Source organism: Leptotrichia hongkongensis (assembly GCF_041538065.1).
Classification (GTDB): Bacteria; Fusobacteriota; Fusobacteriia; order Fusobacteriales; family Leptotrichiaceae; genus Leptotrichia; species Leptotrichia hongkongensis.
Genome location: NZ_JBGORW010000007.1, coordinates 57,672 through 159,797, shown reverse-complemented (window position 1 = coordinate 159,797; position 102,126 = coordinate 57,672). Strand labels below are relative to the sequence as shown.

85 protein-coding genes and 2 tRNA genes (1 of these 87 cut by a window edge) are annotated in these 102,126 nt (G+C 29.7%); 23 read left to right on the top strand and 64 right to left on the bottom strand.

The window, feature by feature from the left end; all coding sequences use genetic code 11:
- From ACEG17_RS06950 to ACEG17_RS06860, 19 genes are all read right to left on the bottom strand, one after another.
- Positions 1-6,456, bottom strand: a 6,456-nt coding sequence (locus tag ACEG17_RS06950; protein ID WP_372583115.1) for an autotransporter-associated N-terminal domain-containing protein, incomplete at its 3' end; no start/stop codon positions are given.
- Between the two features lie 792 nt (positions 6,457-7,248).
- Positions 7,249-8,157 carry a DUF1385 domain-containing protein gene (locus ACEG17_RS06945; protein ID WP_147005802.1) on the bottom strand — a complete coding sequence of 303 codons (909 nt, stop codon included), beginning with the start codon at positions 8,155-8,157 and terminating at the stop codon, positions 7,249-7,251.
- Between the two features lie 59 nt (positions 8,158-8,216).
- On the bottom strand, positions 8,217-9,290 hold the full coding sequence (gene disA, locus ACEG17_RS06940; RefSeq protein ID WP_372583114.1) for a DNA integrity scanning diadenylate cyclase DisA: 1,074 nt from the start codon (positions 9,288-9,290) through the stop codon (positions 8,217-8,219).
- A gap of 35 nt (positions 9,291-9,325) precedes the next feature.
- A complete protein-coding gene (gene radA, locus ACEG17_RS06935) occupies positions 9,326-10,684 on the bottom strand; it encodes a DNA repair protein RadA (protein WP_372583113.1) in 1,359 nt (452 codons plus the stop codon).
- Between the two features lie 96 nt (positions 10,685-10,780).
- Positions 10,781-11,284 carry a pantetheine-phosphate adenylyltransferase gene (gene coaD / locus ACEG17_RS06930; RefSeq protein WP_372583112.1) on the bottom strand — a complete coding sequence of 168 codons (504 nt, stop codon included), beginning with the start codon at positions 11,282-11,284 and terminating at the stop codon, positions 10,781-10,783.
- A gap of 30 nt (positions 11,285-11,314) precedes the next feature.
- The gene (gene rnc / locus ACEG17_RS06925; RefSeq protein ID WP_372583111.1) at positions 11,315-12,028 is read right to left on the bottom strand and encodes a ribonuclease III; all 714 of its coding nucleotides are present in this window, start codon (positions 12,026-12,028) and stop codon (positions 11,315-11,317) included.
- Between the two features lie 99 nt (positions 12,029-12,127).
- Entirely contained in the window at positions 12,128-13,360 is a 1,233-nt protein-coding gene (gene fabF / locus ACEG17_RS06920; RefSeq protein ID WP_372583110.1) for a beta-ketoacyl-ACP synthase II, read from the bottom strand.
- 738 nt (positions 13,361-14,098) lie between these two features.
- Positions 14,099-14,323: an acyl carrier protein gene (locus tag ACEG17_RS06915; protein WP_026746598.1), complete on the bottom strand. Its 225-nt coding sequence runs from the start codon at positions 14,321-14,323 to the stop codon at positions 14,099-14,101.
- A gap of 99 nt (positions 14,324-14,422) precedes the next feature.
- A complete protein-coding gene (locus ACEG17_RS06910; RefSeq protein WP_372583109.1) occupies positions 14,423-17,935 on the bottom strand; it encodes an SNF2-related protein in 3,513 nt (1,170 codons plus the stop codon).
- Between the two features lie 136 nt (positions 17,936-18,071).
- Complete coding sequence (locus tag ACEG17_RS06905; protein WP_372583108.1) at positions 18,072-18,626, bottom strand: GNAT family N-acetyltransferase; 555 nt, start codon at positions 18,624-18,626, stop codon at positions 18,072-18,074.
- An 84-nt stretch (positions 18,627-18,710) separates the two neighbouring features.
- On the bottom strand, positions 18,711-20,381 hold the full coding sequence (gene lepB / locus ACEG17_RS06900) for a signal peptidase I (protein ID WP_372583107.1): 1,671 nt from the start codon (positions 20,379-20,381) through the stop codon (positions 18,711-18,713).
- A gap of 90 nt (positions 20,382-20,471) precedes the next feature.
- Entirely contained in the window at positions 20,472-20,822 is a 351-nt protein-coding gene (rplS, locus tag ACEG17_RS06895; protein ID WP_021768283.1) for a 50S ribosomal protein L19, read from the bottom strand.
- Positions 20,823-21,149: 327 nt separating this feature from the next.
- On the bottom strand, positions 21,150-21,503 hold the full coding sequence (locus ACEG17_RS06890) for an arsenate reductase family protein (RefSeq protein WP_372583106.1): 354 nt from the start codon (positions 21,501-21,503) through the stop codon (positions 21,150-21,152).
- Between the two features lie 111 nt (positions 21,504-21,614).
- Positions 21,615-23,261: a signal peptide peptidase SppA gene (sppA, locus tag ACEG17_RS06885; protein ID WP_372583105.1), complete on the bottom strand. Its 1,647-nt coding sequence runs from the start codon at positions 23,259-23,261 to the stop codon at positions 21,615-21,617.
- A 941-nt stretch (positions 23,262-24,202) separates the two neighbouring features.
- Positions 24,203-26,176: an excinuclease ABC subunit UvrB gene (gene uvrB, locus ACEG17_RS06880; protein WP_372583104.1), complete on the bottom strand. Its 1,974-nt coding sequence runs from the start codon at positions 26,174-26,176 to the stop codon at positions 24,203-24,205.
- A 160-nt stretch (positions 26,177-26,336) separates the two neighbouring features.
- Complete coding sequence (gene era, locus ACEG17_RS06875) at positions 26,337-27,221, bottom strand: GTPase Era (protein WP_372583103.1); 885 nt, start codon at positions 27,219-27,221, stop codon at positions 26,337-26,339.
- Between the two features lie 408 nt (positions 27,222-27,629).
- Positions 27,630-27,965 carry a zinc ribbon domain-containing protein YjdM gene (locus ACEG17_RS06870; RefSeq protein ID WP_372583102.1) on the bottom strand — a complete coding sequence of 112 codons (336 nt, stop codon included), beginning with the start codon at positions 27,963-27,965 and terminating at the stop codon, positions 27,630-27,632.
- A gap of 138 nt (positions 27,966-28,103) precedes the next feature.
- Entirely contained in the window at positions 28,104-29,711 is a 1,608-nt protein-coding gene (locus tag ACEG17_RS06865; RefSeq protein WP_372583101.1) for a ComEC/Rec2 family competence protein, read from the bottom strand.
- A 1-nt stretch (position 29,712) separates the two neighbouring features.
- Positions 29,713-30,258 carry a type II secretion system protein gene (locus ACEG17_RS06860; protein WP_372583100.1) on the bottom strand — a complete coding sequence of 182 codons (546 nt, stop codon included), beginning with the start codon at positions 30,256-30,258 and terminating at the stop codon, positions 29,713-29,715.
- Between the two features lie 415 nt (positions 30,259-30,673).
- On the opposite strand from ACEG17_RS06860, the gene ACEG17_RS06855 reads away from it, so the two are divergent.
- The 6 genes from ACEG17_RS06855 (at position 30,674) to ACEG17_RS06830 (ending at position 41,454) form a co-directional block, all read left to right on the top strand.
- On the top strand, positions 30,674-31,342 hold the full coding sequence (locus tag ACEG17_RS06855; RefSeq protein WP_372583099.1) for a sakacin A production response regulator: 669 nt from the start codon (positions 30,674-30,676) through the stop codon (positions 31,340-31,342).
- Positions 31,343-31,354: 12 nt separating this feature from the next.
- A complete protein-coding gene (locus ACEG17_RS06850) occupies positions 31,355-33,049 on the top strand; it encodes a DnaJ domain-containing protein (RefSeq protein WP_372583098.1) in 1,695 nt (564 codons plus the stop codon).
- Positions 33,050-33,184: 135 nt separating this feature from the next.
- On the top strand, positions 33,185-34,999 hold the full coding sequence (locus ACEG17_RS06845; protein ID WP_372583097.1) for an Hsp70 family protein: 1,815 nt from the start codon (positions 33,185-33,187) through the stop codon (positions 34,997-34,999).
- Between the two features lie 87 nt (positions 35,000-35,086).
- The gene (locus ACEG17_RS06840; protein ID WP_372583096.1) at positions 35,087-36,160 is read left to right on the top strand and encodes a DKNYY domain-containing protein; all 1,074 of its coding nucleotides are present in this window, start codon (positions 35,087-35,089) and stop codon (positions 36,158-36,160) included.
- 67 nt (positions 36,161-36,227) lie between these two features.
- Positions 36,228-39,500, top strand: a complete 3,273-nt coding sequence (locus ACEG17_RS06835) for a DKNYY domain-containing protein (protein WP_372583095.1) — start codon at positions 36,228-36,230, stop codon at positions 39,498-39,500.
- A 64-nt stretch (positions 39,501-39,564) separates the two neighbouring features.
- Complete coding sequence (locus ACEG17_RS06830) at positions 39,565-41,454, top strand: DKNYY domain-containing protein (protein ID WP_372583094.1); 1,890 nt, start codon at positions 39,565-39,567, stop codon at positions 41,452-41,454.
- Between the two features lie 322 nt (positions 41,455-41,776).
- Here ACEG17_RS06830 and ACEG17_RS06825 read toward each other — a convergent pair whose 3' ends face one another.
- Positions 41,777-42,472 (bottom strand): alpha/beta hydrolase-fold protein, encoded by a 696-nt coding sequence (locus ACEG17_RS06825; RefSeq protein WP_372583093.1) that lies wholly within the window; start codon positions 42,470-42,472, stop codon positions 41,777-41,779.
- A 274-nt stretch (positions 42,473-42,746) separates the two neighbouring features.
- Between ACEG17_RS06825 and ACEG17_RS06820 the strand changes: the two genes are divergently transcribed.
- The 6 genes from ACEG17_RS06820 (at position 42,747) to proC (ending at position 49,057) form a co-directional block, all read left to right on the top strand.
- The gene (locus ACEG17_RS06820; protein WP_372583092.1) at positions 42,747-43,502 is read left to right on the top strand and encodes an RNA polymerase subunit sigma; all 756 of its coding nucleotides are present in this window, start codon (positions 42,747-42,749) and stop codon (positions 43,500-43,502) included.
- A 174-nt stretch (positions 43,503-43,676) separates the two neighbouring features.
- On the top strand, positions 43,677-44,891 hold the full coding sequence (locus ACEG17_RS06815; protein ID WP_372583091.1) for a M20 metallopeptidase family protein: 1,215 nt from the start codon (positions 43,677-43,679) through the stop codon (positions 44,889-44,891).
- 588 nt (positions 44,892-45,479) lie between these two features.
- Positions 45,480-46,889 carry a 23S rRNA (uracil(1939)-C(5))-methyltransferase RlmD gene (gene rlmD, locus ACEG17_RS06810; RefSeq protein ID WP_372583090.1) on the top strand — a complete coding sequence of 470 codons (1,410 nt, stop codon included), beginning with the start codon at positions 45,480-45,482 and terminating at the stop codon, positions 46,887-46,889.
- A 99-nt stretch (positions 46,890-46,988) separates the two neighbouring features.
- Entirely contained in the window at positions 46,989-47,540 is a 552-nt protein-coding gene (locus ACEG17_RS06805) for a CDP-glycerol--glycerophosphate glycerophosphotransferase (protein WP_372583089.1), read from the top strand.
- Positions 47,541-47,595: 55 nt separating this feature from the next.
- Positions 47,596-48,183: a cob(I)yrinic acid a,c-diamide adenosyltransferase gene (locus ACEG17_RS06800; protein ID WP_372583088.1), complete on the top strand. Its 588-nt coding sequence runs from the start codon at positions 47,596-47,598 to the stop codon at positions 48,181-48,183.
- Between the two features lie 70 nt (positions 48,184-48,253).
- Positions 48,254-49,057 carry a pyrroline-5-carboxylate reductase gene (proC, locus tag ACEG17_RS06795; protein ID WP_372583087.1) on the top strand — a complete coding sequence of 268 codons (804 nt, stop codon included), beginning with the start codon at positions 48,254-48,256 and terminating at the stop codon, positions 49,055-49,057.
- A gap of 349 nt (positions 49,058-49,406) precedes the next feature.
- Here proC and ACEG17_RS06790 read toward each other — a convergent pair whose 3' ends face one another.
- The 3 genes from ACEG17_RS06790 to ACEG17_RS06780 form a co-directional block, all read right to left on the bottom strand.
- Positions 49,407-50,225 carry an oligoendopeptidase gene (locus ACEG17_RS06790; RefSeq protein WP_372583086.1) on the bottom strand — a complete coding sequence of 273 codons (819 nt, stop codon included), beginning with the start codon at positions 50,223-50,225 and terminating at the stop codon, positions 49,407-49,409.
- A gap of 188 nt (positions 50,226-50,413) precedes the next feature.
- On the bottom strand, positions 50,414-51,061 hold the full coding sequence (locus ACEG17_RS06785) for a YiaD family glycine zipper/OmpA-like lipoprotein (protein ID WP_372583085.1): 648 nt from the start codon (positions 51,059-51,061) through the stop codon (positions 50,414-50,416).
- A 193-nt stretch (positions 51,062-51,254) separates the two neighbouring features.
- Positions 51,255-51,557, bottom strand: coding sequence for a hypothetical protein (locus ACEG17_RS06780; protein WP_372583084.1), 303 nt, complete (start codon positions 51,555-51,557; stop codon positions 51,255-51,257).
- Positions 51,558-51,745: 188 nt separating this feature from the next.
- Between ACEG17_RS06780 and ACEG17_RS06775 the strand changes: the two genes are divergently transcribed.
- From ACEG17_RS06775 to ACEG17_RS06755, 5 genes are all read left to right on the top strand, one after another.
- Positions 51,746-52,723, top strand: a complete 978-nt coding sequence (locus ACEG17_RS06775) for a tRNA dihydrouridine synthase (RefSeq protein WP_372583083.1) — start codon at positions 51,746-51,748, stop codon at positions 52,721-52,723.
- Between the two features lie 88 nt (positions 52,724-52,811).
- Positions 52,812-53,303, top strand: a complete 492-nt coding sequence (locus tag ACEG17_RS06770) for a NanQ anomerase/TabA/YiaL family protein (protein WP_372583082.1) — start codon at positions 52,812-52,814, stop codon at positions 53,301-53,303.
- 46 nt (positions 53,304-53,349) lie between these two features.
- On the top strand, positions 53,350-54,312 hold the full coding sequence (locus ACEG17_RS06765) for a S66 peptidase family protein (RefSeq protein ID WP_372583081.1): 963 nt from the start codon (positions 53,350-53,352) through the stop codon (positions 54,310-54,312).
- A 50-nt stretch (positions 54,313-54,362) separates the two neighbouring features.
- Positions 54,363-55,346, top strand: a complete 984-nt coding sequence (locus ACEG17_RS06760; protein WP_372583080.1) for a dipeptidase — start codon at positions 54,363-54,365, stop codon at positions 55,344-55,346.
- A 40-nt stretch (positions 55,347-55,386) separates the two neighbouring features.
- Positions 55,387-56,115 carry a gamma-glutamyl-gamma-aminobutyrate hydrolase family protein gene (locus tag ACEG17_RS06755; RefSeq protein ID WP_372583079.1) on the top strand — a complete coding sequence of 243 codons (729 nt, stop codon included), beginning with the start codon at positions 55,387-55,389 and terminating at the stop codon, positions 56,113-56,115.
- A gap of 80 nt (positions 56,116-56,195) precedes the next feature.
- On the opposite strand, the gene ACEG17_RS06750 is transcribed toward ACEG17_RS06755, so the two are convergent.
- Positions 56,196-57,116, bottom strand: coding sequence for a cation diffusion facilitator family transporter (locus ACEG17_RS06750; protein WP_372583078.1), 921 nt, complete (start codon positions 57,114-57,116; stop codon positions 56,196-56,198).
- A 252-nt stretch (positions 57,117-57,368) separates the two neighbouring features.
- Here ACEG17_RS06750 and ACEG17_RS06745 point away from each other — a divergent pair, with 252 nt between their 5' ends.
- From ACEG17_RS06745 to ACEG17_RS06730, 4 genes are all read left to right on the top strand, one after another.
- The gene (locus ACEG17_RS06745) at positions 57,369-58,199 is read left to right on the top strand and encodes a tetratricopeptide repeat protein (RefSeq protein ID WP_372583077.1); all 831 of its coding nucleotides are present in this window, start codon (positions 57,369-57,371) and stop codon (positions 58,197-58,199) included.
- 22 nt (positions 58,200-58,221) lie between these two features.
- A complete protein-coding gene (locus tag ACEG17_RS06740) occupies positions 58,222-59,175 on the top strand; it encodes a DUF4037 domain-containing protein (RefSeq protein ID WP_372583076.1) in 954 nt (317 codons plus the stop codon).
- A gap of 66 nt (positions 59,176-59,241) precedes the next feature.
- Positions 59,242-59,865 carry a DUF4125 family protein gene (locus ACEG17_RS06735; protein WP_372583075.1) on the top strand — a complete coding sequence of 208 codons (624 nt, stop codon included), beginning with the start codon at positions 59,242-59,244 and terminating at the stop codon, positions 59,863-59,865.
- Positions 59,866-59,889: 24 nt separating this feature from the next.
- Positions 59,890-60,261, top strand: a complete 372-nt coding sequence (locus ACEG17_RS06730; protein WP_372583074.1) for a hypothetical protein — start codon at positions 59,890-59,892, stop codon at positions 60,259-60,261.
- A 311-nt stretch (positions 60,262-60,572) separates the two neighbouring features.
- Here the strand turns inward: ACEG17_RS06730 and ACEG17_RS06725 are convergent, their stop codons facing one another.
- The 23 genes from ACEG17_RS06725 to ACEG17_RS06615 all read right to left on the bottom strand — a co-directional run bounded on the left by ACEG17_RS06725 (position 60,573) and on the right by ACEG17_RS06615 (position 84,957).
- The gene (locus ACEG17_RS06725; RefSeq protein ID WP_372583073.1) at positions 60,573-61,379 is read right to left on the bottom strand and encodes a tetratricopeptide repeat protein; all 807 of its coding nucleotides are present in this window, start codon (positions 61,377-61,379) and stop codon (positions 60,573-60,575) included.
- A 12-nt stretch (positions 61,380-61,391) separates the two neighbouring features.
- The gene (locus ACEG17_RS06720) at positions 61,392-61,892 is read right to left on the bottom strand and encodes a very short patch repair endonuclease (RefSeq protein WP_372583072.1); all 501 of its coding nucleotides are present in this window, start codon (positions 61,890-61,892) and stop codon (positions 61,392-61,394) included.
- A 6-nt stretch (positions 61,893-61,898) separates the two neighbouring features.
- Positions 61,899-63,341, bottom strand: coding sequence for an adenylosuccinate lyase (purB, locus tag ACEG17_RS06715; protein WP_372583071.1), 1,443 nt, complete (start codon positions 63,339-63,341; stop codon positions 61,899-61,901).
- A gap of 266 nt (positions 63,342-63,607) precedes the next feature.
- Positions 63,608-64,084 carry a hypothetical protein gene (locus tag ACEG17_RS06710; protein ID WP_372583070.1) on the bottom strand — a complete coding sequence of 159 codons (477 nt, stop codon included), beginning with the start codon at positions 64,082-64,084 and terminating at the stop codon, positions 63,608-63,610.
- 64 nt (positions 64,085-64,148) lie between these two features.
- A complete protein-coding gene (locus tag ACEG17_RS06705; protein WP_299571633.1) occupies positions 64,149-64,586 on the bottom strand; it encodes a rhodanese-like domain-containing protein in 438 nt (145 codons plus the stop codon).
- 174 nt (positions 64,587-64,760) lie between these two features.
- Positions 64,761-66,059, bottom strand: a complete 1,299-nt coding sequence (locus tag ACEG17_RS06700) for an adenylosuccinate synthase (protein WP_372583069.1) — start codon at positions 66,057-66,059, stop codon at positions 64,761-64,763.
- A gap of 235 nt (positions 66,060-66,294) precedes the next feature.
- The gene (locus ACEG17_RS06695; RefSeq protein ID WP_372583068.1) at positions 66,295-66,966 is read right to left on the bottom strand and encodes an HAD family hydrolase; all 672 of its coding nucleotides are present in this window, start codon (positions 66,964-66,966) and stop codon (positions 66,295-66,297) included.
- A 19-nt stretch (positions 66,967-66,985) separates the two neighbouring features.
- Positions 66,986-67,420: a HutP family protein gene (locus ACEG17_RS06690; protein ID WP_372583067.1), complete on the bottom strand. Its 435-nt coding sequence runs from the start codon at positions 67,418-67,420 to the stop codon at positions 66,986-66,988.
- Between the two features lie 20 nt (positions 67,421-67,440).
- Positions 67,441-67,872: a type II 3-dehydroquinate dehydratase gene (aroQ, locus tag ACEG17_RS06685; protein ID WP_299571646.1), complete on the bottom strand. Its 432-nt coding sequence runs from the start codon at positions 67,870-67,872 to the stop codon at positions 67,441-67,443.
- Between the two features lie 22 nt (positions 67,873-67,894).
- Positions 67,895-68,392, bottom strand: a complete 498-nt coding sequence (locus ACEG17_RS06680) for a shikimate kinase (protein WP_372583066.1) — start codon at positions 68,390-68,392, stop codon at positions 67,895-67,897.
- A 48-nt stretch (positions 68,393-68,440) separates the two neighbouring features.
- The gene (locus tag ACEG17_RS06675; RefSeq protein ID WP_299571651.1) at positions 68,441-68,629 is read right to left on the bottom strand and encodes a DUF4250 domain-containing protein; all 189 of its coding nucleotides are present in this window, start codon (positions 68,627-68,629) and stop codon (positions 68,441-68,443) included.
- A 15-nt stretch (positions 68,630-68,644) separates the two neighbouring features.
- The gene (locus tag ACEG17_RS06670) at positions 68,645-69,511 is read right to left on the bottom strand and encodes a hypothetical protein (protein WP_372583065.1); all 867 of its coding nucleotides are present in this window, start codon (positions 69,509-69,511) and stop codon (positions 68,645-68,647) included.
- Positions 69,512-69,551: 40 nt separating this feature from the next.
- Positions 69,552-70,367 carry a hypothetical protein gene (locus ACEG17_RS06665; RefSeq protein ID WP_372583064.1) on the bottom strand — a complete coding sequence of 272 codons (816 nt, stop codon included), beginning with the start codon at positions 70,365-70,367 and terminating at the stop codon, positions 69,552-69,554.
- Positions 70,368-70,396: 29 nt separating this feature from the next.
- Complete coding sequence (locus tag ACEG17_RS06660; RefSeq protein WP_372583063.1) at positions 70,397-71,212, bottom strand: shikimate dehydrogenase family protein; 816 nt, start codon at positions 71,210-71,212, stop codon at positions 70,397-70,399.
- Positions 71,213-71,237: 25 nt separating this feature from the next.
- A complete protein-coding gene (locus ACEG17_RS06655; protein ID WP_372583062.1) occupies positions 71,238-71,954 on the bottom strand; it encodes a pseudouridine synthase in 717 nt (238 codons plus the stop codon).
- A 58-nt stretch (positions 71,955-72,012) separates the two neighbouring features.
- On the bottom strand, positions 72,013-73,188 hold the full coding sequence (locus ACEG17_RS06650; RefSeq protein WP_372583061.1) for a chorismate mutase: 1,176 nt from the start codon (positions 73,186-73,188) through the stop codon (positions 72,013-72,015).
- Positions 73,189-73,739: 551 nt separating this feature from the next.
- Positions 73,740-76,205, bottom strand: coding sequence for a glycogen/starch/alpha-glucan phosphorylase (locus ACEG17_RS06645; RefSeq protein WP_372583060.1), 2,466 nt, complete (start codon positions 76,203-76,205; stop codon positions 73,740-73,742).
- Positions 76,206-76,512: 307 nt separating this feature from the next.
- The gene (locus ACEG17_RS06640) at positions 76,513-78,672 is read right to left on the bottom strand and encodes an AAA family ATPase (RefSeq protein WP_372583059.1); all 2,160 of its coding nucleotides are present in this window, start codon (positions 78,670-78,672) and stop codon (positions 76,513-76,515) included.
- A 140-nt stretch (positions 78,673-78,812) separates the two neighbouring features.
- The gene (locus ACEG17_RS06635; protein WP_372583058.1) at positions 78,813-80,594 is read right to left on the bottom strand and encodes an oligopeptide ABC transporter substrate-binding protein; all 1,782 of its coding nucleotides are present in this window, start codon (positions 80,592-80,594) and stop codon (positions 78,813-78,815) included.
- A gap of 19 nt (positions 80,595-80,613) precedes the next feature.
- Positions 80,614-81,546, bottom strand: a complete 933-nt coding sequence (locus tag ACEG17_RS06630; protein WP_372583057.1) for an ABC transporter permease — start codon at positions 81,544-81,546, stop codon at positions 80,614-80,616.
- A gap of 11 nt (positions 81,547-81,557) precedes the next feature.
- Positions 81,558-82,520, bottom strand: a complete 963-nt coding sequence (gene opp4B, locus ACEG17_RS06625) for an oligopeptide ABC transporter permease (protein ID WP_372583056.1) — start codon at positions 82,518-82,520, stop codon at positions 81,558-81,560.
- A gap of 3 nt (positions 82,521-82,523) precedes the next feature.
- Positions 82,524-83,486 carry an ATP-binding cassette domain-containing protein gene (locus ACEG17_RS06620; protein WP_372583055.1) on the bottom strand — a complete coding sequence of 321 codons (963 nt, stop codon included), beginning with the start codon at positions 83,484-83,486 and terminating at the stop codon, positions 82,524-82,526.
- A gap of 478 nt (positions 83,487-83,964) precedes the next feature.
- Positions 83,965-84,957 (bottom strand): ABC transporter ATP-binding protein, encoded by a 993-nt coding sequence (locus ACEG17_RS06615; protein ID WP_372583054.1) that lies wholly within the window; start codon positions 84,955-84,957, stop codon positions 83,965-83,967.
- Between the two features lie 152 nt (positions 84,958-85,109).
- Here ACEG17_RS06615 and ACEG17_RS06610 point away from each other — a divergent pair.
- Positions 85,110-85,195, top strand: a tRNA-Leu gene (locus ACEG17_RS06610).
- 30 nt (positions 85,196-85,225) lie between these two features.
- Positions 85,226-85,310: transfer RNA gene (locus tag ACEG17_RS06605), tRNA-Leu, on the top strand.
- A 169-nt stretch (positions 85,311-85,479) separates the two neighbouring features.
- Here ACEG17_RS06605 and ACEG17_RS06600 read toward each other — a convergent pair.
- The 17 genes from ACEG17_RS06600 to ACEG17_RS06520 all read right to left on the bottom strand — a co-directional run.
- Positions 85,480-87,084 carry a PAS domain-containing protein gene (locus tag ACEG17_RS06600; protein WP_372583053.1) on the bottom strand — a complete coding sequence of 535 codons (1,605 nt, stop codon included), beginning with the start codon at positions 87,082-87,084 and terminating at the stop codon, positions 85,480-85,482.
- A 396-nt stretch (positions 87,085-87,480) separates the two neighbouring features.
- Positions 87,481-88,626, bottom strand: coding sequence for a 5-methyltetrahydropteroyltriglutamate--homocysteine S-methyltransferase (locus ACEG17_RS06595; protein WP_372583052.1), 1,146 nt, complete (start codon positions 88,624-88,626; stop codon positions 87,481-87,483).
- A 122-nt stretch (positions 88,627-88,748) separates the two neighbouring features.
- Entirely contained in the window at positions 88,749-89,663 is a 915-nt protein-coding gene (locus tag ACEG17_RS06590; protein WP_021770181.1) for a LysR family transcriptional regulator, read from the bottom strand.
- A gap of 236 nt (positions 89,664-89,899) precedes the next feature.
- Positions 89,900-90,736: an SDR family oxidoreductase gene (locus tag ACEG17_RS06585; protein WP_372583051.1), complete on the bottom strand. Its 837-nt coding sequence runs from the start codon at positions 90,734-90,736 to the stop codon at positions 89,900-89,902.
- A gap of 26 nt (positions 90,737-90,762) precedes the next feature.
- Positions 90,763-91,134, bottom strand: a complete 372-nt coding sequence (locus tag ACEG17_RS06580) for a type II toxin-antitoxin system death-on-curing family toxin (RefSeq protein ID WP_372583050.1) — start codon at positions 91,132-91,134, stop codon at positions 90,763-90,765.
- Positions 91,134-91,343 (bottom strand): hypothetical protein, encoded by a 210-nt coding sequence (locus tag ACEG17_RS06575; protein WP_006805829.1) that lies wholly within the window; start codon positions 91,341-91,343, stop codon positions 91,134-91,136. The genes ACEG17_RS06580 and ACEG17_RS06575 overlap by 1 nt, the downstream gene beginning before the upstream one ends.
- Positions 91,344-91,400: 57 nt before the next feature.
- Positions 91,401-94,079 (bottom strand): leucine--tRNA ligase, encoded by a 2,679-nt coding sequence (gene leuS, locus ACEG17_RS06570; RefSeq protein WP_372583049.1) that lies wholly within the window; start codon positions 94,077-94,079, stop codon positions 91,401-91,403.
- Between the two features lie 365 nt (positions 94,080-94,444).
- A complete protein-coding gene (locus ACEG17_RS06565) occupies positions 94,445-95,083 on the bottom strand; it encodes a dihydroxyacetone kinase subunit L (RefSeq protein ID WP_372583048.1) in 639 nt (212 codons plus the stop codon).
- Between the two features lie 21 nt (positions 95,084-95,104).
- Positions 95,105-96,112, bottom strand: coding sequence for a dihydroxyacetone kinase subunit DhaK (locus ACEG17_RS06560; RefSeq protein WP_372583047.1), 1,008 nt, complete (start codon positions 96,110-96,112; stop codon positions 95,105-95,107).
- Positions 96,113-96,127: 15 nt separating this feature from the next.
- Positions 96,128-96,787: a class II aldolase/adducin family protein gene (locus ACEG17_RS06555; RefSeq protein ID WP_372583046.1), complete on the bottom strand. Its 660-nt coding sequence runs from the start codon at positions 96,785-96,787 to the stop codon at positions 96,128-96,130.
- Between the two features lie 85 nt (positions 96,788-96,872).
- A complete protein-coding gene (locus tag ACEG17_RS06550; protein ID WP_372583045.1) occupies positions 96,873-97,541 on the bottom strand; it encodes a PTS transporter subunit IIC in 669 nt (222 codons plus the stop codon).
- Positions 97,542-97,572: 31 nt separating this feature from the next.
- Positions 97,573-97,848 carry a PTS sugar transporter subunit IIB gene (locus tag ACEG17_RS06545; RefSeq protein ID WP_372583044.1) on the bottom strand — a complete coding sequence of 92 codons (276 nt, stop codon included), beginning with the start codon at positions 97,846-97,848 and terminating at the stop codon, positions 97,573-97,575.
- A gap of 28 nt (positions 97,849-97,876) precedes the next feature.
- The gene (locus ACEG17_RS06540) at positions 97,877-98,140 is read right to left on the bottom strand and encodes an HPr family phosphocarrier protein (RefSeq protein WP_372583043.1); all 264 of its coding nucleotides are present in this window, start codon (positions 98,138-98,140) and stop codon (positions 97,877-97,879) included.
- Between the two features lie 15 nt (positions 98,141-98,155).
- Positions 98,156-98,611 (bottom strand): PTS sugar transporter subunit IIA, encoded by a 456-nt coding sequence (locus tag ACEG17_RS06535; RefSeq protein WP_372583042.1) that lies wholly within the window; start codon positions 98,609-98,611, stop codon positions 98,156-98,158.
- Positions 98,612-98,624: 13 nt separating this feature from the next.
- Positions 98,625-100,685, bottom strand: coding sequence for a BglG family transcription antiterminator (locus ACEG17_RS06530; protein ID WP_372583041.1), 2,061 nt, complete (start codon positions 100,683-100,685; stop codon positions 98,625-98,627).
- A gap of 427 nt (positions 100,686-101,112) precedes the next feature.
- Positions 101,113-101,754, bottom strand: coding sequence for a precorrin-6y C5,15-methyltransferase (decarboxylating) subunit CbiE (cbiE, locus tag ACEG17_RS06525; protein ID WP_372583040.1), 642 nt, complete (start codon positions 101,752-101,754; stop codon positions 101,113-101,115).
- Between the two features lie 120 nt (positions 101,755-101,874).
- Positions 101,875-102,126, bottom strand: partial view of a SemiSWEET family transporter gene (locus ACEG17_RS06520; RefSeq protein WP_372583039.1) — the 3' portion only. It continues 12 nt past the right edge of the window; only the last 252 of its 264 coding nucleotides appear in the window; the start codon falls outside the window, past its right edge; the stop codon is at positions 101,875-101,877.

Below are 102,126 nucleotides of genomic sequence, written 5' to 3'. Positions count from 1 at the left end.
GATGCTGTTAAATCTTCCGTATTCCATCTTCAATGCTCCATAAGGACGGAAATGTGTTCTTTCACTTAATCTTATATCGTATCCTAAATCTGTTTTTAAAGCTGCTCCATAAGAATGATAGTCAGACTTCGCCTCAAATATGTCATCCACTACAAGATATCTACGTTTCATATCGTTAATACCTGCAAATACATCTCCTCCAATTGTCCACTGCAGTGCTCCGTTGTAATCTTTCTTAGGTGACATTGTCTTGAATATTCCGGCCTTAAATAATGTCTGATTTTCTTTTGATCTACCGATGTCCTTGAACTTGAATCTGTTAGTTACAACTCCTGCATACCATCCATCAGAATTACCCATCTTAACTTTCTCATCTTCATGAACATAAGCCACTCCATAGCCATTACTTGTATAGTCTATGATTCCAGCAGTGTCAGTGTTGTACTCATCTCTTGCACCAAACACTTTAATCTTGTTGTTCTGTTTAGACGGGTTTCTCCAGTCGTGTTTTAGGTATCTGAATTCCTTATCCAATATGTTTCCAGTTGCATTGATTCTTTGTTGAAGATTTCCATACTGGTGTCCCATCATTTCGTCAGTTGCCTGATAGAATAATATTTCTTCATTTTTTCCTATACTGTTTAATTTATCAAATAATGCTTTTTCTCTTGTTCCTAATCCTTCAACTCCATATCTTTGTTCCAATCCGTCTAGGAAATTGTATGTATCTGTTACTTCTACAGGTGTTGCTTCTTTTCCTGCCCATTGTGTATATGGAACTTTTGCCAAATATGCATTCTCTATTACTCCTGTTGTCTGATTCTGTGCTATACTTGCCATCCATGTCAACGATCCTGCATATACATTCCATTTCTCTATTTGAGGATTATTTAATATCATTTGATTATACGGTGCCAATATCTTATCATTTATTTGAATATATTTGCTTGTTGTATTTTCTGCTGCTTCTGTTCCTACTATTAAGTCTGCTTGCGTTAATCCTGATAAATGATTTAATCCTGTTACCGGGTTTGTAAATCTTTTATTTGAAGTATCTATATACATTCCTATTGTTGATACTTCCATCGGTTTATACTCTGTTCCACTTGTAGTAGCTAATTCCGGAACTACCGGTTTTCCGTTTACTGTTATCGTTGCTGTCGATGACCCTGCAGGTGCATTTATAGATACTCCTCCCATTGATTTACCTATATCTTGTCCACCTGTTGCTTCCTGTACATCTTGAGAACCATTTCCAGTTATATTTAATGTTCCGTAGTTTTTAATTACCCCTGGATTTGCTCCTGCCGGATTTCCTTTTGTTATTATTCCTCTTGCATTTGTTGCATCTATATTTATTGTACCGTTATTAGATAATTCAGAACCGTTTCTTACAACTATTCCCGTTACATTCTTCAATCCGCTTCCGTTTGATTGAATTGTTCCATTATTTATTCCTTTTGCTCCGTTATCCAAGTACATTCCTGTTGTGTTACTTGCATTAAGATTTATAGTTCCGTTATTTGTTACTGTTGTTCCCGCATGTGAACCGTACATTCCTATACTGTACTCACCATTTACATTGATTACTCCACCGGATAAATTCTCTATATTTCCTGTATATCCTGAAGGTGCTTCTCCGTATCCTGCTGCCATACCTATTGCATATTTATGATTAGATACATTAGGATCACTTGTATCAGATCCACCTACTGTTATATTTGCATGGTTTCTTGCTGTTCCTCCATCTATACTGTATATTCCTACGTTACCCAATCCTGTTCCGAAGTTCATATCAGCATGGTTTTCTATTGTCCCTGCTCCATACAATCCGTAGTTTACATCTCCGTTTGATGTCAACGGTGTATAGTTTTCTATTCTTCCACTTGCATCTTTAGAGTAAATATACACCGAATCATTTCCTAAATTTTGGTTTACATTTCTATATGAATATATTGTATTTCCTGTACCTTCATTTATGAATCCGAATGATGTATCTCCTATTGTTAATGCAGTTCCGTTTCCTGTTCCTGGAGTTCCCAATGTTACTGTCTGTCCGCTTCCGTTTGTATATACTGCTGTAGCCTTTCCAGCACCAACTGTTATTGAGCCTCCTGACAGATTTACATTTCCTCCTCCACTGAAGATTCCTGTTCCTCCATCTCCAACTGTTATTGAACCTCCCAGTTGATCTACTGCATGTCCATATATTCCGACAGATTTTCCTCCTGCAGTTATATTTCCGCTGTTTGTTATTTTGTCAGTTCCTTGAGTAAATATACCTACACTTGATTTTGTCGGATCTATTGGGTTATTTAATGTTATATTTCCTGTATTTTCTATTTCTGTTCCGTTTGTTATAATTCCATAACCTTTATCTCCTGTTATATCTGCAGTATTTGTAAGTTTTCCGCCATTATTAGCATATATTCCCACTAATCCGCCTGTTGTTCCTACAGTATCAACTAATTTTACATTTGTTCCGTTTACTATATTAGAAGCTGCTGCTCCTTCATAGAATAATCCAACTCCTGTTCCTGTATTTGAACCGCTGTATTTTAATTCAAGAGTTTTTCCAGGTGCCAATACATCACTTCCGTTTTTAACAAATATTCCTGTTCCGTTTTCTTTCACTTCTATTCCGTAATCGCTGTTTATAGTTACAGGAGTATTTTCAGCATACACACCTATTCCGTCTTTACCTACTACTATGTCTGAACTTCCAGTTCCTGTAAGAGTTACTTTTGTTCCTTTTGATACTATTCCTACTGCATTATCTCCAGTCATAACTATTTTCCCATTATTAGTTATGCTTCCATTTGCCGCTGTTAATATTGTTCCTGCCGGTGCTCCTGTTGCTTTATTCAATTCACCATATAAACCTACTGAGTTATTTCCGTTTACTGTTACTGTTCCGTTGTTTATTATTTCAAGCGTTTTTGCATTTCCTAATGTTCCGCTGCTTATCAATTTATCAGTACCGTATGTTTGTAAAGCTGTACCTAAGGATGTAAAGGCTGCCATTCCTACACCTTTATTGGATATTGTTATGTTTCCGTCATTTTTCAATGTACTTCCGTTTATTCCGTAGGCTCCTATACCTTCATCTACATTGATATTACTATTGTTGTTTATTTGTCCGTAACTTATATTAAGTCCTATTGTTCCTGCTCCAAGACTTCCACCCGTTATATTTACAGTTCCATTATTTATATATTGTGTTTTGCTATTATCTGCATCTGTATTTGCTTTATCATTTGATGCCATAGCAAGACCTTTTCCTGCTGTCGAACTTATTGTTTTACCTGCATTTATTGTAACTACTTCTCTTGATAATCCTACATTTTTAAATGCATCTGTTGGACTGTCAAGGTCAATATCTGAATCTATAATAAAGTTTCCATTTATATAGTAAATCTTATATGAATGTCCATTATCATTAAAACTTCTTACTTTCATATCTGTTTGTATTACAGATCCTATAGGAGCTCCTGTCCAAGTTGTTGTTATTCCGTCATTTGAACTTAGTATAACATTATCTCCTGTAAGAGCTACATCAACATTACTCATTCCATTATATTTTGCAGTAGTTCCTGCTGCCGCTGCATAGTCTGCTGCTGTTCCTGGCATTAGGATTCCGCTTCCTATATTTAATTGTGTATCTCCTGTAAAGTTGATATGAGAATTTGCATCTGCATTAAATGGTGTTGAAGATGCATGATCACCTACTCCGTTAGCATCTACCTGATTATCTTCATGAGTTATTGTTCCACCTTTATATTCTATATTTCCTCCGTTTAAAGCTGCCAATGCTCCTTCTTTTCCTGTTCTTATTGTACTTCCTGCTTTTGTACTGTCAACAACTACTTTTGCTCCTGCTCCTGCTGCAACAGCTCCTATTCCGTGTATATCATGTTCTTTTATATTAACTGTACTGTTTGCTGAAGCGTAAGCTCCTATATTTGTATATAAGTAAGGTTTTGTTGCTGCATCAGTTGCTGCCCATGAATCTTTTGCAGTTATTTTTCCAGTAACATTTACTTCACCATTATTTTGTGCTAGGGCAACTATTGATCCGTATCCATTTGCAGTTACATCTTTTTTAGCATTAACGATACCTTTGTTATCTCCGATTAATGCAACCGATGGATTCATTTTATTTGTTGCCGTGTCTAATTTAGCTCTTCCTGACATAATTACAGGTTGGAACAAGTTAATTTCACTACCTTTTCCATTAAGAGTTGCAGCTCCTCCCGGCATATTCTGGTTAGACCATGTTCCTGTTGCATAAGCTATAACTGTTCCTGTTGCAGCTTGGTTTACTGTATCATCATATGAACTTGTTAATTGAGCTGCTGAATCTTTTATTTCAGTTGATGGTGTAACTTCTTTATATGCTTCACGACCTAAATTTTTATCTGCCTTATCTGTGTTAGCTACATCTATTACTGAACCATTATCAGCAGCAAACATAATACTGTTAGTTGCATGTTTACCAAAATAGATTTCTGCTTTTGCAACTTCTAAATTATGTATTTTATCTGTATCATAATCAGGATGTCCATTTGATGTTGAATTTTGATTTGCTCGAACATAAGCCAGTCCTGCTGCTCTATCAGTCGCATCTGGTGCTCCTAAATCTTGACTTGGAACTATTCCTTCTCTTTGACCTGATCTCGAATATACTCCAACATTCCCATTAGATGCAGAATTTTCTCCGACTTTCATTCCAACTTCTATTTCACCTTGATAAATACCTATTACACTTTTTTTCCATTTATCAATAGTAAAATTAGGCTTTGCAGAATCAAATGGTAAATTCCCTCCAGTAGTAAAATTACTATATCTATTTTCAAAGAATAGACCTACATTCTCATTTCCATCAACATTAATTTTACCTGATGTTCCTAATTTTATACTCGGAGTCATAGCTGTATTCGGATCACTTGTTACATCTCCGCTTCCTTTAAGATTTTGCCAGTTCGGTGAATAACCTATTCCAAGATAAACTAAGTTACCGTTTCCTTTTACATCATAATCTCCGCTATTGTCCAATTTAAAGGAACCTTGTACTCCCATAATACTGTAAATATAGTTACTATCAGCGTTATTTATGCTGACTTTTAAATCTCCTGAATACTCTCCTCTTTGATTATATGAATGATAGTCATTATTATTAATTCCCATTGCATAATATGTTGCCGGAAATCCAAAAAACACACTATTGTAACTATTTTCAATATTTACTTTTGAACTATTTATAGTTACCTTACCGTCATGCCATGTCTCTGCTGCGATGAATGTTGAGTAACCATGCAAATTAGCCTCTACATTTGTTATATCTCCATCCCAAACTGCATGTATTGCAGAAGTCCCTTTAGGATTCCAACTAGGATCTCCTATAACATCTACTTTTGCATTTTTTAATGTCCATTTTATACCTGTTGGAGCACTTCTATCCACTGCATTTGCATAAAATACATTTGGTATTCTTCGACTATTATCTATTTCTACTGCTCCTCCTACAATCTTCCAAGCTGATTTTCCAGCTTCAACCGTACCTGTAGCAGGATTCCATCCTGACCAAAAATGTTTATTTTGTCCATCTTGATCTTTAGCAGGATGACTAGGCGTCCATGGATTAGCACCAGTAACAGTATGACCATCAAAATTATATTGAACTGTTGGATTAAGAACTATATTCGGTGTTTTATTAGGTACACTTACAGCCTCAGGAGCTTTTATATCCAATGAAGGCGGTAATAAATTCGGTACATTTAACGCTTGTAATTGTGGTGCATTAACTGATACTGTTGGTGCTGCTACAGGATCTCTTTGTACATTTTTCGGTCTTATTGATGCTTCCACGTTCAATGATACTAAAGGTTCTGATTTAGATCTTGTACTCGCTATACCGTATCCTTGGCTTAATCCTTTTCTTGCATTCGACGATGCTGAATAAGGATTTGTCGATTCAGGTAAATTTTGATAATTAGGACTTAAAGGTGATGTATATCTTTCAAAAGCATTTGTACTTCTCTCAAATATACCTTCATAAGGATATTTTTCCGCTTTGTCTCCTCTTCCTTTGTATGTTCCTCTCCAATCATTGTAAAAATAGTTTATCCCAAACTGCCAAGAACTCCAAGGAGATTTTACAACGTGATCCCCTTGTTCCATTAACTGGATAAGTTCAAGATTTGTATTTTTCAGTAATTTGTTGTTTTCTTTCCGTGTTGCTTTAACTTGCTGATGTATTGTCTTAATTGATGTAGAAATTTCCTGCTTTTGACTTGCAATACTTGTATTTTCCGAAGCCGAGAACAAATTCCTTGTTACAGAAAGAATTCCAGTAACTAAAAATGTTATTAACAGGCCTTCTGTATAATGCACATCTTTACATCTTTTTGCATAGGCTCGCAAATCCTGCTTTATTTTTCTGATGTTATTTGTCATTTTAATACATCTCCTTGTAAGAATTTTTCATGATAATAAAGTTTTAATTCAAAAAATTAAAAAAACTCCTTTTTTATATGATTGATATAAAACAAAAAAATAATATTTCAAATATAGTAAAATTGCATTAAAACTATATATTCAATATTTCGTATAATCTTAAAACAATTTTGAATAAGTGATTTTTAGTGATTTAAAATGTTTTTTTTATTAAAAAATATTATTTGTTTTAATATCCTACATAATTTATATTTTTAAAACTACCTAAACATATTCAAAGTAATTTAATCTTTAAACAAAACAGCTATATTTTTTAATAAAATACTAATTGTTTCTCATAGATTTTTAAAGGCTAGGTAAATTTTAAAAATATAATTTTATAAAATAAGATTTTGGTGAAATCTATTTAAATTTTTTTAGAAGCGAACTGCTAAAAACTAATCAAATCCAGGACTTAACATAGTTTTCGAGTTCAGCTTCAAAGGATTTCACATAACTTTATTATATTACTATTTTACCAAAAAATTTCAAAAAGTCAATTATTTTTTTTTCATTAAATTATTTTTCTGTTTTTTTTGTTTTGTTTGTTTTTTATCAAAAGATTAAAATATAATATAAATATTTCCATAAAAAAGTTGCTTTTCCCATTGTATTACATAATAATTTCCTTATCTTAAATTTTTTTAAAAAATCTCTATTTTTTTCATTTAGATTAATTTTTATTGCAAAAAAAAGACTGGAAAAAACCAGCCTTCTCTATAACTTATAATGGACAATTATTATTCAATTTTTTTATTCAAAAACTTCCGTAGCATTTGTAACTTCATTTCCTAATGCTACATTTAATGCTACAATCGCAACTTCTAATTGACTTTCATCAGGCTCGCTTGTAGTTATTTTTTGTAGCCACATTCCTGGAACAGCTATCATTTTAGCAAAAACATTATCCAAATGATAACTTGTCCAACGCTGTATTTCATAAGAAAGTCCAGCAACAAATGGTACAAATAGAATTCTTGTTACTAATTTATAAAGAAGCATCGTAAAATGTCCAGTTGGAACTTTAAAAAATAAATCAACTGTTGAAAATACTAAAATACTTATAAACATTACAAGTAAAAGAAAGCTTGTACCACATCTTGGGTGAAACCTTGTACATTCTTTTGCATTTTTTGGTGTTAATTCCTTTTCCATTTCGTAATTCATAATACTTTTATGTTCTGCTCCATGATATTCAAAAACTCGCTGTATATCCTTCAAAAATGAAATTCCATAGATATACCCTAAAAAAAGAATTAACTTTATAACAGCCTCAACAATATTTGCCATTAAAACATTATCTTTAAAGAAAAATCCTCCAATAGCAGATGGCAACCACATAAACACTGCAATTCCCATCAAAACTGAGGTCAAAACAGTAAACCCAACTTGTTTATCTGTCAATTTCTCCTCTTCCAGTCCAGCCTGATTTGATGCAAAAATAAGTTCTTTCGTCCCAACTACCATTGCATCATAAAGTGCTATAACTCCCCTAACAAAAGGCACTTTTAACCATTTATTATTTTTCTCAGTAAGTGTTATTTTTTTATAAACAATACTTCCATCCTGCTTACGAACAGCTGTTGCAATTGCTTTAGGTCCTCTCATCATAACCCCTTCCACAACAGCCTGTCCTCCAACAGTTACTCTTTTATCTTTCATTTTTACCTACTTTCTTAATTTTTTTATTTTTATAATTCTTCTTAATTTCAATTAATATTTTATTCCCTGTCAATTACAGTTCGATTTTTTATACGTTTTAGTGATTTATTAATATGTTCAGCCTTATATTTACTAACTCCTTTTATTTTAGCAATATCTGAAGCTGTTGACATTAAGATTGAATGAACGTTTGAAAATTCCTTTACAAGAATTTCTCTATCCTTTTTGCTTATTTTTGTTATATTGCTCAAAAGTCCATAACCACGTGGCTCTATCTTTTCATCAAAATTTATAATATTTGTATCAAATCCAAGTAAACACACGATTTTTTCATCATCCAGCAATTCCTCTTTCGTTAAGGATTTCACTCTTAAACCAATTTTTTCTGCTGTTTCCTCACTTATTTTATAGTCCTTTATAAGAGCATCAAAACTTTCATTTTTATTTAACATTATTTCTTCATACTGAATTTTTATAAGCCGCCCTTCGCTTCCAAGCTCTGCCATGTATTCAATCAATTCTTCCGACATTCTGAAAAGCAGCCCATACATTCTCACACATTCTACAATATCATAAAGTGTTACCATATTGTCAAACTCAAGAATTGACAAGTTCACGTGATTTTTTTCAATCGCAATAGAATATTTTTCAAGAGCCGTTATTGCCTGTGAAGATTTTGTCAGTAAATCTCCAATTTCATTTAGTAAATATCTAAATTTACCATAATACACTGTTATTTTATTTCTTCTCTCAGAAACTGCTACAACTAAATTTCCTTTTTGCTGAGCGATTCTGTGTGCCGCCTGATGTCTTGTTCCACTTTCATCTGTTTCTATGGAATAATTCGGCTGTAATTGGATATTTGCTCCATAAATTGTTTTTATATCTTCTGACAAAATAATTCCACCATCCATTTTGGACAATTCGTAAACTTTTTGTGGCGAATATACAGTGTTTAGCTCAAATCCTCCTCCCATCACATCTTTCAAGTCACTAGGATTTCCCAGTACAATCAGTGCTCCCAACTTTGCTTCCTGAATTTTGTCTATTGCTTCTCTTAAAGCTGTTCCTGGTGCTACCCTATCAAATATATGCTCCAATATTTTCTTCTTATTAACTGCCTTTTTTATCATCTTTATTATCCTTTCGCCTTTTTGCTCCGTTTGGCTTATCTTATCCTCTCAACAAGTTCACTTATGTTACTTATATAATTAAGTTTTATTTTTGTTTTCTCCTTCTCAAAGTCTGCCTGATGACTTTTTGGAAGATACACTCCTGAAAATCCCATCTTTTCTAGTTCATTCACTCTATTTTTGATAAATGAAACTTTTCTTACCTCTCCTCTCAGACCTAATTCACCAATAGCCGCTATTTTCTGGCTTATCGGCACTCCCTTTACTGAGGATAAAAGCGAAAAAACCACTGCTAGATCAGAACTTCTATCATTCAAGTCAATTCCACCTGGAATATTTATATAAATATCTTTTGAATTTACATCTACCTTCAAAGAACGTGACAATACTGCACTCAATATTTCCACACGAGTTTTGTCATATCCTTCTACTGTTCTTCGTGGCATTCCAAAATTCGGAGTTCCTAGCAACGACTGCACTTCAAATAAGAACACACGGCTTCCTTCAAAAATTGGCACAATAATACTTCCAATATTTTTTTCATCTCTATCACTTATAAAAAATTCAGACGGATTTTTTACTTCACTAATTCCATTTTCTTTCATATCAAAAATTGAAATTTCATTTGTGGATCCATAACGATTCTTTATAGAGCGGATAATTCTGTAGTAATTGTTTTCTTCTCCTTCAATTTGCAATACTGCATCTACCATATGTTCCAATAGTTTTGGTCCTGCTAGTTTTCCATCCTTTGTAACATGTCCCACAATATAAAATGCAATTTCGTTTTTTTTAGCAATTTCAATGATTTTTAAAGTTGTTTCACGAATTTGAGTTACACTTCCAGGAATGGAATTAACATTTTCTGAATAAAGTGTCTGAATTGAATCAATTACAACAACTTTTGGCTTATCTTTCAAAATTACACTTTCGATTTTTTCAATATTTGTGTCATTCAAAATATACAAATTTTCACTTTTTACATTGACACGTTCTGCACGCTGTTTTATTTGTCGTGGCGATTCTTCCCCAGAAACATAGAATACATTTCCAATTTTTGCATATTCCTGAGATAATTGAAGCAAAAAAGTTGATTTTCCGATTCCAGGACTTCCCGTAATCAGTACAACTTCTCCCTTTATTAGCCCGCCTCCCAGTACTCTATCAAATTCCTCAAAAGGTGTTACCATCCGAAATTCCTTTTCTATTTCGATTTCTGTTATCTTGCTTATCGAAACTTCCTTTGATTCCACATTCCTAAACGTACTTTTTATATCAATTTCCTCTTCAAACGTTCCCCACGAGTCACAGTTAGGACATTTTCCAAGCCATTTTAGTGAATTATATCCACACTCTGAACATATATATTTTGTTTTCTCCTTTTTTACAGCCATTTTGAGTTCCCCTTTTATTTTTTACATTTCTATCTTATCAAATTTTTTTAACAAAATTATGTTTTTTCTCTTTTTATTAACTGTGAAACAGCAATTTTAATGTTTTTCCAGTTCTTTAACCTTCTTAATCAAACGTTGCTCTACATTCTTTGTCACAAAAAAGCTCAAATTTCCCTTATTTAAAGCTACTTCTTTTACAAGGCTCGAACTTAAATATAAATATTCTCTTGAAGCTGTCAAAAATATCGTTTCAAATTCACTTTTTGAAAGTGTTTTATTTGTCAAAGTAAACTGCAGCTCGTATTCATAGTCTGACAATGCTCGTAATCCTCTTATCAGAATATTTACATTTTCTTTGCACATAAAATCGACTAATAATCCCTTAAAAATTTTTATTTCAGCATTAATATTCTCTTTTTTCAAGATTTCCTGTATCATTTCAACTTTTTCTTCATCAGAAAACCAAGCCTTTGATTTTGTAGAATTTTTAAAAATTCCTATTATTAACTTGTCAAATAAATTTGAAGAACGCTTTATAATATCAATATGCCCCTTCGTTATTGGATCAAAACTTCCTGGATATAACGCTACTTTTCCCATCCTGTTCTCCTATTTTTTGATTGCATTTTTTTACTTTTCTGATTTTTTTAATCTTGCGAGAGCTTCCCTTGCAGCATGTTTTTCTGCCTCTTTTTTACTTTTTCCAGTTCCTATACCATGAATTTTATCATTCCAGCTTACAGACATTTCAAAAACTTTGTCATGGTCTGGTCCACTAGTTTTAATCAAATTATATTCAGGCATTTTTCTGTACTTTCCTTGTACAAATTCCTGCAAAACTGTTTTATAGTCTCCTGTTCCTTCTATTTCTTCAAGTTTGTTTATTTTCCCAAGTAAAAATTTTAATGCAATATTTTTCGCAGTATAATAATCAGAATCCTTAAAAATCGCACCAATCAAAGCTTCAAAAGCATCCCCTAGAATAGATCTTCTGTGTCTTCCGCTAGACATAATTTCACCATTACTCAAGTATAAATACTCTCCTAGCTCAAGCTCACTCGCAATAGTTGAAAATACAGGTTCGCTTATAATCTGACTTTTAAGCTTTGCAAGTTCTCCTTCCGTCTTTTTTTCATAAAGTTCATAAATATACTCTGTTGTTATAAGATTCAAAATCGCATCTCCTAAAAATTCGAGCTTTTCATTATTAAATCTTCTATCCTTCTCGGTTTCATTGGAATACGATCTATGTGTCAACGCTTCTTCCAGATACTCCTTATTTTTAAATTCGTATCCTATTTTTTTCATTAATTCATCAGCGTTTCTATTCCTATTTATTTCCATTCGTCTCACCTCCTTTTATCTTCTATCTTATTTTTTTAGTGTTTAATCAAGGGGAAAATTAATACCTATTCTCCCCTTAATTATTTCAAAATATTTTTATTATTTATATTTTCTAAATGCTAAAACTGCATTGTGTCCACCAAATCCTAGTGAGCTTGACATTCCTACTTCAATATCTCTTTTAACTGGTTTGTTTGGTACATAATCCAAGTCACATAATGGATCTGGATTTTCATAATTTATTGTTGGAGGCATGATTCCTTCTGAAATCGCAAGTGCCAAGAATGCTGCTTCAATTCCACCTGCTCCACCTAATAAATGTCCTGTCGCACCTTTTGTAGAACTCACAGCAAGTTTATATGCATGTTCTCCAAATGCTGTTTTTATTGCTTGTGTTTCATTTTTATCATTTGCAGGTGTTGATGTTCCATGTGCATTAATGTATCCAACTTCCTCTGGTTTAATATTTCCTTGCTCCAAAGCCATTTTAAACGCTCTTGCTGCTCCTTCTCCACCGTCAGATGGTGCTGTCATATGATAAGCATCTCCTGTTTCTCCATATCCAACAACTTCTGCATAAATTTTTGCTCCACGTTTTTTAGCGTGTTCCAATTCTTCCAGCACTAGCACTCCAGCACCTTCCCCAAGTACAAATCCATCTCTATCCGCTGTAAATGGACGTGATGCAGTTTTAGGATCTGGATTAGTTGACAATGCTTTCAAGTTTGCAAATCCTGCTATTCCCGATGGAGTTACAGTTGCTTCTGTTCCTCCTGCTACCATTGCATCAGCTTTTCCTAATAAAATTGCTTGAAAAGCATCTCCAATTGAGTTCGTTCCTGAAGCACAAGCTGTAACAACAGTCTTATTAGGCCCTTTTGCTCCAATATAAATTGAAGTATTTCCAGAAGCCATATTCAAGATTGCTGCTGGAATATAAAATGGTGATACTCTTTTAGGTCCTTTAGTAACAAGCTTTTCCACTTCCTGCTCAATTACATCCAGTCCTCCTATCCCTGAACCAATAATCACTCCAATTCTATCCGCATTTTCTTCTGTAATTTCAAGTTTAGCATCTTCCAATGCTTCTTTAGAAGCCGCAATCGCAAATTGCGAAAATCTAGCTATTTTTTTCAATTCTTTTTTTTCAATATAATTTTCAGGCACAAAGTCTTTCACTTCTGCTGCAATATGCACTGAATGCTCTGAAGTATCAAACTGTGTAATCTTATCAATTCCACATTCTCCAGCCAACAAATTTTTCCAAGCCTTATCTTTCCCGGTTCCCAACGGAGTTACTAATCCTATTCCTGTAATAACTACTCTTCTCATTAATACACCTCTCATCTTTTATTTTTTTATAATTCTAAATACAAATTTTAAATTTTATAAAATAAATTGTTATTAATAAAAGGGTTTTTCTTTTATTTTTGTATATTTTTCTTTTTTTAAACGTAAAGGGGATCAGTCATCATCCCCTTTACAATCCCGACTTGTCTAAGCATTTTTTTGAAATAAAATTGAAACTCGCTTTTAAACAAAAGTTCTTGTTACCTCTTTAAATTAATTGTAATTTAGAAACCTTTAAAAAGCTCAAACAACCAATTTTCTTTCAAAAAAATCACGACGTTTTTAAATTAATTACAATAATTACGATACTGGAAATAATAAGCAAAATTTCGTTAAAGGAAAAATAACTGTTTGAGATTTTGGAGTATATTTTAAATCATAAACATTTATTGGTGTTAAAATAACCTTAATTCAAAATCGAGTTTTATTTTTTCTTTATAAGAAAGTTTTGCGTAAAGCGGGGTTGTAAGGGCATGGCGTCTGATGCCCTTACATAAAAAGAAATTAAAAAATATAAAAGAAAAAACAATTATTAGCCAAAATAATCCATAACACGAAAAAACTTTTTATTAATTATGTTAAAAATAGATTACATTAATTAATTAATTAATTAATTTATTTTATTATTTTAAATAATAACTTTTTTACAATAAGACTATTTTAACATTTTTTCATTTTTTTTTCAATAAAAAAGGGGGGAAAGTCCCCCAAAAGTTTTATCTATTGTTTAGATTCGATGTATTCAATTACATCTTTAACTGTTTTAATTTTTTGTGCATCTTCATCAGGAATTTCAATGTCAAATTCTTCTTCAAAAGCCATGATTAATTCAACTGTATCTAATGAATCTGCTCCTAAATCATCAACAAAAGATGCATCTTCTGTTACTTGATCTTCATCTACTCCTAATTGATCTACTACTATTGATTTAATTTTATCTAGCATTATAATGCCACCTCCATATTAATTTTCTAGAATTATTATACCAAATGAATGTAAAAAATGCAACTAAAATTTATTAATAATAATGTAAATTTTTTTAGTTTAGCTTAATAATTCCATTAATTCCTTATCACTCATTTCAAAAAGGACTTTCTCTCCGTCTTTACTTTCTAGTAAATTCTCGCTTAATTGACGTTTATTTTCCTGAATTTTTATGATTTTTTCCTCAATTGTTCCTTCTGTCACAAGTTTTATAACTTGCACACTTTTTTTCTGTCCAATTCTATATGCTCTGTCACTTGCTTGATTTTCAACAGCAATATTCCACCACGGATCATAATGAATTACAACATCTGCTCCAACAAGATTTAATCCTGTTCCACCTGCTTTTAGCGAAATTAAGACAGCTTGTCTTTCTCCGGCGTTAAATCTGTTACAAATCTCAACTCTTTCCTTAGACTTTACGTTTCCATCAATATAAAAATATTCAATCCCCATACTTACAAGCTCTTTTTCAATTTCCTTCAAAGTTCCTACAAATTGTGAAAAAATCAATAATCTATGCCCATTTTCTGTAATATCTGGAAGTAAATCCCGAAGTACTTCTATCTTTGCTACCTCACCTTTATAGTCTTGCTTGAATAAAGTTGGCGAATTACAGATTTGTCTAAGTTTTGTCAAGATTGCAAGTATTTTCATTCTATTGTTGTCATTTTTGTTGAATTTCTTCATTTCACTCTTGGCCTGCTTAATATAGGACATATATAGCTGCTTTTGCTCCTTACTTAATGTTACAACCATATTTGATTCAATCTTGTCTGGCAATTCAGTCAGCACTTCCTTCTTTGTTCTTCTTAACAAAAATGGAGCTATGATTTCACGTAGATTATTTATTTTAGAAGAATTTGGATTTATAATGGCTTCCTTATAAGTTTTTTTAAATTTTGTCAAATTATCGAGATAACCAGGTATTACAAAATCAAAGATTGACCATAATTCTAAAATATTATTTTCAACTGGTGTTCCTGTCAATGCAAAATTAACTTTGCTATTGATTTTCATAACCGCCTTCTTTATTTGAGATGTCGTTGTCTTTATATTTTGGGCCTCATCTAGCACTACTACGTCAAATTCTCTGTTTTTATATTCCTCTATATCATTTCTCAAAGCCTGATAAGTTGTTATCATAAATCCTTTTGATTTTCTTGAAATAATTTCTTTTCTTTGAACTGCCGTTCCTTCAATTAGAGTTGGACTTATCCCTGTAAACTTGATAATCTCTTCCTTCCAATTGTATAATAATGAACTTGGTACAATAATCAATGCCGAAAAATCTCTATTTTCCTGATAAATCTCATTTAACAGTGAAATTGTCTGTAAAGTCTTACCAAGACCCATATCATCGGCTAAAACTCCACCAAATCCAATATCATACATATTTTTTAACCAGTTAAATCCTAATTTTTGATATGGAAATAATTTTACATTTATATTATGTGGCTCAATTTCCTGCCGATTTTTTATTTTATGGAACAAATCCTTAAATTCATCCATTTTTACAAGTTCTTCCTGAATATTTTTTGAAACTTGAGCAAGCTGCAATGCCTTTATTTTAGAAATTTTATTTTCTCCTACTTTCAGATTAGAAATAGAATCTGTAATTCCAACTAATTCCTCAATACTTTTGTTGGCAATTTTTACAAGCTCTCCACTTGAAAGCGTTATGTATTTTTGTTCATTTTTAATGGCTTCCATCACAATTTCCACATCTTCAGTCTTTATTCCCTCAATATCAAAACTGATATTCAAGAAATTATGCTCCACTTTCTTTATTCCAATATGAACATCTATATTTCTTGCATTTTTTATTTTATTGTCTAAATGAATTTTTACCTTGTTTGAATATTTTTTATCAATATATTCTGAAATTTTCCCTAGACCTTCATAATTTACATTATAAGTACCTTCTGTCAATTCTATATTTGCAACAGAATAACTTTCTACAAGTTTTCTTAGTTCCTTGAATAAATTCATATTTTTTCTTGGAATAAAATATTTTCCATTTTTCTTTATTGCACAAATAGTATTTGACAGATTAACCTTCACTACTTCCTTTTCATCAGTTTCTGAAACAAAAATATCAATATTTCCATCTTCTTCAATATATTCAGCAACATTTACATTCTCATATCTCAAAACTGCTCCCAGCTTCTGATTATCCTCAAACGAAAGCTGATTAAATAAATCTGTATCTAGAGAATCAAATTTCCCAAAAAATCTTTCCTCATTCGCATCCATCTTAAAGACTTTCGCTGTATCATTTGAAAAAGAATAAAATGGGCTATTTTTCGAGATTTTTTCTATATTTCTCATCATAATTCTGCCATTTTCGATTACAAATAAAGGCTCATAACTGCTCATTATCTGTTTTTGCTCCCCTAACAAAATAAGATTTTTTCCTTTTTCCATAGCTACAAGCAGTTTATTTAAAAGCATTTCATATACTTTCAAGCCTTTTTTATCTTTAATTCCGCTGTCTATAACACTTTGAATCTCTTTGCTGTATTCGTAAATTGCATTGATTATTTTTTTATTTGTTTCATTGAAAAAACAGTTCTTAGGGCTGTAAGTAATTTTGGAAGTAACTTCATATTCCCTTTCTTTCACAATAGCCTCAATAAACTTCAAAATATCTTTTACATAATATATTTTCTTAAATCCTGTCTTTATTCGCAAAATATAGTCTGGCACATTATTTTCCTGATTATAGTCATACCCATATTTATAGTCGCTATAACTTCCTTCATCAATTTCTATTTCCAGTTTCATTTCCTGTTTTTCATCAGCTTGAATATTTTCGATTTCTAAATAAAGATTATAGATTTCATTAATTTTTTTAGAAATACTTTCAACATTTTCCAATATTTCCTCATTTATTTTCTTTTTTTGAAAATCTATATTCTCTTTTTCAATTTCATCTTTTACAGCTTTTTCAGTATTTGTTTCAATTGTTTCAAATTTAATTTCCAAATTTTTATTTTTTTTATCAAAATTTGTAAATGCACCATTTTGAATATTTTCCTCTTTTTCAAAAGTTTCAACTGTTTTATCTAATTTTTTTGTATTTTCACTTTTTAGTTTTAATCTCTGTCTTGATTTATTTTTATTATCATTTTCTGAATTTTTCACAGTAGCTTTTTCAGTTCTAATATTTTGGTCTTTTTCCTTAATCTTGGCTATTTTTTTATTATCTTCCTCAAAATCATCTTCAAACATCATTTCAATTTCATCTGTCCCAATAACTTTTGAAATTTTTTCTGAATGATCTGCCATCATCCCCAAAGTTACAACGTGTTTACAACAATTTTTCTTATTATTCTTAAAAAATATGCAATCACAGTTTGCTTCGATAAATTCCCCTTTTTTCTGTTCTACCGTAATTGATGTCTTACAAAGACTGTTTTCCTTGTACTCACCTTCCACCGTTATAAAATTTCCATCAGCGAAAAGTGCAGTTATATTCCCCAAACTCTTATTATAATATTCCTCTCCGATTACGAAAATACTTGGCGTTATCTGTTTTTTTAATTCTAACGAAATACTATTCTCTCTCATATCTCTCCCTGCTTTTATTTTAAAAAAATCTTTTAATTTTCAACTTTCCTCTTTACAATTCCCCCAATAGATTCCGTTATTCTATCAAAAAATTAATGACATAATAAAAAACTATTCAGAATTTTAAAATCTAAATTTAAATAGATTTCATCATTATTATTGCATTTTCATTATTCCCATAATAATTTTTCCTTACATAAATTTCTTCAAATCCAATTTTTTTATAAAGTTTTAGCGCTTTTCCGTTATTTTCGTTAACTTCCAGCAAAAATTTTTCTCCTGAAAAATGTATATTTTTAATTCTTATATTTTCATTATCCTTAATCAAATTTTTCATGCTTTCAATTAACAATTTTTCGCCAAAACCTTGTCCTTGATATTCTTTTTTTATTGCTACCTCAAAAATATCTATGCTCTCTATTGTACCATAAAATGCGACATATCCCAACATATTTTTTTCAAATTTTTCATTTTTACCAAAATCCGTTTTTTCTTTTTGACTTTTTTCAAAAATTTTATTTTTATCTTCTTTTTTTAATTTTTCTATAAAAATATTTTCTCTCACAAAATTAAATAAGCAGTATATCTCATACTGCTCACTTAACATCATTTCAGAAAAATATTTATCTTCAACTTTATTTTTAAAGCTCTCATTATGAATTTTAACCAATTCATCGACAATATTTTCCATTTTATTCTCCATTTTTATTTAACTTTATCAAACTCTTCTTTAATTATTAAAATAAATACACTTATAAATGTAAATGCTCTTAAATTATAATAGCCCAATTCTAGTCAATGGCCACCATCTTACAAGCAATTCACCCTTAATTCTTGGCTCTGCTACAAGCCCAAAGTATCTTGTGTCATGACTATTTGAAGTGTTATCTCCCATAGCCATATAATAATTAGTATCAAGTGTTATAGTTTCTCCATTTAACAACTTCTTAAACAATTCATCATTATACTTAAAGTCCATAATTGGCATAACCATTTCATCTCTACCTTCAACTTTTAAAGTAAACGTATAGTATTTATTAGTTAGCACATTATCAGGGCTAGCTTTATAGATATCATTACTTCCTATTATATCTTTAAAATTCTTATCTGTCTTTATTAAATCTAAAAACTCTTTTCCACTTAATTTTTTGTAACCTTTTCCATCATAGTAGCTTTCCCAGTTTACTTGACCAATTAAAGTATTATCTTTGTCTTCCGTTTTTCTAAATACTTTATCAATTGCAATGACTTTATCTAGTTTTACTTTATCACCTTTTTTAGGAATATAAATTTTATTATTCATAAGAATTCCTTCAGGTAAATATAATTTTTGAGGTGTTACTCTTTTTAAAATTTCTGATTCCTGTCCATTTATTATCATTGCTCCACCAACTTCTTTAACTTGACGTTCCTGTAATTCTTTTTCATATTTTGCTTCTTCAAGTTTGTCGTGTTTTTCATCGCCAGTATATTCAATTTTTGGTTCGCTGTCAAGAATTGCGATTCTAAATTCTGTTATACTCATTTTCCCTTTTGCAATTTGCAAAGTATCTCCCGCTGCTCCAACTATTCTTTTTGTAAACATCAGTTTATTTTCCATCGGCTCTTTAAACGCAATTATATGTCCAACTTTAGGGTGTGAAAAATGATATTTAACCATATTCGTAAAAACCCTATCTTGAATCCTAATTGTAGGTTCCATTGAACCTGTAGGAATTACATAATTTCCTATATAAAACATTTGTATCAGTCCAACTAAAATAATTGCAACTAAAGCATTATCAATTCTTGAAAGTGCTTTCCCAAATGTACTTCTTTTTCTTTCTTCTCTTTTAATTCTCTCTTCTACTGTAATATTTTCCTTTGGAAACATTTTTTTTAAAATTTCTTCTGTGCTTTCATTCTTTACTTTTGCCTCAGTCAATATATTCTCCATTTTTTTATTTCCATACACAGCTTCCTTTAGAATCACTTGTTCATCAATTTTTTCTTTTGGTAAATCTTTAAACAAATAAATAAGAATCAATGAAATTACAACATTTATTCCCAAATAAATATGAAAATTTATATCCATAATATTAAACATTAATCTGCTCAAAAACAACATTACAAGATTAAGTAAAAAAATCCATTCATGTTGTCTTCTTAGAACATAAATTATTAAATTTATAATAAACACTCCAAGAATTCCCCAAACTTTTATAAAAATATCAGAATCTGGCGTTTTATCAACAATCACGAAAAATACTGATGTAATAATTAATGCAACTATTGTTAATATATTCCCTGCAATAAAACTTCTATCGCTTCTCTCAAGTGAAACTTTCTGCAATATTTCATCTTCTTTAGTTCTTATCCAATGTATGACCTGTTTTTCCTTAAAAAAGAAAAATAACAGAAATAACGTTGCAATAAGATAAAATACTCCCCACAATAACATATTCATAATTTTTCCTCTCCTAAATTTGTAATTTTATAATTTTTAAATTTTTTAGTTTTATAAAAATAAAAAGCTAGCATTTTGCTAGCCTTGAAGCTACTTTCTAATTTCTTTAATTCTAGCAGCTTTTCCTGATAAGTTTCTCAAGTAGTATAATTTAGATCTTCTTACTTTACCAATTCTCTTAACTTCGATTTTTTCTACTAATGGAGAATTTAAAGGAATGATTCTTTCTACACCGATTCCTGAAGATACTTTTCTAACTGTGAAGTTTTTAGCAACACTTCCACCAGAAACTCTAATAACTACACCTTCAAAAACCTGTATTCTTTCTTTGTTTCCCTCTTTTACTTTGTAGTGAACTGCAACTGTATCCCCTGCTTTAAATTGAGGTACATCAGCTTTCAAGTAATTTTTTTCTACTAATTCGATTAATTTCTCTTTCAAGAAATTCACTCCCTTCTTTCTAAGACATTCTTTCTATCTATACCAATTTTACTAATTCACAAACTTTTTTTGTTTATAAATTTTATTACAAAACTGGTAGCAACAATAAAAGCGGAATATCCTTTTATTCAATAGCTTATTAAGTTTATCACATTTTCCATTAATTTTCAATACAATTACAAAATTTTTTTCAATTTTTTCAAAATTTTTAAAGTAATATTCTTTTTTTCTAAAATACTTTTTTTAATCTAAATATTTCAAACTCAAAAATTATAATCTTTTTATCAAATATCTATATTAAATTATAAATTTTAAATAATTTCAAGTTTATTTCAACTTTTCAATCCACTCAGCTTCCTTAAATCCAACCAGCACAAAACCCTTCCCTACCAAAAGTGGTCTTTTCAATACCATTCCATTGCTTGCAAGCAGCTCAAACTGCTCATCTTCTGACATCTCTGTCAATTTTTCCTTCAAGTTTAGCTCTTTGTAAACATTCCCGCTTGTATTAAAAAATCTTTTTAACGGCAATCCACTTTCTTTATAATATTTCTTAATATCTTCCTTCGATGGTGTTTCTTCCACAATGTGCTTATATTCGTAATCAATCCCATTTTCCTCCAACCATTTTACGGCCTTTTTACAAGTTGTGCATCTTGGGTAGCAATATACTTTGTTCATTTTTTTACTTCCTTTCTTAATTTATTAAAATTTAAATTAATTAACAGATTAATATTTATTTTTCCAATATTTCTTTTATACTTTTTTTACTTTTTATTAAATTGGAAATTCTCACAATTCAATATCACTCTCATAATACAAAACCTGATTTATATTTCCTTGCAAAAATTCAATCTTTTCCCTAATTTCCTCAGATACAAACGGCATTTTTATATCTGCCAAAGTTTCCTTCAAAGTTTGTGTTAACTCCACTATTTGCACTTTATATTTATCTAACTTCAAATCATTTGCCATTGAGTTTATACAATCTTCCAGAGTTCCAATTTCATCAACTAAATTTATATTTTTGGCTTCGCTTCCAATCCACACTCTTCCTTGTGCAATTTTTTCAAGTTCCTCATCTTTCATTCCTCTGGCTACCATTACATGTTCCTTAAACTCGCTATAAACTTCATTCATATTATGGATTAATTTCTCTTTTGAATCTTCTCCTAGTTTTTCAAACGGATTCAGCATATCAAAGCCAGCACCTTTTCCAAATCCTTCCAAATTAATATCTAACTTTTTCATTGTTCCTGCAACTTCAGGATACATCATAACAACACCGATTGAGCCTGTCAAAGTAAAGTTATTCGCAAATAATTTTTTTCCAGTTGTGGCAATGTAATAACCACCGCTTGCACAAACATCTCCCATTGAAACATATATTGGCACAGTCAAATTTTTTAATTTCTTATATATTTTTTCAGAAACTAAAGCACTTCCACCAGGCGAATTTATTCTTAACACCAACCCTTTCAAATTCTTTATTTCTTTTAATTCTTCTAATTTTTCACATACATTTTCGTAAGTGATATTCTTGTTGGGATTTTTCACATCAATAACACCTTCAAGATTCACTACTGCAATCGTATCTTTTGCTTTTTCCTTTTTTTCTTTCAACATTCCTATGTATTCTTCAATCGAAACGGTATCTTCCTTGTAATTTATCCCAATTTCATCATAATCAGCAACACTGTCAATCAATTTATATTCCAAAGCCTTTTTCGTCCCAGCAAAAATAAGATTTCCACTCAATATCTCATTTTCAATATCAACGCCTCTTTTATTTTTCACTAGTTCCACAAAATCTCCATAAACTTTATCCTTTATATTTTTAATTGATTCCTTTTTCTCTTCTGACATTTGGTTATGGCTATATTTTTCTCCAGCGACCTTGTAATCACCAATATGAAGCACATTCATCCTTATCCCAAATTTTTCCAGAAACGACTTCAAATAAAATTCTTTATGCAAATATCCCCTAAAAATCATAGTTGACTGTCTTGTGTCAAACATAAAAATTTTATCAGCAAGTAAAGCCTCTCTATATCTACTTTCCTCAAAAAGCGTACCTATTGCCACTACTTCCTTATTTTTCCTAATCTTGTCAAAAATTTTAGAAATCTCTTCCAGATGTGAAAGTGTCAAATTTAACTTATCTACATCAATAATCACTTTTTTTATATTCTTATCTTCCGCAAGATTATTTAACCCTTGTAATATTTGATAATATGACAATTTCTCTTTCCCCTTTAACGCTGGCACAGCCACATCTTCCTTCAATTTTTTGACATCAAACACAACAGTTTTTACCTTTTTTAAAGGCAATTTCTTCTTATTTTTTACTCTAAGAATCTTCTTCACAAAAATTAAATTTAAAATCACACACAAAATAAGCATTATTACTATTTCTAACAGAATTTTCAAAATAAACATCACATCAACTCCCTTTTTTATTCTTAAACTATTTCACTAACAATCCCAATCCAAATGCAATACAACATCCTATTAACAATAATAATTCTTTCATATTGAAAATTAATATCAAAAAAATATACATCAATATTAAACTCCCCAAAATATAAAATACATTTTTCATCCTAATTTCAAAATCATACATTACTCCAAGTACAAAAAACACTATTAATGGCAAAATTAAAGTTATTGAAAAAAATATTGGAAATTCAAAAAAACGAAATATAAATATCAATATTGAACTAGTACTATTGGTTTTTATTATCATATTTCTTGTATACAAAGCTATCGGATACAATATTAATTGTGAAATAAAAAACGGAAACAACGACATCCAATCTGGAAATTTTATTTTTTTGTCTTTATTCAATTTATTACTCCTATCAAAAATTTTATTTCATGGCACTATATTCAGATTAATAATTTTTTATTTATACTAATTCTAATTTAAATAATGAATCTAATATAAATTTAAAAAGTTGACGGAGCTTTTATTTGTTCAACTACGACTGTCTGACGACTGAAAGGAGGAGTTTCGTAGTTGGGCGAATAAAAGTCGTAGTCTAGCCATAGGTATTGCGTAGCAATCTTACCACAATTTTAATTATCAGGATAAATCTTTCATGCAAGATAAGGATTTGCGGCAATGAGCAATCCTGCAAAAATAAAGAAAAAACATAATAAAAATTGTTATTAAACAAAATAATCTAATACTAAATCTCATTAGAAAATAAAAGCTATGTCAAGAACAAGAAGTTTTAATTCCTTACTAAAAAGTATGCAATCCAAAATTTGTTAAACATTCGCTATTAAATGGAAAATATATAGTATAATCTCTCTACTTAAAATAATTGGTATAAATAAAACTTAAAATAACTTGTTTGAATATCAAAAATAAAAAATTACAGTTCAATTAATAACTTTTTCAATTCATTCATTTTATCCCTCAGCTTAATAGCTTCTTCAAAATTAAGCTCTTCAGCCAGTTTTTTAATCTGCTTATCAAGTTTCTTGATTTCCTTTTCCACGTCTTTTTCACTCTTATACTGTTTAATTGCTTTGTTTGCTTCATTTTCTTTTTCAATTTCATAGTCTACGATTGACTCTGCGATTTCTCTTACAATTGATTTTGGATTAATATTGTTTTCCAAATTATATTTTTCCTGAACTTCACGCCGTCTGTTCACTTCGTCAATGGCTTCCTGCATAGAGCCTGTTATTCTGTCAGCATATAGGATAACGTGTCCTTCTACGTTTCTTGCTGCACGTCCCATTGTCTGAATTAAAGATCTTCTAGAACGCAAATATCCTTCCTTGTCTGCTTCCAAAATTGCCACTAATGAAACTTCTGGAATATCCAGTCCTTCCCGCAGCAAGTTTATTCCAACTAGAACATCAAATTCACCTTTTCTCAAGCCTCTTATTATCTCTGTTCTTTCTAGCGTGTCAATGTCAGAGTGCATATATTTTACTTTTATTCCATATTCCAAATAATAATCTGTCAGTTCTTCTGCCATTTTTTTTGTCAAGGTTGTAACTAAAATTCGTTCTTTTCTTGCCGTTCTTGTTTTTATTTCATCCATCAAGTCATCAATCTGATTTTTTGTTTCACGAATGTCGATACTTGGCTCTACAATTCCTGTTGGACGTACAAGCTGCTCTACAACTTCACCATTTGAATGTTCCAGCTCGTAATCGCTTGGAGTGGCTGAAATATACACAGCTTGTGGAACTTTTTCAAAAAATTCCTCAAATTTTAATGGACGGTTGTCGTAAGCACTTGGAAGCCTAAATCCATTGTCAATTAAAGCCTTCTTTCTTGCCCTATCTCCCTTATACATTCCATTTATCTGTGGAACTGAAATGTGCGACTCATCCAGAAATACGACTAAATCCTCTGGAAAATAGTCAATCAGCGTATCAGGCGCTTCTCCTTCACCTTTTCCAGTCAAATATCTGGAATAGTTTTCCACACCTTTACAATAACCAATTTCCTCAATCATTTCCAAGTCATATTTTGTCCTTTGCTCAATTCTCTGTGCTTCCAGCAGTTTTCCTTCTTTTTGGAAAAAATGTACTCTTTCTTCCATTTCCTTTTTTATTGCCTCGAACATCACTTTTGTATCTTCATTTGTCAAATAGTGAGTTGCAGGCATTATTGTGATTCTTTTTATATTTCTAATTTTCTGCCCAGTAAGTGTATTAATCTCTGAAATGCTTTCCAAATCATCTCCAAAAAATTCAAAACGGTACCCTGTATCCTGATAAGACGGATGTAAATCAAGAATATCACCTTTCACACGGAATTTTCCACGCTCAAAAGCAATATCATTTCTCTCATATCTAAGTGAAATCAGCCTTTTTATAAGCTCATTTCTCTCAAATCCAGTTTCCACATCAATCGGAATCGATCTCTTTTTATATGCCTCTGGCGACCCCAATCCATAAATTGCCGAAACTGAAGCCACAATAATAACATCTCTTCTGTTCAAAAGTGCCGCTGTTGCTGCATGTCGCAATTTATCAATCTCATCATTAATTGAAGAGTCCTTTTCAATATATGTATCAGTTTGCATAATATATGCTTCAGGCTGGTAATAATCGTAATAAGACACAAAATATTCAACAGCATTTTCAGGAAAAAACTGTTTATATTCATTGTAAAGCTGTGCTGCAAGTGTTTTATTCGGTGCCATTATCAAAGCTGGACGATTTATTTTCTCAATAACATTCGCAACTGTAAATGTCTTTCCCGACCCCGTAACCCCAAGCAAAATCTGATCTGTAATCCCATCTTCCAAGTTTTCCACAATCTTTTTAATAGCCTGAGGCTGATCTCCAGTAGGCTTAAATTTTGAATGTATCTTAAAATCCATCTCTATTTTCCTCTTTCTTTTTTTCAAAATTCTATTTTATTAATTGTTTCCAAAATTTAAACTCATATTTCTACTTTCTCTATAGATATGTATTTTCAAGCAAATTTTTTATAAAAATTAAAAGAAATTATTATTAACCAAATAGAATCTAAAATAACTGTTATTTTATTTTATAACCCATTTCATCAAGAAATTTCTTATTTTTTCTCCATTTTTTCTTAACTTTTACCCACAATTTCAAATTAACCTTCAAATCAATCAGATGTTCAATCTCACGTCTAGCCTCCGTCCCAATTTTCTTAAGCATAGCCCCATCTTTCCCAATAATAATTCCTTTTTGGCTATCTCTTTCGACATAAATATTTATATCATATTTTCTAATTGTAGGCTTTGTTTCCACATTAATAATCTCTACAGCCACACTATGCGGAATTTCATCTTTCGTATGATGTAAAATTTTCTCTCTGACTGTTTCCACAACGATTTTATTTACTGGTAAATCTGTATAATAATCTTCTGGATAAAACCATACATCATTTGACAAATATTTCTCAGCAACTTCAAATATCTTATGGATTCCAATTGCATATTCCGCCGTAAGAGTTATTATTTCATCAAACTCTCCCAATTTTCCACGAATTTCCTTTTTCTTCTCTTCAATTTCCTCATCCGTCATTTTATCAATCTTATTAATAACAAGCACAATCGGTGTCTTCACACTTCGCACATTTTCATTAACAAACATATCCCCAGTTGAAATTTCCTGTGTCCCATCCAGCATAAACATTATCAAATCGACATTTTCAAGTGCTTCTAATGCCACATTAGTCATGTGTTCTCCAAGTAAATGTTTAGGTTTGTGAATCCCTGGCGTATCCACAAATATAAACTGATTTTCTCCAATATTTACAATCCCTTTTATCTGATCCCTAGTCGTCCCAGCCTTATCCGACACAATTGCAACCTTTTCTTTCACGAGCTTATTCATAAGCGTTGATTTTCCAACATTCGGACGCCCAACAATTGTTATAAATCCTGATTTCATTCTTTCTCCAATTCTATTCTTTTAATTTAATTATGATAATAAATTTATTTAACAATTTCAATTCTCAAATATTTAAATTAATCATTTTTCATACTATTTCAACTAATATTTCTTATTAACATAACTATTTATAATTAAACCAAGACGTCTTGATTTTTTGGAAATAAAATCGACTGTTTGAGCGAAGTTTTACGTAGCGAGTTTCGATTTTGTTTTCAAAAAATGCTTAGACAAGCGGGGATTGCAAAGGGGATAGCGATTGTTCCCCTTTGCTCTAAAACAAAGAAAAAACATAAAAGTTATCAAATAAATATTTATTAGCCAAAAAAGTTAAAATTCAAATAAATATTATCTAGTTGAATATTTAAGAAAAAAACTTATAAAGTAAGTTATTAAAAAATCTATTTTTTATATTTTTTTAACAAATTCAGATTTCAGCTTCATCGCACCAAAACCATCTATTTTACAATCAATATTATGAATTCCATCATCAATTAATCTTATATTTTTAACTTTTGTTCCTCTCTTCAAGTCTGATGATGCACCTTTTACTTTCAAATCCTTAATAATTGTAACGCTGTCTCCATCCTGTAAAATATTCCCGTTTGAATCTTTCACAACGTTTTCATCACTGCTTTCTTCCCCATTTTCATCCCATTCATAAAAGCATTCTGGACAAACTAACATATTTCCGTCCTCATAAACATATTCTGATCCACATTTTGGACAATTTGGTAAACTCATATTCTATCTTCCTTTCAAATTTTATTATTTTTTTATCATATCATTATACCACGAAACAGGAACTTATAAAATATGTTTATTATCATAATTTTCATTTATACTGCTAATAACATTCTTAAATCTATTTCTATGATTATTTTATTGCTTAGTATTAAAAGAACTTGAGTACATATCAATTTTTGCAGTAAACAACGGCATTACAAAAAATGTTATAAAAAATAACATTCCATAATATGCAAAAACCGTCCACAACGGTACTTTTCCATTGATACTAATCTGTAAAAGCGGAATTTTGCTTCCAGCGGAAATAAATCCTTCAAAAGCCTTAAAAATAACTTCTGTAATAAAAACTACTATTCCATTAAATAAAGATAATTTAAAAATATTTAGAAGTACAGCCAAAAATAAACATTGTATAACAACAGTTCCAATAGGTATTCCTACAATATTTAATAAAAATGAAAATAATGGCAGTTTTTCAAAATAATATAAAAATAAAGGAATACTTGTAATTTGTATTGTTAAACTTAAAAATATCAAATCTACAGTATTTTTCAATACTTCGTTTTTTATTTTATCCAAAATTTTTTCCTGATAAATTTTCTTAAATTCAGGATTTACAAATATTATTGCCACAACTGCCGCATACGAAAGCTGCATTGAAATATCAAAAAGTGAATATGGATTTAGCACAATTATAACAATAAACGATATTAACAAAGATTTTTTACTGTCTTCCTGCTCAAAAAGAATCCTTGCCAAAATCATCATCGCTCCCATAATATAGGCACGTAAAATTCCTGGAGAAAATCCAATTAATGCACAATAGAAAGTTAGTGCCACAAGTGCCATCAGATACTTAAACCTATACCCTAGCGACAGCCCGTCCAAAATTTTCACAATCCCAATCACAACCAGACTTATATGAGTTCCAGAAATTACAATCAAATGAGCCAGTCCCGTGTATTTAAACTTATTCTTCATATCCTTAGAAACTTCCGCCTTTTCTCCCAGAACCGCAGCACGTGAAAAAGCATACAAATTTTCTTCTGTTATAAATAATTTATCAAAAATCTCCAAAATATATTTACGAACGCCATTTAATCGTGATTCTTTATATCCTAACACTTTCCCTTCAATCTTGATATTGCCATTTTTATTTACAACTTTCTTAATTTTGTACCGCATAAGATAAAATCCATATTCAAACCCCTTCTTATTCTCAATGCTCGCTTGACTTTTCAAATATTTGTTATTAACCTTCAAGACACTTCCACGATTTCCATCAATCTTAACATAAAGTGTCTTTTCTCCAGAAAGTTCTCCCTTAAAAGTAACAAAATTAAGATAAAACACAAACAAAAAAATTCCTGCCAAAATTAAAATTCCAAATTGCCAAGTTCTTTTCACTTCTTCAATTCCTATTTCCATATTAAAAAATTTTACTAAATTTTGTTTCCTGCGTGAAAGTTCAGCTTTTATATACTTTTTTCTAGCTTCTTTCTCTCTCAATTTCTGCATTTCCAAAATATATTTGTCAAATTCCTTATTTTCAAATTTATTTACGTTTTCTTGAGTTTGACTATTGTCATTATTTTTATTCACTTTTATATTTCCAGAATTTTTTATATTTTCATTTTTATTAGATTTTTTCACGATTTTACGAAATCTTATATTCTCAAAATCTATTTTTTTATTTTTTTCCTCAATTATCTCATTATTTTCTAAATTTCCCCCACTTTTCAACTTAAATTTCCTCCTCCCACAAGTTAGCCTTTGAATAGTCATCCGAAAGATTAATTGGCTTTTTAGCCCTGTAAATACTTATAATTGGATATTTTGCGGCATTTATCGTGTTTGTGGAAATCCTGTAATAAATTTTTTCTCCCTTTTTATCCAGCAAATAAACGGAAAATCCTTTTTCAAAATTCCCTTCATTTGTGGTACGTCTTCTAAAATCGGCATTTTTATTAGAATTATTTGTCATATAAGATAAGTTTTGGGAAACCTCCATTTTATCTATAATATCCTTTTTCCCATTTTTTTCATCCAAAAAATAGGCCCTCTTTTCAGATATTTTAAAATCCAGCACATATTCCTTCCTGTTGTGCTGTGAGTACTGCTGAATTTTTCTAATAAACTGGCTAATATTCCTCTTCTGAATTGCGAACTCCTGACTCTGCCTCTGTTTCTGTGAATTCATAGAAACCACCATAAACAAAATCGCCATAATTGAAATGTATAACAAAACCTCAATGAGTGTAAACCCATCGTTATTCCCCTTTATTCTCATTTTTCCACCCCTTATTTTTAATCTTTTTTTAATCAATACTATTATACACTATTTTTTTAAAAAATCAAATTTATAGTAAAACTAGTTTAAAACAGAACTCAAAAATTACGACTATTTTACTTAAATCCTAAATTATATAATTTCTATCAGTTCAATTTTAAATGGGTTCGAGTGTATATTCAAAAAATTTAAAAATTGAAATAATATACAAAAAACATTTGAAAACCTTTAAATTTATTTTATGCAAATATAAGAAAAAATTAAAACCTTTTTAGAAATTTGAGAAAGTATGTTATAATTTTATAGAAAACTCTCTTTAAACTTGAACTTAGTATTTATAATTGTTTCAGAAAAGTTTTCTAAGATTATTTAGTTTTTAAGAAGTTGAAATCAAAAAAATTTAAGGAGAAAAAATATGAATAAAAAATTTAATTACAAGCCATTAATTGAATATACAGATTATGCTGGAAGAAAATATATTAAACCTGAAAAAGCTGGGGATTTAAAGGAAGATATGGCGCTTTTTAGAAAAAATGGACAGGCTGCACGAAAGATTTTTACTGAAATAGCCAAATCTGTAGAGAAAAATGTGGAGGGATTTCATTTGCAGAAAGTTAGCAGCTGGATGAATCAAGGACAGGTTGCAAGACCTTATCTTTGGGTGTTTTTGAAGCAGGATGGAGATACTGAAAATGAATCCGGAATTGCACTTAGAGTCTTTAAAAATGAGAAAACTAAAAAAGTCGGAATTTCGTTGGAAGTAAGTTTTGTTGAACGTAAAATTGGAGAAAATACACTTGAAAGACAAAACAAGGTTTTAGAATTACCTATTAAAAAACCACTTTATTATTTTGTGCAGTTTTCAAAAAGTAAGGAAAACTGTATGCTGGATAGAATTGAAGGAAGTGAAAAAAATAGGGAAAAATTACTTGAAGATATGAAAGAGGGAAATATCAGAAAAGTACTTGTTAAATTTGATGTGGAAGAAATTGAAAAATTTGAAAATTTTGAAGATTTGACAAAGGAATTTTTAAAAGGCTTTAAATTACTGATGCCATTTTATTTGAAAACGAAAGAAATTTAGGGAGTGATAATTTTGAATTTTGCAGAAGCATTTAAAATACTGGAAATAGAGCCGACAAATGATAAGAAGAAAATAAAAGTTGCGTATTCCAAGATGTTGAAAAAATATCATCCTGAAGATTTTCCTGAGATGTTTATGAGAATTAATGAGGCTTATGAAACTGCTTTGGGATATACAGAAAATAATTTTTCTGAAAATTTGTATGAAAATACTCAAAATTTTAGAAAAACAGAAGAAATGAAAGAGAGTGATTTTTCCGATATTTTTGATTCAAAAACATTTGAGAAAAAAGAAGATAAATTTACTGAAAAATCTGAAGAAAGACAGGCAAAGGAAAAGTTTTTTGAAAAAAAAGAGAATAAAAATAAATATGAAAAACTTAATATTTTTGAATACTTAAAAAATTCTATGCGAACAGAAGATAGATTTACAGAAGCGTTTAAAATACTAGAAATGGAACCTACAACTGATAAAGAAAAAATAAAAAAGAAGTATAAAGAGCTATTAAAGAGGTATCATCGCAACAATTCTGAAAATTATGATAAAATATTTAGTAGAATTAACGAAGCTTACGGAATTGCTTTGGGATTTGAGCAATCGAATTTTAATGAATATGAAGGGGATTCTATTGAGGATATATTTGATAATTTTTTTAATTCTGCCAATAATTCAAGCTATAAAAGTTTTTTTGAAAAAACACAAGATTTTTCAAATGTTTTTGATCAAAATGAAATAACAAACAAATCAATATCTGCGTGGCTAGGACGGCTTAAAAATCTTCTTTTATCTGAAAAACGTCCATTAACAGAATATCGAGAAATTTTACGTGATTTTCATTTTAATTTTGATGTTTCGGAAAAAAATCAAATTAGAGAAATTTTACAAAAAAATGGATTGTGTGATTATGCTTGGAGAAATATAACAAGAATTGAAATGGAACTTTTGATTTATAATCTAAATAATTCTAATACGAATGCAGATATTTTAGGGGAAACTTGGGTAGATACTGGTAAAAGTGAAAACATAAGTTTGGATGAAATTGTAAAAAATATTGTAAGTGAAAATTTTTCAGAAAATGAAAAAGGATATGAAAAATTTATTCAAGATTATTTTAATATTAAGATTTTTAGATTATTTGGAAAGAATATTGCGTTATACCCTTACAGAGACATAGAGCAAGTAGGTGCAACTTTTAAATTTATAACTTATAAAATACGAAATGAATATGTTGATGTTAATAAGTATATAGAAATTTTTGATAGAGAACAAAAAAATAAGAAAATCGGAATAAGTTTACGCATAACGTCTTATTTATGGAGTATTTTTGGTGCGATAGTTTTATTTTTATTCTTTTTAAATCCTATTGTTGACTGGTACATAGGGATTTTGGGGACTATTTTTTTCATAATTTTAGACTGGGTTAATATAGCTAAAGAAAAAGAATTTGAGTGGAGTATGCAATATGGGTATTCAAGTTATTTGTCGATTTTAATGAGTATAATGTTTGTTGTAAATCTTATTGTTATTGGTAATGCGGAATATGAATCCTCAATTATACCATTTTTACTATATTCACAGCTGATATTTCAATTTGTAGTTTTAAATATAATCTTATTTGTAAAAATGGTAGTAACTACAAATATAAGATACAAGCGATTAAGAGAATTTTCAAAAAAAGTTTTAGATGTGTTAGTCTTAAAAAAGTAAGGAAGAGGAAGAGAAAGATAAGGCTGTGGAAAATTTTGCGAAAAAGATATTGGATAAGATATACTGACTAAATATTTAACAATTTTAAGTTTTGAGATTTATAAAAAAGAATACTGTTAGAGGAGGAGAATAACAATGGGAAGAATGATTGGAATTGATTTGGGGACAACAAATAGTTTGGCTACGTATATTGATGATAATGGGGAAATACAGTTTGTAAAAAATGAATATGGGAATATTTTGATTCCGTCTGTTGTGGGAATTGATGAAAATGATGGAATAATCGTGGGAGAACTGGCGAAGGAAAGAAGAATGATGAACGCTGGGGAAACCGCAAGTAATTTTAAAAGAAGGATGGGAACGGAAGCAAAAATTAAAGTAAAGAATAAAACTTTTGATGCACAGATGCTTTCTTCGTTTGTACTGAAACATTTAAAGGAAAATGCTGAAAAACAGCTCAATGAAAAGATAGACAGAGCAATAATAAGCGTACCTGCATATTTTAATGATAAACAGAGAAAAGATACCAAAATAGCAGCGGAACTGGCAGGACTTACAGTGGAAAGGCTTATAAATGAGCCAACAGCTGCGGCATTGTCACTTGGAAGCCATATTTTAGATCAGAATTTGAAGTTTATCGTGCTTGATTTGGGTGGAGGGACATTTGATGTTACCTTGCTTGAAACATTTGAGGATATTATGGAAGTAATTTCTATAAGTGGGGATACGATGCTTGGTGGAGAGGATTTTACTACCAAAATATGTGAAATTTTCTTGAAAAATATAGGATTATCAATATCTGACTTGAGCCGTGATGAAAGAACAAAATTGTACACAAAGGCAGACAGGGTAAAAAAACTGATAAGTCTGAAAGATGTGGAAATTGAACTGGAAATTAAAGGAAAAGATTATAAAGCAGAAATTACGCAGGCAGATTTCAGAGCGGCTGTAAAACCATTGCTTGTAAAAATAAAAGTTGCAATTGACAAGGCTTTGCAGGATGGAAATACAGATGCAAGAGAAATTGAGAAAGTTGTGCTAGTCGGCGGGGCTGTAAAATTGGGAATTGTGGAAGAATTTGTGGAAAAGTATTTTAATAAAATGCGTGGAGAAAAAACTTATTTTGACAATACTGATTTTATTGAAGGCAACAAACTTGTGTCAATAGCTCAAAACCCTGATACTGTCGTAGCTTACGGCGTTGGTGTAACTGTGGGAATGAAGGAAAGAAACAAGGCATTTAAGGAAAGAATTTTGACAGATGTGTGTCCATTTACACTCGGAATTGAAGTAATTGGACAGAGATTTGCACCGATTATTCCAAGGAATACAACGGTTCCTACAAGCAAGTCTGAATATTTTTCAACAGTAGAAGACAATCAGACAATAATAAGAATCGCAATTTATCAAGGGGAAAGCTTGAATATAAATGATAATCTATTTTTGGGAGAATTTGAAATAAATGTTCCAAGAAATAATGCAGGAAATGAAAACGTAAATGTAAGATTTACTTACGATATAAATGGAATCTTAGAGGCAGAAGCAACTGCAATGAGTACGGGAGAAAAGAGAAATAAATTAATTATAAACGGAGATTTATCCGAAGAAGAAAAAAACGAAAGAATTAAAACTTTGGAAGAAATAAAAATTCAGTCAGAAAATCAAAACAAAGATAAATTGCTGATTGAAAGGGCAAACCGAATTTATGCAGAAATAGTAAATACAGAAATTAGAAACTACATTTCAGAATATTTGGAAAATTATCAGATGATTGTAAGAACAGGCGATAGAATACGTATTCAAAAAGTAAAAAAAGAATTTTCAGCTTTTCTTGATAAAATAGATCCAGAACTGAACGACTTGAGTGTTGATGATATTTTGAGAGATATTGACGAAAAGGAAGAAGATGAGGCTGTGGAAGCGGAAGATGAACTGGAGTTTTGGAATTAGAAAAATAAATTTTAAAATATTGTGTTTATTGAGATTTGTGGACTTTTATAAATAATTAGCGTAACTTTTTATAAGGAGAAAATAATTATGAAAATAAAAAAATTGTTGAAAATATTTGGGTTGTTAATTTTGGCAGGAAATATTGTAAATGCAGAATATATAAAAAGAAATGGAGAAATTTATTATCGGGAATGGATGGAACAAAAGCCGAAATTATTAAAAAATATAGATAAAAAATCATTTGAAATATTGGAAAATGATTTTGCAAAAGATAAGAATAATATTTATTATCAAGGGGAAAAGATTGAAAAAATAGATTCTAAAAGTGCTAAAATATTTGGAAGCCATTTTGTGAAGGATGAGAAAATTGTTTTTGATGCTTATGAAAAAAAGGAATTGAAAGATGTGGATACAAAGACACTTAAATCAGTTGGAGATTATTATTTTAAAGATAAGAAAAATGCTTATTTTGATATGAAAAAAATTGATGAAAAAGTTGATTTGGAGACGTTTATTTATTTGGAGGATTTTTATGCGAAAGACAAGAATAATCTATATTTTCGTGAGCAAAAAGTGAAAGGTGTAAGTCCAAATAATTTTAAGTTTTTGACTTCGTTAAGCAGTGTTCCTGACAATATTATTAAAAGCGGGAATGATTTTTATCTTGTTTATGAAAATGATTCGAATGAAAAAATATATGCGAAAAAAATGGATTTTCCAATTGACAGGGATACTTTTGAAAGTTTTTCCATGAGAGTTTATAAAGATAAAAACAATTTTTATTATTACGATGAAACTGATGATATAAAAAAGGGAAAAACGCTTATTAAATTTAAAAATGAGGCTGATATAAAAACACTTAAATTTTTGAAGGAAAAAAATGGCGAAAAAAGTAATGAATATATAAAAGATGAAAAGAATGTCTATTATGTGGATGAAGAAAATGCAGAGATAAAAAAGATAGAAAATGCTGATTACAAAACCTTTCAAGTTATTGAATACTTATATGCAAAGGATAAAAACAATGTTTATTATCAAGGGAAAAAGTTAAATAATATTAATCCAAATTACTTTAAAATTGTAGATAATGAGATAAAATATAATAATGAATTTTATAAAATTGATGAAAATATGAATCTTATAAAAATAGAAAGAGAATAAAAAGTTGAAAAGTTAAAAAGGTATTTTATTTCTAAAAATTAAAGATTATAAAAAAAGGAGTAAGTGTATGAAAAGAAAAAATTTATTAAAAATATTAATTTTATTTATCCTAGCAGGAAGCATTGCAAATGCGGAATATTTAAAGGAAAATGGTGAAATTTATTATAAAATGCCATATTATGAGATTAAATCCAAAGTAAAAGATGTAGATATTGAAAGTTTTGAACCTTTAAAGGAAGATAGAGAGCTTATTGGCGATTATTATGCAAAAGATAATAAATATGTTTATTTTTATGGTAAAAAACTTAAAGATGTTTTGCCTGAAGGATTTGAAACAGTAAAAGAAAATTATGTAAAAGATAGTAAAAATGTATATAAAATTGAAGCTGAGATTACAGATAGTATACCAATATCTTCGGATAATAAAATAAATACAAAAAAAATATCTTTAGATGGACTTGATGTTAAAACTTTTAGAGCTTTAGAAAATGGCAAAGATGTTACGAGCATAGATTATTTTGTTGATAAAAATAATATTTACTATGCCTATGAGAATTTGGAAAAAATACAAGGAGCAGATAAAAATTCTTTTGAGGTTTTGGGTAATTATATCGCAAAAGATAAAAATAATGTTTATTACAAAGGAAGAAAAATGGAAAATGTGGATTCTGCGAGTATTAAAACGTTCGGAAATTTTATAGGGAAAGATAAAAATAGAGTTTTTTACATTACAGGAAATGAGGATATTAAAGATGCTGATGCAAAAAGTTTTGAGATAATGGGAGATACTTATTATTTTAGAGATAAAAATAATATTTTTGTTATTAAATACAGTAATGATTTTCCTGATGGACAAGGTTTTATAAAATTACCAAATATTGATAGGAACAGCTTTATTACTTTGAGCGAGGAATTTGGAAAAGATAAAAATGGAATTTATTATATTGGTGAAAAAATAAACGGAATTAATCCGAATAATGTTAGAGTTATTGAAGAAATGGGACAGGATAATTATATTCTTCAAAGCGAAAATAATTACTATTTGACATTTAATAGCAATAGCGATTTGTATGACAGGAAAAACGATAAAATTGAAGCAAAAAAAATAAATAATTTGAACATTGATTTTAGTACATTTAAGTATTTTGGAATTTTGAACTACTATAAAGATAAAAACAGTTTTTATTATCGTTCAGATAATGATTTAAAAAAAATCAAAAGTGAAATTGATGTTAAAAGTGCTGATAAAGTGCTTGAGTTGAATGATTTTGTAAAAGATAAAAATAATCTGTATTATTTTTCTAATGGAAAAATTAATAAAATAAATTTGAATATTGATGTAAATAGTTTAGTATTTTTGGATAATAACAATTCTTCTTATAGTAGTTATATAAAAGACAGAAATAACGTATATTTTGTAGATAATGAAAATGGGAAAGTAAAAATAGTAAAAAATGCTGATAAAAATACATTTCAAATTGTAAACGGAAATTATGGGGTAGATAGGAAAAATGTTTATTATGATGGAGAAAAGCTAGATTCTGTTGGTATTGAAGGGCTTAAAATTTTTGATGATAACTACTTGAAGGATAATAAAAATGTTTATGAGATTTATACGACAGATGATGGAAAAACTAAAATAAGAGCAATAAAAAATTTGAACATTGATGTGGCAAGTTTTGAGGATATTTTTAAAGAAGCATTTTATAAAGATAAAAATTCGGTTTATTATGTCGATATGACTGAAGATAAACAGGAATTAAAAAAACTGGAAGGAGCAGATGCTGATACATTTGAACTGGGAATTTTTTCAAAAGATAAAAATAGCGTATATGTTGACAAACAGAGGTTGGAAGGTGTTAGTCCAAAAGGATTTGAAGTATTGAACAGTGATTTGAATTTTATAAAAGATTATAAGAATGTTTTTTATTTGGATAGAGCAGAGGATGGCATAACTTTCATACCAAGAGTGCAAAATATAGAAGGAGTAGATATTGCAACTTTGGAATTTGCTGGAGGACATTATAGCAAATATTATAAAGACAAAAACAATGTTTATTTTGTGGATAACAGAGATGGTAAAATAAAATTCAAAAAATTATCCTATGTAAATCCGAAAACATTTGAAATGGTGGATGATACTTTTGCGAGAGATGATAAAAACCTTTATATATTTGAATATAAATTAAACGGAATTGATCCAAAGACATTTAAAAAATTAAGTTATGAAATAGTAAAAGATAAAAATGGACTATATTTCTTAGAAGATATTGAAAAAGAAAATGAAAATATAGAAATAAAAGTTCGAAAACTAAATATAAAAGGATTAGATTTAAAAACTTTTGAACATATTGATGGCAACTATTATAAAGATAAAAATTATGTTTATTATGAATCAGATAATAATCTTTATAAAATAGAAAATACTGATTTAAAAACTTTTGAAATTTTAGATTCAAGTTATACTGGTTATGGTAATTTCTCAAAAGATAAAGATTATATTTATCTAAATAATAAGAAATTAGAAGAAATAGATGCAAAAACTTTTGAAAAAATGCGGGCTAATCTTATAAGGGATAAAAATGGTATTTATAAAATTGAAGAAGACGAGGGAAAATACAAATTTAAAATAGTTCCAATCAATATAAAAATTGATTTCAAAAATCTAAAAAACTTAGATTTGGGATATTTTAAAGATAGCAAAAATGTTTATTATTTTGACGTGGATAAATTTGAAAAAATAGAAGGGGCAGAGGCTAGTTCATTTGAAAAAGTAGAATATGCTGGTTTTTACAAAGATAAAAATTATGTCTATTTTAACGGTAAAAAGATAGTTGGAATGGATTTTAAAGATATTGAAAATAGAGATGAGGAATGGTCAATTATAGAACTGGAGGGAACGTGGATAAAATACAAAGATAACGTTTACTATAAAGGAAAAAAATTAAAAGGAATCAGCTCTGATAATTTTAGTTATTTTGATGGCGGATTATGGTATGAAATAATACTATCTGATAAAAATGGTGTTTATAAATTTACTGAAACTGAAGATAACAAAAAAACAATAGAAGTAACTCGATTGGATAGTAAAGGCATTGATTTAGAAACTCTTGAAAGAATTTATTCGCCAATGGACAGTTCCTATTATTTCAAAGATAAGAATGGCGTTTATTTTATGGATGGAAATAAATTTGTAAAAATAAATGGAGCAGATAAAGACAGTTTTAGGGTAACAATGACTGGAAAATACGGAAAAGATAAGAATAACGTTTATTTCGAAGGGAAGAAAATGGAAGGGAAAAATCCAAAGGAATTTGAAGAGGAAATGGAGATTAAATAATAGAAATTATTTTATTTAAATTGTTAATAAATCAAAAACTTGAGAATAAAAAAGGAGAGTCGTTGTGAACATTAAAGGACATTTGTTAAAAATTCTGCTTTTGTTTGTTTTGGTAGGGAGTATTGTGAATGCAGATATTCGTGTGATTCCTATTTATAAAATTAATGGAAATAGTGTGTACTATAGAACAGAAAATGGATTAGAAAAATTGCTGAATGCAGATGCGAAAACATTTGAGATTTTGGGTTATCATATTGCAAAAGATAAAAATTATGTTTATTATTGGGATGAAAAATTAAATAAAATAGATCCAAAAACTTTTGAAGTAGTTGAAGGATATTATATTACAATGTTTAAAGATAAAAATGGAATTTATACTTTTGGAAAAAATTATGATAAATTAAAAATTATAAATTTTAAAGAAAACGAAATTGATATAGATTTTAATGATTTTAAAGTAATTTCACGTGAAGATCCAACTATTTATAAAAATAAAAATGATATTTATTTCCAAAAAGGTGGGAAAATTTTACAAATAAAAAATGTAGATGCAAAAACTTTTGAAAAAATAAATGGACGTAGCTATCTTGATAATAAATATTATCGGGATAAAAACAATGTTTACTATTTTTCTGAAGATAAAATGTTGAAAATGGAAAATGCAGATAGAAACAGTGTTAATGAATTAAGTGAAAATATTTTAAGAGATAAAAATAATGTTTATTTTGAAAATCAACAAATAAAAGGTTTAGACATTAATAGCATTAAAGTTATTTATGAAAATAGAATATCAGAACCTGAAAATTTGATAAAAGATAAAAATGGTATCTATTATATTGATGAGAATAAAAAAACTTTAATAAAATTTAGAAATGATGAGATAGATATAGAAAGTTTTGGAATAGCCAACGAAATGTTGGATGATTATTTCAAGGATAAAAATAATGTTTATTATTTGGAGAATTATAAACTTCATAAGTTAGAGGATTTGGATATTGAGACTTATCAAAATATTTCTATGACAAGATATAAAAAGGATAAAAATAATTTGTACTTTAAATGGAAAAAAGTAAAAAATGTTAATCCCGATGATGTTGAAATAATTGAAAATGACTTCATCAAAATAAAAGATACATTGTACGAAATTTTTAATTTTGAGGAAAAAGAAGTTGAAATAGCACCTTTAACAGTTGATATAAACACTTTTGAACATATTGATAACAGATATTATAAGGACAAAACTAACATTTATTATAATAAAAATGGAAAATTAAAAAAAATAGAAGATGTAAATTTCAAAAGTTTTGCAATACTAGAAGAAAATTCTTATTTTGGAAAAGATAAAAATAATATTTATTATAAAGGCGATATATTAGAAAAAATAGATAGAAATAGTTTTAAAGTATTAAATGAATCTTACGATAATTCTATAATAAAAGATAAAAATGGAATTTACATATTAACTAAAGAGAGTAGCATAAAAACAATTAAAATTAATAAAAATATTAAGAATATTGATTTTAATAGTTTTGAAGAAATTACAAATTATCCTTATGTTTTTAAAGATAAAAATGCTGTTTATACTTTAAATGCAGATGATGATAAAATTGCTACTGTTTTCAATTTTAGAGGAATTGATTATAAAATAAATGAATTAAGTGATGCAAATCCTAAAAAATTTGATATGATGGAACTTAATTATTTTAAAGATGATAAAAATATTTTCTATTTTTCAGATAAAGAAAAAATGATAAAGAAAATTAAAAATGCTGATATTAAAAGTTTTGAAATAATGAATGATGATTATGCAAAAGATAAGAATAATACCTATTACAAAGGTAAAATTTTTAAGGAGGCAAATGTAAAAACACTTGATAAACATTATAATGAAAATGAAAATAATAACGGGTACAAAATAAAGGATAAGAAAAAAGTGTATAAAACAAAAAAATGATATTTATTTTACAATTGACTTTTTTTGAAAATATGATATAATTAAATTGTTAAAAGCCCTAAGGGAAAAACTTTGTATTAAAGTAAAAAAATATTGGCAAATTAAACTGGAGTTTTCCAGTTTTTTTTGTTATAATAATTTTAATGAGTTCCAATAACTCATACTTTAATACAAAGGAGGTTTAGAGCAGTGAATAGCGATGAACTTATTAGACTTCTAGTTATTATGTATATTGTTTACAGATTAACTAGATAGTCGAAAAATCTCGAATTTCACCTCTGCCTCTACCCTTAGGGGATTTAAATAATTTAAGTGAATAAAATTAACAATTTTCTAAAATCCAAACAAATCCTTTTCCAGTTCGTATATCTGAATCATTAAAATGATTTCCCTCATTCCATTCCAAAATACTTTTTTCAATTTCAGAATTTTTCAATATTTCAGAATACTCTCTTATATTGTCACCAATTTTAGCTAATATTTTATGTTTAGAAGTTTCTTCCAGTTTTCCAAGGCTCAGATATACATTATTTGCCTTCAGTTCAGCATTTTTTACAAAATCTATCCAGCCCTCATACCACACAGAAGGAGAAACGCCTGCTACTCCATAAAAAGTATTAGTCTCATAACCACTCCACAGAGAAAATAATCCAGCAAGAGAATATCCGCCTAAAATATATTTCACATTCTTATCTTGAATATCCATAAATTCTGCCAAACTTGAAATCAATTTTTCCTTTATAAACTTCAACGTTTTATCAGCTCCATTTCCAAAGTTTCCTTTTCCACGAAGAAGTGGCATCTCCCACGGAGTTAGTTCGCTGTTCCAGTCATTTATTTTAAATGCAGCAAGACTAAAATTTTTATTTGTATTTTCAGAAATATATTTCACTTCATTATCTAGAACTTTGATATCATTTTCGTCTACAGGCTGTATTAAAATGTAGTCTGGATTTTTATTTTCTTTTATATACAAAATACACTCTTTTTCTTCTATTCTTAAATTTAATTTTTTCATAGCAGCTCCTTTTTAATATTTTTGGAATATTAAATCTATTTCAAATAAATTTTGATTAATATACTTAATTATAGCATATATTTAAGAATTTTTATTCAAATTTCTCTATGATATTACTATAGTTTTTTTCTTTAATTACATATATTTAATTTTTTTTGAAATTGTAGTAAAATAAATTATACAGTAAAAATTTTGTTTATTTTATGACTTTAGATTTGTTGTCCAATAAAAAATAAAATGACAGATAATAAATATTAAAATGGAGGTTAATTTTATGAATGGTGAAATAGCACAAATATGTAATATTGTGCTGGCTACTAAAAGTGCTTTAAAAAAAAGAAGCAGAATTAAATATAAACCTGTATATTATGAAAAAAAATCTACTTTCATATTTTTTAATAATAAAAAATATAAGGCTAAAAATGTTGAAGAATGGTTTGATTATTGTATTGATAGAGGATTACAAAATATTAAGTTCTTAATTCCTTTACCTATAAAAGATAGTGATTCTCTTAATTTTACTAATATAAGTCAAGCTAGTATAGTCTGCTTTTTTGACAATAAATTAGTTACTTATTTTACTCCAAAATGGGAAGATTACAATAATGAATGGTACATTACTTACACAGAACATGAATGGAAACTTCCTCTAAAATCAAAACCTAAATTTTATGATAATACCGAAAATTTTAAAGATGTATTGAATAGAATAGCAATTTTAGCTGATAAAATTGATTTTCAAAATTTTGGAAATATCTTTAGAAAAGCTATTGATATTTTAAATGGAGAAAAGGTTGAAAATATACAAAAAACTTTTTATGGACTATATTTTTCTGAATTACCCAAAATTAACAAATATCTTTTTTATGCCTCAGATATTTCTGATGTTTTTGGCGGAATGGGATCCTGGAATGACAGCCCTCCTTATTATGCATATAAAAAAGGGCTTGAAATTGAATATGATAACCTTTCGAAAGAGCTTTTAACACAAATTAGGCTTGCTCTTTTATATTCTGTAAATGAATGGTAAATCTATAATGAAAATTTACACTATAGATTTAATGTCGTAATTAGTATTGCGATTTATGTAATTACATTACAATTTAAAATATTGTCATTTATTTTTCAAAAATTTACAAAGGCAGTATTTTTTGATATAATAAAATTATAAAAAAACAGAGATTTAGAAAGGGATGAGGGAAAAATGGAATTGCTTAAAATTAACGAGTTTATAAAAGAAAATGTGGATAAAATTTATGATGAAATGGTAAAAGTTAGACGAACTATTCACGAAAATCCTGAACTTGGGGATGAAGAAATTGAAACGAGTAAATTAATAAAGAAATTTTTGACAGAAAATGGGATTGAATTTTTTGAAATTATAAATACTGGAGTTGTTGCAACAATCTACAATGATAAGGAAAATATGGAAAATAAGACAGTTGCGACTCGTGCAGACATTGACGCATTGCCAATTTTTGAAGAAAATGAAGTTGAATACAAGTCAAAAAATATTGGAAAAATGCATGCTTGCGGACATGATGCACATACAACTATTCAGCTTGGAGTAGCAAAGATTTTGGCAGATAACAAGGATAAATGGCATGGAACTGTGAGATTTTTCTTTCAGCCAGCAGAAGAAACAACTGGCGGTGCTGATAGAATGATAAAAAATGGAGCATTAAAATTTGAAAATGATACAAACCGAAAAATAGATGCCTTTTTTGCATTGCACATGGCTCCAGAAATAGAACTTGGAAAAATTGGGATAAAGTATGGAAAGGCACACGCTTCATCAGCAAGAATACATCTTACAATAAATGGTATTTCTGCCCACGCCGCATTGCCCCACAAAGGAGTTGATGCAATCTTAATCGGAGCAAAAGTTATGGAATTCTTGCAGTCAATAGTTAGCAGAAGAATTGATCCAAGAGAAGAATCTGTAATTACAATCGGAGCATTCAATGGAGGCTTTGCTGATAATGTAGTCTGCGATAAAGTAGAAATGAAAGGAACTGCAAGAACAATGTCTGAAGAAACAAGAACATTTATAATCGAAACACTTGAAAAAGACCTGCCTAAATTTGTAGAATCACTAGGCGGAACAGTAAATGTGGATATTAAGCGTGGCTATGCTCCTGTAATTAACAACGAAGAAATGACAAAAAAAGTAGAAAATAATATTGTCGACTTATACGGCGAAAATGCTCTGGAATTAATAAAACAGCCTAGAATGGATGTTGAAGATGTTAGTTATTTCCTAAATGAAATCCCTGGATGTTTTTTTAGACTAGGAACAAGAGTGGAAGAAAAAGGCTTAATTTACGATTTGCACCATCCAAAATTTAATATTGATGAAGAAAGTTTAAAAATCGGAATAGGATTACAATTAAAAAATATTTTAGAATATTTGAAATAAAAGTTTTTTATTAAAGATTTATTGATTAATACTAAACCCTGTTTAAAAATGAGAATAAATCTTTATAATAGAATTGTTCAATAGTTAATTCATAATCATTCAACTTTTTTATTTTTTATATTTGTAGGATTGCTCATTGCCGCAAATCCTACAACCTATGGCTAGTCTACAACATTTTTCTGCACTGACAAAAAACTCGCTATGCTCAAACAGTTTTGCCAGCACAGAAAAATGCTCCGACGAATTAGTTTGTACTAGATTCTGTTTGAAAAGTGAAAATTATGTTTTAATTATTTGAAAATATTTTTTATCCTTTATTAGAAAAATTTGTAATAAATTCGTTATTTAAATGGGGTTTAGTATAAAACTTTATTTTTCCTATTTATATTTTACATTTTTAAATTTTGCTTGATTTTATTTTAATTAAACCAACGGTTGTAATTAAATTAAAAATACTTAAACGAGCCAAGATTGTAAAAAGGATAGAAATTATTTCCCTTTATTCTAAAAAAACAAAAAAATCAGCATAATTTATAATAAAAATTATTAATGATAATACTTAAAGAAAATTAAAAAAAAAGGAATGTGATGAATAAAATAAAAAATAATTATGAAGTTGGGCAAAAACTGGAAATTGAAATAGAAAAAATAGTGTTTGGTGGAGAAGGACTTGGAAGAGTTGATGGGTTTACAGTATTTGTACCGATGAGTGTGCCAGGAGATAAATTGGAAGTGGAAATTATCTCGGTAAAAAAGTCGTATGCAAGAGGACTTATAACTAGGATAATTGAACCATCAAAGGACAGGATTGAGGATTTGTCCAAAATTAGTTTTGAGGATTTTGATGGCTGTGATTTTGGAATGCTTAAATATGAGAAACAGCTTGAGTATAAGGATAAGATGCTTGAGGAAGTGTTGACAAAGATTGCTGAAATTGATTTGAAAAAGGTAAAAATTGGCAAAATTATTGGAAGTGATGAAAAAATTAATTATAGAAATAAGACAGCTGAACCATTTTTCAAAAAGAATGGGATTATTCAGACGGGGTTTTATTCAAGAAAGTCCCACAATGTATTTTCAGCTAAAGAAAGTCTTCTAAAGTCAGAAATTGCCAAAATAATTATTGATAAATTTTTGCAGAAAATAAATAGTTTTTCGGGTACAAAAAAGGAATTTAAAGTTTTTAATGAAGTGAATAATACTGGATTTTTGAAGCAGATAATGGTTAGAAATAATGAAAAAGATGAAGTTATGATAGTTGTTGTCGTAAATAAAAATTCGCAGTATAATCAGCTTTCAAAGTTGCTGGAAGAAATGTATGATGAAAATGACTGCATAAAATCAATCTATATTTCTGTAAAAACTGAACAGAATAACGTAATTTTAGGTAAAAATGTCCATTTATTTGGAAGCCAGTATTTGGAAGAAGAAATGGAAGGATTAAAATTCAAGATTTATCCAAATTCATTTTTCCAAATTAATAAAAAACAGGCACTAAAACTTTATGATGTTGCAATAAACTTTTTGAATGAAGAAAATAAAAATACTAATAAAATCTATGAAAAAACAGTAATTGATGCATTTTCAGGAACTGGAACAATTGCGATGATGCTTTCAAAAAATATAAAGAAGGTTATCGGGATTGAAAGTGTGGAAAGTTCAACACTTGCTGCAAAACTGACTTCTTATGAAAACTCCATTCAAAATGTAGAATTTGTAAATGGAAAAGTTGAAAAAGAACTGCCAAAAATTTTGAAGAGAGAAGATGTCGGAGCAATAGTTTTTGACCCGCCAAGACGAGGAATCGAAGAGTCAGCATTAAAGAGTGTTGTACAGAATAAAATCGAAAAAATTGTCTATATTTCCTGCAATCCTGCCACTTTTGCACGAGATGTGAAGATTTTGACTGAAAATAGGTATGTATTAAAAAAAGTTACTCCTGTGGATATGTTCCCGCAGACTGGGCATATTGAGGTAGTGGGATTATTGGAGAAATAAGGAAAAGTAAATATTGGTCTAATATTTTATAGAAAAAGCGTGGAAATTGTTAGCAAATGAAATAAAAAAAGCAATAATAAATAGGAGGAAATATAAGAAATGATGGAGTATTTTGAACTGGATAAAAGAAAAAATTTTGATGAAAGGAAATATTTATCAACAGAATTACTTGATAAATTAGGGTTAAATAAATATAGAAAATTGATAGAAGAAAATGATGCTATTTATTGTTCTGGAAAATATGGTTATAAATTAAAAAATGAAACTTATGAAAAAATTAAAGAAATTTTATGTGAAATGTATAAAGGTGCTTACGATTTGGAAGATGAAGAAGAAAAAGAAATGTTTAATGAAGAAATAGAAGCCTTTTTTTGCGATAAAAAATTATTAAGTGTATGGCAATTATTCTTTGAAGATAGAGTTTTAGAGGGATGTGTGAAAAATTGGGAACACTCTCCTCATATTGGATTAGATAACGAGGAAACATTAAGAGATGATTTGATTCCGCTTGATTTAATTGAAAATAAAGAAGATAAAATTTTTCTTTTACACAAAGTGAATGGAGGAATTTATTTTTATTACGCATTTACATTTGTTATAAAAATAGCGGATAATTTTGATGAATTTATAGATAATTTATATGAAATTTAAAAAATAAAAAAATTATTGCAAAATAATAAAAATATATTAAAGGAAGTTGATATTTATGAAAATATACACAAAATATGGTGATGAAGGTTTTACAAGACTTTATGGAGGACAAAGAGTCAGCAAGACTCATGTTAGAGTAGAAGCGTATGGAACGATGGATGAAGTTTGTTCATTACTTGGAGTAATTATTGCTGAAATTCGTGAAGATGAAAAACTGAATTATGTACTCGGAAAGATACGTGAAGAATGTGAAAATATACAGCAGCAGCTTTTTGACTGTGGAAGTGACCTTGCCACTCCTGATGGATTACGAGAATATAAGCAAACAATTGATGATGTAAAATGGCTTGAGGAAAGAATGGATGAATATATTCCACAATTGCCTAAATTAGAATGTTTTGTAATCCCTGGAGGAAGTAGAATGTCAAGCATGTTTCATCTTATGCGGACAAGCACTCGTAGCTTGGAACGAAAAATGATTGCTGTAATTGAAGCAAATGAAGGAATAAATAAAGTTGGACTTCAATATATCAATAGACTTTCTGACTATTTCTTTGTAGCAGCATGCCTTACAAATTTAAAATTAGGAAATAACGAAACTATCTATAAAAGAAGTGCAAAAATTTTTAGAAATAGCAAATAGTATGTATTTAAATTAGAATTTTAAAATTTCTAGAATAATTTTTTAATATCAGAATAAGGAGCAAAATTGAATGAAATTAGGAATTATTGGAGCAGGAAATATGGGAAGCTCTATATTGAAAGGCGTTACATCTTCAAACTTTCTTGAAAATAAAAATATAGCTATTTTTGATTTAAACAAGGAAAAAATTGAAGAATTATCAAAAGAGTACGGTGTAAAAAAAGCAGAAAATGAAAACGAACTTGCAAAAGAAAGCGATATTCTCATCCTTTCTGTAAAACCAAATATTATTCCAAAAGTACTGGATAAAATAAAAGATGACTTGTCAGAAAAAACTATTGTTTTATCAATTGCAGCTGGAATTAGCATCAATTTTATTGAAAATATTATTGGAACTGACAAAAAAATTATTAGAACTATGCCAAATACACCTGCTCAAGTGATGGAAGGAATGACGGCAGTTTCTTTTAATCATAACATTCAGGAAAATGAAAAAAGTATGATTTTTAAATTGTTGAATAGTTTTGGAAAAAGTATTGAAATTGAGGAAAAACTTATGCATGTATATACAGGAATTAGTGGCTCTTTACCAGCGTATGTTTACGTATTTATGGAGGCTCTTGCGGATGGCGGGGTATTGGAAGGAATGCCAAGGAACAAGGCTTATGAAATTATTGCCCAAACGGTTTTAGGTTCAGCTAAAATGATGCTTGAAACAAAAAAACATCCAGGAATTTTGAAAGATGAGGTAACTTCTCCAGGAGGAACTACAATTGCCGCCTTGAAAGTACTGGAAGATGGTAAATTTAGAGGAACTGTAATGGAAGCCGTTAAGGCTTGTACGGAAAAGTCTAAAGAAATGGCAGGGGAGTAAAATCCCCTCTTTTGTTATATTTATAAATATTTTAAGACTAACCCCCATTTAAATAATGAATTTATTACAAACTTTTCCAATAAAAGATAAAAACCTAATATTTAAAATAAGTAAAATATAATTTTTTTCTGTTAATAAACCGACAGAGATTCTCAGTATAAACCTTTACTGCAAGATAAGGATTTGCGGCAATGAGCAATCCTGCGAAAATAAAGAAAAAACATAATAAAAATAGTAAAAACTAATATTAAACGGAATAATCCAATACTAAATCGCATTAGAAAATAGTATACAATTCAAAATTTATTAAATATTTTCTATTTAGATGAGAAATAGTAAGAATTTATTTTTACATAATCCGATATTTTTCCACATATTTTAATTTATGATTTATCCAGTATTCTAATTGATTTTCATTCTGATTTACACGAAATTCAAGATTATATTTCGCCATATCTACAAATAAAGAGTTATCCTTTTGATAAATAGTTAAATAATGTTTCCCTTTTTTATCCACAGCCACTACTTTTCCATTCTCAACTGAAAATGTATATTGAATACTGTTATAGTCACGATTTGGACTCCACACCAAATTTTTATCGCCTGTCATTTTTATATAAAATGCTGAATTTGTAGGAATAAATGCCAAGTTTAACCAATTTAGCCCTTTACTGTCAATTCCTCCAGAAATTCCCTTATTTCCATAAGCAGTTATTTTGTATTCTCCTGTTCCTACATTTTTTACTCCTGCAAACACCATTCCTAGTGACTTTAGTTCAGCTTTCTCGAAATCTACATTGTCTTTATAGTTTAGAAAAAAATCATTTGAAGAATATTTTATAATTTTAGATTGATCTGTTATTTTTCCTTTTTTATTTACCTTTATAATTTTAAAATCTTTTTTCAAAGTATCAGATAAAAATTCATAAACATTGACTGCAGCATATCTTGAAGGCATAAAAGCCAAATAGTTTCCCACATTTAACTGAACAGGATATTTATCCCCATTTCCTAATATTATTCTATAGCTTATATAATCAGGATTATTTGACATTCTAAATGAAAATTTTTCAAAATTGTTAAAATTTTCTTTATTTCCAGCATTTAATGTGAAACTTAGTAAAATTCCGATTAACAGCATAAATTTTAATAATATATTTTTTTTCATAAAACCTCCTAAATTTATAGTAATTTTAGTTTAAAATGAGAGTAAAAAGTTAGGCTCATCTATAGTCAAGTTATTTCTTTTTATATATTTTTTCAATCTCAAAAAGACTATCTATCATTTCAAAACTTCGTAAAAAAAGGAGTTAATTCAAAATTTAATTTGAAAAAACCCCTAAAAATTTTTAAAGATTATTGTTGATTTGCGATTATAGCAATTTCTACTCTTCTATTTTGAGCTCTTCCAGTTTCTGTCGAATTACTTGCAATTGGCTGTTTGCTTCCATAACCACGTGAAGTTATTCTTGAGCTTGAAATACCTTGTGACTCAAGGTAAGATTCTACTGAATTTGCACGATTTACAGAAAGCGGATTGTTAATTGTATCATTTCCTGTTGTATCTGTATGTCCTGAAACTACAATTGTTGAATCAGGATAAGTTTTTAATACAGTTGCTACTGAATCCAACGTATTTTTAAATTGTGGCTTAATTACGTAGCTATTTAAATCAAAAGTAATGTTTTCAGGTGCTGTCAATTTGATTTCACCTTCTCCAGTTCTTTTTACATCCACTCCTGTTCCTTTTAATTTATTTCTTAATTCTTTTTCCTGTCTATCAAATATATTTCCAATAGCTGCTCCAACTGCGGCCCCTCCAGCTGTACCAATTAATGTACCTTTTGTATCTTTTCCGATAACTTGTCCAATTACAGCTCCTGCTGCCGCTCCAATTCCTGCTCCAACTCCAGTTTTACTAACTTTTCTAGTTCCATCAGTAGCAGTTGTACAAGAAACTACTGTTAATAATGATAATAGAATAATTGCTAATACTTTTTTCATATTGACTCCTCCTTTAAATTGATCTTTTTTAGTTTTCAATAAAATTATACAATGTCTTTATATTATTTCAATTTATTTTGACTTTGAAATTCTTTTATTTGAATAAGATAGATATTTTTGTAAAAAAATTGATAAATTTTAAAATAAAAAAAATCTACAAAATAAAGTTCAATCAATCTCTATTTAAATAAAACTAATCATAATAGTAGCCATCATCATATTCATCACTATTCTCATCATAATTATCTTCATAATCGCTTTCATAGTCATCATTGTCGTAATAATCTTCATCAGCACCATCATATTCGTTATCGTCTTCATAATAATCATTATAAGAATCACCAATATAATTTTGAGTATAGTCTTCATCTTCAGAATAATTTTGAAAAGAATCTTTTACTCCATTTATAACTTTATCTCTATATTTTGCCCAACCAGCAATTGAGTTTGTTGAAATTACAATTAGTGTTCCTAATATCAAAAAAATTTTTTTCATTTTATGAATTCCTCCATTTTAAAAAAATTATATTTTCCTTTGATATCCATTATACTATAAATTTAAGAAATGTCAATAAATTTAAACTAGTACAATAAAAATTAATTTTCTTTTGGAAAATAATCTTTCTAAATTTGATTTTTTTTCATTTTAAGTATATAATGTAAAATAAAAAAATAGGAGAAAAAATGAAAATATATACTGCCCCAATGGCTGGGACTACTGATTATTCCTTTAGAAAAATACTTCAAAAATTTAAGCCAGATTTTTTGTTTACAGAAATGGTAAATGCTAATTTACTGAATCGTGAGGATGATACTACAATAAATGAACTTTTAAAATGTGATGATAAACAGCGAACTGGAACACAAATTTTTGGCGGAGATAAGGATGAATTGATTGCAGGGATTTTAAAGTTGAAAAATTTGGGATTTAGAAAAATTAATATAAATATGGGGTGCCCACAGCCTAAAATTATAAAAAACGGAGCAGGTTCAGCGCTTCTTGAAAACTATGACTTAGTTGATCAGGTTCTTTTGGAAACACAAAATATTGATGCTGAAATTTCGATAAAAATACGTGTTGGTTATAAAGATTTTGACAATCCTGAAATTTTTTTGAATTTGGCAAATAAGCATAACCTTGATTTTATCTGTGTGCATGGACGAACTCAAAAGCAAATGTATTCTGGAACTGCCAACTGGGAAATTGTTGAAAAACTAAGCAAAATGCCAAGAAATATAAATTTTTTTGGAAATGGTGATTTATTTGAGCCTACCGAGATAAAACGAAAAACATCCTCCTGCAATCTTGACGGTATAATACTTTCACGTGGAATAATAGGTAATCCTTGGTTAATTCAACAAACAAGGGAATTTCTCAATATTGGCAAAATAAACACAATTCAAACTTTTGACGAAACAAAATCGATTGTGTTGGAACACCTGCAAAATATTGCGAAACATAAAGGCGAGATGAAGGCTGTACTTGAAATAAACAAATTTTTACGTCCATATTTTCACAAATTTTGGGATAAAAATTTGGATAGAGATAGTGAATTCGCAGTAATTGAGAACTTTTATGATGAAAATCTGAAAACAGATATTGACAAAATTATTTTGGAAAAAAGAATTTTTGAAAAAATAAAGATGATTAAAATGTTGTAAATAAGTTTTTTTATTGAAATTCTTAATAAAAAAGGGTATAATCACAGTTGAAAGTTAACTGTGATTTTTTTGAAGGAGAGTGCAAGAAATGATTATTACAAATGTGAACAATGAAATTCAAAACAAAAGTTTAGCAAAGGATATTCGATTTTGTATTGAATTTGCCAAAAAAAATGAAAATAAAATTTTATCACTTGTAAATGGAAGTTATGATGTTGGTTATAACAATATCAAAATGAATCTTGGAAAATATTTTACGAAAAGTGAAAATGAGAAATTTTGGGAAAGTCACAAAAAATATTTGGATGTACAGATTATGATTAATGGAACTGAAAAAGTCGCAATTAATGATATTCGAGATATGGAAGTCAAGAGCTTTGATGAAGAGAAGGACCTTACAATTTTAGAAGGTGATAAAGCATTTGATATAGTTATGAAAACTGGAGATGTTCTTGTCTTTTTCCCAAATGATGTTCACAAGCCTGAACTTAATGTTTCTGAAAATGATGATTCTGGGAATATAAGAAAAATCGTTACAAAAGTTGTTTTTAAAATTGAAATCAACAAAATGAATATTTAAAATAAAACTTTATAACTAAAGAAAATAATAAAAAAGGAGTTTAAGGATGTATTTTCCAGAGCCATTGAAACAAGGAGATAAAGTGTTTTTAGTTTGCACTTCTTCGCCTATTTTGGCAGAAGATATTGAAAAATGTAAGGAAACTATGAAAAACTTAGGTTTTGAGCCAGTCTTAGGGGAAAGCCTTTTTGAAAATATTGGAGGATATATGGCGGGAACGCCTGAAATTAGGGTAACAGATTTGCACAGGGCTTTTTCTGATGACGAAATTAAAGGTATTTTTTGTGTGAAGGGCGGATTTAGTGCTTCGCAACTTTTGGATAAGCTGGACTATGAATTGATAAAGAAAAATCCTAAAGTTTTTGTGGGTTATAGCGATGTTACAAATTTGAGCATTGCTTTTAATCAAAAGTGTAATTTGGGAGTTTTTCACGGTCCTATGGTAAAGTCGAATATGTTTAATGATTTTAATAAGTTTACAAAAAAATCTTTTTTTAATGCCTTGGATAAGAAAAAAGATGAAAAATGGTTATTTAGAAATCCAATAGATGAAAAAGCTGGAACAGAAAAAGAAACTTCACTTCTGTATAAGAAAGATTTTGAAAATAAAAAAATAAACGGCGAATTAACTGGCGGAAATCTTTCAATAATTGTTACAACTTTAGGAACAGATTATGAAATTGATACAAAAGGAAAAATATTTTTTATTGAAGAAATAGAAGAAGAAATCAGCAGAATTGACAGAATGATGACACATTTGAAATATGCTGGAAAATTTGAAGATTGTAATGCAGTTTTGTTAGGTAATTTTGCGGGCTGTGAGAATACTTATGGGGAAAATTATGAGTTAATGGACTTTTTAAAAGATTTTTTCAAAAATTATGAAAAGCCTATAATTTATGGACTTGAAAGTGGACATGAAAAGCCTGACTTGGTAACAATACCGATGGGAGCAAAATGTACTTTGAAAATTAATGAAAATATAAATGAAATTTATTTTGAAAAATAGAAGTACAGAAAAAAGTATAAATAAATTTACATAGAAAGAAGGAAAAATCAATGTTTTTTGATATGCATGCAGATGTGTGGACAGATAATTTCTGGGAATATCAGAAGGGAAATAAAGATGTTATCAGAAATAAGTACAAGGAAAAATTCTTAAAAGGAGGGCTTTCTGGAGGAATTTTTGTTATTTATTTGAATGTGAATGAAGTGGAGAATGCTGAAGAATATTTTTTTGCGGATTTACGAGCGATGACTGAAGAATTGTATCACGCAAAAGATTTGATAAAGGTTATAAAAGAGCCATCTGATTTTAAAATTTTTGAAAATTGGGAAAATGTTAAGGAAGAAGAGAAAAAATTTGGAGTTATGCTTGGGATAGAAGGGCTCCCAGGGATTGGAGATAAACTTGATTATATTTATTTATTAAATCAGCTTGGTGTGCGACATATTGGAATGACTTGGAATGAAACAAACGCTTTTGCAACAGGACAGAGCGGAGATAAAAACAGGGGATTGACTTCACTTGGAATTGATGCTGTGAGAATAATTAATGAATTGGGAATCCTGCTTGATGTTTCGCATGCCAACGATAAAACATTCTGGGATATTGCCAAACATTCCAAAAAACCTTTTTTTGCTTCACATTCTAATGCCAGAAGCCTTTGTCCGTCAATGAGAAATTTGACTGATGATCAAATTTTATGTATTGGTGAGCGAGGGGGAATGGTTGGAATGAACAGTTACCATAATTTTGTTAGCCAAAATGAAAATGAGAAAAATCTAGAAATGCTTTTAAATCATTTAGAGTACGTAGCTGAAAAAATTGGACTGGATAAAGTCGGATTTGGACTTGACTTTGCGGAATATTATACTCCAGAAGGAGAAGAGCCTGATGGACTTCTTGGTCTTCACGATGTTACAGAGTTAGGAAATGTGAAAAAAGCCTTGAAAAAAAGAGGATATTCTGAAAATGAGATTGAGATGGTAACTTATAAAAATTTTATTGACTTTTTTGGAAGAGTGAGAAATTTTAAATAAAAAATAATAGTAAAATTGAGAAAAGAAAGGAACTTAATAAATGAACAATAAAAGAAAACCAATTATAGGAATTACTACTTCGCTGGAATTAAACCCGAACAGACTGAATGATCATAAGACAATAGTTTCTGTGGATTACAGTAAAGCTGTTATAAATGCTGGAGGAATACCGTTTATTTTGCCAATAACAGAAAATATGGAAGTTATAAGGGAACAAATTCAGCATTTAGATGGTCTTTTACTTTCTGGGGGAGGGGATCCTAATCCGATTTTATATGGAGAGGACTGTCTGCAGGAAGTTGGAAGCATTACACCAGAGCGAGATAAATTTGAACTTGAAATTTTAGATGAATTTATAAAAACTGGAAAGCCTATTTTGGGGATTTGCCGTGGATTGCAAATTGCAAATATTTATTTTGGCGGAAGTTTGTATCAAGATGTAAAATATACAGGAACAACTATTAATCACATGCAAAAGTGGCTTCCTGACTTGCCTACACACGATATTAATATTGAAAAAGACAATATTTTATTTGAAATTTTTGGTGAAAAAACAAGAATTAATTCTTATCATCATCAAATGATAAAAGATTTGGGAAATAATTTGACTTCTATTGCAAAAGCAAATGATGGTATAATAGAAGCTTTTCAAAATAAAAATCATAAATTCTTTTATGCAGTACAATGGCATCCTGAAATGATGGCAGTTCGTGGAAATGAGAAAATGCAGAAGATTTTTGATAAATTTATTGAAAGTTGCAATGATTAATCTCTATAAAAAAACAAAAGCTGGCTAAATGTCAGCTTTTTCTCTTACAGTTAAATTTCTATCACTTTTAAAAGTATATGTTAAAAATGTGGATTTATTTCAGGATTTTCAATTTGAACTGTCACATGTTCTATTCCGTATTCATTTTTCAAAAGTTCTACCACATCATTTACAATCTCGTAATCATTTACACCATTATACTCATCAAGTAAAATATGAAATGAGATACTTATATTTTCTTCAGAAATATTCCATAAATGGAATTCATGAATATCCTTTATCTTATCAATTGTCAAAATTTTAGCATAAATTTCATCGATATCTAAATCGCTGGGAACAGCTTCCATTAAAATAAAAAATGCTTCTTTTGCAATTTTTAATCCCCCAGTAAAAATAACAACGCTTATAATCACACTTATTATTATGTCAAAAATAACAAGGTTAGTTAATTTTAAAATAATCGCAGCAATTATAACTCCAACCGAATTTAGTGTATCACCTAAAAAATGCCATAATGCACTTTTTACATTAAGATTATTTTCTTTTTTCAAACTTTTCATAAGTACAAACATAAGTATTATATTAACCAAAAGTCCGATTACTGCAATTGTAAACATTGTAAAAAAATCAACATGCTCTGGATTGAAAAGCCGTTTTATAGCCTCAATAACTATTCCAACCGAAATTATCATAAGAGCCAGTCCATTTATGAATGCAGAAATTATCTCAATTCTCAAAAATCCATAAGTAAAATTTTTGTTTGGCTTTTTGGCTGAATAAAATACTGCTATAATGCTGAACAAAAGTGCAATAACATCCGAAAACATATGAAATGAATCTGAAATAAGTGCAAGTGAACCACTAAATATTCCACCAAATAATTCAACTAAAGCAAAAAATAGCGTCAACAAAATTGAAGTTATCAAAGTTTTCTTTGATTGCGCCTGATATTTGTAATGTTTTATATGATGGTACTTAAAATCTATTTTTTCTTTATCCATATTATCTTTCCCTCTTTCCACTAAAAATATTTAATCTATTTTTATTATATAATAGGAGTTTTTTTATTTCAACAACATAATTTTATTTTATAGTAAAACTATTTTGAAATCTTAAAATTATTTTTAATATTGTTGCAGATTGCAATTTTGTATGGTAAACTTTTGTTAGAAATAATAATTAAAATGGATTCAAATCATACTTTTATAACATAAAAATTAAATAATAAAATTAATATAAAGGAGAAATATAAAATGTCAAATATATTTGAAAAAAAAGTTAGAATAAATGAATTGACAAACTTAAGAAAAGAACTTATGCAGCAGGGGAATGTTGTGGAAGAGGTTAAAGTATTAAAGGAATTAGCAGAACTTACAGAAGAGGTTTTTGGTGAGGAAAGTGATGAAAATATTCAAATTTTGAATGAAGTTGGGGGAACTCTTAAATATGTTGGAGAGTTTGACACGGCAAAAGATGCTTTGCTGAAAGCACAAGGCTTTATTGAGAAAAAGTATGGCAAAGACAGTATTCCTTATGCGACTTGCAGCCTGAACCTAGCTGAAGTTTACAGATTTATGAAAAAGTATGATGACATAGAAAATATTTATCTTAATACTATGAAAATTTATGAAAGTAATAATTTGCAGAATGATTATGTTTATGCAAGCGTATGTAATAATTTGGCTTTATTTTATCAGGAGCTTGAAAGATACGAGGAAGCGATTGAGTTGCAGGAAAAAAGTCTGGAAGTATTGGAAAAAGTTGGAGAAAATCCTATTCAGTATGCAATTACGTTAAGTAACCTTGTACAGCCTTACTTGAAAGTAAAAAATAAAGAAAAAGCAGAAGAATATTTGCAAAAATCACTGGAACTAATTGAAAAGGAAGTTGGAAAAACTCATAACTTGTATGCAGCAGTCCTTAACAATATGGCAACTTTTTATTTTGCAGAAAATGAATATGAAAAAGCATTGGAGTTATTTGAGAAAAGTGCTGAAATTTGTGAAAAGACGTTTGGGAAAGAAAGCAATAATTACAAAAATATTTTGGAAAATATTGAAGTTGTAAAGGAAAAAATGATTTAATTTTTTGGAATAAGGAGAAAAAATGGATTCAAATAAAATAAAAGGGCTGGAACTTTCAAAAAGATATTTTGAAGAAGTTTATCTGCCAGTTATAAAAAGTGAATTTCCAGAAGTTTTTGAAAAAATGGCGGCTGGACTTGCGGGGGAAGGTTCAGAATGTTTTGGATTTGATGATGAGATTTCACAAGATCATGATTTTGGACCATCCTGCTGTATTTGGCTAAGTTCAGAAGATTATGAAAAATATGGATTAAATTTGCAAAAAAGGCTTAATGAATTGCCAAAGGAATTTTTGGGATTTAGAGCATTGAATGTGAGCGAATTTGGGGATGGACGGCGTGGTGTTCTTAATATTGAAGACTGGTTTTTCAAGTTTTTGGGAGATGTGAAAGCACCTGAGAACTTATATGATTGGCGGTTAATTCCAGAAGAATTGCTTGCAACAGCGGTTAATGGAGAAATTTTTATGGATAATTCAGGACAATTCACAAAAATTAGAAATGATTTGGAAAAATATTTTCCAGAAGATATACGGCTTAACAAAATTGCGACAAGATGTATGAAAATTGCACAATCTGGGCAGTATAACTATTTACGATGTATGAAAAGAAATGAAATTGTGGCAGCAAGGCTGGCAGAAACTGAATTTATAAATGAGGCAATACATATAATTTTTTTATTAAATAAAAAATATAAACTTTTTTACAAATGGATGCCAAGAGCCTTAAAAAACTTGAAAATCTTGGGAGAAAAAACTTATTTTTTAATTGAAGAACTGGTAAAATTGCCAAATGGTGCAGTTAATCGAAAATTTCAAATTATTGAAGAAATAAGTGCCGATGTAATTTCGGAAATGAAAGATCAAGATATTGTTCCAAGACAATTAATAAGCGATTTTTTACAGGATTATGGGCCTTTTGTACAAAATAAAATTGAAGATGAAAAATTAAGAAACTGGAATCCTGCGATGGATTAAAATAGAAAATTTTTAAAATAATCAACAAAGTTAAAGAATATTGGATTTAAAATAGGAGAATTGAAAATGGAAATAGAAATTAGTAAAAAAGAAAGTTTTATTCGGCAAATTTTAAAAAGGGAATGGGAATTTTTTCAAAATGTGCATCATACGGAAGGAAGAGCTGATTGTCAGGATAATCCACAGGAATTTGAAATTATGAGAAGAAGCCAATGGGAAACATTGCCTGATGAAATTCTGGAAAGTTATTTGGAAGACTTGATTTTGGCAAAACATCGTGGTGAAAACATTGTTCAGGACAAATATGCCAGAATGATGAAATATAGCTCTCCAAAAGAATACGAAATTATTAAGGAATATTTGCCTAAAATTTCACAAGAAAAGGAAGAGTTAGTACAAAAAATAGTAGAAATTTATTTGCATTGGGAAGAAGAAATAATACAAAAATATCCAAAAGTTACTTCAAAAGGGCGTCCTTTATACTCAAAATATGACACACCCAACTATACTTCAATTGAAACTTACTTGAAGGGAGAATTATCATCATATTCAGTAAAAACATTGAAATTATATTATGAGTATATCCAAAGTTGTGTTACAAATAATATAAACTTGGCAGAAAATAATTTGGAAAACATTGTACTGGAAAAGGGTTACAGTTCTATTGAGGAAGCAGAAAAAAGTTTATAAATTTATAAGTTGGAGGGAAGATAAATGGTAAAAGTAAAGGAATTAATAGAACGTGGATTAGAATTATTTTCAAGAAATAGTGTAAGCAGGCTAGAAAAGTTTTTTGAATCAGCAAAACAAGAAAATCTAGACATAAGTTCAATTGATAAAAAATATATGAAATTTAAAAGAACTAAAAAGAAAAAACGATTTACAACAATTTTTAATTATTTTACTTTCGGATTTTCAGCAATAGGAAGAATGGCACATATGGCTTATGATGCTGAAAGAAAGGAAGAATTTAAAAACGACAGAATGAAATTGCAAGAGGAAATAAAGGATGTATTAGCGAATGAAAATATAGATGATAATTCTAGGGAGCTATTACAAATAATGGATTTCTATTTATATGATTAAAACTACGAATCAGGTGTACTGTCAAATCAAGTAAAATAAAAAGTAAAAATTTAATACTGGAAGCAATAAAACAGCTGATAACCAGTATCCCAAAAGGAGTCTTTAAGATTTTCATATCAGACAGAGATAAGTAATTTTTATGCTGGAAAAAAGTAAAGAAGATAAGAATAGACTTCTATTTTGCAGTTCCTTACTATTCATAACAGGCAAGTATATAATGAAAACAGTAACGGTCTTCTGAGAGAGAATTTTACCCAAAGAAGACCGATGTATCAAAAATAAAAACAATTAATATTGCAATTTATGAAATATTATAATCCGTGTTCTTCCATTATCAATATAGTGTTATATTCTGCCTCTGCTTCTCGTGAACCTTTATCCATCGCCATTTTATAATATTTTTTAGCATTTTTATAATCTTTTTCATCTCGATAAATTGCTCCCATATTTATCATTGCATCTATTTTTCCTTTTTGAGCAAGTGGTATTAAATATTTTTTAGCTTGTGTAAATTTCCCTTGAACTTTATATAAAATACCTAAATTATATTTTGGGTCATCATTATTACCTAATTCTATTGCTTTTAAAAAATATTTTTCTGCTTCATCGTATTTTTTTTGATAATAACAAGAAATCCCTAAATTATAAGAAACTTCACTTTCTTGGTATTTTGCTTTTAATAATTTCTTATAAAGTTCATCTGCCTTCTGATAATTTCTTTCTTGTCTATAAATTATAGCCAATTGGAATATTGCATCGTTTTGATTTTTCTCAGCCAATTTCTCTAGATATAATTTTTCTTTAACAAAATCTTTTTGTCTATCGTAAAACATCGCTAGATTATACATTGCATCATCATACCCCATATCAGCAGCCATTTTATAATATTTTTCACCTTCCACTATTTTTCCTTGCTCCATATAAAGATAACCTAAATTATATATCGCATGAATATCTTTTTCCTTAGCCAATTCCAAGTATATTTTTTCCGCTTCTCTATAATTTTTATGATCTAAATATGTTTTTGCCAATTTAAACTTTTCTTTAGAATTTGTATTTGAAAAAATGTTAAAAGATAATATCAAGACTAAAAAAATTAATAATAACTTGCTTTTCACTGCATCATCTCCTTATTTCATATATTTTTTATTTTTCTCTGCAACTTCCATTTGTACTGAAATATCCTCTTCCTCATAATTAAAAACTCTTTCAATCCTATCTCTTAAAATTTTCAGATATTTTTTTCTGTATTCTTCATTTCGTTGCATTTTGTTGACTTCACATTCCCAAATTGTAATAACACTAACATCCATCTCAAAAAGCTTCTCACGAACCTCAATATCCCTCTCTACATTTCTTCTAAACTTCTTTTCCCAATATTCAGCATGCGTCTTAGGAAAAGTTGCAATTTTACAATTTTCGTGTCTATGCCAAAAACATCCATTTACAAATATCGCAGTATTATATTTCAAAATAAAAATATCAGGTGTTCCTGGAAGCTGCGAATAATTAATTCTGTATCTATATCCCATTTTATAAAGCAATTTTCGAATGTAAATTTCAGGTTTCGTGTTTTTAGATTTTATTCTTGCCATGTTCTGGCTTCTTGTGAGAGTTTTTTTCTTTTTCATTTTTTATTAAACTCTCAATTCCTCCCTATCCTCCACAATCTCATCCTTATACTTATCCAAAATCGGATTAATCTCATTCTTCACAAAATCCTCAGTCTGCTGTCCAGCAAATCCAGTATAATTAGCAGAAACCAAGATACCTTCCATATCTTCCGCTTTAAGTCCTAGTCTTCCGTCTTTTATAATTCTGTCAATTAGTCTGTTAGGATTTCCGTTCAATTTAATTTCCTTTGTTTCTTCCATCGAAAGTTCTCTTATGATTTCGTGAACTTCTTGTCTATCCATTCCTTTTTTTACTGATTCCATAATGATGTTTTCAGTTGCCATAAATGGTAATTCCTTTTGAATATTTGCTTCAATCACTTTTGGATAAACAACAACTCCGTCCATAATGTTAAGCCAAATAATCAAAATTGCGTCCACTGCTAAAAATGCTTGTGGAATTGAAAGTCTTTTGCTTGCAGAATCATCCAATGTTCTTTCAAACCATTGTGTTGCAAAAACTAATGCTCCTGTTTGTGAACTTGAAATCACGTATTTGGCAAGTGATGAAATTCTTTCACTTCTCATCGGATTTCTCTTGTAAGCCATCGCACTTGAACCAATTTGATTTTTTTCAAATGGCTCTTCTAATTCCTTCAAATGCTGCAGTAGTCTAAAATCGTTCGTAAATTTATGAGAAGATTGAGCAATATTCGACAATAAATTCAAAATTTGTGCATCTACTTTTCTATCGTAAGTTTGCCCCGAAACACCTTGTTTTTTACCAAATCCAGCTTTCTCAGTAACCAGTTCATCCAACTGTTTTACTTTTTCAAAATCTCCTTCAAACAACTCTTTAAAACTAGCCTGTGTACCAGTAGTCCCTTTAACTCCTCTAAATCTCAAGTTTTCAAGTCTGAATTCCAGCTCTTCAAAATCAAGAAGCAAAGAATGAAGCCACAATGTCGCTCTTTTACCAACCGTTGTAAGCTGTGCCGCCTGAAAATGCGTAAATCCTAGAGTAGGCAAGTCTTTATATTCCAATGCAAAATCTCTCATTTTTTCAATCAAAGTAAGCATTCTTCTTTTAATAACTAAAAGTCCTTCCTTAATTTGAATCAAATCAGTATTATCCCCAACATACGCACTTGTCGCTCCCAAATGAATGATTTTTCTTGCATTTTTCGCCTGTTCTCCATAAGTATGAACGTGAGCCATCACATCGTGTCTCAATTTTTTCTCAAATTCTGCTGCAACTTCAAAATTCACATCATCTTTAAATTTTTTAAGTTCCGCAATCTGCTCATCCGTAATAAAATCAAGTCCAAGTTCCTTCTCAGCCTCCGCCAAATTTATCCACAACTTTCTCCAAGTTCTAAATTTAAACTCAGGTGAAAAAATATGCAACATTTCCTTACTCGAATATCTTTCCGCCAACGGATTTGAATATATACTCATATTTTCCATTTTCCCATTTCCTCCTACTTGCTTTGATTTATTTTTCCTGTAATTTATACTCTGAATCTAAATTCCAGTTAAATCCAGTACCTAATATATCCCAATCATAATTTTTATTTTTTATTTTTGAGTTTTTTCGATAACAATTTTCACAACATGTTATTATTTGAACTTAGGAAGAATATGATAAAATCTTTAAAAATAAAAATAATATAATCTTATTCACAATTCTCCTTTATATACACAAAATCTTAATTTACAAAACTTTCTAGTAACTAATTATCCCAAATATAAATTGCCCCATCCTTAAAGTAAATCTTTTTCACTTCATCTTTATTTACGCTAAAACTAAAATTAAATGGTTTATACTTAATTCCTTCATTATTTTCATAAAACCCTGTTACAACTATTTCTTCATCACTATTAACAAAATTTTCTATCATTGCAGTGGAAATTGTTTTATTTATAATAATTTTTGGATTTTTTCCATTTACTTGAAAGTCTTTTTCTGTATAAACTTTTTTATTATTTCCAGTTGCCTTAAAATTTTCATATTCCAATTCTATTTTATTTTTATCAGTTTTTGAAACTCTAGTTCCAACTAATTTCAATGTAATCGTATTAAAAGATAAATTTTGAGCAGCACTTTCATTCACAGTTTTATCAATTTTAGACTTTTTACCATTTTGTGCTGGAGCTGAAAAGGAAATAATTCCAATCCCTAGCATTAACATTATTAGTATTTTTTTCATTACCTATTCCCTTCTTATTCAAAATACAGTATTTTTTCTTTTACATCTTTAAATACTACATTTTTTATTTCACAACTTCCCCGTTCCAATCTTTTATTCCACCAAAATCAATCACGTTTGTATAACCTTTTTCAATCAATTTTAATGCTGCTTCCCTGCTTCGTCTTCCACTTCTGCAATAAACTAAAATTAAAGCATCTTTATTTTTCAATTTTGCTTCTGCTTCATTTTCAATAGTTTCCAATGGAACAGAAATTGCATTCGGAATATGCCCTTCGTTATATTCTTCCAAAGTTCTAACATCTACAACTATAACTTTTTGAGTTTCCATCATCTTTTTAGCTTCATCTGAAGTTATCTTTTTGTATTCTGCTTTTTTTCCAGCTTTCGCTTCTTTTGACATTGTTAAATTCTTTTTTTCGTTTCCTGTTTTACTACAAGAAAATCCAAACACAGAAAATACTCCAATCATTGTCATCAACATTATTTTTCTTATTTTCATTTTATCTCTCCATTTCATTATTCAAATTTTTTATTTTGTAATTTTTCTCAAATTCAATATCTTGTTTTTCTTTTATAAAATTCTTATTCCTATCCAAAAGTCTTTTTCTAAATTCTAAAATCTTATCTTTTGAATTTACTTTATTTCTTAAATAATTTCCTCCAATTTCAAAAACTACTTCACAAACTCTCCCAAATCATATCTATAAATATTCTGACTTCTTTCAGGCCCTACTGAAATCATCGAGATTTTACATTTCAATTTTTTCTCAATGTATTCAATATATTTTTTACAATTTTCCGGCAAGTCTTCGTAATTCTTTATTTGCGTAATATCTTCTTTCCAGCCATCTAATTCATCGTAAATTATTTTCAAGTCTTTAGATTTTCTCAAGTTTCCAGGATAAGAATGATATACTTTTCCGTCAATTTCATAACCTACTGCCACTTTTATTTTTTCAAATCCTGTCAATACATCCAGTTTTGTCAATACAATGTCTGTCAATCCGTCAATTAACACTGCATATTTACCAATTACCAAGTCAAGCCATCCACATCTTCTTGGACGTCCAGTTGTTGCTCCAAATTCGTGTCCCACTTTTCGTAAAGTTTCTCCATCTTCATTTTCTAACTCTGTTGGAAAAGGCCCTTCTCCCACTCTTGTTGTATACGCCTTCATAACTCCTAGCACTCTTGAAATTTTTGTTGGAGCGACTCCTGTTCCGACTGTTACTCCACCAGATGTTGGCGATGATGAAGTTACGTAAGGGTAAGTTCCGTAGTCAATGTCAAGCATTAACGCTTGAGCCCCTTCAAAAAGCACTACTTTTCCTTCTTCAATCCCTTCATTGATTTCTACAACGGCATCTATTATTCTAAATTTTATTTTTTCAGCAAGTTTCATAAATTTTTCGTAAAGTTCTTCCAAGTCAAAAGTTCCTTTACCGTATCTAGTCAGCATATCGTTTTTTTCATTCACGTTCCAAGTAAGTTTATCCCTAAATCTTTCAGGATCCAGTAAATCACCAATTCTAATTCCATTTCTTGCAATTTTATCAATATAGCAAGGACCTATTCCTCTTTGAGTCGTACCAATTTTATTTTCACCCATAGCTTCTTCCTTAGCCTTGTCAATTTCGATATGGTAAGGCATTATTATGTGCGCTCTTTCATCGATAAATAAATTATCCAGCTTTTTTCCTCTTTTTTCCAGCTCGTCAATTTCCGTCAATAATACTTCAATATCAACAACAACTCCAGCCCCAATTATACATTTTCCAGCCGAGTTAATAATTCCAGACGGCAGCAAATGCAAAATAAACTTCTCATCGTTTACAACAACTGTATGTCCAGCATTGTTACCACCTTGAAATCTAACTACATAATCCGCTTTTGGAGAGAGTACGTCAATAATTTTACCTTTTCCTTCATCTCCCCACTGCGTTCCCACAATTACAAAAGTATTATTTCCCATATTCCATTCCTCCTAAATTTTTAGAATTTTCTTACTTTTTTTGAAACTGAACCATAAAAACTTAAAAATTTAGCTTACTAAAATTTTATCTTTTTACTATTCATTTTACTATATTTACTATTTTTTTTCAATTGATTTAAATCTTTTAATAAAATAATTTTCACAAAAAAATAGGAGTTATCTTATTTGCCACAAATAACTCCTATTAATCAATTTCTATTTTATTTTTAGTAATTTACTTTCCCTCAAAGTAATCAAGCACTTCCATTAAGTTATCAAACTTTTTATAAACCAATTTTTCAATTTCCTCTGTTGGTTTCAACTTATCTGGCACCATAATTGGAAATGTCCCAGCTGCGTGAGCTGCTCTTATTCCATTGAACGAATCTTCAAATACTACCGTTTTTTCAGGAGATGCCCCAGCTTTTTTTGCACTTATTAGAAATACTTCCGGATCAGGTTTCCCGTGAACAACATCTTCTGCTGTCACTAAATGGGAAAAATATTTTTTTATACCTTTTCCTTCTGTTAATGCCTCTGCCAGATGTAAATCCGATGAAGTAGCTAAAATCATCTGTTTATTATTTTTCTTTAAAAATTCAAGCAATTCTAATGCTCCTAATTTTAGTGGAACTTCGCCTTTTAGTCCTTTTTCCAGTATAAAGTTTTTAACTTTTCCCATCATTTCGTCATACGGAAATTCCCCACCCAAGGCTTCCTTAAACAATATTCTTGCTTTATCATTTGTAACGCCCGTTGTTTTTTCCACAATGTCATTTGTTATTGTATATCCCTTTTCTTTAGCAACTTCACGTCCATATTCCACATAAATAGTTTCTGTATCAAACAATAATCCATCCATATCAAACAAAAATAGTTCTATTTCATCAAAAAATTTTTTTCCCATAATAAGCCTTTCCTTAATTTTATTTTTCGTTTTCAAGTATTGAAACTGAACGATGTGCAACAGAAGTTATCACTTCATTAAATTGTAATATTCCAACACTTAAAAATATTGCTACAGCCAGATGTTCCCCTTCTCTTGCCAGCCCAATTTTTCCACCGACACTAAGACCGTTTATAATTGCTTCAATTTGGCTCATTGCTTCCCGCATTGCACCGATTACTGCACCATCGTGAGCATGCACGTCTTGAATTAAATTATTTCTTTTGGCTGCCATTAAGGCGCTTTCTATAAATTTAAAACGTGATTGCGGCATTGCACCACCAACATTTACTGCAGCTGTCTTTATGCCAACTTTTTTGTAATCCTGCATCAATTTTTTTTCTTCATCACGTGAAGAAATTGACATTTTCAATGCTATTCTGCATATTTCAACACTTTTATTACTTTCTTCCATTTTTCTATCCTCTATATTTTTTATCTTTCTAAAAGAAGCTCTACAGCCTCTACATACCCATCCTTACCTTTTCCATAAATCTGTGCAATGCAGGCAGGAGCTGTAACCGAAATTTTTCTAAATTCCTCTCTTTCGTAAATATTGCTCAAATGCACCTCCACAGTCGGAATAGATACAGATTTTATTGCATCAAAAATTGCATAGCTGTAATGAGTATAAGCTCCAGGATTTATTACAATCCCGTCAACTTCATTAAAATATGCTGACTGCAAAAAATCTATAATTTTTCCTTCAGAATTTGACTGCAATATCTCGATTTTTACATCTTCATTTTCAAATTTTTCTTTTATGTATTTACAAATGCTGTTATAATCATCATTTCCATAAATTCCCTTTTCTCTAATTCCTAGAAAATTTAGATTAGGTCCATTTATAATTAATATTTTTTTCATTATTATTTTCCCATCCATCTTTTTATAAAATTTTTCCCTTCAATGAAGTAATTATCCTTTCAACAATTACATCTATACTATCGTCATTTTTTATAATAATATCAGCATATCGTCTATACAGCTTTATTCTTTCATCATACAGTTTCTGAAGATTATCAGGATTTTGTAAAAGAGGTCTGTTTCTATGATTTTCTTTTGAAATGGCATCTATTGTTCTATCAAGAAATACGACAATCCCAGTTTTTTTTAGAATATCAATATTTTCTTTCTTTTTAACAGCTCCACCGCCTGTTGAAATTATAGTTCCTTCTTTTTCTGATAATTCCTTCAAATATTTAGTTTCAAGTTCTCTAAAATGCTCTTCCCCTTCATTTGAAAAAATATCTGAAATAACTCTATTTTCCTTTTCTTCCAAATATTTATCTGCATCTAGAACAGGGAAATTAATTTTTTTTGACAGCCGGTACCCAATTGTACTTTTTCCACAGGCAGGCATTCCAATCAATACTATATTTTTCATATATTATCTACCTTTTTTCATAGAATTTTTAATTTTTACTTTCCAAAATTATATTTTTTTAAATTGATTTTCCCCTTCCACATATTCATATCCAGCATTTGAAAATCTATCTAAAAGTTCTTTTTTATCAACACCGTAATAATTTACAAGATCATCTAAATCTAAAAATTCATCACGCAACTTCATATTTACAAGACTATAAAGCAGCATTGTATCTTTAGTTTCAAAATTTATCATTCTTTGCTCCCTTTTTTACAAAATTATTTTCACTTTCGACTCATCATTTTCATCAATATTTTCAATTATGACATTTTTACTTGCATCAGCAAATAAACTATAGTATTCGTTTCCACGTTTTTCTAGAAAATCTCCAACTCCAACATTTTCAATTCCAAGGTTTCCTACCACTTCATAAATTTCGTTATAGATTGTTTCTAAAAATCCAATATCAAAAATAGTAAATAATTCAGGCTCGTTGTCAATTCTTGAAAACGCCTTTTGCGGAACAATGAAATACAATGTTGATTCATATCCCATATTTATTCCAAAAATAGAGTATCCACGATGTTCAAGCTCATAATTTATAATTGAATATAAAATATCCACAAGTGATTCATCGTATCCAAGTTCTTTAGAACGGATACTTTCCCAATTTACATCAAGACTGTCAGGATCTATACCCTTTTTTTTAAGCAATTCCCTAAATCCGTCAGTGTAGCCTTTTGCCATAAATTCATAAAGATAGCAATCTGAATATCTTATCATATATTCATAGTAAAACTCTGAAAAAGTATTTATTTTGTTTTCATTTTCTTTATTATTCAAAAATTCATCCCCAAAATATTTTTTTATAGCTTCGTTAGAATCAAATAAATATTCTCTTCTTGCATTTACATATTTTAAGAAATTATCACTATCTAATACTTCTGCCGCAAAATCATCAAGTTCGTTATAAATTGTTAAATCGATATAATCAGTTTTATCTTTTAAATTCACATATTTTCTACTTTTTAATGTAGACCTTTCATTTACTTCAAGATTCTCCATTTCGTAAACTTGATTTTTCTCTTCTTTAGCATTTTCTAAATTTTCATTGTTATTTGTATTTTTCTCACTCATTTTGACTCCTTCCGAATTTTTTTACTTATTACTTATATTTTTATTTTTTTTCAATTGACTGAATTATAAATTTAATATTTGAAAGATTTTCAAATTTTATTAATTTTTTCAATTTTTCTTTATTTTCTCGTGACAATGAAGAAGTCTCCACATAATCATCAAACCATTTATCATAATTACTATAAAGTTTTCTTAATTTTTTTAAGCTTGATTTTGCGATATTTGCAGCCTTTTTCTTTTCTTTTCCTTCGTTTCCTCTTATATCCAGCACTCTTTCCAGCTTGTCATACTCTTCATTTACAAGTGCCTGCATTTTACTGCTTGACATTCCTTTATAATCTTCCTTTTGAATTTTGTCTCCTTCGCTATATAAATAGTCATAGATTGCATTTATATTTTCGTCCACAGTTTTAGCATCTTTTTCAGCTTCAAGATAAGTATTCATATTCAAGTTGAATGTTTCCAGCAACAAATAATTATTTGTGTAAGCATATGACTGAAATTCCCCTGTATCAGCCAAAAATGCTCCAAAGGCATTTTGTAAAAATTTTCGATATTCCACAATATAATCACTATAAAACGCATACATTGTTCTAAAATTAGAACGTCTATTTCCAGTAAGCCTTCCAAATTCTTTATCAAAATATGCACGATTTTCATTATACAAGCTTGTCATTACATCGGCATAGGCAGAATTTGCGACTGCTGTTCCATTTTTTACTGCTGATGATGAATTAAAATATTTATCAAAAATTCCTTTCTGTTTTTCATTACCTGCATCAATAATCTCCTTGTTTGTTCGTGCAAAACCAATACTTGAAAAAATGAGTATTCCTATAATTATTTTTTTTAACATTAAATTTTCCTTTCTTCTCAACTTTGTTTTTATTTATATAATTTTTTTTCTAATCTTTTATGAATCTCTTTTATAATTTCTTTGCTATATTCTTCATTATGCCAAATTTCTTCAGATTTTATTGCTTGTGAAATAAGCATTACTAGTCCATTTGCCACTTTTACTCCCTTTAACTTATATTTTATCATAAGAACAGTTTCTTTCGGGTTGTAAACAATATCCACAACTGCATTTGCATTAATCAAGTTTTTTTCTTCAAGCGGACAGTTATCAATCGCAGGGTACATTCCAACTGGAGTACAGTTTACAATAAGCTCAATATCCCTAAGTCCTGCAATTGCTGAATAATGAATTAGCCTATCTTGTATTCTCACATTAAAGGGGTCATTTTCAATAATTGTAGCAAGAAAAATATTTTCGGCACCACTGTCAATCAGCCCATTGTAAATAGCCTTTGAAGCTCCCCCAGTTCCAAGCACAAGCACTTTTTTACCATTTACGTCAATATCATTTAACTCCAAAGTTTTCAAAAATCCAAAATAATCAGAGTTGTCTCCAATCAATTTGCCGTCTCGGCATGTTATCGTATTCACTGCCCCAATCTTCTTAGCAGTTTCCGATACCTCATCCAAATATTTAATAACTTCCAACTTGTAAGGAATTGTAACATTAATACCATTAAATTCACCATTTCTTATGCTTTCCATCAATTCCCCAATTTCACCAATCTCCTTTTCAATCATCTTATAGCTTGCTTTTTTTCCAGTCATCTCAAAAAAAATTTCATGAATTTCCTTTGAATAGCTATGTCCCAATTTTTCTCCTAATAATCCAAATTTTTCCATTTTATTGTTTCCTTCTTTCTGCAAATTAAGCTTTCAAATTATTCAATTCTTCCTCTGTTAATTCCCGATATTCTCCAAGTTTCAATTTTTTATCCAGCAAAAGACTTCCCATTTTTACTCGCTTCAAATAAAGAACTTCATTATTGACAGCTTTAAACATTCTCTTCACTTGATGAAACTTTCCTTCAGAAATTGTTATATATACCAAATTTTCATTTTTTTCAGAATTATTACAAATTATTTCAACTTTTGCCTTTTTTGTTACAAAATTTTCTTCCAATTTTATTCCATTTTCCAACATTTTTATATCGTCATCACTAAGAGAATTTGCTATTTTTACATAATATTTCTTATCTACATGTTTTTTAGGAGAAAGTAAATTATGTGACAAAACTCCATCATTTGTAAGCAATAGCAAGCCTTCCGTATCAATATCCAGCCGTCCGACTGGAAAAATATCATAAGTTCTGTATTCATTATTCAACAAATCAATAACTGTTTTATGATGATTATCTTCCGTTGCTGAAATTACTCCAGCGGGCTTATTCATCATAATATAGACAAATGGCTTATAATAAATAATTTTATCTTCATATTTTACAATATCTTTTTCTTCATCAATCTGAATTTTTCCATCTTTTACAAAAATATCATTAACACTAATTTTCTTATTTTTTAAAATATCCTTGACTTCTTTTCGTGTTCCAATTCCCGAATTTGCCAAAAATTTATCCAGTCTCATTATTCTCAAGCTCCTTTAAAACTAGGCTAAAATCAAAAATTTTAAAATGTAAATTTATTTATATTTCTAAATTATACAGCTTATAATTTCCAAGAATTTGTAAATAATTAGATTTTTCTCTCATTTCCTCAAGTGCCATTTTTACTTTCTCACTAGACATATTTCCTTCAAAATCAATGTAAAAATAATATTCCCAAGGTTTACTTACTCTTGGCCGTGACTTCAGATTCACCATATTTAGACCATATTTATAAAAAATCTGCAATAGTCCAATTAATGCTCCTGACTCATTATTTGCACTCGTTACTATACTTATTTTATCGCTTCCATCAATTACAATATCCTCATTTGAAATGATAAAAAATCTCGTATAGTTTTCTTCTTCATTATTAATATTTTCCTTTAGTAATTCCAAGTTGTATACTTCTTTTGTTTTCATATTTGCAATACAGGCATTTTCCTTTTTACCTTTTGATGCGATGTATTTTCCGCTAATTGCAGTATTTGTCATTCGATTAAGATGCCACTCATGCTTTGATAAAAATTCTGAACATTGCATAAAAGCCTGTTCATGAGAATAAATGTTTTTTATATCTTCCATTTTACTTCCTTTTACCCCAAGCAAGTTGTGTGAAATCTTATGTCTGACTTCTCCAATTATATGGATATTTTTTGTATTTATCAAGTCAATGCTATCTCGCACTTCTCCCACGATGGAATTTTCTATCGGCAATATTGCAATATCGATTTGATTAGTATGTACAGCCTCTACCAAATCTTTATGTGAATTAAAATGAAAAATATTTTTATTCTCTTCAATATTATAAATATTTGAATTTTTATTATTCTTAAGCAAGTTCATTAGTACTTCATACGCATAGGAACCAGGCACTCCCGTATATCCTAGTTTTTTATTTTCCAATTCCAAATCATTTACATATCTAGTTGAAATACCAATTTTAAACTTCTGATATTCTTTACTGGAATCCATGATATCCTTTAAAATTAACTCAATATAGTGATTCAGTTCCTTATTTTCAACTCTTTCTAAATTTTTCTGAATAACTTCCTTTTCTCGTTTTTCATCGAAAATCTTCTTTCCAGTTAATTTTTTAAACTGTGCCACTTCCTGCACAATATGTAGTCTTTCTTCCAGCAGTTTCACCAGTTGGCTATCCAATTTATCAATTTTTTCCCGAATTTCTTCCAAATCCAAATTTTTATTTATATCCATTCATCTTCCCTTTTTTCTTTTTATAAAAACGAACCGTTTTATTATAACATAGCTTTTTTAATTTTTCTTTAGAGTATATTAGAAATTAGATTATTTATTGAAATCTTCTTTCTCAATTTAATTACTTTTTTTAATATAAATTATATAATTCACTTAAAGTTTGAATAATAATATGCAAAAATCAATAGACTTTCTAATTTTCCGCTCTATTTTAAACCAAAATTATTATATGCTTGAACCTGAACTGATAGAAACTATATAATTTAGGGTTTGAGTAAAATAGTCATAATTTTTGAGTTCTTTTTTAAACTAGTTTTACTATACATAATATTTTTTTACTCATTTTACTTATTATAAATTATACTAAAATCAGAAGGAAAAAGCAAGAATAGTTAATACAAAAAGGGAATTCCTCTAATTAAAAAGCAATTCCCTTTATAATATATACTCAAACCCATTTAAAATTAAACTGATAAAAATTATATAATTTAGGGTTTGAGTAAAATAGTCATAATTTTTGAGTTCTTTTTTAAACTTGTTTTACTATAAAATTAATCTTCTATATAGTCATGAACTTCAACTGGCTCAATGTTCCAAATTTCTTTTGCATATTCGTCAATTGTTCTGTCTGAACTGAATTTACCAGCGTTTGCAATATTTTTAAGTGCTTTTTTAGTCCATTCCCTTTTATCTTTGAAGGCATTTTGAAGCCTATCTTGAGCTTCTCTGTATGATGCGAAATCTTTTAATAGGAAATATACATCTGGACGGGAACCATCTACTCCATATAGCAATGAATTTTGTAGTTCTCTGAAGATTCCTGTATGATTATCGTCATAAGTTCCGTCACCTAACTGATCCACAACTTTTTTAAGTCCTTCCACGCTATTATATTCATCAAATGGATTGTATCCTCCATGTGCCTGATAGTTTTCCACTTCCTGTGCAGAAAGTCCAAAGATAAATGCATTGTCAAGTCCAACTTCTTCAACAATTTCAACATTTGCTCCGTCCATTGTTCCGATAGTTAATGCACCGTTTAGCATAAATTTCATATTACCAGTTCCAGATGCCTCTTTACTTGCTGTAGAAATTTGTTCTGATACATCTGCTGAAGGGAATATTTTTTCTGCAAGTGAAACTCTGTAGTTTTCAAGAAATACAACTTTGATTTTTCCGTTAATGTCGCTGTCGTTATTTACTTTTTCTGCAACGGCATTGATTAATTTGATAATTCCTTTTGCACGTCTATATCCAGCAGCTGATTTTGCTCCAAAGATAAATGTTCTTGGCTCAGTATCTAGATATGGATTTTCTTTTAATTTATTGTACAAGTCCATAATATGAAGTACATTTAAAAGCTGTCTTTTGTACTCATGCAATCTCTTAACTTGAATATCAAAGATAGAATGAGGATTTACTTCGATTCCTGTAGTATCTTTTATATATTTAGCCAATCTTTCCTTATTATGCAGCTTAATTTCAGCAATTCTTCTTAAAACATTGTCATCATCCAAGTATTGCTCCAATTTTTTTAGTTCATACAAGTCTGTAATCCACTTATCTCCTATTAATTCTGTAATTAATGCTGCTAATTTTGGATTTGCTTTTAATAGCCATCTTCTTTGAGTAATTCCATTTGTTTTATTTAGGAATTTTTCAGGATACAATTCGTTCCATTCTCTTAACTCGCTATTTTTAAGAATTTCCGTATGCAATGCCGCAACTCCGTTTACTTTGTGCGATCCTACGATGGCAAGCCATGCCATTCTAACTTGTCCATCTCCAATGATTGACATTTTGTTGATTCTTTCCCAGTCTCCTGGATATTTTTGCTGTAATTCTGCGACAAATCTTCTGTTGATTTCTTCGATAATTTGATAAATTCTTGGAAGTAATGGCTGAAATAGTGAAATATCCCATTTTTCCAATGCTTCTGATAAAATTGTATGGTTTGTGTATGCAAATACATTTTTACAAATGTTCCAAGATTCATCCCATCCTAATTTTTCCTTATCCAAGAAAATTCTCATTAATTCAGGAATTGCAACAACTGGATGTGTATCATTTAGCTGAATTGCCACTTTTTCTGCAAATTTTGAAAAATCATTTCCAAAAACTGATTTGTATCTTCTGATAATGTCCTGTAATGAAGCTGATGTAAAGAAGAACTGCTGTTTTAATCTTAATTGTTTTCCATCTTTTTCAGTATCATTTGGATACAGTACTCTTGAAATATCTTCTGCCTGAACTGCTTTTGCAGAAGCCTGTAAATAAGTCTGATCATTGAATAATTTTAGGTCAAACCCTTCAGGCGATCTTGCTTCCCATAATCTCAATGTATTTACAGTATCATTTCCATAACCGATAACTGGCACATCATAAGGTACGGCGTGAACTGTTTCGGTATTTACACGTTTAAAGTATTCTTTCCCAAATTCATCACGATGAACTTCAATTTGCCCGCCAAATTTTACTTCAAATACTCTGTCCATTCTTTTGATTGACCAAGGATCCCCGTATTTTGTCCAGTCATCTGGATATTCCATTTGGAACCCATTTTCGATTTTTTGCTCAAACATTCCGTATTTGTATCTAAGTCCATATCCATGTCCTGGCAATGCCAATGTAGCAAGTGAATCAAGAAAACATGCCGCAAGTCTTCCAAGCCCTCCATTTCCAAGTCCTGCATCCATCTCATAATCTTCAATTTTGTTAATATCCACGCCTAATTCATTCAATGTTTCTTTTATAACGTCATTAATTTGCAAATTAATCAGATTATTTCCCATAAATCTTCCCATCAGGAATTCTGCTGAAAAGTAGTACGTTTGCTTTACCTGTTTTTTAGCATAAGTCTTTTTAGTATTGTACCATTTTTCCATTGCGTAATCCAAAGCTACTTTTGAAATTGCATTATATAACTCAAATTCATGAGCTTCTTCAAGAGTTTTTCCATATTGCCTTCTTAGTTCCCTAAGAATACTGTCCTTTAATTCAGCTTTGTCAATTTCCATATTTCCTCCTAAATATTTTATTTTCACTTCACTTTACCACTTTTTCAGCATTATTTCAATACTTTTTATTAAAATTAATACCATTTAGCCGTTATCTTAATTTTGTATAATGAATATTCTAAACTTTATTCTTAATATTGTTCAGTTAAATCGCCTTTTTTGACTTACTCTTATAAAATAAAACTTTCTTATATAAACAATATGTTAAGTAAAAAAAGATAAATTTGCTTTCCTTACAAAAAAAACTCTAACCAAGTAATTTTAGTTAGAGTCTTTATTTCTTACGTATTAAACTTTAAATTATCAACTATTCAGTATCTTTTTTTGAAGATTTTTTAGTTTTAGACACTTTTTTTTCTTCAGTTTTCTTATCTGTTTCTGATTTTTCCTTAATAACCAAAATACCATCTTCCAAATCAGCAACAAGATGTTTTGCATCAAGGTTTTCAAGATGGAAATCAGTCACATTATCACGTATTTGCTGTTCAATTACACGACGTAGTGGACGTACTCCCATAACTTTATCATATCCTTCTTCTGTCAAAAATTCTTTTGCTGCATCAGATACTGCTAAGTCAATTTCTTTTTTAGAAAGAGTTTTATTTACTTCAATAAGCATTAAATCAACAATTTGTGATAAGTCTTTTTTATTAAGATGTGAAAATTCAATCACAGCATTGAACCGATTTAAAAATTCTGGACGGAAGTATGGTTTCAACCTTTCTATAATTTCCTGTTTGTCTGCATTTTCAGTAAGTCCTTTTTCATATCCAAATCCAGCATTTGAAGTAGCTATAATTACAGTATTTTTAAAGTTTACAGTATTTCCCTGTCCATCAGTTAAACGTCCATCATCTAATACTTGTAAAAGAAGCGTTATAACTTGCGGATCAGCTTTTTCAATTTCATCCAAAAGAATAATTGAATAAGGATTACGACGTACTCTTTCAGTCAAAGTATTATTATTGTCATCATATCCAACATATCCAGCTGTTGTTCCAATAAGTTTTGAAACTGCAGTTCTATCAGAATATTCTGACATATCTAATCTAATAATAGCATCTTTAGTTCCAAACATATCGAGTGCTAGTTGTTTTGCAAGTTCAGTTTTCCCAACACCTGTAGGACCTACAAAAAGAAAACTTCCAATTGGACGGTTACCTTCATCAAATCCTGCACGGTTACGACGAATTGCACGTGCAACTGCTTCAACTGCTTTATCCTGACCGATAACTTTTGCTTTTAGACGCTCATTCATTCCTTTTAGACGTTCAATATCACTTGCCCCCATTTGAGAGACAGGAATTCCTGTCATTCTTTCTACAGATTCAGCCACATCATTTATTGTTGCTGTAACTTTCATATCTTCAGTATGATTTTTTATTTTATTTTCTAATTCCTCAATACGATTTTTTGCATTAAGTGCAGCTTCATAATCTTCAGATTTTACTGCCTCAGCTTGTTTTGCTTTCTGTTCTTCAATTTGATGTTCTACTGCATGAACATCAGTTACAGGATGTTGAGCGGCCAAATGTGCTGCCGTCACATCAATTAAATCAATTGCTTTATCTGGCAAGCTACGTTGTGGAATATATTGTATTGAGAAATCAACTGCTGCTTTTAAAACATTATCAGGCAAAATTACATTGTGATGTTTTTCATATAAATTACGAATTCCTTGAAGTATTTTATATGTATCTTCCGCTGATGGAGCATTTACTTTCACTTCATTGAAACGACGTGCAAGTGCGGCATTTTTTAATATTGTATTACGGTATTCATCTTGAGTAGTTGCTCCAATAACTGTCAGTTCCCCACGTGAAAGAGCAGGTTTTAAAATGTCGGCAAGCCCTTTAGAACCACCATCTCCAGTATTTCCTGCGCCTAAAATCTGATGAATTTCATCAAAGAAGAGTATAACATTTCCAAGTTCCTTTACTTCCTTCACAAGATTCTGAATATTTTCCTCAAAACTTCCACGATACTGTGTACCTGCTTCAAGTCCCGAAATATCAATTGAAATAATTTCCTTATTTTTTATAGCGGCAGGAACATCCCCATTTACAATGGCTTGAGCTAGTCCTTCTACAACAGCTGTTTTCCCAACACCTGCATCACCTACAAGAACTGGATTATTTTTTGTACGACGTGAAAGAATTTCCGAGGTTTCCTGAATTTCCTTGTTACGTCCTATAACTGGATCTAGTTTTCCATCACGAGCTTCCTGTGTAAGATTACGTCCAAGTTTTGCAAGAATTCCATCTTGTTTAACATTTTGCCCTTGAGATGCTTGAGTCTGCATTTCATTATTTATTAGCAATTGTCCCGTTGCACGATATTGTTCAAATTCTTCAGGTGTAACTTCTCTTCCGTTTATCAGATAACGGCGATTTTCAGAATTAAAACCTCTCATTCCTCCCATTAACTGATTAAAAAGATCATCCATACTGTTAAAATCTCTACTCATAAATTACTACCTCACTTTTTGATAAATTTTAAACAATTTTATTGTTTGTTGCTTTAAGTTTACTCTTAATTATTATGTAAGTCAAGAACTAAAACCATAATTATGAGGTTTCTAATAATTTTATTATAAAATTCAAAAATCTATCTCATTGGAGCAACTGCTGTCAATTCCCACTTATGAATACCTTCATCTTTTTTTGATGAATCATATCCAATGTAAACATTTTTTAGCCTTTTATTTACTGGATAAAGTTTATATCTGTACATTAACGGAACTTCTGCTGCTTGTCCAATGTAGTATTTTTGCCAGTTTTTGTATGCTTCTACTTTATAATTTGGAACTGTCAGTGATTTTTCGCCTAATATTTCATCTATTAACCTGTCGTTTTCCTCTGATACGAAACGTGATAAATTAAGCTTGGATTTTCTTCCTGCTGATCCAGTTGGATCTAGACTTGTTCCAACTCCCCAAGCTCCAAAGAACACATCTACATCTTTAGAATCTCCCTGCACTTTTTCGTAAAAATTCTGGAAAGCTAGCAATCTTCCTGATGTAAGAACTGCTTTTATCCCTATTTTTTCCCAGCTTTGAATGTAGTTTTGGGCAAGCGGCTCTGCCACATCCCCACCAGCCATAAATGCCATCTTTATTTCAAAAGGTTTTCCATTTTTATCTTCACGGATTCCATCGCCATTTACATCCTTGTATCCCGCTTCATCCAATAACTGTTTTGCTTTTTCAGGATTATACGGATAACCTTTCAAGTCCTTTGGAAAATATTTTTTGAAAACGGGAGGAATTGCTGAAGTCGCTTCCTGCCTTAACCCAAAATAAAATGCCTGTGCTATTTCCTCAACATTTATTGCATGCACAAGAGCTTGACGTAATCTTAAATCCGACATCTTGGCATTTGAATCTGTAACATTTTCTCCTTTTGCTTTATCATAATGCCCCAGTTTAAATGCCAAATACGAATAATACAAATCCTGTTGTCCTAATGTTTCTATATTTTTAAAATCTTTGTAGTTATTGTAAAGAGAATCAGGCATGCTCATTACAAAATCATATTTCCCAGCTTTTAATGCCGCCACTATAGATTGTGAATTTACTACTTGCACTATTGCCTTTTCAATTTTTGGCTTTCCTTTATAATAATAAGGATTTGCTGTAAATTCTAGACTTTCTCCACGTGAAACTTTTGTTAAATTATACGGCCCCAATGTTACTGGTTTCATTCTAATTTTATCCGATGAAATCAATTCTTTTATTGGAATTCCTTTTAAATAGTGTTTTGGCAGTGCATTTCCAACTAGTCCGTTTGCAACTGTATAAATACTTTGTCCTAATTGTAAAAAAGAAATTTCCACTGTTTTATCATCTATTTTTTTTATACCTGAAATATTTGGGGCTTTTCCATCGTGATATTCCTTCATTCCAATAATTTTTTGACTTTCTTCAGTATATCGAACTCCTGTATAATCTTTGTTCCCTACGATTTCATAAGGTAAAATAATATCATCAGCAGTCAGAGGCTGTCCATCGGACCATTTTATTCCATCTTTTATTTTTATTGTTGCTTTTTTATTTTTTGCATCAACTGTAAGAGTTGCTGGTCCTTTGTCTGTTATTTCAAAATTTTCATCCACTTCAAATATACCCGAGCTTAAAAACATTGAAATAATCTCACCATCATAACCATCTGAATAGAATGTCTCATTAAAGACTCCAACCAACGGATCATCCTTTACTATCGCCACTTGCAAAGTTCCGCCTTGCACTGCAGGCTCATTGTTTGATGTTTTTTCTGGAAATAGTGATAAATTTAGTTTTGCACCTGGCATTTCACTTCTCTTTTTACCAGGATTACATGAAACTACGAATATCAATACAAGAAACGTGATTATTAATTTCCATTTTTTCATACTGTTCTCCTTTTTTATTTTATCCTCTTCTCTGTTTTGCGTCAGCCGCCCTGTTTAAAGCTTGTCCAACATAATTAATACAAAGCATCATAATTAAAATCAATATTGATGCTGGAAGCCAAATCCATAATTTTGTAGACAATACTTCCGGATCTGCTGCATAACCAACCAAAGTCCCAAGGCTCGGTGTAGAAAGCGGTAATCCAAAACCAAGAAAACTAAGCCCTGTTTCAATTCCAATATTTCCAGCAAATCCTAATGTCAATTCCACAATTATAATTGAACTCAAGTTAGGCAGTATTTCCCTGAAAATTATCGTAAAATCCTTTGTTCCCATAGTCTTTGAAGCCAAAATATAATCTTTCTGACTTTCTGCAAGTGCCTTACTTCTAATCAGCCTTGCTGCTCCAACCCAGTAAAATGCACTCATTATCAGCACAAAAGTCGCTATCGTGTACTTTGGAACAATAGTAACAAACACAATAATTATCATAAGCGTAGGTAAAATTGTAATAAAGTCAATAATTCTCATAATCACATTATCCACCCATTTCCCATAATATCCTGCAATAAGCCCAAAAAATATTCCAATTCCTGATGTTAAAATTGTTATTGTAAAACCAATAATAATCGAGTTTCTAGCACCTAGTATCAGCTGCCCCAATATTGAACGCCCACCAGAATCAGAACCTAGCCAAAATCCCTCTTTCATAGGAATGGCATATTTATCCAGCAGGCTTATTTTCATAATTTCCTCCTGATTTGCAAAAAGCGATCCAATAAAAATTATTCCAAAAAGAATTACAAGAATAATAAGCGAAGCAAGTGCCAATCTATCTTTCAAAATCTCTCTCACAATAACACCAATTCCAGTCGGCTTGCCGCTTTTCTTAATTTCATCAAAATTTTCTGCTTTTTCATTATTTTTCTTTAAAATTTCATTATTAGACATTTTTTCACCACCTACTCTATTCTAATTCTAGGATCAACAATGCTAAGAATAATATCTGAAAGCAAACTTCCAAGCAATGTTAAAAATCCAAACAGCAGTATTAATGCTGTAACAACGCTGTAATCCCTTGTTATAATTGAATTTACAAATAGTCCTCCCATTCCAGGATAACTGAATATTTTTTCAATAAAAATCGAGCCTCCCAGAAGTCCTGTTATTGAATATCCAAAAAATGCTGCAATCGGTAAAATCGAATTTCTAAAAATATGTCTTGAATAAACTTTATTTTCAGGTACCCCCTTACTTTTCGCCGTTTTCACATAATCCAGATTCTTAGCGTCAATTACTTCATTTCTCAAATACTGCACAATCCAAGTTGTTCCAAGCAATGCATACGTAATTGCAGGCAATATGATGTGATAAATCCTGTCCAAAATATGTCCCAAAGTACCGGTACTAAGTCCAGCCGTCACCGATCCAGTTGTTGGAAACCATCCAAGCGTATATCCAAAAAACCAAATCATTATAAGCGAAAGCACAAAAGTCGGAATCGCATAGCTCACATAATTATAAAATGTGACAAATTTATCAAGAAATGAGTTCTGATAACGTCCAGCAAGCATTCCAAGCGGTATTGCAATACAATATGTCAAAATAAGGCTAAGTAGCGATAAAATAAAAGTATTTACTGCACGTTCCCCAATAAGCGTTTTTACAGGAACATTATAAGTGTAGCTCATTCCCAAATTTCCAGAAACGGCATTTTTTAGCCATCTTACATACTGAATATGCCAAGGATCCAGCAATCCTGCCTTTCTTCGTAACTCTTCAAGTGCCGCAGGATCAGTTTGTGGTGTAATCAGCCCTGTAAACGGATCTCCCGGCATAAGTTTTGCCAGAACAAAGATTAATAGGCTAAGTATAAATAATTGCGGTATCATAACCAGAATTCTTCGTAAAACTGTTTTCCACATTGATTATTTTCCCCCTTTTCCGTTATTTTGTATTATTTCATCTTTAATAGCAACAAAATGGGTATCTGTTAATTTTTTTAAATCAAAGACACGCCCATTTTCATCATAATATTTTTTTTTATTTTTCAAATATTCCTTTTCAATTTCTAATCGTCTTTTCTTATTTTCCAGCCTTTTTTCAGGATGTACTTCTGGAATTGCAGCAATTAGACGTTTTGTGTAAAAATGTTCAGGATTTTTATAAATATCATTTTTTGTCCCAGTTTCCACAAATCTTCCACGATACATTATAAACATATAATCGCACATATGCTTTACAACTCCCAAATCGTGGGAAATAAAAAGATAACTTAGTCCAAACTGCTCCTGAATGTCCTTCATATAATTCAAAACTTGTGCCTGAACCGATAAATCAAGTGCTGACACAGGCTCATCTGCTATAATCAATTTAGGCTTTGTAGCAACAGCCCGTGCAATTCCCAGCCTCTGTCTCTGTCCACCAGAAAATTCATGTGGATATTTGTAAATATCTTCTCTATTGATCCCTACAATTTCCAGCAGTTCTGACACCTTCCTCTTTTCCTCATCTGAAGTCAAATTCTCAAAATTTCTCAAAGGCTCAGAAATCAAGTCAAGAACTCTCTTCTTAGGATTTAAGCTAGATAATGAATCTTGAAAAATCATCTGCACATTTCTATTATATTCACTTCTTCTATTACGAAACTTCCTATCAATTTCCTTACCTTCGTAAATTATCTTTCCACTTTTTATCTTCTCAAGCCCAATTATCGCTTTCCCAATCGTAGACTTTCCAGACCCCGACTCCCCCACAAGTCCATAAGTCTTCCCTTCTTCAATAGTCAAACTGACACCATCCACAGCATACACATGGTCAATTACCTTATTGAAAAAGCCCCCACGAATAGGATAATGAACCTTCAAGTCTTTCACTTCAATAAAACTCATATTTTTGTTTATTCCTTCCTTCCAAAATATTCAATAACTCAAATTCTAAACTAAAATTATAATTTTTCATTTTGATTTTAATTTATTTTAATTAATAATTATTTTATCTATAATTTTTATTTTTATAAAGCAAGGGAAATCAATCACCATTTCCCTTTATTTCACAATAATAATTATTTTAGCATAGTTTCTATTTTCTAATGGGATTTAGTTTTAAATTACTTTGTTTAATAATAGTTCTTACTATTTTTAATATGTTTTTTTCTTTTTTCGCAGGATTGCTCATTGCCGCAAATCCTGCACCTATGGCTAGACTACGACTTTTATTTGCCCAACTCCGAAACTCCTCCTTATAGTCGTCAAACAGTCGTAGTTGAACAAATAAAAGCTCCGTCGATTTATTATTTGTTGAAAAATTTTATACTAAATTTACTATTTAAGAGATGAAAATATAAATTAATCTTTCCAATAGATTGATTTATTTTTCAAAATGAAAATTTTTCCAGCAAGTACATCTTACAAAATGCTCTTTTTCCACTTCATGCAATGTCGGATTTTTTTCGTGTTCACTTTCCTTTATCCACGGAATTCTTTGAGAAAAACGGCAACCTGTTCTCTCTAATTTGGTTAGTGACGGAACAATTCCTTGAATCACGTGTAATTTTTCAGTTTCTGTGTCAAGTTGCGGGATTGAATTTAACAGAGATCTTGTGTAGGGATGTTTTGGATTATTGAACAAATCATTTACGTTTGCGATTTCTACAATTTCTCCAGCGTACATTACTGCCACTCTGTCCGCCATTTCAGCAACAACGCCCAAATCATGAGTAATCAGTATAATCCCAGCATTTATTTCACTTTGCAAAGTTTTTAGCAAATCCAGTATTTGTGCCTGTATTGTAACGTCCAATGCTGTTGTCGGCTCATCGGCTATGATAATTTCAGGCTTGCAGGAAAGTGCTATTGCGATCATTACTCTTTGACGCATTCCTCCAGATAATTCGTGTGGAAATTGCCTTGCTACACGTTTTGGATTTTTTATTCCTACATTCTCTAGTAATTCCAGCATTCTGGTTTCTCTTTCAGTTTTGGACAATTTTGTATGATAAATCATTCCCTCCTCAATTTGTTCTCCTATTCTCATAAGCGGATTTAAAGCCGATAAAGGATCCTGAAATATCATCCCAATTTTATTTCCTCTAATTTTGTTGTATTCTTCTTCATCAATTTCTACCAAATTTTTCCCTTCAAAATTGATTTCCCCTGTCACTTTTGTGTTAATCGGATTATGCAGTCCAATAATAGAAGTTGCAAGCGTACTTTTTCCACATCCCGACTCCCCCACTATCGCAAGTATCTCATTTCTTCTAAGTTCCAGCGAAATATTATCCACAGCTGTAAAATATTCATCTTTTATCCGAAAACTCGTAACAAGATTATTAATTTTTATCAATGTTTCAGTTTGCTCCATACTTTTCTCCTCTAAAAGTTCTTTGTTAAAAATTTATTTTTTTTATACAGGTATTGTAACATAATTTTTAACTTTTTACTCTTATTTTTTAAAATTTTTATTACCTTGTTAATTGACAATTTCAAATTTTCCAGGTATAATTTATTAAAAATGCGAGTGTGGTGGAATTGGTAGACACGTTATCTTGAGGGGGTAGTGGCTCTTAGCCGTATGGGTTCAAGTCCCATCATTCGCACCATTATTTAATTTATACATCCAGTTTTATTTAGCGAGCGTGATGGAATTGGTAGACATGCTATTTTCAGAGGGTAGTGGCAGTAGCCGTACGGGTTCGACTCCCGTTGCTCGCACCATCAATTTTATTACTTTTTCAACATCAAGAATCTATTTTTTTCAATTATTCAAAATTAATTTAATTATTATTCAACAATTACTTATAATTTTTTGTTCACAAAAAAAGCATCTAATTGATTTTTATCAAAAAGATACTTTTCTTTTTTTATGTTTCGTAATTTTCAAAATTTATTTATTTTTATTTTCTTCCTCATCAATTTTAGCCTCAATCATCATAATCAAATAATCAAGTTCCAATTCTCCACGCATTGCAATCATTTGAAGAGTCGCTATTTTAGACATCATCATATACTGAATAGGATCTAAAAGTTTTTTGTATTCTGGAGAAATTAATGGCATATATTCCCTAATATAAGGATATTTTTTAACAATATCCCCTATTACAGTTTTTCCAGTCAAATTATACTTGCTTGTAAATACTTCTCCTGTTTCTTCTTTTTTCTCATCTTTACCTTTATTTTCCCATGTTACAAGTCTTCTTTCTCCTGTTAGACTTCTAATTTTCGTAACATCCTGCATCATTTCCAGAACACCTTTAAACACTCCATTTTCATCTCTTACAGCCACATAATAGATATAAATGAATTTTCCACGCATTTCCAGCCAGAAGTCAATCTCGTCCTGCTCCCCTTTTCTAAAAGCGTCTATTATTTCGAGTACGGAACTGACGCTTTCTCTTGGATGGCAGTTTTTAACATCACGCCCTATAACTCCTGCACTTCTTGGGAAAACTCTATGTTTAGTGTCCGTATAGAACTTCACAATTTCATTTTCATCCACAAAAGACAAATCTACAGGCATATGCTGAAAAATAAGATTAATCTGTTCAAGCGTTAATTTCCCCTGCTTTACATCGAAAACTTCATTTTCACTATTTTGGCTTCCCATATTATATTTTGCCATAAGACTTGCAAGGTCATTCATAAAGTTTCCAGCATTTTGATTATTCTGAACATCAGTTTCTGATTTTACAGTTTTCTCTTTTACAGACTGGTTACTATTGTCATCTTGTTTTTCTATATTTTCAGGATAAAATCCAGTTGGTTTATCAATTAGGAAATACCCAATTTCATCATCTCCTGCACGCATTTGCTTAAATTCTTCTTCATTAATCATTTTCATCGAAGTTGGAAAAAGCACTTCTTCTTCCTTATGCATAATATCAAGTGTCAATTCCCATACATTTTCCTGTTTTTCCAAAAATTCTTCAATTTTATCATTTTCAAGCAATTTATATGCTTCACTTATGCTATCTCTCACGTTATTATCAAAGCTCCACATTATTCTTGATGGACGGTCAAACCCTTTTTTCTCTAATATTGAAAATAATTGATGCTGTTTTCTTGCAAGATGGGTAGGATTAAATTGAGATAATTTTTCATAAAGTTCAAGCCATCTGTTCTTTATAAATTTTTTCCCAAACTCCTCTTTCATTTCCGCAATCAGCTTTCTAGCCGCTTCATTTTCCAAAATATACGTATTTATCGGATGCCCCTCAGGCAAGTCAAATTCATCCTTCACAATAATATCCTCAAAAAGCCCTAACACATCATTCATCTTATCATGAACCGTATTGTCATCAAATCCAAGTTCTTTAATTTTTTGCTCTGAATAAGCAAATTCGCTTGCAGTCATTTTGTCAAAATTCTCTTTTATTAATTTTTTAGTAGTCTCAAAATCAGTCTTTCCTTCAATATAATCTTTTTTTATTTGAGTCATTTTCTCGATTTTCTCAAGATCTAATTTTAGATAATTTTTCATATCCTGTGCCATAATAACCACCTTCTATTTTTTATAATCTTTTTTCAGCCAAATAAAACTTCTTTGTTAAAATTTTAAAACCAAATTTTATATGATTTTATTGTCTAAATAATATACACTATTAACATTTTATATCAAATTTTTAAATTATAGATGTTTTTCTCAACTCTTAGAAATATTTAATTTTGTTAATTTATACTCAAACCTATTTAAAATTAAACTACTAAAATTATATAGATTTAGGGTTTGAGTAAAATAGTCATAGCCTTTTAAGTTTAGTTTTAAAGCAGTTTTACTATAACATAAAAAAGTTCAATTATATTTTGATTCTCAAACCTATTTTAACATATTTTCATAAAAAAAAGTGTGATAAACAACACACTTTTAGAAATATAAATCAAATTATTATTAATTTTCTCCCCATACTTCATCTGCAATTTCCTTAATAAATCTAAGTTTTGCCCATTGCTCTTCTTCTGTAAGCCTATTTCCTTCCTCTGTTGAAGCAAATCCACACTGCGGACTCAAATAAAGCCTGTCAAGCGGAACATATTTTGAAGCCTCTTTTATACGTGCAATTACACTTTCCTTTTCCTCTAATGTTGGATTTTTAGAAGTTATTAATCCTAAAACAACTTTTTTATCTCCAGAAACTTTTGCAAGCGATTCAAAAGTACCTGCTCTTTCTGTATCAAATTCCAAATAATAGGCATTTACATCTTCTTTTCCAAAAAGCTCATTTGCAATTTTGTCATATCCACCTTTCCCAAACCAGGTAGAAGCATAATTTCCACGGCAAACATGCGTATTAATCACCAAATCTTCTGGATTATTTTGAAATACCCTGTTATTTATATTTAAAAATTTTTCTGCAAATTCTTGCCTAATAATTTCTTTATCCCTATCACTTTTTTCAATAAATGAAGCAATAAAGTCATCGTCTACAAGACAACCCCAAGTACAGTCATCAATTTGCAAAGTTCTAAGTCCTTCGTTATACAAGTCATTTATAACAGTTTTGTAGGCACTGACAATATCGTCTTCCAATCCTATAAAATCAGGATAAACTTTAAGAAGTGCCGCCACATGCTTATCTTCCCTTACTAATTCTGCATAAAATTGTGCTGGAGCAGGTATTGTAAATCTAGCTTCCACACCTTTTTTATCTTTTACTAAATCTCGCAAAAATGTATAATGTTTCACAAATGGATGATTTTCCCCATTAATTTTTCCAGTAACAATCGCAGTATCATCACGGGTAACAACACCATTAAATTCATACCCTTTATCAGCATGCACATGCCCAATTCCATTAAATCCCCAGAAAAAGTCCAAATGCCAATAACTTCGTCTAAATTCTCCATCTGTAACACTTGTATATCCTAATTCAATTTGCTTATCCACAATTTTTCTAATTTCTTCATCCTCAACTTTTTCCAATTTTTTTTTGTCAATTTTTCCCTTTTCAAAATCATTTCTAGCTTTTTTCAGTTTCTCCGTTCTCAAAAAACTTCCTACCGTATCATGTCTATGAGGTGCATTTATTGTACACATATTATCAACTCCCTTATTTGTTATTATTTTATGAAGTTATTATATACAAATATGCACTTTCTGTAAAATACATTTATTTTTTAGTTTATTATAACTTTTATTTATATCAATATTCTTTAATCTTATGGAATTTCTGTATATTTCAAATGCTCCTTCAAAGCCTCTACATAAACTTTCCCATAAACACTCAGTTCAATATTTTTCTGCATTATAATTCCAACTTTCATATACTCGTCCACTTCCAGCGGTTTTGCAATAATATTTTCTCCATTTAGCTCTTTACTAATTATTCCTGTACTCACAGTGTATCCGTTAAGCCCAACTGCCAAATTAAACAAAGTCGCTCTATCTCTTACTTTTATATTTTTATCTCTATCAAGTGTACTCAATATTTCTTCTGAAAAATAAAAAGAGTTATAATCTCCTTGCTCAAACGACAAATATGGATATTCCTTCAAATCTTCAAGACTAATGCTTTCCTTTTTTGCTAAAGGATGATTAAAGCTAATAAAAACATGTGGCTTTGCAGTAAACAGCTCGATAAATTTCAAGTTATTTCTTTTTATCATTTTCTCAATTACAGTTTTATTTGCTCCCGAAGTATATAAAATTCCAATTTCACTTTTTCTCTTACTTACATCTTCAATAATTTCATTAGTCTGTGTTTCTCGAAGCGTAAAATCATACTTATTCTCTCCAAATTTCTTAATCACATCCACAAAAGCATTTACTGCAAACGAATAATGCTGAGTTGATACCGAAAACCTACGAGTTATCTTATTTCCTTTTTTATATTCTTCTTCCAATAAATCCGTCTGTTCCAAAACTTGCCTAGCATATCCCAAAAACCTATCTCCTTCAAGTGAAACAATTACTCCTTTATTTGTCCTGTTAAAAATGGTTATATTCATCTCATCTTCCAGCTCTTTTATTGCTTTTGTCAATGCTGGCTGTGAAACAAACAGCTCTTTTGCTGCATCGCTTAATGTCCCTTTTTCAGCGACTGTTACTACATATTTTAGTTGCTGTAATGTCATTTTTTCTCCTTTTAACAAATTCTATTCTACAACTTAAAAATCTCTTTTGCTTTTTAACACAATAAAAAGCCAGCTTCAAAGCCGACTCTTTATCAAGAAACTTTATTTTTATATATTTTTTATTAGATAATTTTAAAAAAATATGTTTTCTTCTCAAATTTAAATTCTACTTTCCCCCCAAAAATACCCCACTAACTTTTATCAAATTCTTCTTTCAAAATTTTCTAATCATCTTTTTACAATATTTCCAAATACTCAGTCAATGAAGTTGCTTTACGTCCCAAAACTTTTTCAATATCATTTGAAATTCCAGCTTGTTCACCTTCAGCGATTGCCGTATAAGTCGAAACCCACGAATCATATTCCCATTGTTCGGCTTTCCATATTTTACGTGATTCATAAGCCTCTTCTACTGTTTCAGGAATATACTTAATTTCTTTACCTAAATATTTACTTACAAGTTTTGTAATTTCCTCCATTGTCAATTCTTCAGGTCCTGTCATATTCAAAGTATGATTTTCCCATTTTTCTGGATTTTCCAAAATTTTAGCAGCCACTTCTGACACATCCGAACGCACCACAGCCGAAACTTTACCATTTCCAGCAGGCCCTTTTATTTCACCGTACTCTCTGCACATATCTACAAAGAAATCCACATAAAAATTATCTCTCAAAAATGTATATTTAAAGCCATTTCCTTTAATGTATTCCTCAGTTGCATAATGATCTCTTCCCAATGTAAATATGGAGTTTTTTGAAGCATTGTAAAATGAAAGATAAACAATATGCGACACTCTAGCTGTTTTAGCAGAATCAATAAAATCCTTATGTTGCTGAACACGGTCAGGATTTTCAGAACCCGACACCATAAAAAGCACATCAATTCCTTCAAGTGCTTTTACAGTATCCTCTGACTTATCGTAACTTGATTTAAAAACATCAGAAAATCCCATTTTTTCAGCCTTTTCTTTATTTCTAGCCAAATTTCTCACTTTTATTCCATTTTCTTTGCACAATCTTGAAACCATGCCACCTAAATTTCCTGTCACTCCAGTTACTGCTATTTTAGTCATTTTGTTTCCCTCCTATTTTTTTAATTTCAGACATACTTTTTCAATTTTTCTTTAAAATCTTCTCTGTTAATTTTATTTTCTACAAACTCAACAACTAAATCTTCCATATCTCTAATATATTCTGTTATTTTTTCGTCATAGCCATTTTCTATCAAAAAATATGCCCCAACAGCAATAGAAGTCCTTTTATTTCCATCATTAAAAAAGTGATTTTTTGATATACTAAAAATTATATATGTTAATTTATCTAAAAATTCAGGATAATATAAATCATTTTGTACAAAATCACATACTTTTTCTATTCCTGGTTTATCCTTGTATCCTTCTAAACCACCTGATAATTCTAAAACTTTATTATGTATTTTTAAAATGTCACAAACTTCAAAATATTTAATCATTATTTATCACGCATTCTGATAAAAACATCTTTATTTTCTTCCATTTTATTAAATAGAATATCCATTGAATTCTTTTCAATTTTATTTTCTTCAACAAATTTAGCCATCAATTGAACTAAAACGTCACTTTCACTTTTTCCAGTTTTTTTTACAGCTTTTTTAAATTCATTAATTATTTTATTATTTTCTATTTCTGCAATATATGTCATCTTAATCACCCCTAATTTAATTTTTCTTTTTAAAAATTCCTCTCCCTTTATTAAACGTTATCCCTTTACCACAATATTAACCAGTTTATTAGGCACAACAATTACCTTGACAACTTCTTTTCCATCAACAAATTTTTGAACTTTTTCTGAAGAAAATGCCAATTTTTCAGCATCATCTTTTGAAATTCCAATTTGTGCAGGAATCATATCTCTTACTTTTCCATTTACTTGTAAAACTAAGTTAAAGTTGTTTTCCACAGTTAATTTTTCATCAAATGTTGGCCATTCTTCCTCAAAAGTAAGAGTTGTATTTCCTAAATCACTCCATAATTCATCCGCTATGTGCGGTGCAAAAGGTGCAAGCAACAGAATAACTTTTTCAAGAACTTCGTGCCATACTTTTTTACTTTCTGACGAAATGTCGTTTTTGTCAATTACATTTTGCTTGTAAGTTGTCATATCGTTTAGAAGTTCCATTATTGCAGCGATTGCTGTATTAAAGTGGAAATCGTCCTCAATGCTGTCTGTAACTTTTTTCACTGTCTGATGTAATTTTTTCTGAATTTCCTTGTCTTTTTCACTTCTTGCGTCTAGATTAATTCCATAATTGTTTTCCTTTAATGCATTTTTATCAGCAAAATCAGCTGTTGACGAAATTAACAGATAAAGTCTGTTTATAAATCTATAAGCTCCAGCAAGACCGTTCATATTCCATTCCAATTCTTTTTCAGGCGGTGCGGCAAACAATGTGAACACTCTTGAAGAGTCAGCTCCGTATTCCTTGACGATTTCTTCAGGATCTACTCCATTATTTTTAGATTTACTCATTTTTTCAACTTTTGTTGCCAATTCTTCTCCAGTTTCCTTAGAAACAGGCTTTCCATCCTTCATTTCCACTTCTCTTGGGAATAAATATCTTCTTTCGTTTTGAGAATAGTAAGAAGGCCCTAAAACCATTCCCTGTGTCAAAAGACGCTTAAATGGCTCATTTGTATCAACATATCCTAAATCTCTTAATGATTTGTGGAAAAATCTTGCATAAAGTAAATGCATTACTGCATGCTCAATTCCACCGATATATTGATGAACTGGAGTCCAGTTATCTGCATCTTCCTTTTTAAACGGCTCTTTATCATTGTGAGAATCTAAATATCTCAAGTAATACCATGAAGAATCAACGAAAGTATCCATTGTGTCAGTTTCTCTTCTCCCTTTTTTCCCATTTGGCAAAATCACATTTTTAAATTCCTCAGAAGTTTCAAGTGGATTTCCTTTTCCGTTAAACTCAATGTCTGTCGGCAGTTTCACAGGCAAGTTTGCTTCTTCTTCCAAATAAATATTCCCATCTTCATCATAAATCACAGGAATTGGAGTTCCCCAGTATCTCTGTCTGCTGATTAGCCAGTCATGAAGCCTATAATTTACAGTTGCCTTACCTTTTCCTAATTTTTCCAGCTTTTCTACAATCTTGATTTTTCCATCTTCATTTGAAATTCCATCAAATTCTCCAGAATTAGTCATAATTCCATTTCCAGTAAAGATATTTTCAAATGTTTCCTCAAGCGTTAATTCATGCACATTCCCATCTTTATCCACAGGATTTACCACAATTTTAATTGGCAAGTCATATTTTTTTGCAAAAGCCAAGTCTCTTGCATCATGAGCAGGCACAGCCATAACCGCTCCAGTCCCATAATCTATTAATACATAGTTTCCAATCCATAAAGGTACTTTTACATTATTTATTGGATTTATAACATAAAGTCCTGTAAATACACCCTCTTTTTCCTTATCTTCAGCAGTACGGCTAATTTTATCCTCATTAATCATAGCCTCAACTTTTCCCCTAATTTCAGGATTTTGCTTCAAAATAACCTCTTCCACTAACGGATGTTCAGGTGCCAAAGTCAAGTAAGTCGCCCCAAATAACGTGTCCGCTCTCGTAGTAAACACAGTTATTACAACTTCACCTTTTTCATTTTTTACAATATTCTCATTATTCCCTTTATAATCAAAGTCCAAAATAAAGTCTACTTCCGCTCCTGTTGATTTTCCAATCCAGTTTTTCTGCATAGCAAGCACCTGTTCAGGCCAATGACCTCTAAGTTCTTCATGTCCTTGCAGTAATTCTTCTGCATATTCTGTAATTTTGAAATACCATTGCGAAAGTTCCTTTTGAATTACATCAGTTTTACCGTGACGCCAGCATTTTCCACCTTCAACCTGCTCATTTGCAAGCACAGTATTACAGTCTGGACACCAGTTTACATAAGATTTTTTCTTATAAACAAGCCCTTTTTTATACATCTCGATAAAAAAATTCTGATTCCATTTATAGTATTCTGGAGTATAAGTGCTAAGTTCTCTGTCCCAGTCATAAGAAAGCCCCATAAGCTTCATCTGTCTTCTCATATTGTCAATATTAGCCTTTGTCCATTTCCCAGGATGTGCCCCGTTGTCAATTGCAGCATTTTCCGCAGGTAATCCAAAACTGTCCCACCCAAATGGATGCAACACATTAAACCCCTTCATCTTCTTATATCTAGCAATCGCATCTCCAATCGCATAATTTCTCAAATGCCCAACATGAAGCTTTCCAGATGGATACGCAAACATCTCAAGTACATAATAATTCTCTTTACCATCAACTTTATTTTCCGATTTAAAAACATCTCCTTCAAACCATTTGTCTTGCCACTTTTTCTCAATTTCCGACGGTTTGTATTCCTTTATCATTGCTTTCCTCCAATTTTTTAGTATTTAGTTCTATCATTTATTTTCAAAACTTAACTTATAATATTTATTATTTTATCATATTTAATAGATTTTTCAAAAGATAATTTTATAAAAATAACTCCTGTTTTATAATTTTATATTATCTATTGCAAAATATTGTTAACATACTTAAAAATTGAAGTAAAAATATGTAATTAGCAATAAAATAACCAACTCTTATTTCAGAATAAATTTATTATATTGCAACAAAAACAATACTGACCTTCTAAAGCAGATTTCCACTCAAGAAAGCCAGTATATTAAAATAAGAAATTTAACAAAGACTTTATAAATTTTATTTTATAATATCTCATTTTTTACTTAATTCAGTTTCCATATTTTTCTTTATAATAATTATAAATTCCCTCAAATATCAATTTACCCACATAAGAGCCTCCATCTACATGTCCTATGGTTTTTTCTCCATGATAAGCCGCTCTTCCATGGACTGGCAGCATATTTTTTGTTGCCTCACTTCCATTCGATGCAGCGTCACTCGCTTCTTTTAAAATTTCTAATACTGTTTTTTCCTCGTCTGTATTTCTCTCAAAAGCTTTTGTAGCAGGAGACAGTGAATCTAGGATTGTTTTCTCGTTTTCCTTCGAATTTGCTCTTTCTTTTAACTTGCTAATTCCATTTTCCAATGCTATTTTCATATCATTTTTATCCGCATTTTCTTTTCCTTTTAAACTCCCACCTATTCCTAAAAGCCAAAATGAAATAATCGTTCCTAATGACGAAGGAGCTGACTCATTAAAGGTCATTCCCATCTTAAAAAACAATTTCCCTAAATCTTTTTCTTCGGAAGTTCCTAAATAATCCTTTACTCTAGAAAATCCTTGAACCATTGATATTCCCAAATCTCCATCTCCAAATTGGCTGTCCAAATCAAGTAAATAATCTCTGTTTTCTTTTATTAATTGAAGTATATTTTCTGTAATTAATTTTACATCATTTATATCCATAACTACCTGTCCTTCCTAAAATTACTTATTCACATTAGTATAAAACGGTGTAATTGCTTCTTTTAATAATAATCTTTTAGTTTCCACATTCAATTTAAAAATTGTTATTGATAATCCCGCCATTTCCATAGAAGTAGCAAATTCTCCTATATGTGGTTTTATTATTTTTACATTTTTTTCTTTTAAAATTTTATAAATTCTATTATATACAATGTAAAGTTCTTCTAAAGGAGTTGCACCCAATCCATTTACAGTTACAGAAACTTCATCTTCTGATTTTAGTTCTAACTCTTCATTTATTTTTGTAAATATCAAATCCGCTATTTCATCTGCCTTTAGCATTTCCCTTACTTCAATACCTTGCTCTCCATGTATTCCCATACCTATTTCTATTTTGTCATCTTCTATACTAAAAGTAGGTTTTCCAACTTCAGGAACTATACATGGAGATAAAGCTACTCCCATTGTTTTTATATTTTCTAAAGCATTTTGAGTAATTTTGCTAACTTCTTCCAATTCTAGACCTTCATCTGCTGCTGCTCCTGCAATTTTAAAAGCATAAAGCATCCCTGCCACACCTCTTCTTGTATCCTTTTTTTCGTAAGGCGCTGAGGCAACGTCATCTTTAACTAACACATTTGCTGTTTTTATATCTTCAAATTCAGCTAGCTCACATGCCATATTGAAATTCATCTTGTCTCCACCATAATTTCCATACAGACACAAAACTCCTTTTCCAAAATCACATGCTTTTATCATATCAAACATTTTCTGTGATGAAGGTGAAGCAAATACATTTCCTATTGCACATCCATCAAGCATTCCTTCTCCTACATATCCCAAGAATGTTGGAAGATGCCCACTTCCTCCTGCTGTGACGATTCCTACTTTATTTTTTTTAGGATTATCTCTTCTTATCAGCACTCTTATATCATCATTTAGCAACTGTATTTTATCACTATGGGCAGCTACTATTCCTTCTACCATCTCTTTTACAAAATTTTCAGGTTCATTTATTATTTTTTTCATGATACAGTCCTCTTCCTATTTTTTTTCCAATTTTTCTGGATATTTCCATCTTTCCAGTTCTTCTGGAGAAAAACTGGCTGGCTCATTACCTTTGTTTATTAATAAAGTGTAATAGTAAACTTCTGCCAATTCTTCTACATACTGTGCTCTCAAAAAGGCTTCATACATATCAGTTCCACAAGCTACAACACCATGTTTTTCAAGCAAGAATATATCTGCTCTTTTTACAGGTTCAATTACACTTTTTGCCAGTTCCACAGTTCCAGGTCTTGCATACGGTGCTACTGGCACAACAGCATCCTTTAGACCAAATGTCGCAACTTCATAGATAATCGCTGGTATAGGTTTATTTAATACTGCAAAAGAAGTTGCCATTTTTGAATGTGTATGAACAATTGCCATTATATCTCTACGTGCTTTATACACTTCCAAATGCATCATAGTTTCACTTGATGGTCTTCTACCATTTTTAACTTCTATCAGCTCTCCATCTACTGTTAATACACATATATCGTCCACTGTCAATTCTTCTCTATTTACACCCGACGGAGTGACTACTACATACCCTGTTTCCTTATCTCTTATGCTAAAATTTCCTGATTTATGTTTACACAAGTCAAGTCTTTGGCCATCTTGTGCCGCTTTTATAACTTCTCTTTTCAAATTTTCTAACATTTGTATCACCTTCTATTAAAATTTTATTACTAAGCTTGATTTTTCATATTTTTTACGAATATATAGAATAATCCAAAAAATAATACTAACGCAATAATTCCTGGTATTTTAGCCGCCAGTCCATTTGCAATTGCCCATCTAATTTAAATAAAGGAATATAATCTAATAATTTGTTTACAGGCTCCATTATTACACATTGCAATGTCATATAGTGAGTACAAGTAACTCCTGGTATTCCAGTTATTTCTTGAGTTCTCTTTTGAGTAGCTTCTCCTATTTTTAATTCAACTATAACTTGAACTGCCGCCGCAATAAAACCTAATGCAATATTTCCTGTAATTGCTGCTACCATTGTAGCTGTAAAAATTTTCCCCCACACATTCCACAAGTCTACATTTAATATATTTGTTTGTTTAAATACAAGCATTAAAAGATTAATTCCTATTTGTAAAGGGAACATGAATAAAGCATAAGGCCAAGCCCACGCAATCGCAGACATAGGAGACCATCCTACATCAATTATATTTAACTGAATACCTGTTTTTTCAACAAAAGCCGAAGCCACTGGACTTATAGTATCAAACATAAAACCTAATACTACATTCATTCCAGTAAAAGCGACTCCTAATGTTAATCCTGAAACTATTGCTCTTTTAAATTTCATTTTTATTATCAATCCTATTATTATCATTATTATAGGTAAAAAGATTGCTGCACCCAATCCTAAAATATAGTTTAAAATATTTCCAAACATTTTTGTTACCTCCTAAAATTTATCGCCAATATTATTTTAGCAATTCTTTTAATTTTTCAAATTCTTCTGCCATTCCCATTCCTGTTAAAAATTTAATTCCATTTATCATTGGCTTATCATAAGTTTGAGATCCTGGAACTATTGTCACATAAACATCAACTTGATCTATTATGCTTTCAAGTGATTTTATGTCTACTGCTTCTACTGTTGCTCTTATTCCTTCATCTTCCAGCATACTGTTAATTTTTGAAGCAACTGTCTGTGATGTTGCTACTCCTGATCCACATGCTACAACTATTTTTTTCATATAAATTCCTCCTAATTTTAATATTTTTTTATTCTCCAAAATTTGAGTAAAATAAACTTTCCAATTCTTTTAATAATTCAGTTTCATCTTCTCCATCTATTTCTATTTCAACTTTTGTTCCAAATTTAGCTCCTAACTTTAAAAAACCAAGGACGCTTTTATTTTCTACTTTCTTATCACCTACTCTAAAAACAGTTTTTGATTTATATTTTGATATTACCTTTATTATTTGAGAGATAGGTCTTGCATGTAACCCAGTTCTGTTTTTTACTTCCAAAGTTCTAGTTATCATCCGTAATCACCTTGCCTAAAAATTTTTACTTAATATTTGTAATATTTCCTTTTTATCTGATGTATTTTTTATACTATTGTAAACTTCCTTCTGTTCCAGCAAAGACATCAATTTTGTCAATAAATTTACCTGCTCTTCTCCCTTTTGTATCAACAGTACAAATATTACTGATACTTCCAAATCATTTTCATTTAACCCCATGTCTCTAAAAATAACTGGTTTTTCCAGTTTAACTACTATAATACCTTCTTTACTGACAAATTCAGGATTTGTATGAGGTATAGCAATTTTATATTCACCAAAATCCAATCCTGTAGGATAATTTTCCTCTCTTTCAATAATCGAATTTACAAATCCCTTATTTACATATTTTTTTTCAAATAAAATTTCACCTATTTTAGATAGAAAATCATTTCTGTCATTTGCTTCAAAATCAAAAAAAATATTTTCTTCTTTAAAATAATCTTTCATACCTTATTCCTTTCTATGCATCTGTATTTTCTGAAAAATATTTCACTATTTTATTTTTATTTTTTGTTTTCATTATTTCTATCAGTTCGTCTTTAAAAATTTTATTTATAATTTTACTCACTCTATTCAGTTCTTTTTCTTTATCCTTTATGGCAAAAGTAAAAATGTATTTTATATTATTTCCATTAAGTTCAAGCGTATTTTTCAATTCAAGTAAAATTCCCGAAGTTTTAAATACATTATTTTTATTTTTTGAATGTGGCAAAATTATTCCATTATGTATTATCATATAGGATGTATGATTTCTTAATATATCCAAAATACTTTTTGTGTATGAACTTGATATATATTTCATTTTTTCCAGAAGTCTGCATGTATATTCTATTGCTTCTTCAATATTTTTTCCATCGTAACTAAAAATAATATTTTCATTTGTAATTATGTCTTTTTCTTCTTCCGCTTCTACAACATCGTTTATTATCCTTCCTTTCATTTTATTTTCAAGTTTTTTTATCAATTCTTCTTTATTGTTTATTTTTGCCTCCTCTTCTATAATTTGAATTAATTCTGATATTAAAACTTTTTTATTATTCGATACAAAACCAACATCTAGCATTTTTTTCCTGTCATCTATTGTAAATACAGGATTTACCTTTAATATTGGAATGTTGTATAAAATTTTATCCTCTATATCCATCGTTGTTATTATATAATCTATATTTTCATTATTAAGCAATGTTTCTTTTAGTTTAAAATAAGGAGTTACTGCAACTATTTCGACATTAAACAAGGAAGATATATTATCTACCAGTATTTGAGAGATTCCGTATCCTAATGTACTGATAATTATTATCCTTTTTACTTTTATGTTATTATTCACAACTCTTTCTATTGAAGCTTGAAAATGAAGAGTCAGAAGAAATATTTCCTCGTCAGGTATATCTTTTTTTAATATATTTGTCAAAATATTAAGAGACTCTTTTATTAAATAAAACAGATTATTTTTTGTAAATTTTAAATCCTGTATAAATTTATCATTTAATGTGTATTCATTTTTTACTCTATAGAAAAATGGATTCAGATGCTGCCTTAAATATTCAAACAATAATTTATCCTTTGATATATCCACATTTAATCTGCTATTTATATTTTCAATTAAATTTTTTACCAAAATATCTATATCAATCCAATTTTCATAAAATTCAGAATCTTTATTATAAGAACTTATTTTAACTACTAAATCTGTTATAATAAATATATCTTGTTCATTAAAAATTTCATTTAATTCATAATTTTTTATTTCTTTTTTTATTATGTCATATTCATTCCATTCTTTTATTATCTCACCATCAACACATATAAAATTGCTAATTTCTTCGTGAAAACTTTCTGATTGTAACAAAATAATATAAGAAAGTAATGTTTTATAATTTTCATCAGTTGCTGAAAAATTTAATTTAGATAGTATTTTTTTCAAAAAATCACTAAAAATTTTTACTTCTCTTATGCCTAGATTTTCTTTAAATATTTCTTCTATTTTCATTCCATAAATAGTCTTATTTTTTATATTTTTCAAATAATTAAGACATTCTGATATTTTTTCAACTCTATATTTTATTAAATTTGATATTTTCCCTTCAAGCATTATTCCTTTTTTTGTAATTAATTTAATCTCTTTTTCTTCAAATTCTTTTTTTATCCTATTCAAATCCCCATTAATTGTAATCCTTGATGTATCAAACTTTTCCATCAAATTAGATATATTAATTTTTTTTACAGTTGTTATAAGCAGAAATTTTATTAAATTCCTTCTTTTTTCAATAGTTACAGGCTCTGCCTCTTTTACTATAGCCTTTATTTTATTTATTTTACTATCACAATCCAGCTTAAAAGTTCCTGATTTATTTCGATATATAGGCTTAATATTAAATATTGACAAAACAAAATTGATTTTTTCAATATCATATCTTATCATTCTTTCAGAAATACCAAATTTTTCTTTTAATTTCTTAATAAAAACTTCTTCTTCAGAAGAAAAAATCTCAAGTATTTTTATTTCTCTATTATTTAACATTTAACCTCCTTAATTAAGGCTACATTAATATATAACCTATGATTTTAACTATTTCAATATTAAATTTTTGAAATTTTTATTGAAAAAATACAATTAATTGAAAATATATTTTAGACCTTATTTTATAGTACCTAGAAATACTTTGTAAAAAAAAATTGAAAAATTATTTACTTTTCATAAAATACAAAATATATCATTTTAAATTTAAAATAATATAAAACTCATAATAACTTGTTATTAAAAAGCTTACTATAAATTACAAATATCTTAACACAAATAATAAAAATAAGATAGAAAAATTATTTAAAAAAAATTATAAAATATTTCAAATTAATACTTTTAGGAAAATTTAATATTTTATAAAAAAAATACCACCTACAATTAATTTTGTTAAGTGGTATTTTTTCTATCTATTCTATTTTTTCACTTACTCTTCCTTCCCATCCCAATAAATCACAACTACATTCATTTCAAATTTTTTCTCAACTTTTACCATTTCTTTTACTGATAATTCCAAAATTTCTTCATTCTCATAAGATAAATTTTCTCCGACAAAAATAATAGAGCTATCCATTCCAGCTTCAATCAGTGTTTCCGATATTTTCTGCGGTGTATTTTTGTTATCTGTCAAAAGTCCGATTTTACCAAATTCCCGTAACTTTTCAACATAATCCATTTCTCGTCCATGAACGCTAGATATAAAAGCATTATTCCAATAATCAGAAATTTTAGCAAACATATATTGAATTGAGGAAATTCCAGGTATTACATTTAGTTCACTAGCCTCAAAATGTTTTCGCATAAATGTTAGCATACTATAAAAACCTGTATCTCCTGATAGAATTAGTGACATTTTTTTATCACGGTTTTCTTTTATAAAATCCAGAACTCGCTGTAAATCAGCATTAATGTAGCAGTATTCTTTGTTTTCTGCATATTTTCCAAGGCTTTCAATATGACGTTTTCCACCGATTATTACATCTGATTTTTCAATTTCTTTTAATACAACTGGTAAAGTGTAGTCCAAATTTCCAGGTCCTAATCCAAGTACATTTATTTTATTTTTCATTTTCTCTCCTAAATAAATTTTTATTATTTCTATTTTTATCTGTATTTATTATACCCTATATAAATGAAAAGTTAAAGAAAAAAGACTGTTTTTTTCACAGTCTTTTAAATTATTTTTTTATTAAAGTGCTGTAATAAAAGTCATAAATCCTAATATTACCCCTGCTGCATTTGGTACAATTAAAATATAATCTTTTTTAGGTTCTTTAGTCCATCCGTAAATTACCCATATCAAGCAAGAAACTGAGGCAGTAAGAGGTTGCCACGGCTGTGCTTTTGCTCCTCCTATATTGGCAATAATCTGCGGAATATACGTTATAAATACAAATACTCCAATAAATGCCCCTATTGAACCAACAATTGTGTTAATTTT

Coding starts and splice junctions, on each gene's coding strand:
- ACEG17_RS06815 (WP_372583091.1), top strand. CDS start 43,677: ATGGAATTGCTTAAAATTAACGAGTTTATAAAAGAAAATGTGGATAAA.
- ACEG17_RS06805 (WP_372583089.1), top strand. CDS start 46,989: ATGATGGAGTATTTTGAACTGGATAAAAGAAAAAATTTTGATGAAAGG.
- ACEG17_RS06835 (WP_372583095.1), top strand. CDS start 36,228: ATGAAAAGAAAAAATTTATTAAAAATATTAATTTTATTTATCCTAGCA.
- ACEG17_RS06730 (WP_372583074.1), top strand. CDS start 59,890: ATGGTAAAAGTAAAGGAATTAATAGAACGTGGATTAGAATTATTTTCA.
- ACEG17_RS06620 (WP_372583055.1), bottom strand. CDS start 83,486: ATGAGTTTTATTGAAGTGAAAGACTTGAAGGTTCATTATCCTATTCGT.
- ACEG17_RS06675 (WP_299571651.1), bottom strand. CDS start 68,629: ATGATAAATTTTGAAACTAAAGATACAATGCTGCTTTATAGTCTTGTA.
- coaD (WP_372583112.1), bottom strand. CDS start 11,284: ATGGGAAAAGTAGCGTTATATCCAGGAAGTTTTGATCCAATAACGAAG.
- ACEG17_RS06670 (WP_372583065.1), bottom strand. CDS start 69,511: ATGAGTGAGAAAAATACAAATAACAATGAAAATTTAGAAAATGCTAAA.
- ACEG17_RS06580 (WP_372583050.1), bottom strand. CDS start 91,134: ATGATTAAATATTTTGAAGTTTGTGACATTTTAAAAATACATAATAAA.
- ACEG17_RS06680 (WP_372583066.1), bottom strand. CDS start 68,392: ATGAAAAATATAGTATTGATTGGAATGCCTGCCTGTGGAAAAAGTACA.
- ACEG17_RS06910 (WP_372583109.1), bottom strand. CDS start 17,935: ATGAGAGAGAATAGTATTTCGTTAGAATTAAAAAAACAGATAACGCCA.
- ACEG17_RS06740 (WP_372583076.1), top strand. CDS start 58,222: ATGGATTCAAATAAAATAAAAGGGCTGGAACTTTCAAAAAGATATTTT.
- ACEG17_RS06565 (WP_372583048.1), bottom strand. CDS start 95,083: ATGGATATAAATGATGTAAAATTAATTACAGAAAATATACTTCAATTA.
- ACEG17_RS06710 (WP_372583070.1), bottom strand. CDS start 64,084: ATGAAAAAAATACTAATAATGTTAATGCTAGGGATTGGAATTATTTCC.
- ACEG17_RS06840 (WP_372583096.1), top strand. CDS start 35,087: ATGAAAATAAAAAAATTGTTGAAAATATTTGGGTTGTTAATTTTGGCA.
- ACEG17_RS06705 (WP_299571633.1), bottom strand. CDS start 64,586: ATGAAAATAAGAAAAATAATGTTGATGACAATGATTGGAGTATTTTCT.
- ACEG17_RS06530 (WP_372583041.1), bottom strand. CDS start 100,685: ATGTTAAATAATAGAGAAATAAAAATACTTGAGATTTTTTCTTCTGAA.
- ACEG17_RS06770 (WP_372583082.1), top strand. CDS start 52,812: ATGATTATTACAAATGTGAACAATGAAATTCAAAACAAAAGTTTAGCA.
- ACEG17_RS06600 (WP_372583053.1), bottom strand. CDS start 87,084: ATGGCACAGGATATGAAAAATTATCTAAAATTAGATCTTGAGAAAATC.
- ACEG17_RS06550 (WP_372583045.1), bottom strand. CDS start 97,541: ATGTTTGGAAATATTTTAAACTATATTTTAGGATTGGGTGCAGCAATC.
- ACEG17_RS06755 (WP_372583079.1), top strand. CDS start 55,387: ATGAACAATAAAAGAAAACCAATTATAGGAATTACTACTTCGCTGGAA.
- ACEG17_RS06780 (WP_372583084.1), bottom strand. CDS start 51,557: ATGAAAAAAATTTTTTTGATATTAGGAACACTAATTGTAATTTCAACA.
- ACEG17_RS06560 (WP_372583047.1), bottom strand. CDS start 96,112: ATGAAAAAAATAATAAATGAACCTGAAAATTTTGTAAAAGAGATGGTA.
- uvrB (WP_372583104.1), bottom strand. CDS start 26,176: ATGGATTTTAAGATACATTCAAAATTTAAGCCTACTGGAGATCAGCCT.
- ACEG17_RS06650 (WP_372583061.1), bottom strand. CDS start 73,188: ATGGATATAAATAAAAATTTGGATTTGGAAGAAATTCGGGAAAAAATT.
- ACEG17_RS06555 (WP_372583046.1), bottom strand. CDS start 96,787: ATGTTAGAAAATTTGAAAAGAGAAGTTATAAAAGCGGCACAAGATGGC.
- ACEG17_RS06695 (WP_372583068.1), bottom strand. CDS start 66,966: ATGGGAAAAAAATTTTTTGATGAAATAGAACTATTTTTGTTTGATATG.
- proC (WP_372583087.1), top strand. CDS start 48,254: ATGAAATTAGGAATTATTGGAGCAGGAAATATGGGAAGCTCTATATTG.
- ACEG17_RS06820 (WP_372583092.1), top strand. CDS start 42,747: ATGAATGGTGAAATAGCACAAATATGTAATATTGTGCTGGCTACTAAA.
- ACEG17_RS06720 (WP_372583072.1), bottom strand. CDS start 61,892: ATGAAAAAGAAAAAAACTCTCACAAGAAGCCAGAACATGGCAAGAATA.
- radA (WP_372583113.1), bottom strand. CDS start 10,684: ATGGCTGTAAAAAAGGAGAAAACAAAATATATATGTTCAGAGTGTGGA.
- ACEG17_RS06660 (WP_372583063.1), bottom strand. CDS start 71,212: ATGGAAAAATTTGGATTATTAGGAGAAAAATTGGGACATAGCTATTCA.
- ACEG17_RS06760 (WP_372583080.1), top strand. CDS start 54,363: ATGTTTTTTGATATGCATGCAGATGTGTGGACAGATAATTTCTGGGAA.
- ACEG17_RS06845 (WP_372583097.1), top strand. CDS start 33,185: ATGGGAAGAATGATTGGAATTGATTTGGGGACAACAAATAGTTTGGCT.
- ACEG17_RS06575 (WP_006805829.1), bottom strand. CDS start 91,343: ATGACATATATTGCAGAAATAGAAAATAATAAAATAATTAATGAATTT.
- ACEG17_RS06745 (WP_372583077.1), top strand. CDS start 57,369: ATGTCAAATATATTTGAAAAAAAAGTTAGAATAAATGAATTGACAAAC.
- leuS (WP_372583049.1), bottom strand. CDS start 94,079: ATGATAAAGGAATACAAACCGTCGGAAATTGAGAAAAAGTGGCAAGAC.
- aroQ (WP_299571646.1), bottom strand. CDS start 67,872: ATGAAAAAAATATTAATTATAAATGGACCTAATCTAAATTTTCTAGGA.
- ACEG17_RS06765 (WP_372583081.1), top strand. CDS start 53,350: ATGTATTTTCCAGAGCCATTGAAACAAGGAGATAAAGTGTTTTTAGTT.
- ACEG17_RS06655 (WP_372583062.1), bottom strand. CDS start 71,954: ATGAGACTGGATAAATTTTTGGCAAATTCGGGAATTGGAACACGAAAA.
- era (WP_372583103.1), bottom strand. CDS start 27,221: ATGAAATCAGGATTTATAACAATTGTTGGGCGTCCGAATGTTGGAAAA.
- ACEG17_RS06630 (WP_372583057.1), bottom strand. CDS start 81,546: ATGTCTAATAATGAAATTTTAAAGAAAAATAATGAAAAAGCAGAAAAT.
- ACEG17_RS06700 (WP_372583069.1), bottom strand. CDS start 66,059: ATGGGAAATAATACTTTTGTAATTGTGGGAACGCAGTGGGGAGATGAA.
- ACEG17_RS06870 (WP_372583102.1), bottom strand. CDS start 27,965: ATGAGTTTACCAAATTGTCCAAAATGTGGATCAGAATATGTTTATGAG.
- ACEG17_RS06640 (WP_372583059.1), bottom strand. CDS start 78,672: ATGAGTAGAGATTTTAACAGTATGGATGATCTTTTTAATCAGTTAATG.
- ACEG17_RS06690 (WP_372583067.1), bottom strand. CDS start 67,420: ATGGAAGAAAGTAATAAAAGTGTTGAAATATGCAGAATAGCATTGAAA.
- disA (WP_372583114.1), bottom strand. CDS start 9,290: ATGATAAAAAAGGCAGTTAATAAGAAGAAAATATTGGAGCATATATTT.
- ACEG17_RS06615 (WP_372583054.1), bottom strand. CDS start 84,957: ATGGAGCAAACTGAAACATTGATAAAAATTAATAATCTTGTTACGAGT.
- ACEG17_RS06535 (WP_372583042.1), bottom strand. CDS start 98,611: ATGAAAGATTATTTTAAAGAAGAAAATATTTTTTTTGATTTTGAAGCA.
- fabF (WP_372583110.1), bottom strand. CDS start 13,360: ATGAGAAGAGTAGTTATTACAGGAATAGGATTAGTAACTCCGTTGGGA.
- ACEG17_RS06750 (WP_372583078.1), bottom strand. CDS start 57,116: ATGGATAAAGAAAAAATAGATTTTAAGTACCATCATATAAAACATTAC.
- ACEG17_RS06540 (WP_372583043.1), bottom strand. CDS start 98,140: ATGATAACTAGAACTTTGGAAGTAAAAAACAGAACTGGGTTACATGCA.
- ACEG17_RS06905 (WP_372583108.1), bottom strand. CDS start 18,626: ATGGAAAATATTGTCGATGAATTGGTTAAAATTCATAATGAGAGCTTT.
- ACEG17_RS06945 (WP_147005802.1), bottom strand. CDS start 8,157: ATGAAAGATAAAAGAGTAACTGTTGGAGGACAGGCTGTTGTGGAAGGG.
- sppA (WP_372583105.1), bottom strand. CDS start 23,261: ATGTTTATTTTGAAAATTCTGTTAGAAATAGTAATAATGCTTATTTTG.
- ACEG17_RS06585 (WP_372583051.1), bottom strand. CDS start 90,736: ATGACTAAAATAGCAGTAACTGGAGTGACAGGAAATTTAGGTGGCATG.
- ACEG17_RS06890 (WP_372583106.1), bottom strand. CDS start 21,503: ATGAACAAAGTATATTGCTACCCAAGATGCACAACTTGTAAAAAGGCC.
- ACEG17_RS06785 (WP_372583085.1), bottom strand. CDS start 51,061: ATGAAAAAAGTATTAGCAATTATTCTATTATCATTATTAACAGTAGTT.
- lepB (WP_372583107.1), bottom strand. CDS start 20,381: ATGAATATGTTATTGTGGGGAGTATTTTATCTTATTGCAACGTTATTT.
- opp4B (WP_372583056.1), bottom strand. CDS start 82,520: ATGTGGAAAACAGTTTTACGAAGAATTCTGGTTATGATACCGCAATTA.
- ACEG17_RS06635 (WP_372583058.1), bottom strand. CDS start 80,594: ATGAAAAAATGGAAATTAATAATCACGTTTCTTGTATTGATATTCGTA.
- ACEG17_RS06645 (WP_372583060.1), bottom strand. CDS start 76,205: ATGGAAATTGACAAAGCTGAATTAAAGGACAGTATTCTTAGGGAACTA.
- rnc (WP_372583111.1), bottom strand. CDS start 12,028: ATGGAAATAAATAGGAATAGAAACGCTGATGAATTAATGAAAAAAATA.
- ACEG17_RS06590 (WP_021770181.1), bottom strand. CDS start 89,663: ATGACATTACAGCAACTAAAATATGTAGTAACAGTCGCTGAAAAAGGG.
- ACEG17_RS06775 (WP_372583083.1), top strand. CDS start 51,746: ATGAAAATATATACTGCCCCAATGGCTGGGACTACTGATTATTCCTTT.
- ACEG17_RS06860 (WP_372583100.1), bottom strand. CDS start 30,258: ATGAGAATAAAGGGGAATAACGATGGGTTTACACTCATTGAGGTTTTG.
- purB (WP_372583071.1), bottom strand. CDS start 63,341: ATGGAAAATATGAGTATATATTCAAATCCGTTGGCGGAAAGATATTCG.
- ACEG17_RS06595 (WP_372583052.1), bottom strand. CDS start 88,626: ATGTGTACAATAAATGCACCTCATAGACATGATACGGTAGGAAGTTTT.
- ACEG17_RS06735 (WP_372583075.1), top strand. CDS start 59,242: ATGGAAATAGAAATTAGTAAAAAAGAAAGTTTTATTCGGCAAATTTTA.
- ACEG17_RS06825 (WP_372583093.1), bottom strand. CDS start 42,472: ATGAAAAAATTAAATTTAAGAATAGAAGAAAAAGAGTGTATTTTGTAT.
- ACEG17_RS06665 (WP_372583064.1), bottom strand. CDS start 70,367: ATGTTAAAAAAAATAATTATAGGAATACTCATTTTTTCAAGTATTGGT.
- cbiE (WP_372583040.1), bottom strand. CDS start 101,754: ATGAAAAATAAAATAAATGTACTTGGATTAGGACCTGGAAATTTGGAC.
- ACEG17_RS06800 (WP_372583088.1), top strand. CDS start 47,596: ATGAAAATATACACAAAATATGGTGATGAAGGTTTTACAAGACTTTAT.
- rlmD (WP_372583090.1), top strand. CDS start 45,480: ATGAATAAAATAAAAAATAATTATGAAGTTGGGCAAAAACTGGAAATT.
- ACEG17_RS06545 (WP_372583044.1), bottom strand. CDS start 97,848: ATGAAAAAAATAGTTGTAGCATGTGGATCAGGAGTAGCAACATCACAG.
- ACEG17_RS06790 (WP_372583086.1), bottom strand. CDS start 50,225: ATGAAAAAAAATATATTATTAAAATTTATGCTGTTAATCGGAATTTTA.
- ACEG17_RS06855 (WP_372583099.1), top strand. CDS start 30,674: ATGAATAAAAAATTTAATTACAAGCCATTAATTGAATATACAGATTAT.
- ACEG17_RS06915 (WP_026746598.1), bottom strand. CDS start 14,323: ATGCTAGATAAAATTAAATCAATAGTAGTAGATCAATTAGGAGTAGAT.